The sequence below is a fragment of the Boseongicola sp. genome, from assembly GCA_014075275.1.
Taxonomy (GTDB): domain Bacteria; phylum Pseudomonadota; class Alphaproteobacteria; order Rhodobacterales; family Rhodobacteraceae.
In genome coordinates this window covers 3,231,414-3,346,756 of record CP046179.1, presented here as the reverse complement: position 1 = coordinate 3,346,756, position 115,343 = coordinate 3,231,414, and the positions used below count along the sequence as shown (strand labels likewise).

The following is a 115,343-nucleotide window of genomic DNA, read 5'->3' as shown; positions in this document are numbered from 1 at the left end:
CAGTTTGGGCAAATGCCTTCGGCCTCGACGACAGTGCGCTCAATTCTAAAACCGGCGGCACGGGCTGTTTTAGCCAGATCTCCCTTGTCCAGAACTGCGTGAGCCTCGGCGACAGAATCGCAGCTTTGGCAGATCAGAAATGCAGGTGCATGCTCTTCTTTTGGGTGGGCACAGGCGATGAAGGCGTTTAGCCTTTCAATTTTGTGCGCAAATCCAATTTTGACAAGAAAATCAAGGGCACGATAAGCAATCGGGGGTTGTGATTCAAGACCCTCGTCGCGAAGCCGGTCCAAAATTTCATACGCTCCAAGTGCGCGATGCTCTTGCAGTAGTATCTCCAGAACACGACGCCGCACTGTCGTAAATTGTAAGCCATTATCGACGCAATGCGCCTCGGCCGCCGCGACGTTTTCGGCGATGCAGGAATGGTGATCGTGTTGTGAAAATCCGATGGTGGTCATCTGTGGCCTTGGTTCAATTTCGGGGTTGATATGATATAATATAACAACTATCAAGTGCATCCTTTCGATTTGGAGCACACCGAATGTTAAGACAGGCGCTAGCATCACTTACATTTCTCGCAGCGGCCAGACCCGTGGCTGCAGAAGCTCCGCGAGTGATCACTGATATCGCGCCGGTTCATTCGCTGGTTTCCATGGTGATGGGTGATCTGGGATCGCCGGATCTATTGGTGACAGCAGGTGCTTCGGCTCACAGCCATGATTTGCGCCCGTCTAGAGCCGCTGCCCTGCAGGAAGCTGATGCAGTGTTCTGGATTGGAGAAGAACTGATGCCCTGGATGGAAGGCCCGATAAACAACTTGGCCAGCGATGCCATGGTTGTCGAACTTCTGCACACCGATGGCACAAAGGAGCTTGAGTTTCGGGAGACCGTGCTTTTCGGCGACATAGACGACGATCATGGCAACGAACACGGGCACGGACATAATCATGGGCATGACCACGGCGACGAGGATTTAGACCCCCATGCTTGGTTGGACCCTGAGAACGCCATTACCTGGATTGGAATTATCGCGGACACGATGACAACTGCCGACCCGGAGAACGCTGAAATTTACTTAAAGAACGCAGCGAATACCGTTCAAAAAATTACAGAAATTTCAAATGTAGCCCACGAAAAATTAGCCGGCAAGGAACCCCGATACGTCGTATTTCATGACGCATACCAATATTTCGAAGCCCGCTTTTCTGTAGGCGCATTGGCGGCAATTTCTTTGAGCGATGCCTCGGCACCCGGCCCAGCAAGACTTGCCGAAATTCGCGAAAATGTTCTGGCCGTGGATGTGAAATGCGCGTTAAGCGAACCGACGGCCAAGCCGGGGCTATTGGATTTGGTGTTCGAAGGACTGGATGTGAAAGTTTACCAGGTCGACCCTTTGGGCAGTGCCTTTGAACCCGGGCCCGCGCTTTATGGTCAACTTATCCAGTCCATGACAGACGCATTGGCGAACTGCAGCTGATCAGCCTCGAAATCCAGTTGCGACCACAAATTTTTCCGAGCTGTCAGCGCGGGATGCTCCGGGCTTAACGTTGGCGACCTTGTCGAAACGTTTCTTCAATAGGGATTGAAGACTGCTTTCGGCTCCGCCTGCCAGCACTTTAGCAACAAAAGTGCCGCCCGGCGCCAAAACATCAAAGGCAAAATCTGCCGCTGTCTCGCAAAGTGCTATGATCCTTAGATGGTCTGTCTGTTTGTGGCCCGAACTGGCAGCGGCCATATCAGACATGACCACATCGGCCTGTCCGCCCAGCCAATCTTTCACTTTGGTGTCAGCGTCATCTTCCATGAAGTCCAGAACGTGGATTTCGGCCCCGGCAATTGGTTCAACCTCTTGCAAATCCACGCCCAATACACTGCCAATGGCCTTACCGGATTTTTCGCCCAGTGCATTCACACGCTTGACGGCCACCTGACACCACCCCCCGGGCGCACAGCCCAGGTCCACAACACGCGCACCCGGCACGAGAAAGCGATACTTGTCGTCTAACTCGCTAATTTTAAAGGCCGCCCTGCCCCGATATCCTTCGGCCTGCGCACGGCGAACATAGGGATCGTTCAGTTGCCGCTCGAGCCAAAGGGTCGAGCTGAGTTTACGCCCGCGCGCTGATTTGACCTTTACACGCAAGTCACGCGCACCGCGTCCACTGGAATTCTTCGGCATCTGCGCCTCCTTCAGGACCTAGCGGATACAAAGAGATCGCATTGATAACAAGCGACAGTGCTTTGATAGAGCATATCAACGGCAGATTTGGTAGGAAACTGCGACGTTGCGGAATCGGTTCTGCGACGTTTTTCGGGGCGATGAAATAGGTCAAATTACCATGAAAGTGACGAGTGCGATTTTAGCCGGGACATTTGCCGCCATCAGTTTGGCTGCATGTGCCACTTTGGATGACGACACCTGTCGAGCCGGGGATTGGGAGCAAATCGGCTTCAAGGATGGAGTGAATGGACGTGGACCTGCCTTTATCCGCCAGCATGCCAAGGCCTGCAACGATATCGGTATCGCCCCTGTGCGCAGTCTTTGGGAGTCTGGCCGCCAGGACGGGCTGAAGCTCTATTGCACACCCGATAATGCCTATGATGAAGGCGCCGATGGACGTCATCTACGCGATGTCTGCCCCGTTGAAGGGGTGGACGTGTTGGAATATCAGAACGACCGCGGATTGACCTGGTATCGGATTGGGCGCGATATCCGACAGGCCGAGGCGCGCATTCGCGAGATCAATGCGGAATTGAAAAAGCTGCCGTCAGATGATCCAGCCCGCATCATCCTGACTGGCGAAAGAATGGCATTGCGGTTGGACATCCTGCATCTGAGGGCAAGGCGACACCATTTCAGATAATCTCCACACTCCGGTATTAATCGCACCCTGCTTTCTTACGTGTTCTTGCGGAGCCTTCAAACCTGTCATTTAGTTGCATTATTTGGGAAGGCCGCATTAAATAAAGTTATGAAAACAGCCGGTATTCTCTTGGCGGCGGGTCGGTCGCTTCGGTTTGGCGATCAAGACAAGCTCATGGCTAATCTCGGGGGGCGCCCCTTGGTCCGGCACGCCGTCTCTACGCTGGTATCACTTTCACCGGATATACTGATCGCCGTCGCTTCAAGCGACGACGTCGCCGAAGAATGCGATGGTTTTCAACTCGTGCGCACTGCGAACTCTGAAATCCAACAATCAACAAGCCTGCGACTTGGAATACTCGCCGCTCAAGAACGGGGAGCATCGCGAGCTCTGGTGATGCTCGCAGACATGCCCTTTGTCACAACGCGGCATTTGCAAGCGGTTCTGTCTAATTGCACAGACACCACAGCCTCGGCGAGCGGCGATGGCGTGCGAAGAATGCCCCCGGCCTGCTTTCCGGCAAAGATGTTCCCCGATCTGGCAGCCATTGAGGGTGAGACTGGCGCGCGTTCAATTCTGAAATCGCTGCCAGCAACATCGATTATCGTAACCAATCAAGAAGAGCTGCACGACATCGACACACAAGCGGACCTTGAGTCGGCAATGCGGTCGTTGCACTAATTCTCGGAAGGCGAACCGGTCAGGCACGCCGAGGATCAAACATCAAACGCGGATCTGCCAAGCCATTGATATCTGGTGCCCCCACACGGCATGTCATCGACGTCCGCCAATACTTCACTATGTGCCACCAAAAACTTTTTATATCTATTTTGCATGATGTTAGCATTTCATGGCGTTCAACCACGTTTCATGATATCCCATTTGTATGGGTGGACGAAAAGGTGGATTTTGATGTCGCATACATTGAACAAGCTCAACCATTCAACTGTCAAGGCCGCGCAGCCGGGTAAGTATAACGACGGTGGTGGTTTGTGGCTTCACAAGCGGATTGATGGTGGAGGACAGTGGTTCCTTCGAGTGACTGTCCATGGTCGCCGCAGAGAGATGGGATTGGGGTCGCTTCGAGACATCTCTCTGAAAGACGCACGGAAGTATGCAGAAAAGTGGCGATCTGTTGTGAGAGATGGCCGAGACCCAATCAAAGAGCGTGAACGGCAAAGGCGGGAAGCTGAACGCAATCTGCATTGTCTTGCCGATGTTGCTGTCGATGCCTTCTGTCTGAAGTCAGCGCCTATGGGTCCAAATAGCGTTATTTGATAAGAGAGAGTTGTTGGCTCATCGTAACCACTGAGGAGTGGGACATGAGACAGACAACTGGAACTCGCAGGAGCCCCGGCGAGAAGATCGTCAAAGAGATCAAGCGCGCGACGCGCAAACAGTATTCGTCAGAAGAGAAGATCCGGATCGTGCTGGATGGCTTGCGTGGCGAAGACAGCATTGCTGAGTTGTGCCGTCGTGAGGGAATATCTCAAGGTATCTACTACAAATGGTCCAAGGACTTCATGGAAGCTGGCAAACGGCGGCTTGCTGGAGATACGGCGCGTGCGGCTACGACCGACGAAGTCAAGGACCTGCGCCGCGAAGCCCGAGACCTGAAGGAGGTCGTTGCCGAGCAAACACTGGAACTGCGTCTTCTCAAAAAAAGCATGACCGGCGGTGGGGGCGACCAAGAATGAGGTATGCTGCATCTGAGAAGTTGGAGATCATCCGGCTTGTTGAGGGGTCGCATTTGTCTGCTCGTCGAACATTGGCAAAGCTGGGCATCCCCCGCACCACATTTTACCGTTGGTATGATCGGTATCGGCAGCGCGGCGACGCTGGCCTTGTGGATCAAGCGCCTAAGCCCAGACATGTCTGGAACCGCATCCCCGACGAAGTCCGGCGCAAGGTCGTCAAGCTGGCGCTGCAGGAGACGGAGCTGTCGCCGCGCGAACTGGCAGTGACGTTCACGGATCGGGAGCGCTACTTCGTCTCGGAATCTTCAGTCTATCGGGCCCTGAAGGCCCACGATCTGATCACCAGCCCGGCCTTTATCGTGCTCAAGGCGGCAAACGAGTTCAAAGACAAGACCACTGCGATCAACCAGCTTTGGCAAACCGACTTCACCTATCTCAAAGTGCTTGGCTGGGGCTGGTTCTATCTCAGCACAATCCTGGACGACTACAGCCGCTACATCATCTCGTGGAAACTCTGCACGAACATGCGGGCAGAGGACGTGACGGACACCCTGGATTTGGCGCTACAAGCATCAGGGTGCGATCAGGTTCACGTCATCCACAAACCCCGCCTCCTCAGCGACAACGGGTCCAGTTACGTCTCTGGCGATCTGGCTGAATGGCTGCAGGACAAAGGCATGAAGCATTCTCGGGGCGCACCATATCATCCCCAGACACAGGGCAAGATCGAGAGGTGGCATCAAACCCTGAAGAACCGCATCCTATTGGAGAACTACTTCCTTCCGGGAGACCTCGAAACCCAGATCGAAGCCTTCGTCGATCACTACAATCACAAGCGCTACCACGAGAGCCTGAACAACGTCACACCCGCCGACGTCTACTTCGGGCGTGACAAAGCCATTCTAAGACAACGGGAAAGGATCAAACGAAAGACGCTCGAAGCGCGGCGCTTGCATCACAGACAGCGCGCCGCATAATAACATCAACCAGACGAGCCAAACTCTTTACTTGTTTAAGCAACTCTTGGTTCCCAAAACCCTGACGACGGACAGCCAAGAACGCCGCCGTGAAATACATCAACTGTAACTTCGCCACTGGTAGCTGTGTTAACCAGCTCGGCAAACTTGTCCATCGCAGCCGTGTTCGGGTGGCCGTCGTTGTGAATGTTCCAAGCGCGCCAGTTTTCAGCGGATGCAGACGTTGCAATTAGCGCCGCAGCTGTTGCAGCAGCAAAAAGCGATTTCGTAAAAGTCATGGGTTCTCCTCCCCCGTTATCATGGGCAGCATCAGGCACTTGTGTTGCATAGGGAGGTCGAGAGCTATGACACTTCCCACTTCCTCCCAGAGCCGGAATCACTGCTCCGCCCATAGGGAGACTAGTATCCAAGTTAAGTCAATAGCCGGTGTCTAGTATGCAAGTTGGCTTGACAGGAGCGGTGACACGGCATTTGATACGTCGAGGACAGGTTTTGGTTGAATGGAAAAATGATCAGATTTATTAACATTCAATTTCAATCTCTTAGAGATGAGACCGCAACCTGAGAGCTGAACAAGAAATGAGGGCTGGAGCGAGAATCCGTGGAAGATATTGTAAGACGAACCACAACCGATGCGGTCTACGAAACATTGCATAGTGAGATTGTTTCGCTCGAAATCCTTCCCGGCACAAAGCTGTCCGAGACGGAAGTGGCCCGCCGTTTTGGTGTCTCTCGCCAACCAGTCCGCAACGCTTTCACCAAGCTCGGCAACGAAGATCTTCTTGTCATCCGCCCTCAAAAAGCCACCGAAGTGCGCGGTTTTTCGATGGAACGCGTGGCGCTTGCAAGATTGGTTCGAATGGCAGTTGAATTGGAGGTCGTGCACCGCGCAGTTCAGGTTTGGGATGCGTCGTGTGAAGAGGAACTGGCAGAGAACCTTGAACTTCAGGAGAAGGCTCTCAGTGACGGCAACTTGGCTGCTTTTCACACGTTGGACTATGACTTTCACAAATTGATCTACGTGCTTGGGGGCAATCCCTTGGCATTCGAAGTGATGTTGGAATGCAAGCAGAAGGTAGATCGGCTCTGCTTGCTTAGTCTCGAGAAACACAGCGAAGCAGAATCGATCCTTTCGGATCATCGTGAAATCGCGGAAGGGATGGCATCAGGCAATCTTGAACGTGCCCAATGTTCGATCAGAAATCATTTGTCACGCCTTGATGAGACAATCGACTTCATCCACAAGACGCACCCCGACTATTTCGAGTAGACGTTGGGCCACAAAGTAGCTGCACCTAGGCCGTTCCCCGTTCCGGGCGGTTATTGTCGATATTGAACTTCATGCCGTCCAAAAGCTCTTCGAGATCAGGTCGGGCAGCCGGTCCGTTTGAGATATCAACAAGCATCAAGGTTCCATCGGGACGGATGCCAAATGCACCGGGCTCTGCGAACAAACCTGTCGTTTCCACCTCCGAAAGAGGTGAAGACACATAAAGGCCAAGCGATCGCATTTGCGCTTCCGTCATTCCGTAGCAGAGATCAAATTCCCACCCGAACTCTTCTTTGTCAGCAGCGGCTTTCGTTTCGATATCAGCAGACACGACAACCACATCCAGCACATCCAACCAATTCTGCAACGCCGCATTCAGTTTGTTGAGGAAACGTTTGCAACGGGGGCAGTGCTTACCACGATAGACAAATAGCATCGTCCAACGATCTTTTGGCTGGCCAATCGCAATTGCCCCGGCGCGACCAACAATTGAAAACCTCGTTTCTTCAACTTTCGCACCAACATTAGGTTTGGCTGTAGTCACTAAAATCCCCTTAGAATCTGGCGAGCCGAGACTTAGGCGCGTTCGCAATCTCCATTCCTTCGCATGTGATTGCCCAAATTAAAACAGTGATCTCAAGAATTTTTGGTGCTACTCGGGATGCCAACTTCCATAGCTGTTTTCGCCGCAGTTGCGAAGCACGTAAAGCAGACGTCGATACATCTCCGATTATGTGGCCAGCTTGACGCAGGGTGTAGGTTAATACCCAGAGACTAATCCACAACATGTTGTAAAGACAACGATGTTTGGATCGGAGGTAACCTACCCCTGTGTAGCGTCGTTCGATCATGCGACGTCACCCACACTTGCCTCTGCGCCCTTTGCAATCAATCGACGGTAGGCGGCCAGGACACCTTCTCGGATAATGGGATCGACACTCGATCCGAAGACTTCGCTCACCGAAAGCAAGGCGTCGACAGCTTCATCCGGACCCTCAGCGCCATTTGAGAGATTCCGCAGACGGACAGAAAGAGGGTCTCGGACGTCAATCGGATTGCCGTTTTCATCCGTGCCGCCCACATAGCGCATCCATGCCGCCACCGCGAGGAAGAGGCCGTCACACGGGCGATTTGCCGTCAAGTTGTCCGCAACCGCTCCCAGGATGCGTTGCGGGAGTTTCTGGCTTCCATCCATGGCGATTTGCCAGGTTCTGTGTCGGATGGCCGGATTGGAGTACCGCGCGAACAGATCGTCCGCGTAGCGTTCCAGATCGACACCTTCGGGTGGCTCGAGCGTTGGAATAATTTCGCGCGACCAGATAGAGCGAATGAATTTCCCAAACAGGGGATTTGCCGCAGTGTCCGCAATGGTCTCGTGTCCCGCAAGATATCCCAGGTATGCAAGCGCTGAATGCGTTCCGTTCAGCATGCGGATCTTCATGAGTTCAAACGGCGCGACATCCCGAACTATCTGAACGCCGTCGACTTTCTCGAAAGCTGGGCGTGCATTGTCAACAAAGCTGTCCTCAATCACCCATTGCAGAAACGGCTCATGGAATACCGGCGCTTCATCGACGGTATTTGTATCATCAGCGAGTCCCCCGATGTTCTCTGGCGTGGTAGCAGGCACGATCCGATCGACCATCGTGGAGGGAAAGCGCACCTCGTCTTCAATCCAAGCGGCCAAGCCGGGATCAATCATCCGGGCCAGACCGATGACAACCTTCCGAGTGACGCAGCCGTTGTTCGGCAGGTTGTCGCAACTCAGAACCGTGAAAGGACGCAGACCAGCCTGCTTTCGCATCTCAAGTGCGCGAACGATGAAGCCGATCGCGCTGCGGGGTACATGGCTTTGGATGTCGTGCAGAACATCAGGGTGATCGGAATCCATAGCTCCCGCGCCGGGGACATAGCAATAGCCCTTCTCAGTCACCGTCAGGGAAACGATACGGGTCGTCGGATCCGCCATTCGTAAAAGAAGAAGATCATGCGCTTCTGGTGCGAAGATAACTTCGCTTAGCACGTTCAATATTCGCCCGTGCTGTCCCGTCGGCGCCATTTCAACAGCCGTGTACACAAAATCCTGTACCTCAAGACGATCCCGGATATCTGGAGATCTGAGACTGGCACCAATGATGCCCCAGTCACCTCCGTCAGCACCGACCGCGTCCTCGACGACGGGGGCCACAAACGACCGGGAGAATGCGCCCAATCCGAGATGAACAATGCCGGGTTTTGGAGCGAGCCTCTGGCGCGCGATGCGCGGCTTTTCAATCACAAGCGATATGCCTTTTTCGCAAGCCCAAACGCAAGTTCCCCGGCAAGGTCGTGCGCCTCTCCCTCGGTTAACTGGCCGGCAAGAACCAATCTGGCCAAGTAAGCGCAATCTACCCGGCGCGCCATGTCGTGCCGTGAGGGGATCGAGCAAAACGCGCGTGTGTCGTCATTGAAACCCACCGTGTTATAGAAACCAGCCGTCTCAGTCGTCAGCTCCCGAAACCGCATCATTCCTGCGGGGCTGTCGAAAAACCACCAGGGCGGCCCAAGTTTCAAAGCGGGATACACCCCGGCAAGAGGGGCCAGCTCTCGCGACAACGTCGACTCGTCCAGCATGAAGACAATGATCGTCAATCGTGGGTCTGTGCCGACAGCCTCCAGCAAAGGACGAAGCGCGCCGACAAAGTCTGTGCGCGTGGGTATATCAAAACCCGTGTCTCGACCGAAGCGCGCCATAAAGGTGCTTGAATGGTTTCGAAAGGACCCCGGGTGAATTTGCATCACTAGACCGTCTTCCAAGCTCATCCGCGCCATCTCGGTCAGCATGTGACCTCTAAAAGCGTCCGCTTCCTCAGCAGAGCATTTGCCAGACAAGGCCTTAGAAAAAAGCGCCGCAGCGTCCACTTGCGGCAAGTTCTCCGTCCGCGCCGATCGATGCCCGTGATCGGTGGATGTTGCCCCCATATACTTAAAGAATCCGCGTCGATTGCGATGCGCCGCAAGATAGCCGTCCCAAGTACTGGTGTTTTCACCGGATAACTCGCCCAATACAGCGACATTGTCGGCAAATCCTTCGAATTCCGGATCAATGACGTTATCAGGGCGGTAAGCTGTAATAACTCGCCCCGACCAACCCGACGCGTTTATCTTCTGGTGCCAGGACAGCGGATCGATCGCACTTTCTGTTGTGCTGAGGGTTTCGATACCGAACCGACCGAAAAGCTGCCGTGGTCGAAATTCATCGCTCGTGAGGCATTCCGAGATATGGTCGTAGAATTCATCCGCCGTTTCAGGTCCGAATGGCTTTGCTAGGTTGAAGACATACTCGAAGCTATGATCGATCCACATTTTGGATGGAGTTGCGCGAAGCAAGTAGAAATTTTCTGCGAAAAGGCGCCAGATTTTTCGTCCGTCGGTTTCTGTTGGACCGCCGTCGATCCGCGGCACACCAAGGGCCTCTAGCGGGATGCCCTGGGAAAAAACATCCGAAAAACGTAGTGGTCTGGCATTACAAAAAGTTGCGCTGGGTCCGGAAAGTGATCGTTCTCCGCAAACCATCTGGGGTCCGTATGTCCATGTGGACTGATGATTGGCAGGTCGTACACGGCTCGGTATAGCTCTCGAGCAACTTTTCTTGTCGAGGGCTCAGACGGAAATAGTCGGTCCGGATCAAGTGCCATTTGAAATGTCCGTCTTCAGAGATTGTGGTCTTCTGGGTAGCCTGAACTGAGAGAGTTTCGGGCTCATCTTGGTTGTTTGATTATGCGGCTGTTTTGCGGTGAAGCAAGCGGCGTGTTTCCATGGTTTTCTGTTTGATCCTTTCTTGTTGTTTCAGAATAGCTTGTGATGTAGCGGCTGTAGTCGTCCAGGATTGTGCTGAGAAAGAGACAGCCCCAGCCGATGACTTTCAGATAGGTGAAGTCGGTCTGCCAGTGTTGGCTCGATCTGGTTGTCTTGTCCCTGATTTCATCGGCTGCGTTCTAAACCGTCGACTACCTCGACCCGATGGGCAACGCCGTTAACGCATGGAGAAAGAGCTTTGTGAACAGAGCCAATCCTACCCGCGTTTATCGCTGGCCCGCAAACGACTCATTGTGACAGGCGTGACCCCCAAGAAAGACGCAATCAACGTATGGGTAAAGATGTCTTCAAAGCCGGGGAATGCTTCGCGAAACCATGTGAGCCGCTCGGCTCCACCAAGAGCGGCGAGACACCATTCTCGATCCACCTTCCGGCTTAACGCTTCCCGCAGGACAGCATTGGCCCAATTGCGCACAGGTTCAGATGCAATCATCCGTTTTGAAAGCAGATCACTGTCGATCCTGGCAAGCAAGGCATCGGTCGTTGCAGCGATGGACACGAGCGACACACCGCCGCGCGTTCGTGCAATATTTGGCGTGACAACACAGGGACCCACATAGAATCCGACGCAAACTTCTTTACCGTCTTGGTCACAAATACTGCTCGCCAAGCAACCTTCCAAGACAATGTATTCACCCGCCTCGGGCTGTTCTTGTCGCGTCAGGTGCGCCCCCTTGTTCAACCGCTTTTGCTTCCAGTCAGCTGCAAAAGCGTCCGCGTTAGCAATGTCTGACAAGTCAGGCGACTGCATCAAAAACGTTCGTAAATCCATCATGGCGTGACTTATCAAATGATAATGCGGGTGACTTCGTCTGAGGGCATTTGTGGCACAGTTGTCTGAAGTCAGCGCCTATGGGTCCAATTAGGTTAATTTGATAAGAGAGTTTTGTTGGCTCATCGTAACCACTGAGGAGTGGGACATGAGACAGACAACTGGAACTCGCAGGAGCCCCGGCGAGAAGATCGTCAAAGAGATCAAGCGCGCGACGCGCAAACAGTATTCGTCAGAAGAGAAGATCCGGATCGTGCTGGATGGCTTGCGTGGCGAAGACAGCATTGCTGAGTTGTGCCGTCGTGAGGGAATATCTCAAGGTATCTACTACAAATGGTCCAAGGACTTCATGGAAGCTGGCAAACGGCGGCTTGCTGGAGATACGGCGCGTGCGGCTACGACCGACGAAGTCAAGGACCTGCGCCGCGAAGCCCGAGACCTGAAGGAGGTCGTTGCCGAGCAAACACTGGAACTGCGTCTTCTCAAAAAAAGCATGACCGGCGGTGGGGGCGACCAAGAATGAGGTATGCTGCATCTGAGAAGTTGGAGATCATCCGGCTTGTTGAGGGGTCGCATTTGTCTGCTCGTCGAACATTGGCAAAGCTGGGCATCCCCCGCACCACATTTTACCGTTGGTATGATCGGTATCGGCAGCGCGGCGACGCTGGCCTTGTGGATCAAGCGCCTAAGCCCAGACATGTCTGGAACCGCATCCCCGACGAAGTCCGGCGCAAGGTCGTCAAGCTGGCGCTGCAGGAGACGGAGCTGTCGCCGCGCGAACTGGCAGTGACGTTCACGGATCGGGAGCGCTACTTCGTCTCGGAATCTTCAGTCTATCGGGCCCTGAAGGCCCACGATCTGATCACCAGCCCGGCCTTTATCGTGCTCAAGGCGGCAAACGAGTTCAAAGACAAGACCACTGCGATCAACCAGCTTTGGCAAACCGACTTCACCTATCTCAAAGTGCTTGGCTGGGGCTGGTTCTATCTCAGCACAATCCTGGACGACTACAGCCGCTACATCATCTCGTGGAAACTCTGCACGAACATGCGGGCAGAGGACGTGACGGACACCCTGGATTTGGCGCTACAAGCATCAGGGTGCGATCAGGTTCACGTCATCCACAAACCCCGCCTCCTCAGCGACAACGGGTCCAGTTACGTCTCTGGCGATCTGGCTGAATGGCTGCAGGACAAAGGCATGAAGCATTCTCGGGGCGCACCATATCATCCCCAGACACAGGGCAAGATCGAGAGGTGGCATCAAACCCTGAAGAACCGCATCCTATTGGAGAACTACTTCCTTCCGGGAGACCTCGAAACCCAGATCGAAGCCTTCGTCGATCACTACAATCACAAGCGCTACCACGAGAGCCTGAACAACGTCACACCCGCCGACGTCTACTTCGGGCGTGACAAAGCCATTCTAAGACAACGGGAAAGGATCAAACGAAAGACGCTCGAAGCGCGGCGCTTGCATCACAGACAGCGCGCCGCATAATAACATCAACCAGACGAGCCAAACTCTTTACTTGTTTAAGCAACTCTTGGTTCCCAAAACCCTGACGACGGACACAGACGCGAGCTTGCCGAAATGTCCGACGGTCTTTAGACGGGCTGGAGACAGATTAAACCGAGCAGACGGCACAAGGCGGCCATTGACCACCTTGTCAGCAACACTTGGAAATTGTCCCAAGGGCATGGATTCAGGCCGGAGCGAGGTATGCGTCCAGTTTTTCCACAAGATCTTCGGGCACTTCTGGGATTTTGGCAAGCAATTCGCCGCTTGCGCCACTCGAAGCTTGCCAATCGCCTTCCCAACGAAGAGGGCGCTGACCGAACCGGCGTCCTTTCACGGTCACTTCGGTCTTATACTCGTAAGACTCGATCTCATCGGGAGAGGCGTACCAAACCCTATATTGACGCATGTCTCTTTCAGTTTCCCCGGTGATGGTATAGGTTTTTTCGCCGAATCTCGGGGTCCGTACGCGGATCAGCACAGAGACCTGTTTGTCTTCCGAGCCGATAGGCATGTCGATCTTGATCGGACTGATTATTAGTTCACCACTCGACTTCGCGCGCACCTCGATCATGTGATCATCGGTTGTATATTCCTCGGTCACTTCATTGGTTGCGATGTCGGGGCTTTCCTTAAACTGGATCGTCTTTCGAACATGGATCGTTTCCGCCTCATCATCACTCTGATCGTGGCGGGTGAAATCGAAGGCGTAGATCTTGTCCTTTGCGGCCTTGTTCCAGATCGCGCCTTCCGCCATGTCAGACCATGTGTCGTCATTGAGGTCATCTTTAGCGCGTGCCGTAGGATGCCAGTCGAGCGACCCCTGGCTATTCGGATAGCCCACCTGAACCTTCAATTGATTGATGGGGTCACCGGTGCCGTCGTCGGCTTGCCAATTGGCATTGGCGGTGGCAATAACGTGGATTTTTGTGAAGGCTTCTTCCATGAAAACCTCGGAGAAGTAGCGGTCGAACGCGTCCTGGTTGCTTGATGTTTCATCGAAGAGGCCTTCCATTTGACTGGAAAGCATTTCCGACCGAGTCACTTGCTCGTTGATTTCTTTTTCGTAAGTGAAAGTGCCTTCAAAGATATCTTTACGAGAGTTGATGCCGACGCTGAGTCCGACCCAGAAGTTCTTTCTAAACGCCCTCACCATTTTGCCAGCGACATCGGGCGCTTTGGCCGATTCTGCTTCTATCGATGAGCCTGCCTCCTTGAGTTTGGCCTCTACCAGCGCATAAATTTTGTCTGCCACAGCGTCGGCCGCCTTTTCAATGTCTGCCTTGCGCTCGGCATTGGTCATCCCAGCACCGAAGTCGATCTTTACAGTAACGGCACCCGACTCGATCAAGCTGTTGACTTCGCGCTGCGTGTCGAAGCGGAACCATGACACCCCGCCCTCGGCACCAGCGCTGAAATGATCTCGGACTTTTTCCCAATCACCTTCGATCTTGATCTTTGTCACTAACTGCCACACGTCGTAATGGATGCTATTTTCCATCGCAATCTGCGACGTACCGCTCTGTGCGGATGCCCACAACAACGTCGCCGGACGACGGCCCATCATCGTCGTAAAGGCATTCGCACCTAGAACATTTAGCGCTCCACTACCGGCGCCTTGAACTTCGAAGGCCCAAGCGTCGGGATTGTCACTGCTCGTCCCTTCCGGACTTTCTGGCGAATTCTCGAAGGAAATGCTGTGCAGAACGGTGTTGTTGGCTTTCAGCGGCACAGGTCCCACAAGAACGGGAGGTCGCGCGCCGCCGCCTGGGCGCCACATATAATGGTCAATAGATTGCGCTGGCAGCATCTCCTTTAGTGCTTCAAAGGCTTTGTCAACGACCCCGTCAGGCGGAGCCAATGTGGCAGTGAAACTCAATGCGCCTCCAGCCAACTCTGAGAAACCGCTTTCACCGATATTCATGCTGGGGTCCATGATTCCAGAGAATTTCTGGAGGTGAAAAATGAAATGACCATCGCCTTCCCTCGCCAATCGAGGTCGCGAAGGGAGAAAATAGAAATGCATGGGTCGGCCTGCGGCGCGTAATTCGGGATTGTTCTTGTCAGGTAAAAATACGATCGAATGGCGACCACCACGTTCGTCCTCAACAACCGGTGCCAGGACTTGACCAACGTAAACCGGCCCCACGGCGCGAACTTTCTGATCAAGTTTCTTGTGAAGCAATGTGAATGCCATTCGGGCTACCTCCTATACGTGGTCGCCGGCGGCTAGGCCGGACAATAAAATCTACTTTGAATACGAGCAACAATGCAAAGCCTCGTAGCCGATTGCAACAGATCTGTAGAGATCCGAAAAAAATTTGAAAGCGGATGCTCGCGACTGTCCGTCGTCAGAGTTTTCCGGAAAGAGCGGGCTGTTTGATAGGGGGGGGCTCTGGTTCGGTTTCTGTTTGAGTTTAGGCGGCAGCGGATTGGTGCAGCAAGCGACGTTTCTGGATTGTCTGTTTCTTGATCTCCTCTCTCATTTTTAGGGTTTTCGTTCCCCGGCCGTGATAGACATCGGTGGGTGTTAGCTTGTTCAAGCTTTCGTGATAGCGGTTGTGGCACGTGCCTGCACGTCAAAGTGACAACCAGCTCCAATGGCCGCTTACGCGTGACATCATCGGAGCACTCGCGCCTGTAGCGAATGACCGGATTCCGCCCATTGTGTTGAAAAACTCCATTTTTTGAGGAATTGTCAAATTTTTTGACTATACAGAGCCGGTGACTAGACTTGGCGAGGGGATCGGCCAAAATCGATGTTTGGCACTGATCGGCCATCCTGTTGGCTCTGCTTCCCTATTCGGCCCGACTTCCCAAGATCACGCGGTTTTGGCGGAAAATTCCTATTTCCGGATTCCCGAGTTTTTCAACACAATCCGCCCGAAGTTACCTAACACATCACTCCGACAGACTGGCCAATTTGGGTTCATTCCCGCCTTGCCGTCTCGCGGAAACGCACGAGAGTTTCACGGGTACCCATGGTGTGCTTTTCAGTCTCCCCCTTGATTTGTAAGCTCCAAAAACCTTTCCAGGAACTTCTGCCTTGCCTCTTCCGGCCGGAAGCCACCCTACCCTTCCGACAATACCAGCCAGAACTCATTCAAGAACACGCCATCGGTCGCCACGATCTCCGCAATGTAGCTGTGCTCAGCTTTAACCACCAGCGCCACGTCCTCCCAGTCCATCAGCGTCGCCTCACCGGTTCTCCGGCAAATTAACCAGACCGTCTTTGCCATTCTGTCAGGCCCACGATTGTCAAAAACCCCAAGAAAACACGGGCGGAATGCGCAAACAATTATCTGCAGGCTGCACGCATCTCGGCGACACGGCTCGCCCCCGGGAGACGGTATCGGCACTGGACAGCATGGACCCACACAGACGCCGCTCCAGCGTCTCCTGACCCCATCTCTCGGCCGCGGAGGCTATGCGCTGTAGGCCGCATCCAGCACCGCCAATGCCTCAGCACCGCCGCGCACGGCCTGCGTGTAGTGACCCAATGTTACGGCCGGATTGGCGTGGCCAGCGAGCTTGGCGACGAGACCAACTTCGACACCCTGCGCCTGCAGCGTTGAGACAAAGCTGTGTCTTGCTGAATGGTGCGTGACATAACGAATGCCCGCAGCTTTGAACGCTGGCTTCCAGTATCGCTTCAGGAAGTTGGAATAGAGAAGCGGCCCCCCTCCCCCAATACGCGGCAAAGGCCATTGCCTGGGAACACCGGGGCCAGGGAAAACTCGATATAGCTCGCCATCGGCCCGGGGGCAATTGAGCCGCCACTCAAGCAGCATGGCACGCAGCGTGGGCGAGATCGGGATATCACGTTCCCCGGCCTCGGTTTTTGTTTGATCAGTTGTGGTCCCGTCTCGCTCAAGCACCCGGCGGATGGTGATGGTGTTACGGTCGAGATCAACATCCTCCCACAACAGGCCCAATTGTTCGGAGACCCGCACGCCGGTTAGAAACGGAAACGCAACGAAAATACCGCGTTCCTTGTCGATGCGTGTGTAGGTAAGCAGTTGCGCCACTTCCTCTGGGTTCAGGATGTCCTTCTTGGGCTTGGATTTTCGCTTGGCAAGGTTGGTGGGAAAGGAACATATGCGAACCCCAAAATCTTCTTCAGCCAGAGCCAAAATACCCTTGAGCATGGATATGACACGATTTGCAGTGTGTGCTCCCACTTCGTTGCGGACCTGATTGTGCCAACGGCGCAATTGTGCGGTGGTGAGTTCGCTGACCTTGAACGGTCCCAACATCTGCAAAAGTTTCGTATCCCGGTACGGCTTCTCGCCGGTCAGAGCATGGTGGACGCGTTCTTGCGGTGTGCCCTGTAGGATCGGTCCAACGATGATCTTGAGGAGTGGTCGGTAGCCCGCGATCGTTTGGCGCTTTACCATACCACGTTTCACCTCGATCCAATGTTCAACCACCTCCGCCACAGTGGGGTTAGTATTGGGATTGAAGTAGCGTTCGCCTGTAATCTCGTTGAGGACCCGCTCTCGATGGGTCTCGGCCTCAGCCTTGGATGCAAATGAAAGGCGACGGCGCTGTCCGGTTTCCGGGCAGTTGAAATTGACGGTCCAGCGTTTCTGGGTGACACGACTACCAGCGGCATTGATCCGGCGGCGCGTCCAACGATTTATTGTGACCTTCAGTTCAGACATGCCTTAGCCCTCCAATTTAAAAAAATCGGAAGGAAAACACGGGCAGAAACGCCGGACAATTTTTCGGATACCGCCAAGAATTGCGACGCGGTGACACAATGCGAACCAAAAACTCGGCTAACGATATCGGCGAATATTCTAAATAGCACCGAGAACTAATCGGAACGGGTTTGAGGGGCGTCTCGACACCAGTCGGCGCCACCACATTCTTCATATTGGACCGACAAGAGGTCAGGGTTTCACGACACCTAAGACATTCCATTACTTCTTGGGTACGAGGAACGGAACAATCTTAAATAGGTATATATATGGGGAGTCGTCAGGGGGGAGTGGGTGCCCCCTACCATCCTCCACCCTGTATCCTCCCAGGGGTATGTCGGGCCTCCGTACCGTCCCATCGTACCCATCAGAATTCCCCCTCATGGACTCGCACTTCGTCTGAAATGATCGACAGTGGCAAGATTAGACCACGGTGTTTGCCACTCAGACGGCGAAATCGCATCGGATTCTTTGGTTTGAACGCGCCCGGAAATTGGCCTAGCGCCCTCTGCCAAGAGCCATTCGCCCAAGGGGTATTTGCGAAGATTTGGTTGATCGGTGGGGCACCATTCTTGAGTGCAACGCCCGCGTTTTCACCGTGGTTGCGAACACAAATTTGCATTCCCTCGACGATAACTTCGCAGTCCGGAATGGTATTGCTTTTAGCTGCGGTTCTAAGGCGGTCGAGTTCTTTCTCGAGCCAATAACCGAGTGGCCGTTCCAGATGCTCCGTCCCTCGAATAGTATGTGCAAGCAAGTGATCGAGAGCTTCTCGCGCATTATCGCGTTGCTGCTCTTCATGGTGCGTTTGCAGCGTTGGACTATATCTTTGGACCAATTCATCCGCTTCAGCGTCGTTTGGCACGTGCCTATTCAACGCAACAAATAAACCGGCCAGAAGCGTCGCATAGGTTTGAGTTTGACGGCTGTCAAATCTCACCATAGCGGTCTTGAACACTGGAATGGCGTCAAGAACGTTCTGCACTTGATCGACTGCAAAAGCACACCAGGAAGGGCCTTGTTTCGCAAAATGCAGTGTTTCTCGCTGGATCAGTTTCGCGATTTCCGGATCGCTGTCATGGGCTGCCAATTCCATTAGGCTGTCCGTCGTCAGGGTTTTGGGAACCAAGAGTTGCTTAAACAAGTAAAGAGTTTGGCTCGTCTGGTTGATGTTATTATGCGGCGCGCTGTCTGTGATGCAAGCGCCGCGCTTCGAGCGTCTTTCGTTTGATCCTTTCCCGTTGTCTTAGAATGGCTTTGTCACGCCCGAAGTAGACGTCGGCGGGTGTGACGTTGTTCAGGCTCTCGTGGTAGCGCTTGTGATTGTAGTGATCGACGAAGGCTTCGATCTGGGTTTCGAGGTCTCCCGGAAGGAAGTAGTTCTCCAATAGGATGCGGTTCTTCAGGGTTTGATGCCACCTCTCGATCTTGCCCTGTGTCTGGGGATGATATGGTGCGCCCCGAGAATGCTTCATGCCTTTGTCCTGCAGCCATTCAGCCAGATCGCCAGAGACGTAACTGGACCCGTTGTCGCTGAGGAGGCGGGGTTTGTGGATGACGTGAACCTGATCGCACCCTGATGCTTGTAGCGCCAAATCCAGGGTGTCCGTCACGTCCTCTGCCCGCATGTTCGTGCAGAGTTTCCACGAGATGATGTAGCGGCTGTAGTCGTCCAGGATTGTGCTGAGATAGAACCAGCCCCAGCCAAGCACTTTGAGATAGGTGAAGTCGGTTTGCCAAAGCTGGTTGATCGCAGTGGTCTTGTCTTTGAACTCGTTTGCCGCCTTGAGCACGATAAAGGCCGGGCTGGTGATCAGATCGTGGGCCTTCAGGGCCCGATAGACTGAAGATTCCGAGACGAAGTAGCGCTCCCGATCCGTGAACGTCACTGCCAGTTCGCGCGGCGACAGCTCCGTCTCCTGCAGCGCCAGCTTGACGACCTTGCGCCGGACTTCGTCGGGGATGCGGTTCCAGACATGTCTGGGCTTAGGCGCTTGATCCACAAGGCCAGCGTCGCCGCGCTGCCGATACCGATCATACCAACGGTAAAATGTGGTGCGGGGGATGCCCAGCTTTGCCAATGTTCGACGAGCAGACAAATGCGACCCCTCAACAAGCCGGATGATCTCCAACTTCTCAGATGCAGCATACCTCATTCTTGGTCGCCCCCACCGCCGGTCATGCTTTTTTTGAGAAGACGCAGTTCCAGTGTTTGCTCGGCAACGACCTCCTTCAGGTCTCGGGCTTCGCGGCGCAGGTCCTTGACTTCGTCGGTCGTAGCCGCACGCGCCGTATCTCCAGCAAGCCGCCGTTTGCCAGCTTCCATGAAGTCCTTGGACCATTTGTAGTAGATACCTTGAGATATTCCCTCACGACGGCACAACTCAGCAATGCTGTCTTCGCCACGCAAGCCATCCAGCACGATCCGGATCTTCTCTTCTGACGAATACTGTTTGCGCGTCGCGCGCTTGATCTCTTTGACGATCTTCTCGCCGGGGCTCCTGCGAGTTCCAGTTGTCTGTCTCATGTCCCACTCCTCAGTGGTTACGATGAGCCAACAACTCTCTCTTATCAAATTAACCTAATTGGACCCATAGGCGCTGACTTCAGACACCTTACGGGTCAAGGCATAGGGGTCGGGCAAAACCAGATTGTCACCGAAACGTTCGTTAACATCGTTAAAGAATTGATCGACAGGTCCATCAATGCCGACCAACGGAAATTTGTAAGTGGCCGGAATTTTAAAGGATTTCGCCTTTTGATATGAATTAGCTGTCACTGTGCCAGTTTCTTGAACTTCTGCGAAGATCTGATCAAGGTTTGCTTCTGCATTCTCCCATCTCGCATCGCCCATAGAAACCGGCTCTTCAACACAGATTACGCCATATCCGTTCTTGTCCACGCACCCCATGTAATTACAGAAGTTTGTAATTCGCGACGAGGCGTGTTCCGGATCATAGTCAACGACATAATAGGGCTTTGCCACGCTATCGGCTGGAACGACAAAGCAATGAAATATCTCAGGCAGGATGTGGGTTTTCTCAGCTATCGTGGCCTGACCGGTCAAAATCCGCTGGCTCTCGCGGATATCAACACCGAAATAAAGAGTGTCGAATCCAGCCTCGAAGCCATCACCTGCCGCAACTTTCTTTTTGGCATCAAACTTGTTGAGCACTGTATCAGTAAAGACTGTCACGCCTTCGCGTTCCAGCGCCTTTTCCAATGCGACGCGAACAGTTTCCAAACTGCTGCCCCGAGGATATAGATTTGCCCTTTCTTCAGGTACCGACGCTTTGCTCGCCGCCAAAATTCCGTCCAGCAATGGAGCTTTCTTTAATTCTACGGATGTTTCCTGATCAAAGAGTTTCTTCCGCCCAAGAAACGAGACGTAGGACGCCGCTTTGGGAGCGACTTCATCTGCCGGACGCCCGATGAATTTCTTCGCCAGCTTGGCAAGATGAGGATAGAGAACGGGACCGCCATCAAATGCCAATAGGTCATCAAGAGAATTGAAATTGGCCGGATTATCGCCCTGCCCTAGGCGAGTTCGCAGAAGCGATTGAAAGGCATCATATGCAACTTCGTTGCCCAACGCCCGCCAGTCGGGAATGGCAAAATCACAATTGAGTTCGCCATTTGTGTAGGACCCGTATTCAAAACCGATCTCCATCAGAACGTCCGGGCCGATCATTTCGTTCATCAGTTCGACATCCGCGGGTTGGAAGTTGTCAAAAAATTGCGGTCCTTTGTCGATCCAATAGCCATCCCAATTTATGGGAGACATGAAGCCCCCAATTTTTGGAGCACCTTCGACAAGTGCCGTTTTTCGACCCTGTTTGGCGTAACCCCAGGCAGCCGCGACCGAACGAAATCCGCCTCCCATCACCAAAACATCGAACTTATCCATCAAACACCGCCTCTATGATCCAGCTGGAGTGGTTGTAGTTCGCCACGACATCTCTGTCGCAAACATACCTCAAATGCTGAATCGCGTATCCATCGAAGATCGTGCGCACATCCTGCTCTGTGAAAAATGCCGTGCGGCCCAACGGTTTGAAAACACCCCCAGAGAAATTGTTCCAGCTTCCGTCACCAACATCGACGCCAAGTTCACGACCAGAGTTGTCCCAGGCAAAACCCTGCCAAAACATTTTTGCGCCCGGAGCCAGACAGGGTTTCAGGTTTTGGTAGAAATTTTTTACAATTGGCCTGGTGCTGTGAGTGGTGCTGCACCTGTCCACCACAAAGTCGAATTCCTTTGTGTGGTTGGAAAAATCTTCAAATCCAATGTGCTTAAAAATTATGTTGGCATTTTGGTGCTGTTCTTGGGCGGCTATAATTGCGGATTTACTGAAATCGATGCCAAGCACCTCGCACCCATTCTCCGCCAAGAATGCCGAATGCACGCCCGAACCGCAGCCAACGTCCAATGCCACCTGAGGGCATGAGGAGTCGGAGCGACGATTTCGAAAATAGAAGGAGACGACCTCGGCAAAGGGGTAGCGGCTCAATTGCTCACCCCGCGCGTAAATATCTTCCCACATGCTTTGCTTCATTGGCTGCCCAGCCTGCAATTTGTTTTGCAAATTACGCTCTTTGATCGACCCTATTTGATAAAGGAATGTCGCCAGTTCGCAAGGTTACCGAGGCTACAAACATCTTAGACGATATCTGGCGGGATCAGGATTTCAAAATGCCCGGTAGTTGAAGACCCTGCTCACGGGCGCATTCCAAGGCAATTTCATAACCGGCATCGGCATGTCGCATAACACCAGTCGCCGGGTCATTCCAAAGCACATTGGCCAAGCGACGATCTGCATCCGCGGAGCCGTCGCAACAAATGACCATACCTGAGTGCTGACTGAATCCCATGCCCACACCACCGCCATGATGCAGTGATACCCATGTCGCGCCGCTTGCGACGTTCAGCATTGCGTTCAAGAGAGGCCAGTCACTCACAGCATCCGAGCCGTCTTTCATTGCCTCAGTTTCGCGATTGGGTGAGGCGACTGAACCGCTATCCAGGTGATCGCGACCAATAACAACTGGTGCACTCAATTCACCGGTTCGGACCATCTCATTAAAGGCCAGTCCCAATTTGTGCCGCTGCCCCAAACCAACCCAACAGATGCGCGCAGACAGCCCCTGAAATGAGATGCGTTCGCGTGCCATGTCCAACCAATTGTGCAAGTGAGGATCGTCGATCAGCTCTTTTACTTTGGCATCGGTCTTATAGATGTCTTCGGGATCACCCGACAAAGCACACCAGCGGAATGGGCCAATGCCGCGACAAAAAAGCGGGCGGATGTAAGCTGGAACAAAGCCGGGAAAATCGAAGGCGTTTTCTAAACCTTCCTCGAGGGCCATTTGTCGGATGTTGTTGCCATAGTCCAACGTTGGAACGCCATCGTCCCAGAAGTCGAGCATTGCCTTAACCTGAAGTTTCATCGAAGCGCGCGCCGCAACTTCGACCGATTTTGGGTCCGAGTCCTGTTTCGAACGCCATTCTGCAACCGTCCATCCGATTGGCAGATAGCCATGTATCGGATCATGCGCACTGGTTTGGTCAGTTACTATGTCAGGTCTAATGCCCCGCTTAACCAGTTCAGGGAAAACCTCGGCAGCGTTTCCTATCAGCGCAACAGATTTGGCTTCGTTCGCGCTGGTCCATTTGTCAATCAACGCCAACGCTTTGTCCAAATCATCTGTCTTTTCATCGACATACCGCGTTCGAAGGCGGAAATCGGCTCGCGCTTCATCGCATTCAACGGCCAAACAGCACGCACCGGCCATCGCGGCAGCAAGCGGCTGAGCCCCGCCCATTCCGCCCAGGCCACCTGTTAAAATCCACCGTCCAGCCAGATTGCCGTCATAATGTTGTCGACCGGCTTCGACGAACGTTTCGTATGTGCCTTGGACTATTCCCTGAGTGCCAATGTATATCCAGGACCCGGCAGTCATCTGGCCATACATTGCCAGTCCACGCTTATCGAGTTCGTTAAAATGATCCCAAGTTGCCCAATGTGGAACGAGGTTCGAATTTGCAATCAGCACGCGCGGGGCATCCGTGTGAGTGCGAAATACCCCAACAGGTTTGCCCGACTGCACCAACAAAGTCTGGTCATCATCCAGAGATTTCAGACTGGAGACGATCGCATCGAAGTCCTGCCATGTCCGGGCTGCACGACCAATGCCCCCATAGACAACAAGCTCGTGCGGATTCTCTGCGACATCCGGGTGCAGATTATTCATCAGCATCCTCATTGGAGCCTCGGTCAGCCAGCTTTTTGCTGATATCTCGGTTCCAGTTGGGGGAAATACGTCGCGAGAGTTGTGACGAATATCTGTCATTTCAATATTCCGAGTTTGGAGGCCAAGTCGGCCAATTGTTGCAATACAAGTTGAAAGATCGGACGCAGACTTTGCGCCTTTACGGGATCAAACTCCCAGGGCGCGGCCTCGGTCGCGAGGTATGTGGATTGTGACAATTCCATTTGGATCGCATGGATATTTTTAGCCGGGTGCCCATAGTGGCGCGTTGTCCATCCCCCTTTAAATCGACCGTTCAAGGTCGAAGTGTAACTCGTTGCCATGGTTAAAGATTCGACGACATGAGTTTCCAATTCGGGCGCGCATGTCGTCGTCCCGTCCGTACCCACATTAAAATCTGGTAGGGTTCCATCAAATAGGAACGGGATTTCGGAGCGGATCGAGTGGCAGTCGTAAAGGATCGCGATACCATGACGCCCGGCAGCTCTTTGAATCTCTGAGTTGAGGGCATTGTGATACGCTTGATGATAATTTGAGAGTCTGCTTTTGACTTCCGCATCATCTGGTTGCTTTGACCAGATTTTCACCCCATCAAAATCGGTCAATGGCACCAACGTGGTCGTATTTTGGCCTGGGTAAAGGCTGGCTCCATTTGGATCGCGGTTTGCGTCAATCACATATCGATGAAATGTCGCGCGGACTGTCGTCGCGCCAGGCAAGAGCCCATCGTACAGACGGTCAATGTGCCAATCGGTATCTGCCAGCCTTCGTCCGTTGGCATTGAGACTCTTGAAGATTTCGTCAGGCACGTAAGTGCCGGTATGGGGCATGCCCAAAACAATGGGGCCGTCGCCACGCTGTACTTCGACAGGCGTCATTCCGAGCGCCCCCTTACAAATTTTGGCAAGTCCACATTGGTTGTCAGGCTACCTTCACCAATCAATGCCGCGGCACTTTCGATCGAAGGCGCGAGGTAGCGATCTTCGACAACTGTCGGCACAGACTGCCGTAGCTGTGCAACGACGGACTGAAGTGCTGGGCTGGTTTTCAAAGGCGCACGGAATTCAATGCCCTGCGCACCGCACATCGCCTCGACACCGAGTATTACGTTCAGGTTTTGTTCATTTTGATCAGGCGGCGTGCCGCGTGTGCCGCCATACTGACATGATCCTCTTGATTTGCAGAAGTCGGTGTGCTGTCCGTGGTGCACGGGTTCGCGAGATGCTTGTTTTCGCTCATCAAAGCCGCCGTCGTCACCTCAGCAATCATCAAACCGGAGTTCAATCCCGGCTCTGGTGTCAGAAAAGGCGGCAAATCAAAACTGAGCGTCGGGTCAACCATAAGTGCAACGCGCCGCTGCGCTATTGCACCGATTTCTGCGATGGCCAGCGCAATCTGATCGGCAGCAAAACCCACCGGCTCAGCATGGAAATTCCCGCCTGAAACAATTGTTCCGGTCTCTACATCTACCAGTGGATTATCGGTTACTGCATTTGCTTCTATTTCCAGTGTACGCCCGGCAAACTGCAACAAGTCCATTGCCGCACCGGTCACTTGAGGCTGGCACCGGATGCAATATGGATCCTGGACACGGGTATCACCTTCACGGTGGCTTTCACGGATTTCAGAGCCGAGCATCAGGGCGCGTTGTGCGCTGGCACATTCGATCTGACCCCGGTGACCGCGAAGTGCATGGACGATAGCCTGTAAAGGGGCTGTCGACCCCATGATCGCATCTGTCGAAAGCGCCGCAGTTACAATACTTGCGGATGCATTCTCCCAGGCCCCCATAGCCCGGCAAGAGCGCATGCCGTCGAGAATTGAGTTCCATTGATTAACGCCAGCCCCTCTTTCGGGCCAAGTTCGACAGGCGACAACCCTGCCCTTTCGATGGCCGCAGCTCCGGGCAAACGCTCGCCTTCAAAACGCGCTTCGCCCTCGCCGATCATAACCGCCGCTACGTGGGCCAGCGGAGCCAAATCGCCAGATGCTCCAACCGAGCCCTGAGATGGAATGACGGGAAGAACACCGTTTTCCAACATGCTTTCCAGAAGCGTCACTGTTTCGAGCGAAACACCGGACGCACCCCGACCAACTGAGAGCAATTTAAGAACCAGAATCAATCGGGTCGTAGCTGCATCCAATGGCTCTCCGACGCCGCAACAATGCGAGAGAACCAAGTTTCGCTGCAGTCTGGCTGTGTAATTTGCCGCTATTTTGACGCTGGCGAGCTTCCCAAATCCTGTATTCACCCCATAAACTGCTGTTTCGCCTAATGCAGCTTCGGCAACGAGGTCGGCCGCAGCTTTGATGGCAGGTCTGGCGGATGGGTCGAGTTTAGCAGCCAGACCGTCTCTCCAAATCAGCCGAAGCTGTTCCAGACTCGCGGTTCCTGGTGTCAATACAACGCTCATTCTTCACCACCAAAGAGGCGAGAAATCAGGGGGTTAAACCCAATCCTATATGATAGTTCAGCAGGATGATCGGCATCCCAAACACATAAATCCGCTCGCATTCCGGGAACGACACGGCCACGATCCGCTAGACCCAGCGCCTTGGCCGCATTCGTCGTCACACCAAGCAAAGCCTCAACAGGTGTTAAGCCAAACAACGTACATCCCATATTCATGGCCAATAACAGCGAGGTCAGCGGCGAGGAGCCAGGATTACAATCGGTTGCCAACGCTATCGACACTTTGTTTTCCCGAAATGACTGGATGGGTGGCACTTGAGTTTCGCGCAATGTGTAAAATGCACCGGGCAACAGTACAGCCACAGTCTCAGATTTCGCTAGCGCCGCTGCGTCATCCGGCAACGCATACTCCACGTGGTCCACAGAGAGAGCTTTGTATCGCGCCGCCAATCTTGTGCCGCCGGAATGTGTCAGCTGTTCTGCATGCAATTTTATCGGCAGACCAAATTCGCCAGCGGCATCGAATACGCGTGAAATCTGCGAGGGATTGAATGCTATGCCTTCGCAAAACCCATCAACGGCGTCGACCAATCCCTCGGCGTGTGCCTGGCGAAGTGCCGGGATGCAAATGTCGTCAATATATGAGTCTGCGTTGCCGGTGTACTCGGGTGGAATGGCATGTGCCCCAAGAAAACTTGTACAGACCTCGATGGGTCGCAATTCGGCGATCTTACGGGCGACCCGCAGCATCTTAAGTTCAGTGTCGATATCCAGCCCATAGCCGGACTTTATTTCCAGCGTCGTGACGCCTTCCGCAATCATGGCATCCACTCGAGTGAGCGCACTTTCCAATAGTGACGCATCATCAGCCTTGCGCGTTGCTTGGACCGTAGAATTGATGCCGCCGCCGTTTCTAGCAATTTCGCTGTAGCTGGCTCCTTTCAGGCGCATCTCGAATTCCAGGGCGCGGTTTCCCCCGAAAATGATGTGGCTGTGACAGTCAATAAGACTCGGTGTTACCAGTCGCCCACTCAGGCTTTTCGCTGGCAAGTCGCTATAGTGTTCTGGCAATTCATCTGCCGGTCCAACCCATTGGATTTTCTGTCGCTCAACGACAATGGTTCCAGCATCGATCAAGTCGTAGTCCCGGCCCGTTGAAAGCGTGGCGATTTTTGCGTTTGTCAGAAGCACCTGCGCGACTCACTTGCTTTTTGTCTGCATTTATTATCTTTATGTCTGCACATAATAATCTGTCAAGTGAGACGACATGAAGAGAATATGGGCTCATAAAGCCTTGTTGCCGCATGGATGGGCAGAGAATGTCTTAGTTTCTGTGGGTCATGATGGCCGCATTGCAGATATCGCGTCGAGCACACCAATTCAGGGACATAGTTGCGGTATTCTGTTGCCTGCGCCTGTCAATGTTCACTCGCATTCCTTTCAGCGTGCGATGGCAGGATTGACCGAACAACGAGGCCCCAAAGCCTCGGACAATTTCTGGACATGGCGAAAGTTAATGTTCCGATTTCTTGAGCGCCTAACGCCAGAACACGTCGAAGCTATTGCGGCCTTCGTTCAAATGGAAATGCTTGAGGCGGGCTACACTACGAACGCAGAGTTTCACTATCTGCACCACCATCCGGATGGCACCCCCTATGACGACATCGCCGAGATGGCTAACCGCATCGCAGCAGCGAGCCTACAAAGCGGCATAGGACTTTGCCTATTGCCGGTTCACTATGAATTCGGGGGTTGCGATGGTCGTCCGTTGAGTGCGGGCCAGAAACGTTTTGGAAATACATTCGACCAGTTCCAAGACTTACAGAATGCCGCCATTACGGCCTTTTCGGAGTTGCCTGACGACGGCACCTATGGAGTCGCGCCTCATTCTTTGCGCGCGGTTGGAAGCGATACTCTTAAAGCCTATGGAAATGCATTTCCGAATGGACCCATCCATATGCATCTGGCCGAACAGCGACAGGAAGTTGATGAAGTTTTAAGTTTGTGGAACGCGCGGCCGGTCGAGTGGGCTTTGGAAAATATGGAACTGCAAGATCGGTGGTGCCTGATCCATTGCACACAAATGACAGCGAAAGAGACACAGCGACTGGCTGCGACCGGTGCTGTTGGCGGTCTATGTCCAATCACAGAAAGCAGTCTGGGCGATGGTATTTTCGATGGCGTCCGCTGGTTGGATGCAGGAGGAAAAATTGCGATTGGGTCCGACAGCAACATTCGCATTTCGCTTAGCGAGGAATTGCGCACGTTGGAGTATTCTCAGCGATTGCGCGACGGCACACGCGCCGCTTTGGCATCGCCTGAATTGTCGACTGGTCGCAGGATCTTTGACGCGATCATAGACGGCGGCGTGCAAGCAACAAATCGGACGTCCGGGGCTCTGCGTGTTGGGAATTGGGCGGACTTGCTTAGCCTCGATCACTTGTCCATCAATTTGGCTGAACGCAAAGGAGATGCCGTGTTGGATGCTTGGATTTTTGCAGGTGATGACCGGCTGGTAACCGATGTCTGGTCCGCCGGACGGCATCTTGTTCATGACGGTCAACATATCCGTCGAGACTCAATCGTCGGCCGGTACCGAAAGGTCATCACTGAATTGAAAGACGCGCTATGAATAAGGTTGGATTCCGCAATTGGCGGGACGTTCGCGAAGAAGTTCTACGGCGCATTCATTCGAGAGAATGGCCCCCTGGACAGCTCATTCCCAACGAAACACATCTCGCGGAGGAATTCGGATGCGCCCGTGCGACTGTGAACAGGGCCCTTAGGGCAGTAGCCGAAGCCGGTCTGATAGACCGGAAACGCAAGGCAGGTACCCGAGTCGCCAAACAGCCAACAGCCAAAGCGACCCTAAAAATAGCCGTCATTCGGCAGGACATTGAAGAGCGGGGTATGAAATACGGCTATAGTCTTTTGAATTGCGAACTTCGTAGACCTGACAGCACGATTAGAGCGGTGTTGCGCACCCATGCCGACGATGATGTGCTGCAACTTAGTGCGCTGCATCTGGCTGACGACCAGCCATATGCACTGGAAGAAAGATGGATCAACTTAAGGTCTGCCCCGGATGCAAATGCAGAGACTTTCGTTGAAATCAGTGCGAACGAATGGTTGTTGGCCAATATTCCATTCACTTCCGGGGAAATCGGTTTCTTTGCGACCAATGCAAGCCGTACTGACGCAGAAAGTCTTGGATGCGAGCCGGGAACGGCATTGTTCGCGCTGGACCGCCTGACCTTTGATGGCGACAAAGTCGTCACAAAAGTGCGCATTACCTTTGCACCAGGTTATCGACTGCGCGCAGAAATTTGATACTGATCGGCCTGTTCATTTCCGAGGACATGGATTGCGTCGGCTTTTGGTAAACCGTCAAGGTTTCTTCTTTGACTTTTTAGCTCTCGGCTGTGCACATGTTGAGACTGATAAGACTGCGATACTCATATGTTCTTGCAGCTCCCGCTGAATGGAGTGCACATTGCCCAGCCACTCAAATCGAAAAGATTTCAGCCTCAAAAGCCTGGAGTTATTCCAGATTTGCGCTGAGAAAGGTTCGCTTCAGGCGACTGCCGATGAAGCGGGCCTGTCAATAAGTACTGTTTCTCACCATTTGCGGGTACTGGAAGAAAGCCTGGGCGTTGACCTTTTTAATCATGCGAGACGTCCCCTCGTGCTAACACCAAAAGGCCGGGTTTTTCTTCGAAACATCGACAGCGCGCTACACTCAATCCGCAAGGCAAAAGCCGAAGCAAGTGCCGGAAACATTGCTGAGGCAAGCTACTTGCGGATCGGAACAATAGAAGATTTTGACAGCGATATCATTCCAGATCTGGCTGTGTTCCTGTCGTCCAGAATGCCAAAATGCGACTTCACCTACATTACCGACACCAGCCAGAATATCATCGAGCTGCTGCGTGACCGGCAAATCGACCTGGGTGTCACAAGCAGTCCGCCTGAGCGTCTTCGGGATCTGCATGATCGTCCGTTGCTCCACGACCCGTTCGTCGCTGTCCTGCCTCGAACGAGTGAAGAAAAAACGGACGACATCCTAAATGGAAACTCCTCAATTCCATTTTTGAGGTTTTCGTCCAACCTGATGATAGCCAGGCAGATTGAGGGGCAACTAAGGCGCGTCGGAATCTCAGCGCAAAATCGGTTTGAATGCAGCAGCAATCAAACTCTGATGGCGATGGTGGCCGCAGGTGCCGGATGGACAATAACGACTCCCCTACTGTTTTCACGTGCCAAGCGCTTTCAGTCGCAACTTTCCATGCAGCCATTTCCGGCCAAAGAATTTGGGCGCACATTGGCCATTGCAACAACACCCGATTGTTCACGCAGTGTGTTGGATATCTTCGATGACAAAATGCGCTCGCTTGTAGCCGGGCAAATCATCAATCCTCTTTGCGCACAGGCACCGTGGCTTGCGTCACGCTTTCGCCTGCTTCAATGAGATATTGGTCTACAAAATATTGAATCTATTGCGAATTTTCAAATCGTCCGCAACACTTAAATATTCTGGTCGATGGGTGTTGAGGATACTTTGTGCTTTGCTTTTCGCAACCCCCCAAGCGTCCGCTGCTCCGTTGGCCGCCCAGGTTCGCGGTTCAGATCTATCTGCAAGATTTGGGTAGAAATAGTCGCGTTCCATTGCAGCGTAAGTGTGTTGTCCGCCAAGGAAATGACCATCTCCTAAAACTGCATCACAAATGGCATCAAAACCCAGGTTTTCTTCCGTCACTTCCACGCCACGAAGCATCCGGTAGCTGTGCGAGTGCATTTCATCATCGAGAACAAATGCCTCAAAGCTCGCTCCGAGTAACGACGCGGTCATGCCAGAACTCTCGTAAATCAGATTTCCACCTGCAAGCGCGGCAGCTAACGAAGTGATACCTTTTTCAACACCATACTGAGCGTCGATCGCTTTGGCATCGGACATGGAACAGGCAACGCCCGACGGCAAACCCAGCCAATTCGAAATCTGAGCTGATGCGGCATTCAAAAGCGCCGTTTCCCCGCTGCCGCCCGAAAACGCCCCGGTGCGCAAGTCGATCACTAAAGGCCAGTTCGAAAACACCATCGGAAAGCCGGGTTGAATAGCGTGAACCATAACCAGACTTGCCAGGGTTTCAGCCAAAGACTGCGCCAGAAACCCTGCGAGAGTGGCCGGGGCGGTTGCACCGGCCTGCGCTGCGGTAATGCAAGAAATCGGTACGTTGTGAGCAATGCACTCATAGACCACATCCACTGCATCGTCCCCATATCGCATGGGTGAAATCACAGGACTGATGTGGGCCTTCATGAATGGTCGCCGAGAAAAATTACCCTCGCCGCCCGCCGCAATGTCGAGCATTTGAATAATGGGCTGAATATTCTGGGCAAGCGTGAACGATGTTGCCGTAGGTTTTGTGGTGTTTCGAACCAGCGCATACGCGGTGTTCATATCCAGATCGAAAGTGTCCGGGACATCGGTCGCAACGCAACAACGCGTGAACCAACTGACATTTGCCAGAGTGTCTTGCAAACGGGTGAAATCATGGAGGTCAATCAGCGTTGAAGGGCGGTAAATTCCAGTTTCCAGATCGAGCGTCTGAACGGCGGCACCACCCGTGCCGAAATAAACGCGATTACCGCCAATTTCGATCGACCTCGCGTCATCCCTTCCGTGCAGAACAAACGTCTTGGCAGCTTGGTCAATGGCCTGTTCCACCAATGCCGGCGAGAAACAAATGCGGCCATTTTCAGAGTTTTCGGACGCTCCCGCGGCGATTAGGTCGCCCCTTAGTCGATTGGGCACTTCGCCCATCCCCAGTTTTTCAAGAAGGTCGAGCGCGGTGTCATATATTTGGTGGACTTCGGACTCGGTCAGCGGTCGATAGTAGCCGCCCGGTTGCCCAGGCGGGCATGGATCAACCGGCGGCCCGGCTGCGCGCCTTGCCAGCCGCCCGCTTCTTCCACCACGTTTCGTTGGCTCCAGTGGCACAGTCATTCCATTCACCAAATGTGATATGCCGACAGAAGCCGAGACCGTTGAGGCATCACAACTTCAAAGAAGTTATTCTGATATAATCGATTTCTAATTTTCAATTTTTCGCATTAGTTTAAATTCGATTGCTGCTTTTGCTCGTATCGTTGCGAATGGGAAAAAATCGACTGGAGCGAATTGGCCATGAAATCCCGCACAAAAGTAGTGGTGATCGGCGGTGGAATTGCTGGGTGTTCGACGCTCTATCATCTTACCCAAGAGGGATGGACAGACGTCGTCCTGCTCGAAAGGGACGAGTTGACCAGCGGCACCACATGGCACTCGGCAGCTCAAGTCACAAATTTCGGCATGAACCAGACGATGGTCGGCCTTAAGTCGCACTCGATCAAACTCTATAAAGAACTGTCTGAAGACCCTGAATACCCCATAAACTATCACCACGCAGACGGTGGTATTCGGCTGGCGAACACTCAAGAACAAATGCAGGGATATCGTCATTTTGCGTCGATGGCGCGTGGAATGGATGTGCACTTTGAGGTCATCGATGCAGAAGAATGTGCCAAACGGCACCCGTTGATTTCTACAGAAAATTTAGTCGGCGGCCTTTGGGATCCTTTGGACGGTGATATTGATCCCGCTCAGCTATGCCAGGCATTGGCGCGCCGTGCGCGCAACGCTGGCGCCAAAGTGTACCGCAACACACCGGTCACCGGACTGACGCAAAAAGACGACGATACCTGGACAGTTCACACGGACCAGGGCGACATTGACTGTGACATCGTTGTTAACGCCTGCGGCTATCGGGTGAACGAAGTCGGCGCCATGATGGGTGTTCATCACCCCGTGGTCTCGATGGAACATCAGTATTTTCTGACCGAAGATATTCCTGACATAGTGGAAGCGAACCACCGGATGCCACTGCTTCGCTGCCCGATCAGCGACTACTACGCTCGGCAGGAGAAGAATGGTCTTTTGGTCGGATTCTATGAGCAAGACTGCAAGACCTGGGGCATGGACGGCATAGATCCTAATTTCACAAACGCCCTGTGTCCGGATGACCTGGACCGCGTCATGGGTGTTCTGGAGGGTGCCTTCGAACGGATGCCTGCTTTAGCCGAAACAGGCATTCGAACTGTCGTAAATGGTCCAATTACTTACACCATCGACGGTGCCCCCCTTGTTGGACCGATACCCCGAAAACGAAATGCTTTCTGTATAATCGGCTTGCGAGCAGGCATTGGCGAAGACGGTGGGCAAGGTTGGCTATTGGCGCAGCAGATCGTGCATGGCGATGCCTGCTTTGACACTTGGTCATTGGACCCGCGCCGATTTACAGGCCACGCAAATGTAGAATTGACTGCTTTAAAAGCAATTGAAGATTATCAAAACGAATTCAGGTTCCATTTTCCGCACGAACATCGTCCTGCGGGACGCCCAGCCAGGACAACGCCTTTGACACCCGTTCTGGCGGCGGAGGGGTGTGAATTTACAACGGTCAACGGGTGGGAGCGCGTCGAGTATGTGAAGCCGCAACCAGAATTTCGAACTAAGCTGGGGTTTGATTTCGACGAGACATTCCAGGTGGTTGGCGACGAAATAAGCAACGTCGTAAAAAACGTCGGTCTTTGCGAAGTCAATGGATTCAACCGGATCGAGATAACAGGGCGCGACCGTCACAGCTTTTTGGTGTCCGTCGTCAGGGTTTTGGGAACCAAGAGTTGCTTAAACAAGTAAAGAGTTTGGCTCGTCTGGTTGATGTTATTATGCGGCGCGCTGTCTGTGATGCAAGCGCCGCGCTTCGAGCGTCTTTCGTTTGATCCTTTCCCGTTGTCTTAGAATGGCTTTGTCACGCCCGAAGTAGACGTCGGCGGGTGTGACGTTGTTCAGGCTCTCGTGGTAGCGCTTGTGATTGTAGTGATCGACGAAGGCTTCGATCTGGGTTTCGAGGTCTCCCGGAAGGAAGTAGTTCTCCAATAGGATGCGGTTCTTCAGGGTTTGATGCCACCTCTCGATCTTGCCCTGTGTCTGGGGATGATATGGTGCGCCCCGAGAATGCTTCATGCCTTTGTCCTGCAGCCATTCAGCCAGATCGCCAGAGACGTAACTGGACCCGTTGCCGCTGAGGAGGCGGGGTTTGTGGATGACGTGAACCTGATCGCACCCTGATGCTTGTAGCGCCAAATCCAGGGTGTCCGTCACGTCCTCTGCCCGCATGTTCGTGCAGAGTTTCCACGAGATGATGTAGCGGCTGTAGTCGTCCAGGATTGTGCTGAGATAGAACCAGCCCCAGCCAAGCACTTTGAGATAGGTGAAGTCGGTTTGCCAAAGCTGGTTGATCGCAGTGGTCTTGTCTTTGAACTCGTTTGCCGCCTTGAGCACGATAAAGGCCGGGCTGGTGATCAGATCGTGGGCCTTCAGGGCCCGATAGACTGAAGATTCCGAGACGAAGTAGCGCTCCCGATCCGTGAACGTCACTGCCAGTTCGCGCGGCGACAGCTCCGTCTCCTGCAGCGCCAGCTTGACGACCTTGCGCCGGACTTCGTCGGGGATGCGGTTCCAGACATGTCTGGGCTTAGGCGCTTGATCCACAAGGCCAGCGTCGCCGCGCTGCCGATACCGATCATACCAACGGTAAAATGTGGTGCGGGGGATGCCCAGCTTTGCCAATGTTCGACGAGCAGACAAATGCGACCCCTCAACAAGCCGGATGATCTCCAACTTCTCAGATGCAGCATACCTCATTCTTGGTCGCCCCCACCGCCGGTCATGCTTTTTTTGAGAAGACGCAGTTCCAGTGTTTGCTCGGCAACGACCTCCTTCAGGTCTCGGGCTTCGCGGCGCAGGTCCTTGACTTCGTCGGTCGTAGCCGCACGCGCCGTATCTCCAGCAAGCCGCCGTTTGCCAGCTTCCATGAAGTCCTTGGACCATTTGTAGTAGATACCTTGAGATATTCCCTCACGACGGCACAACTCAGCAATGCTGTCTTCGCCACGCAAGCCATCCAGCACGATCCGGATCTTCTCTTCTGACGAATACTGTTTGCGCGTCGCGCGCTTGATCTCTTTGACGATCTTCTCGCCGGGGCTTTTGGTTGTCTTTCTCATCATCCACTCCTCAGTGGTTACGATGAGCCAACAACTCTCTCTTATCAAATAACGCTATTTGGACCCATAGGCGCTGACTTCAGACACCCGCCCTGCCCTTATGATCCAGAATTCGAACGGATGCGAAGTTGAAGCTGAGAAGCATGAATAGAGCGAGACCATGACCAAACTAATCTTCGATGGCAACTTTACTCAACAGGAAGCCATTCCTGAAACTGCAATCAACGCCGCTGTTGATGTCATGCAGTCGGGACGCCTTCATCGCTACAACACGGCACCGGGTGAGGCTTCGCCAACTATGCAGTTGGAAGCTGCCTACGCAGCGTGGCAAGGGGTGGAATATTGTCTTGCGACCGCATCCGGTGGTCAAGCCATTCAGATTGCGATGCGTGCTGCGGGAGTTAAGGCTGACGACAACGTTCTCACCAATGCCTTCACTTTAGCACCAGTTCCCGGAGCCATTGCAGCGCTGGGTGCCACTCCGATCTTCGTGGAAACAGACTCCAATCTTCGTCTTGACCTAATGGACTTGGCGGGAAAAATCACGCGTTCGGGTGCTCGTTATCTCCTTCTTTCGCACATGCGGGGGCACCTTTGCGATATGGATGCGTTGATTGAAATTACTAAGTCGGCAAATATAAGCGTCATAGAAGACTGTGCGCACACAATGGGTGCACGTTGGAATGGGATCCGGTCCGGTAATTTCGGGTTAGCCGGTTGCTTTTCGGCTCAAACTTATAAGCACATTAACTCTGGTGAAGGTGGGCTTCTGACTTCGGACGATCCGGAATTCATGGCGCGCGCAATAATTTATTCTGGAAGCTATATGCTCTATGAACGGCATGGCGCAGCTCCACCCGCACATTTTTTTACAGATATCCGATTGGAAACTCCCAATTTGTCAGCTCGAATGGACAACTTGCGTGCGAGTCTGCTGATACCGCAACTTGAGTCTATTGAAGAGAATATCACCCGTTGGAACGCACGCTATGGCGCCGTTGAAAACGAACTTCGCAAATCGAACATCTTCAATGTGCCGGACCGCCCAGCGAATGAAGAGATGGTCGGCTCATCCATTCAGTTTCGCATCTCGCATTTTGATGCAGCAGCATGCCAAGAGTTTCTCGCGCTGACTGCGTCACGCGGTGTCGAACTCAAATGGTTTGGCAAAGAGGAACCGCAGGGTTTCACTTCAAATCACAGTTCCTGGCAGTATGTGAGGCCGCAACGATTGTCTAAGTCGGACGATATACTTGCAACCTTGTTTGACATGCGGATCCCGTTGACATTTTCGCGGGCAGATTGCCGCATCATAGGAAAGATTTTGGTGGAATGCGCCATGGAATTGTATTGACCCACAAGATTTGTGATTCTCCTGTTGCTTACCATTGGACAGAACCAACACAGCCAACTGGACTTATGGGTCTTTGGGAAATTCGTTATAGTGACCCTGTAGTGAACGCGGATTACCAAATTGCAAAAAAGTAGCGCATTTTGTGCCGAATTCTCACAAATCTGGCCGAAAAGGCTTGCGACTTGAAGTAGGGCGAAGATGATGGAGTACTCCCAGTTTTGACTGGTGCGACTTCATTGGTCGCAATATCGACAACCAGACTGACCTAATCAGGTCGTCCAAACAAACCGAGGCGAAAACTCGCCCAACAATTTACCAGGAGAGGAAGATGAAAAAACTAACAACTATTGTCTCGGGAACGGCGCTATTAGTGTCTGCCCCAGCCATGGCGGCAGACATTGTGATCGGAGTCCCGAATTGGGCATCGGTCAATGCGACTGCGCATGTTCTTGAGATCGTAATCGAAGAAAACCTTGGACTTGATGTCGAACTGCAAAACGGCACCAACCCAATCGTGTTTGAAGCAATGGACAAAGGTTCAATGCATGCGCATCCAGAAGTCTGGATGCCAAACCAGCAAAATCTTCACGACACTTACGTGAAAGACAACGGTTCAGTTGTGATGAACCAGAACCCGGTCTCAGCCGAACAGGGAATGTGCGTTCCAAGCTACATTGCCGAACAATACGACATCAAAACCATCGATGATCTAAGCGATCCGGACAAAATGGCGGTCTTCGATAGCGACGGGAACGGTACACCCGAAGTTTGGATCGGGGCACCAGGTTGGGCTTCGACCGTTGTCGAAAAAATTCGTGCCAAATCATATGGTTACGATCAAATCTTCGAGCTAACAGAATACGAAGAAACAATCGCCTATGCCAACCTGGCAAATGCGACAACTGCAAACGAAGCGTGGATCGGCTTCTGCTACAGCCCGCACTATATCTTCGTAACTCAAGATCTACATGTGATCGAAGAACCGGCCCACGACCCTGCAACTTGGACAATTGTTCAGCCAACGGACGACCCGGACTGGTTGGCTAAATCTGAAGCGTCGACAGCTTGGAACGGTGCGACGTTGCACTTGCACTTCGCCAAAGAACTGGAAGAATCGCACCCCGAAGTGGCTGCATTGTTCGCTAATTTCCAGATGGACGGACAAAGTCTTAGTGCCATGGGCAAAGCTCTGGCTGTTGACGGCCGCGAAGCTGCAGACTTCGCAAAAGAATGGGTAGACGCCAATGAGGATACAGTTCTCAACTGGCTGACTAACTAAGCCCTCGATTGCAGGCCGCCGCGAACAATCGCGGCGGCCTTTTCTAACTAAGCGGGGACAGAGAATGAGCGAAGCGGTTGTAAAGCTGACTGACGTCTGGAAGATCTTTGGTGAGAAAGCCGAAGAAGCCATGGCGGCCGTTAAAGGCGAAGGGATCGGCAAGCCCGAAGTCCTTGCTAAATATCAATGTGTTGTTGGTGTTCAAGGGGCAAGTTTCGAAGTCCCTCGCGGTGAAATTTTCTGTATTATGGGCCTGTCGGGCTCTGGCAAGTCAACGCTTGTACGCCATATCAATCGCTTGATTGAACCTACGGCGGGCAAAATCGAGATACTTGGGCAAGATGTATCCTCAATTAGCGATGGCGAACTGCGACGTATTCGCGCCCAACAAATTGGAATGGTCTTTCAACATATGGCACTGATGCCGCACCGGTCGGTTCGTGACAACGTGGCTTACCCTTTGGAGATCAGAAAGATTTCAAAATCAAAGCGTTGGGCCGTATCGGACCACGCGCTCGGTCTGGTTGATCTGACCGGATATGAAGACAGGCTTCCCAAAGAACTCTCAGGCGGCATGCAACAGCGCGTCGGCATTGCCCGCGCGCTCGCTTCTGACCCCGAAATTCTGCTGATGGATGAACCCTTTTCTGCACTTGATCCGCTCATTCGATTACAACTGCAGGATCAGTTCAAGGCGCTGGTCGCCCAGCTTCAAAAAACCACACTGTTTATCACGCACGGCTTGGATGAAGCCATTCGCATCGGTCATCGCATCGCAATCATGAAAGACGGTGTGATCGTCCAGATAGGAACGCCAGAAGAAATCGTTATGAACCCTGCAGATGACTACGTTCGCGAGTTTGTACAGGGCATTTCTAAACTCAAACTGGTCAAGGCACACTCGATCATGGAACCGCTTGAGAGCTATTCAGGCGACCTTGGCGGTGCCCCCCGCGCGGACCATGGCGCAGATCTCGACCAGCTCATCGATTTGTCGGTGGGAGCTGATCAGCCAATTGTCATAACAGATGGTGGCTCAGAAGTCGGCGTCGTTACCAAACCAACACTTCTGCGCGGTATCCAGGGAGGCAAGAATGACTGATTCAGCAACCGAAGTGAAAGTCACGGCCGCCTCGGATATCGAAGTTGATCGCGAAGCTCTGAACAAGTCCATCAAGGAGTTTGCGGAGGAAAACGGCGACTATTATGCCGAGGCATTTCACAAAATCCACGACAACACTGGAACGTTGCCGCAAACCTTTAACTTGTGGGCGGCGGTCCTCGGACCCGTATGGGCCGCTTCACGAGCAATCTGGGGAATGTTTTGGGCGTTCTTGATCCTAGAAATCATTGCTTGGGTTCAGATCGGGCGCGGTGCCTGGGGAAACCCCGGGGCTTCGTTCTTTGAGCGTGCCGAGCGCCAGCAAACACGGGCCGAAGAGCTGCGCCAACGAGCTGCAGATGCAAGTGAACAGGCAGACATCGATCGCTTTACGAAACTTGCAGAGAACATTGAAAAAGCTGCATCAAATACATTGGAACAAGCAAATGCAGCCCAAGCGGAATCCTCCAGTATTCTGCTTACTGGATTGGTGATTTTGGCAATAGTGAAGCTCATCCAAGGCTTCTATGGAAACTCCATCTACGAGAAGCAATATTCTCGCTGGCGGATCAATTCCGGCAAGACAGAAAGTGGTCGAAAGCAGGCAAATCTGGTTCTGGGAATTGTTCTGACCGCAGCAATTGCGCCGCTCATTGTTTATAAATTCACAATCGCCAACTCTTTGGCGTTCTTGGATGAATTCCCTGAAGACTGGGTTTCGTCACTATTCTTAGGTCCAGAAGGCGGAACATTGTTCTCGGCAATCGCAAGCTGGATGGAAGCGCAGATAGATGCTGCCGCCCGAGCTGGTGGAGATGTGTTCGACGGGATCGTGGGCGGCGTGCGCACGGTCTTGGATGCATTAACAGTGGCGCTAAATGGATCACCATGGCCGGTTGTTATGTTGGTTATCGTGGTCACGGCATGGCGTGCCGCCGGCCCGCGTGTCGCCATATTCACGACCGCTTCGCTCGCCTATCTGGCGGTTCTGGGCTATTGGTCCATTGCGATGGAGACAGTCGCGTTGGTAGGAGCAGCCGTGCTTCTTTGCGTTGTTATTGGTATCCCGTTTGGCATCTGGTTCGGCAAATCTAGCCGCGCCTATAGGATCGCCGAACCTGTACTGGACTTGATGCAAACCCTACCTGCGTTTGTTTATCTCATTCCAATCATCGCTTTTTTTGGCACTGGGAACCCTCCGGGTATCTTGGCAACCATTATCTTTGGCATGCCGCCGGTAATCCGATTAACTGCCCTTGGAATGCGAGGTGTTCCAGAAAGCATTAAAGAGGCCGCGGTCGCGTTTGGTGCCACACGTTGGCAACTTCTAAAGGACGTGGAAATTCCGCTGGCATTGCCCTCGATTATGGCGGGTGTGAACCAAACGATCCTGATGTGTCTGTCGATGGTTGTGATCATCTCGCTCATCGGTGGTGGCGGGCTTGGTAAAGAGATCCTTGAAGCGTTGCAGTATGCCGCCAAGGGTCCAGGACTTCTGGGCGGTTTTGCAATTCTGTTCGTTGCCATGGTCCTTGATCGGATCGTTCAAGGTGCGTTTCGCCGTGAAGACGAAAAGATCTGATCTCTAATGAACCGGCGCCTGCGGTATTCCGCAGGCGCATATAGGATCCGGCATGTCAGACGCTTATCAGCAATCAATGATGGAGAACCTCTACTGGTGGGGAATTCCAACGCTGTTTCGCTGCCCAAACGAAGGCCCCGAAGGCAAAGATATCGCTCTAGTTGGAGTGCCGCATTCAACGGGAAATGGAACAACCGAGCGTGACCAGCACCTTGGGCCGCGAGCTTTGCGCAATGTCTCGGCGGTATCACGTCGTATGCATGGCGGCTTCGGCCTAAACCCATGGGAAGCTGCAAAGATCGTCGATGTTGGAGACGTCCCCTTTCCCCGCGCCAACGACAACGAACATTGCATTGAACAGATCACTCGGTTTTACACTGACATCGACGGCGCTGGAGCGCGTCCGGTTTCAATTGGTGGCGACCACTCGATCACCGGAGGCATTGTCCAGGCTTTGGGGCGCCGCAAGATAACCAAGGGTGAACCGGTTTGTTTTCTGCATCTGGACGCGCATACAGATGTCTTTACCAAAGTTGATCATTTCTTGGGTGCCAAGAAATCTGCGGCGCACTGGGGTGCCTATCTTGCGGATCAAGGTGATGTTGATCCGACCCATTCAATGCAGATCGGTTTACGTGGTCACGCACGCACTCTGGATTGGCTGCAACCATCTTATGACTACGGCTATAACGTCGTCACCATGAAGGACTTCCGCAACCGCGGCGTCGAAGACGTCGTGGCGCAAATCAAAGAGGTCATGACCGGCAGACCCGTTTACATCACATTCGATCTCGATTGCCTTGATCCAACGATTGCTCCGGGTGTTTCGAATATCGAAGCTGGAGAAAAGGGATTTGATATCGACGAGGCGGTTGCGCTGCTGCATGCCGTACGCGGAATGAACATTGTCGGAGGTGATGTGGTCTGCATGATGCCAACAAAGGATTCGCCCAATCAAATAACGGCATTGACTGCCGCTGCAATCATGTTCGAGATGATTTCGATGATGGCCGAAAACGTTGGTGCTGCACCATGAACGACGATTTCTTTCAGCCGGTATCTGGAATGGAGTTGCCAAGATTCGCTGGCGTCCCAACATTTATGCGCCTTCCATCGATGACCTCAGATCACCCGCGTTACCGAGAGGTTCAAATGGGCATTGTTGGCGTCCCTTGGGACAGCGGCACAACAAACCGCCCCGGACCGCGTCACGGGCCCCGCCAGCTTCGCGATTACTCAACAATGATCCGTGCAATGAACCCGGCAAATGGGATCAACCCTTTCGCCACGGTCAATTGCGCCGACCTGGGTGACGTGCCGCCAAACCCCGTCGATATTCAGGATAGCATGCAGCGGATAACGTCCTTTTATCGCGATCTTTCTGCGCGCGGCATTACTCCAATGACAGCTGGCGGCGACCATCTGGTATCGCTTCCGGTATTGCGCGGTCTGGCGAGCGACGGCCCCGTCGGCCTCATCCAATTCGACAGTCATACGGACTTGTTCGACAGCTATTTCGGCGGTCAAAAGTTCACGCACGGAACCCCTTTTCGACGTGCTGTCGAGGAGGGTCTGGTTGACCCAAAACGCTTTGTCCAAGTCGGCATTCGCGGCACAGCCTACAATGTCGAGGACATCGAATGGGGCGAAGCGCAAGGCATCCGTATTATCCGCATCGAAGAGTTTTTCGACCGGGGAGTTGCAGATGTCATGACCGAGGTGCGCGCGATTGTCGGTAAAGAGCCAACTTACTGCACTTACGATATCGACTTCGTCGATCCAACTTTTGCGCCGGGAACCGGCACTCCCGAAATCGGCGGACCGAACAGCTTTCAGGCTCAACAAGTCATTCGCGAACTGAGGGGCCTCAATCTCATCGGCGCGGATTTGGTCGAAGTCTCACCGCCATTCGATCCGGGCGGCGGCACAGCTTGGCTTGGAATTTCTCTGATGTTTGAACTTATGTGCGTTCTATCCGAGGCTATTGTTGCACGTCAGACCTAGCTATCGATTCTGCTTCTTTACTCTTCGCGAAAAACACTGCAGCGTCTCACCAATCGACATCGAATGAACGAACAACATTATCAATGTCCTCATTCGACAAGCCAATGCCGTTCATTCCACGGGTCATCAGTCCAAGTCTGGCTGTCTCTTCCAGTTCTTCAATTGCGTAGGTGGCTGCCCAGAGGTCTTTTCCTGCAACAACAGGCCCGTGATTTGCCAATAAGACCGCGGATCTTTTTCCAGCCAGCCCCCGCACCGCTTCCCCCATGGCATTATCGCCCGGTAGAAAAAACGGCAGCAGCTTAACCCGCCCAAGACGCATGATTGAATATGGCGTGAGCGCTGGAAGGACATTGTCCGGGTCTATATTCGGCAACATCGACAACGCAACCGAATGAATAGAATGCAGATGAACTACGGCCCCCGTACCATTTCGAGTATCATAAAAAGCGCTATGGAGCTGAACTTCCTTGGTCGGTTTATCACCTGAGACAAGTCTAAAATTGTTATCGAGATGACTGATGCGCGCGGGATCAAGAAAACCCATGGAGCTGCCTGTCGGCGTTACCAGCAGTGTTCCATCGGACAACCGCACCGAAATATTCCCGGAGGCGCCACAGGTCAGACCACGGTCGAACATCGACTTCGCGATCTTACAGATATCTTCGCGCGCCCGAACCTGCTCGTTCATGCCGATGTCTCCATCATTGTCAGCGTTTTTTCAAAGAAGTCGCTGTCACCAAAGTTTCCCGACTTCAATGCAACGGCAATTCCACTTTCGGGGACAAGGGCCAGGGGCACGCCGGCGGCAATCCTGGGCCCAATTTTCAATTGTCGAGCTGCCAAACCAGAGACCACCGCCCCCGACGTTTCTCCGCCCGCCACAACAATCCGCCTGAAGCCCCGCCCTGCGAGCTCGGAGGCCAAATTGGCAAATAGATCTTCAATGGCCTTTGATGAATTTTCTTTGCCGAACTCATTTTGAGCGGCACGAATAACATCAGGATCTGCTGAAGAGTAGATAAGGGGTGGCTTGGTTTGTTTTTCAGCCCATTCGGCGAGCATTTCTATCGTCACGGAACCTGAAACCGCCTCTTCGGCGGTTACTTCTTTTGCAGGCGCGATAGCCGAATAAGTGTTGACCTGTTCGCGGGTTCTCTTGGAACAGGAGCCTGACAAAACCACGCCCCGGCCCTCAACCGCAGACCATTTGGGGAGCGATGGAACAGCTCCAAAATTGGCGGGCAACCCCAATGCAATGCCAGCGCCACCACACAGCAAAGTTGCACCACGTGCTGCCTTGCCGATGGTCAGCAGATCGACATCGTAGATGGCATCCACAATGACCATAGACTTCTCGACCGGCATCGCCTCGAGAATGGCGTGCGGCCCCTGCGCCACAGTCGGTGCCCCTATATGAGACACGCGCCAACTGGTCTGCGCCGACAACACCCGGCGCAAATCCGGATCATTCATAGGCGTTAACGGATGGTTTTGCATTCCGCTTTCGCTCAGTAATTTATCCGCGACAAACAAATGCCCCTGATAAACGCTCCTGCCGTTCTCGGGATAGGCTGGGCAAATAACGACGCTGCTTGCGCCAAGACGCTCAGCCAATACTTCCAGAACTGGTCCGATGTTGCCTTCCCGAGTGCTGTCAAACGTAGAACATACCTTGAAAACAATCTGTTCAGCGCCATTCTTTAATAGCCAATTACACGCCTCGAGGCTTTCGTTTGTGGCCTGCGTCGCCGGCGCTGTGCGGGTTTTCAACGCAACGACACCAACTTCCAATTCCGTCTCGGGATCATCCTTGGGGCACCCAATGAACTGCGCCACAGACATGCCCGCTTCAGCCAAAGTCAGCGCTATGTCGGAGGCGCCCGTAAAATCATCGGCAATGACACCAATTTTCATAGACGGATCTCAGTTTTGGGACCGCCGTCCAGCCGGAAAATGTGATCGGCTGGACCCTTGCCAAATGAGCTGCATACCAAGGGATCGTGCCCTGGTATGATCAGCTCGCGCTTCGACGCGAGGCTTTCCAAAAGACTGAACCCCTTTAGCATATCCTCAAGATCAACGACGATCGGGAACGGCTTTCGAAACCAGAGGTTCTCATAGTAATGCGCTGCGTCCGATGCCAACACCATCCATCCGCTTTTTGTTCGCACTCGAACTGCTTGTAAGCCACGAGAATGCCCGCCGATACAATGAACCGTCACTCCATCTGCGATTTCGGAGTCCCCGTCATGAAACGTCAGCTTGCCGCGATATAGCCGCGTCACAGCCTCGCAAATATGGGCCGCAGAAAAAGGCATTCGAAGCCCATCGTGGCACATGCACGGTCCTGTCGCGAACTCCATCTCAGCCGCTTGCATGTGCAAATGCGCATTGGGAAATAGGGCCAATCCACCTGCGTGATCATAATGAAGATGTGTGACGATCACTTCGTCTATGTCCTGTGGCATCAACCCCAATGGCGCCAAGGCTTCAACTGGACTTCTTCGAATTGGACGGTCGCGATCCAAAGCCTCTTTTTCGTCATATCCTGTATCGACCAAAATATTTCGATCACCGGAACGAAGCAGCCAGACAAAGTAGTCCAGTGGGTGCGGGGCGTCGTGGTTGTCATCAAATATGAAACTGTCCGCACGGGTCCGCGCATTTCTGTCGGCATACTTGATGGCGTAAATTTCCCAATCGCTCATCTCGTCACCCTTTCAAAGACACGCACTTGTTTGCCAGTCACCATCCTGGCAACAGCGGCGTCAAACGTGCGAAAATGGTAGCTGTTAAGATGCGCGTCAAACCCTTCGCGATGTCGGTAAACTTCGTACAGAAAAACTCCTGCATCATCCACACACACATCGAATTGCAAGCAATCAGGCTCAACATCTTTTGATGTTCGCGCATTTTCATTCATCAACGGAAGAAACGCCTGCATTTGGCCCGGTTCGATTTCAAATGCGACTGTAACGACATACATCAGATTGTCAGCTTTCCGCGAAGCGCCGCAAAACCGCGACGCATTAAAGGCACTTGCGCCAAGATCAAAGCAATATTGAGAGTAAGCAGGATCGCCGCTCCTGGGCGAGAAATGAAGACAGATAAATCCCCGTCTGAAATCAATAGCGAGCGGCGGAATGTCTCATCGAACAGGCCACCTAATATTACACCTATGACCAGCGGCGCGATTGGATACTTCAATAAGTTCATGAAATAAGCAAAGAAACCGACACCCAACATTAAATAAAGATCGTTGATCCCTCCACCAACACTGAATGACCCAATTGCAGTCAACACCATCACGATCGGCAGGAACACCGTTTGCGGGATCCGCAATATGCGGATGAACACCTTGGCCGTAAACAGTCCTAGAATGAACATTGTCAGTGATGCCAGCACCATGATTGCAACGACACGCAAGATCAAATCAGGGTCGATGGTCGGACCGGGAATTACGTTGTTGATCTTGAATGCACCCATTAAGGCAGCAGCCGGTGGTGACCCCGGAATACCAAGAACCAACAGCGGTATGAGCGCCCCGCCTATACATGCATTATTGGCAGTTTCTGAGGACAAAAGGCCATCGATTGAACCCTTTCCAAAGTTTTCACCATCCTGAGAAACCGACTTTCCAACTCCGTAGCTGACCCAACCGGCAACATCTTCTCCCACGCCCGGAAGAGCGCCAACACCAGTCCCGATAACTCCAGAACGTGTGATCGTCGGAAGATGTCGGCGTACCGCCGCCAAGTTGGGCATAATCCGGCCCTGCAAGGCCAATATATCGGCTGTTTTGACGTGCCTCAGCCCTTCGATAATCTGCGGCACCGCGAAAGCACCCATCAATACCGGCACAACCTGGAAGCCAGACAGCATGTAGGACCAGCCAAATGTATAGCGTGGCTCGGACAACAGCGGATCCAGACCGACCATCGCCATTGCAAGTCCAATTAAACCGGCGATCCAACCCTTGATTACCAAGTCTTCACTCATAAGCGTGCCGGACAATAATATTCCGAACAGCGCCAACAATGCTTTTTCTGGGCTTGCTATGTTCTTTGAGATTAAAAGCAGCACCCAGACAAAAATGAGCAAAGCTATTGTACCGATTAATGTCCCGATAAAGCTCGCCGTCGTTGTCAGCCCCAGGGCTTCTCCCCCACGACCAGATTTCGCAAGCGGATATCCATCCATGGCCGTCGCAGCACTCGCGGCCGTGCCGGGTATATTGAGCAAGATCGATGGATACGATCCACCGTAGATAGCACCGACGTAAACACCCAACAGCGCGATCAGCGAGTAATCCAATGGCACTTTGTTGCCAAAGAACCCGGTTAGGATTGTCACTGCCAGTGTAGCAGTCAGGCCTGGCAGAGCCCCAAAAGTGATGCCCAGGAAAACTGACGTAACAAGATAAACATAAGTTAGTGGATCAATGACAAGACCGAACAACGCACTGCCAAATCCTGACAGTTGGGAAAACACAAACTCCATGTCAGGGTCTCCAAATCGGTCGCAGCGTTACATAGTAATGGTATTCGATCTGCTTAAAGATCAGTCCACCTCGGTTTGGAACGTTCTGCCGAAACCCAAAAGCCATGGCACATACCAAAATCAAAGGTGCCAAAATCGCGATGGCGGGAATGACCCAGGTCAGTATCGTGCTCCTATGCTGGATGACGACCCAGATCATCAAAAGTATCCAAAGAACAAGCGAAACTAGATCATCATCGTGTTGCGACCATTCCTATTGGGGAAAGTTGGACACCAATGCGTAAAGACCCGCAACCGAGATCACAACGGCGACCAACTTCATTCTCTCCGGTTTGCCAAGATGGAAACCGTGGATCAGACCCGTGATCAAAAGTCCCGACGCAATGATGAAATCAACGCGAGGCACAAGCCCGACAATATAAAAGAACAAGATTGCACCGATGGTCGCAAAACGAAGCGCCTCAGCGCGGTTCCAACCAATACCTACTGCGGTCAGTGCAACACGCGCGCCCCCGGTTCGCACGGCGATTATCAGTAAGGCAATCGCAAGAACGAAAAGGCTTCCAAAAATTCCCAAAGGAACAATGGCCGCCGAGTTATACCAATCCGCCCCGCTCACGCCGGCACGGTGACTACCAAACAGTGGTATGAAGGAAGTGCGCCAAAGAAAGAAAACAGAAATGACAATCAAGAAGAGAGCACTCCAAAAGTCTCTCGCTCTTAAGACAGCCTTGTCATGGGGGTCGCTCAAGTTCTTCACTCCGCCGCGTAGGCGAAAGGCGCGGTCGATCCGCGCCTTTCCAAGTCTATTGTCAAAGGCACATTAGGGCTTTGCTATATTCAACGACATTGGGTCGACTGTCGTAACCCCAAGATCCTTCAATGTATAAGCAAATGTGCTTTCAAGGTTGGCAAACAACGCTTGTGCATCTTCACCGTATTGGCCGCCAACGTCGTAGTTGTTCGCCGCCGCCCACTCGGCAACGACATCAGATGCAATTGCCTTTTCAAATGCACCACCTAACGCGGCTTTTACATCATCCGATGCGGAATTATGCACTGCAAAGCCAATGGCTTGCTTGAGCGGTAGGTATTTGTCCAGTCCATCATAAATCGAAAATGCCGATGGCACAGAGCTTCCGCCAATTTCAACGCTATCTGGTGTCAGCATTGCAAGTGGCTTCAGTAAGCCGCCCTCAATCAGTGCAGCTTGTTCAGCTAGTGAGGTCACAACCAATGCAACTTCGCCCGCGATAGCCGCTTCCTGACCAGGTGCAGAACCCTTGTAGGGCACGAACTTAAATTCAACCCCTGCCCCATTTTGGATGGCTAGCAAATTCAAATGGTGAATGGAGCCTGCGCCAGACGCTGCGGCCGGAATTGAGCCTGGTGCCGCTTTGGCCGCTTCTACCAATTCCTGCAAAGTGTTGTAAGAACTTTCAGCTGGCACGGAAATCAAGTCCGGAGAACCTCCCACAATGAACGGATACCAGTAGTCGAATTTTTTATCCCATCCACCCTGAACCGCAGCAGTCACATTCGATTCTGAAAGACCGACCAAGGTGTAGCCGTCGTCTGGCTGGTTCATCACGTAAACCATGCCATTCGAACCTGCGACTCCGCCGGTCTGGTTGATAACATTAATCGAGACTGGAAGATGTTTCTCCATTTCCGCCATGATCATGCGATTGATCGAGTCGGTACCGCCTCCGGCCCCCAAAACAACCGCAGTTGTGATGTCACGATACGGATAATCCTGCGCAGCAACACCGGTGGCCAGACCCGCAAACAGAGCAGCGGCGCCAGCAAGTTTTGCAATTCCAAGTTTCATTTTGTGTCGTCCTCCCGAACAGTGCGTTTGTTATTGACTTTTTTTGCGTATGCGTTAATTAATGCATTGTCAACTTTAATACTTCGAAATGGAACAAACATGTCATCTATCACCTTCAATTTCCGGCTACGGCAATGACCAAGAGTCTTTCAATATCGGTGTTTGATGGCGATGGCATCGGTCCCGAAATCATTGATCCTACGGTAAAGATTCTAAAATTGCTGTCGCAGAAATCAGATAGTTATTCGCTGAGTTTCACATCTGCACCAGCAGGCGCGGCGCACTACGCTGAAACAGGCGATTCTCTGCCAGCGGAATCATTGGAAATCGCTCGAAAATCCGACGCGATTCTTTTATCTGCGATGGGTCTTCCTGACGTTCGCTACACGGACGGCACAGAAATTTCGCCGCAAATTGACCTCCGAAAGGAACTGACTCTCTTCGCGGGCATCCGCCCCGTGACAGTTCGCGCAGGCCAAGCCAGCCCTCTGAATATCCCCAAGGGTAAAGAAATAGACTTCGTGTTGGTGCGCGAAAGCACCGAAGGCTTGTTTTATTCTCAAGGCAACGGGCAGGTCACTCAAGATGATGCTCGCGAAACCTTGTTGATTACGCGCGATATCTCCGAAAAACTATTCAGGTTCACATTCGAGTTGGCAGCTAGTCGCAAAAAGTCAGGCCGAGGGCCTGGTCGAGTCACTTGTGTCGACAAGGCAAATGTCTTTCGGGCATTCGCATTCTTTCGCGAAATTTTCGATGCTGAGGCAAAGCAGTTTCCGGATTTGAACGCAGATCACGCCTATGTCGATGCGACGGCACTATGGATGGTGCAAAAACTCTGGGACTTCGACGTGCTGGTTACTGAAAACATGTTTGGCGATATTCTGTCAGATCTTGGCGCGGGTTTGATGGGCGGACTTGGCTTAGCCCCTTCGGCGGATATCGGTCTCGAACACGCGGTATTTCAGCCGTGCCATGGCTCTGCGCCCGATATTGCCGCCAGGGTGTTGCAAACCCATTTGCAATGATATTGTCGGCAGCCATGATGCTGGAGTGGCTTGGGGTTAAACACGAAATTGATGACTTGGTGACTGACGGTGCGAAATTGCGCGAATCTGTCGAAATGGTCGTCTCTGCGGGCAGAGTTTTGACGCGTGATCTGGGCGGAAATGCCAGTACAATCGAGGCCGCAATCGCGGTCCAATCGGCACTGAGGATAGAATGACCGGACCCCTGCGTGTTGCTTGTGTTGGGGCTGGCTACTTTAGCCAGTTCCATTATGGCAGTTGGGCCCGCATGGACCGCGTTACTTTGGTTGGTTCGTGCAACCGCGATATCGATGGTGCGCACGCAACTGGTTTACCAGCCTATGACCATCTTCAAACCATGATCGAAGAAACACGACCAGACCTGCTCGACATCATTCTACCGCCCGTCGTTCATGCCGAAACAATAAAGACCGCACTAAGATTTGGCGTGAAAACACTGATCTGTCAAAAACCGTTCTGCGAAAACAAAGCAGAAGCCTTAGCGATGGTTGAATTGGCCAAGGAAGCCGGTGCCGAGATCATTATTCATGAGAATTTTCGCTTCCAACCTTGGTACCGAAAATTAAACGACATCCTGAGATCTGACTTGGTCGGCAAGTTGCACCAAATCACATTTCGTCTTCGGCCAGGAGACGGTCAGGGCGCCGATGCCTACATGGATCGGCAACCATATTTTCAGAGCATGGAAAAATTTCTTGTGCACGAAACGCTTGTGCATTGGATCGACACATTTCGATTTTTGCTGGGTGACCCGATCGCTGTTTATGCTGATTTGCGCAGAATGAATCCTGAAATCGCGGGCGAAGACGCAGGCTATGTATTGCTGGACCACACGAATGGAGTTCGGGCGTTGCTCGACGGCAATCGCCATCTGGATCATGCAGCCGACAACCACCGCCGGACAATGGGTGAAGCATTGGTGGAAGGCACCAAAGGTTCAGTCACCTTGCAAGGCGACGGGTCGCTTTGGTTTCGAGCATTCAAAGACACCGAACGACGGTGTCTTTTGCCGCCCGATAGCTGGGAAGGATTTGGAGGGGACTGTGTGCATAAGTTGCAAGAACACGTCGTATCCGCCCTACTGGACGGTTCCCCATTGGAAAATACTGCGCAAGAGTATCTAAAGGTCATCAACATTGAAGAGGCGATTTACTCATCGGCCGAAACAGAAAAGAAACTACATCTGGAGCGCCTGTGAAAACTCAGATCGACAAGCCACCCTCCAATACCCAGCGCGCCATAAAGGAAATGCGCGAGTTGATCTTTTCCGGCGATCTTCCTGCGGGCTCGGATCATCTTGAAAGCGAATTGGCTGATCGGCTGGATATGTCTAGAACGCCAATCCGTGAAGCGGCGTTGACGTTAGAAAGTCAGGGGTTGCTCGAACTCCGGCCTAGAAAAGGCGTGCGCATCCTACCCGTCTCCGTGGATGATATGCGCGAGATTTACGACGTTTTGACCGAGTTGGAGAGTTTGGCGGCAAGAAAAGCAGCCGAACAGAACCTGTCAGAGGCAGAGCTAGGCTCATTGGCCAAATCCATCGAAGATATGGATATGGCCATCGCCGAGAATGCATTGGAAAAGTGGGCAGACGCCGACGACTTGTTCCACAGGGAATTGGTCCGCTTGGGTGGAAACTCCCGCGTTCAAATGATTGTCGCGATGATGAGCGATCAAGTGCGCCGCGCCCGTCATATCACGTTGTTCATGCGTCCAGTTCCATCTCGTTCTAACGAAGATCATCGCCAGGTGTATGAGGCCATCAAGTCGGGCGACGCGGAAAAAGCGGCCATTATTCACTATGGTCACCGACAAACTGCCAAGGCACTGATTATTGGACTGCTTGAGAAGCACCGCTTGAATAGAATTTAGGTTTTAGTTTGAAAAGACGCCGTAAAATACCCTGACAGGTAAAGCAGACATTCCCTTTTCGCTGATTGCAAAAAACCTACCACACAACTGATATCGAACACAAAAATGGATTAGAGTACCGCATCTGTGACGTGCATCACAGACAGGCCATCTAAACATGTGCTTTGAACCTCGTGTATGGAACGGGGAAGCGTTGTGAAGAATATTTATGTATGTATCTTGGTTAGTTTTGCATTCCTAAGTGGAACTGCAGAAGCAGCGGTTGTTAATTCGACTGCCCTATCAGTCGAAGGGGAGCAGGACGGCGTATCCTCGCTGGGACCATCGGCGCAGTACTACGGCGCAGGGGTGGTCTTCGAAGTGCATGAAGACTTGGAAAGCGTCGCAATGTCGATCGATCTCATCTGTCTGAATGACCCATGCAGTGGCGAAGTATTCTTGACGCGCAACGATGTCATTAATGGCATCAGCATCGCCTCTCTTGAAGACGGCGCACTATTTTCCGGCGGCGGCGAGCAAACGTTCTTCGGTGCTGGCCTTGATCTGGTCGCCGGTATCTATTCTCTGTCGATCTCGTGGCGCGAGGGCTTTGGAGGATGGTGGGGCACAACTGTTCCAGACTTCCAAGGCGACGGACGCGTTTCGTATATTCGCGACGGATTCATGGAAACGTTCGACAACGGATTTTCGCCACAAGCCAGCTGGATAGAGAACGCAGTATATGACACTGGCATAACAATTACCGCTGACAAATATGTCCCCCCGGTGACGCATGTCCCTCTCCCCGCTGGAAGTGTTTTGTTGCTTACCGGCCTTGCGCTTTTGGGTCTGCGTCGCCGACTAAGTTAAGTCTCTCACATTTCTTAACAAGTAATTACCGCCGCCTGTGATTGTCATCACAGCGGCGGTTTTTCATTGCGGACAGACTGCCTTTGCATAAGCAAAGGAGCTTTGATCATGAACATGCACCTAACCGAGGCGACAACGCTCGGTTCCCCACCGATGGAGTTTGGCGATCTGCTGGAAGGCTGGGATACAGTTTTTGGCATTCGCTACGCCAATGTGAATTCGTCCATTGTCGCGTCTGGGGCAAGTCCGGATGACTTCAGCGAAAGTGCCACTGATACCGACGGAGACGTCGCAACGATAACTGGCCCGTTCGGAGACTGGCAACTGACGGGTGGTGGCGCTGGACGCCTGATAATGATGGAAATCCCGGTACCAACCGTCACATTAACCCGAACAGGAAAAACCGACCAGACCCGCACTAACGTTGTCTACACGGTTAAAGTTGCACTGGAACCAGTCCCCGTTGGCAGCGGTGACCAGGGCGGAGAACTTTTTGCCTTCAGGCTGATCGCACCGAAAGATAGTTTTCTGTCTGATGGTGTTCCGCTCATTACAGTGGAGTCGGTCGAATACGATGGCTCTGAAACGGACACACCAACAAACTTCTATTTGCGTGGGCTGATGGAAACCTGGCTGAACAAAAACGCCCAAGAATTCGACCATGTCTTCGCGACAGTCAACTTGAACTCCAAAGCCGACAAAGAGCACTTTCAGTGGCTGCGCCCAACCGACACAAGCTATGCTGTTTATGACGATGGCACAGTCGAGAACGGCGTATTTGGCGTTCTTTGTATGACCGAAGGACGCGAAAGCGCCCATCGCGCCCAAATGATTTCCCCGGATACTCTCACAGCTGGAAAGACCGGTTCCTTTTTGATCTCAAAGGAACGTTTCCTGCGAAAGATGATCCTGTACAGCATGAAAGATTTGTTCACTGGCCCGGTCAAGGAAGACAGATCCAAAGTCTGGCCAGATGACTACTTTGATCTGGCAGACCTGGATAACACGGTCACCAATACCGCCGATCTCTATATTGAAGAAATGATACTGGAAGAGGGGAAAGACGGCGTTCGCGTCGAAGTACCTGCCAACACCTTGGTTGCCCGCCTAGGCGACAGCTACCTTGACGTCAGCTTTGAGAACCTTTGGCATCCTTACAATAAATGGGGCGCTTGGTGGCTGGTGACCATTCACCATGACATCCGTTCGCGTTCGATGGCCAAGCTGGTGGATGGCAAGTTCAGCCTTGCCCCGGAAGTCAAACCGGATGACCCAAATCAGACGGTTTTCCATCATTACGCCACGGTCGAAAAAACCAAGGCCGCGAAAGTGATCTACTACGTTCTCTTGGGTCTGGCTATTCTGGCCGTTGTTCTTCCGGCAATGAAGTGGGGCTATATGAAATGGGTTGGCACAGCCGCAGAAGCCACCGAAGGCGGTGCAGCGGTCGCCGGGCAGATGGTCCAAACCACCGCTCCAACTGCTGGCGATATTGCTGCGGGCACCGCCGCTGGTGCCGGACCGGCTGCGGCAGTTGCCTCTGGCGAAACTGTGACAATGTCCCAATGGGTCATGGCCCAGATCACGGCGCGGCGTGCTGTCATCATGGGAATGATGTCTGGAATTGGTTTTGCTTACGAGCAATTCCTGCCGATCATGGCCGACAAGGACGCGCAGAAGGAACTTCCTAATTTCCGCGAGTTCACGACCGAGGTCATGACCCCGGTTTCTTTCCCCGGAAACACCGGGTTTGAAGTCGATCAACTACAATTCAATGGCTCTCTGCAAGCTCTTGGACAGGCACATTTCACGGCCTGATGCAGCCTCGGGCGGCGCTGAAATGCGCCGCCCCACACACTGAAATTCTGGAGCGATGCAATGCCGCTGACAACCACCGCACGTGGATGGGACATGGTGTCCTCAATTCACATAGATACCCTAAACGAAGCCATCGTCATCGGGCAAACCACGCCGGACGGGTTTTCGCAGCTTGGCGATGACGACGTATCAGTATCGGCAGACTTTGAGCCGTGGCAGATCAGCCCCGACGGAGATGGCAAAATCCTGACCTTGGACATGGATCTGAATGATCTGACCATCGACTATGGCAGTAAAGTCAAAAAATTCGCTAAGGCCACCGCCCGTGTAGATGTTCGCCTGGACTTGTTGCCTCTTGAACAAGACACGGCAAAATGCGCGGCAATGCCAAAGCAAACGATGTTGCTGGTTCTGGACACCGACGGAGACCACAAAACACTTCCAGCACGCGTTACCGGCGTCGAGATCACAGGTGGCTCGGGCATCATGGACGAAGGCTATGCCGGGGCCGCATTGCAATCTTGGCTGCAAGACAACCTTGTTCGTTTCACCCATATCTTCGCGGCCATCACACTATATCGCACGGTGGAACACGGTGAAGATTTCGCCTAGTTAAAGCCAACAGCCATCAGTTATGCCTTTGGCCGCAATATGGATAATCCAGAACGCTCGACGTTGGGCGTGCTTTGCCAGACCCAGAATCGCGCCACAGATGGTCTGTTAAATCAGATCGAAGCTGACGTTATTCCAGATGGTTCTGACGTTGGATTCCTTCTGTCTCGCCGTCGATTTATCCGGGACGTTCTTGCCCCCGCTTTGCCTGTTACCTTTGATGGTCTGAAGGCCAAGGACATTGACTATCTCGACGACGACGAGGGAATTACGCTGAACCGCAAACCAATGCTCAAAGCAGTTGAGCACAAAGGCAAAACCTACGACCCAAGGCTGGAATACCTCGAGCTTCGCCTGGGGCAGGGCTACATCGACACCACCGCCCACACCCGGACCAAGATCATTCCGGGAGTTTGGGGGCACTGTCGCACCCGCGGGCGCTACTCCATCGCCCTGAAAGATCGCGATGACGGTGGCAAGACCATCGCAGTTGAAAAGGTTGGCACTCCTGAAGAAGAGAAATGGAAAGAAGTTTCCAAAGGGATGAAGATTGCCAAAGCTGTTCTAGGCATTCTGGCGGCTGTGATCGCCGTTGCGGTGACAATTTGCACTCTGGGATTTGGCATGACCGTCGCTGCGCCGGTCTACGTGGCTTTGTATGGCTCCATGGTTGCCTTTACCGCAGTTATGGCCGCCCGGATTTTGTCCGGCGAAGAAAGTCCGCCGATTGATCTGTTGACGACCCACTTGGACGAAGCGGTAACTTGGGGCGCAAACGGCAGTTTCCAGCCCGATTTTGCGGGCCTAAATTACGCGCTTCAGATTGGCGGGGAATATGTCGACACGCCGATGCAAGCCTTGGGCGCCATGCCCCCTGCCCTAGCATTTCAAAACCAATTTGCCGACCGGATGGCGGCACGTATTCAGGAGAAGCTTCATGTTGTCGCTTGAGGGATGGGATCTGCTGACGATTGCGGATGTGACATTGGTCAACAAGGCTATGGCTGCGCGCCATAATCAGCTGATCACTACGTTCGATTATGATGGTGACCCCCTGCATCTGACTGGAAAATTTGGCATCTGGTCCATCCGACCGGGCGGTTCAGTCTCGCTTTTGGAAGTGGCAATTCCAATTGAAAACGCAACCCTCAAAGGCATCCCCGGCCATCGACGTCCATTGAAGATATCTGGCGTCACTCTGTTGGCCAGACTTTCGCTATCGATGTTGCCGATGAAGGATAATCCCGGCAGTCAGGAACTTCGCTTTGATTTCGAAGAAAGTGCGAAGGCCGGCGACGGCGTTATCGGATTGGATATTGAAGATCCTGCCGAGACGATGAGTGCTGCCCACAAGCAAATCCTGAAGACTGCTGCCGCCGCCTGCCTGTCTGCCCATGCCGCAGATGTGAGTTATGTCTTTGCCTCGGTCAAAACGCGAGGCTCCACCCAAGGCGCTGTTTTTGACATGCCGCACCACGATTGGGCCAACATAGCCACAGCGGACGATCGTCACTATCTGGCAATCGCAGGTGCGTTGTCCAACAAAGTCAAACCTTTGCGAAACATCGATCCAAAGCTGATCGCAACGAAGGGGGGTGCCTATTTGGCGTTCTCAAGCAGGTTCTTCAACGAACGCTTGCTCTTGCCGGTCGTGCAAAGTGACTTCCGACCAAAGTCAAAGTTCACTCTGAAAAGTGGTGCGGTGCACAACGCCAGACACATAATCCTTGGTAAGCAACGAAAAGGTATTTGGACGGTGGAACCCATAATAAAAGGGCTTCGTATCGCTGCAGCGCAAAAAGCCCTTTCCATTCAAGCAGTGACAACGGCAGATCTGCCACTGGGCGCCGTGCTGACCAGTTGGTACCAGGCCTCAATGAAGTTTCATTTCGACAAAAAAACCCAAACAATGACCTTCAAATCCGATCCAAGCCCAAAAGAACGCCACGAAGTTTCGATGGGTATCGTTTCAGAAATCCTTATTGGTTGGTTGATCCGGCTGATCGTACTGCTGAATGGGAAGGCTATTTCTAAGCTGACAAAGGGCCTTGCCCTGGGAATGCAAAAGATCGCAACACCGACTGTCGAAGCTACCGGATGGTCCGGTGTGCGCGATTTCGCGGTCGGTCACGGGGTCATGGATGGTGCCTTTGTCATCACGGACACCCGTCCGGTCTAAGGAATGGAATATATTGCTGACTTTGACCAACCGACTTTCACGGGTCACTCGCAGTCTAACATGCTGCCTCAGTTGCCGATCATGTCTTCCAGTGCCTCACGATCCGACAATACCAATTGGCGACTTTCCGAACGTAGATACCCCTGCTTCACCCAGGTCTTGATGTGTCGATTCACATTCTCTCTGGCCAAACCGCTGAATTCACCAATCTCTCCCTGCGAGAAACGTTCTTTCAAGTGTTCTACCCCGTCCGGTCCAGTTTCGCCCCACCGATCAAATAATTGCAAAAGTGCGCGCGCCAATCGCGGCCCGCCTTCCGTAACGGATTGGGTGGCAAACATATCTGAAGCATTGCGAACTTTCCGGCAAAGCTCGGTGATAATTGCCTGGGCCACATTCGGCCGCTCTGCCACAAATGCGAGCAGGTTCTGGCGGGATAATACAAGCCCGGAGACGGTACCAGCCGCGATAGCATCTGCACTGCGTGCTCCGCCATCCAAAGCAGCGATCTCGCCCAAAAGTTCACTGGGACCCATATGTGCAAGAACTGACTTGCGGCCAGACGCCGATGTCACAGAAACCTCAACCCGACCGGTCTCGATCAACATGACCATGTTTCCAGGTTCACCTTCAGCAAAAATCATCTGGCCAGGATCAAATGTTCTTCGCCGCGCATCAGCAAACAGCGCCCGACAGTCGGCTAGATCCATCGACGCAGCCAGAACACTGTCTTGCATGATATCTTTGATATTTCGAATATTCATGGGCACATATCGAAGCTGCACCGACCTTTGGTCAAGTTACTTCCATGTTTGCGTCAAATTAAGTGTGCAAGACAGAGATATAGACCAAGGCCCATCGCTTCACTAAAGTATCAGCAGAAAAGCTGCAGGTAATGCCGTAAAGCGCTGATTCTTATTAGTTCTAGGAATGGAATGACACGCAAATATCCCCGGCCCAACGCGCTTGAAGGCATAGTTCAAGACCTATCCAACGCCGAGCCTCGCCCGGTGGGCTCTGAAGCATGGTTTCTGGGCGGAAATGCAGAAAATGCCGAGCTTTTGCAAGAATTGTTGACAGAAGCACTTGCTGGCCACGTTAAGAACCGACGCGCCTATGAACCGGACGACCCGGATTTTCTTTATGCAGAAGACCGCAACGCAGACTTTGCCAATTCCAGCGAAAAGATGCGGTCGGCACTGCGCGACCTAAACGACAAACTCAAAGGGTCGATCCCGCTTTCCAGTTTCCGCAACCAATCGCATATGTATTGGGACATCACCCTGCCGGGCATTGTAGGTTATTTGGCAGGCTTGTTGCACAACCAGAACCAGGCGGCCGCCGAAGCCTCGCCTGTCACAACGGCAATCGAGTATGTTGTCGGTCAGCAACTTTGCGAGATGCTGGGGTACGACACAACCTCTGATCCTAAGCCCTGGGGGCACATTGCCGCTGGTGGAACCATCGCAAATGTCGAAGCTGCATGGGCAGCCAGGAATCTACGTTTTCAAGCGGTCGCATTGGCTCATGCCATTCGTACCAACGAGGCGTTTGAGAAAGCTCGCGCACTAACGGTCAAAACCTGCGATGGTCGTCGCGCGCCCATCGTCCAGTTGTCAGAGTGGGAGCTGATAAATATCGCGGTGGACGAGATGTTGGCGCTGCCAAAACGCCTTACTGGAGCGGCAGGCATTCCATCAGAAACGGTGGCGGCGGCGTTGGAAGATTTCTCCGTGCAAACAACGGGTTTGATGGATTTCTTCAGGACGGCCCAGTCCAGAACACCAACGCCCGTCGTTTTGGTTCCCGCCACCGCGCACTATTCTTGGCAACGCGCGACCAGCATACTTGGCATAGGGATGAACCAAATGATCCCTGTGGCCGTCGATAATGACGGACGCATGGATATGATTTCGCTGCGCAACACCCTTAGTGAATGCCTCTCGGAGAAACGCCCGGTATTGATGGTGGTTGCAGTCATGGGCACGACTACAGAAAGCGCCGTTGATCCCATAGCTGAGATTCTGGAAATCCGCGAGGAATACCGGGACCAGGGATTAGATTTTGCTGTCCACGCAGATGCGGCCTGGGGTGGTTACTTCGCCTCAATTCTGCGCCCGGCGAATGTCGGCCCATTTGGCGCAACCAGTCCGTTGGCCCCGATGAGTGATTATGTCGAACGTCAATTCCGGGCATTGGGCGGTGCAGATACAATCACAGTTGATCCTCACAAGGCAGGCTTTATCCCCTACCCTGCAGGCGCTCTTTGTTATCGCAATGGCGCTATGCCGGGTATGATCACTGTCGTTGCCGATATCGTTTATCACGGCGGCGATGCTCGAACGATGGGCGCATGCGCGCTTGCGGGGTCAAGCCCTGGTGCGTCGTCGACAGCCGTTTATCTATCGCATCAGTCGATCCCGACCAACCAAATGGGCTACGGCGATCTGCTAGGCCGCTGCCTGTTTAACGCAAAACGGTTCTATGCAGCCATTGTTACAATGGCCGACAGGAACGACACGTTCCAAGTAACGCCATTTAAGCCTTTGCCAGCCGAAAGGGCTGGCAAGACTCCGGTTGAAATCGCCGAACAGCGCTCCTTGATCGACGAAAAAATCGTTGGCCTGAACAACAATGTGCTAGAGCAGAATCTTCGGGATGATCCTGAACTAAAAGAGCTTTTTGATGAACTGGGACCGGATTTGACGGTGTTCAGCTATGCTTTCAACTTTCGCTCCGCGGAAGGATTGAACACAAATCTGGCTTGGATGAATGAGCTTAATAAGATGATCTTCGACTCTTGCAGCATCCAAGAAAATCCAAACTATCATGTCCCTATTCAACGGCTGTTTTTGACGGAGCACAGCTTTAGTCCCAAAATGCATGGGCAAGAGTTCTGCGATCATTTCGTTCAGCGCGCCGGTGCAACGCCAGTCGCTGGGGTAAACGTCGGATTCTTGATTTCGACCATGCAAAATCCATGGATAAGCAACACCGCTCGAGGCAACTTTATTCCCAACTTGCGGGACACCCTTCGCGACGTTGTCGAAGAAGCTGTCGAAAAAATCGTTCACAGGCACGGTTTGACACCACTGCCCCCAAAGAAGAGCTGAACAATGGTCCACATGAAGCCGCATATGCCGGAACCCGATGTCAAAAACATTCCCCACCAGCACGCCTTCGTTCTGGTCGGCGATAAAACTCATTTCGCGGTTCATATGGCGCAGTTTCACTGTGAACTGCACAAGTATCAGCTGATCTTCAAGATTACATTAAATGGCAAGGACGATGCGCTCCGCGATCTGCGAAAAGAATATCCGGACGAGGCTCTGTTCTTCTGCAACAGCGACGGCAAAGCCGATTGGTTTTCCATCCCCTCTGTCGCCGCAGGAAATGCGGATGGATCCAAGAAAGAACTGCGCGGCAATATCTTTGTCGGCATGCGACCTTTTCCACCGCCAGACCAAATGCCACCGCATTTCTTCCCATGGAAATGCGATCGGGCAATTCCGGCAATCACGGATGTCACCGTAACAGTTGAACGGATCGTGCTATTTCGACCCTACGCACATCACGAAGAACTGCCTGATTTTGCTACCTATTTCCTTTGGGGTGAAGGCAGCGAAGCTCATATCACAAACAAACAGATCGCGATGCTTTCCAGCTCGGAATTTGAAACACGTTCGTTTGGTCCCGATGTTGATTTCGTCGGATCACTGGCAATTCCACCAAGCCCTGACCCAGGCCACGATCCAGACCCGGTGACACCAGTTGATTGGCTTGAAGACACATTGCTAACCGCAGGAACCGTCATCACCATTCCGTCCATCCATGTTCGAGATCTCGATACCGGCGACATTACCATTCCGCCAGAACCGCCTTTGACTAAGGGTCAAAGTTACAGTGCTCTTTATCGCGGCATCACACCCGCACGCGCCATCACAGCGGGCTCGACTTTCATGTATTGCACTGCTGTGATAAACACTCCCGACCGGATCCCTAACACAGATTACGACGTGTTCGGCATCTTCCCCATGCCGAAGAAATATTGGGGATCCGCTCCATGAGTTACGAGCAAACCGAAGGCAATACCGAACTTTGGGCAACGGTGTTCGGTCCCGGGCATCCTGATTTGCAAAAACAGCATCGAATGCACAAGATGCTGCCCTCGGCACCACGTTGCCGCATGTGTCTGGTCCCCTTTGGCGGAATTGGCGGATGGATCATGTCCAAACGCGGCAAAGCCCCATCTTCACGCAACCCGCATTACTGCAATGCCTGCGATGGCTTTTTAGACGCGTTTCCGGGTGGAGCCGAAGTCGACATGTCTATCCTTTATGTCGACGTTCGCAACTCTGTCGGCACTGCGGAAAGTTCTTCCGCCGAATATGTCGGGAAACGGATTAACACATTCCTGAAACGCGCCACGGACGTCATCACCAAAAACGATGGGTTTGTGATGGCGTTCTATGGTGATTGCGTGGTTGCAGTCTGGCCGCCCGGGTTTTCCGGTCCGGATCATGCAAAAAAAGCAGTCGCTGCAGCCAAAGCCCTGGGAGCAGCGTTTGCTGGCAATAGTGAGGTACCAGCCGGCACAGGATTGCACACCGGGCCAGTGTACATTGGAACCGTCGATGCAGGGAAAGGCACATTCCGTGACATCTCTATCTTTGGACACTCGGTGAATGTGACGGCCCGACTTGCGTCAGTTGCCGATGGTGGTCAGGCGCTGGCTTCAGATGCATTGGCGTCAGCGGCTAACATTTCAACGGAAAATGCCCAATCACTGGACTTGAAGGGGCTAAGCTCACCCGTCAAGGTGGTCACCCTTTGACCATGCGCTGAGCAGATGTTTGATACAGTTTGGAAAGCGCTCTGGGCAAAAATCTGAGTGATTGCTTTGAGGTGGCGGTGGCGTCAGACCGATGCGAACCAGTTTCTGCTACGGCAATATGACTGTCCGTTGTGCGCCGCAAAGGTTGTGCCATTCGGCAAAAACGGTGGTTCGGTTCAGCTTAAAAGTGTTTCGGCTAGAAAGTAACCGATTTTGGTTGAAATTATTGTAGACCGTGGTGTGGAAGGAAGCGAATTTCTGTAAGCAACGCATCTACCTAAACCGCAGCATGGCCCGCTCTCGTCGTTGAAATGGCAGGTGCGAATTCTCCACGCGATTGTTCACCCAGCGACCGGTGGTTTGTTGTTCCGGTGCGTTCAGATACCACTTCCACTTGTTGGACCGGAATCCATGAATTCTACGTTTCTTAATCTCGCCCGCAAGCATCGGGCCAAACCTGTTCCACCAAAACCGGACTGACTAATGACTGATTTCGATGCCACGCTAGTGGAGAAGATCCTCAACGTATCAAAGTTACAGCGAGAAGCTAATATGCAAAATCACTGCCAGACGGATGATCTCTGGACTCGTCATTAAATGTGAAATTGGTTGGATTTGGTCATTTGACGATGCTATGCAACCGCCCCAACCCGTCTCACGGCGGTTTATTCTGACATTGCCCATCTGAAGCTTTACAAATCTGCCCAACTCCGCCCAATAAACGTAATTTTGGCAATACCGAATCAACGATTCCGAGGCGCTGAATTCAGTCTCCGCTATTCAGATTCAACCAAACGCATAATCGTCTCGATGTTGAATTCAAGCCGGCCGTCCAATGCCTCAGGCACCATGAAATCCCGTTCAAACAAAAACGAACCAGTGAAGCGATTGGTCAAATAATAGTACCCAATCGCCGCAATTGTGATGTTTAGATTTATCGGATCGATGTTTTTTCGGAATGCACCATCTGCCTCGCCACGCTTCAGGATTTCGCCAACCATATCCGTAAATTTCCGACTGACATCCTGCAATCGGTCCGATCCCTGAATATGCCGGGCCTGGTGCAGGTTTTCGCTGTTAACAAGTCGAATGAACTCGGGATTTTCTAGGTAGTACTGCCAAGTAAAAATAACCAGCCTTTTCAGGGCATCACGCGGAGGAATGTTCTCCAGCTCCAGTTCTTGCTCAGCGGCGCGTATGCCGATGTAAGCTTCTTCCATGACGACCTTGAAGAGATCCTCTTTGCTTCCGAAATAATGGTAGATCATTCTCTTATTGGCTTTTGCTCGGTCAGCAATCTCATCGACCCGCGCGCCGCCCAACCCTAGTTTCGCAAACTCTTGCTTTGCAGCATCGAGGATTCGCGCCTTGGTGGCATCGGCGTCTCTTGTCCTCTGTTTGGTCTTAGCCATCCCTTTTCCTACCCTTTCCTCCAAGGCTTTGAAATTCAGTCGCCTGTATCCGGATCATTACCAGATTTTGATTCGTTATACCCGACTTGACAATAAAGAGAAATCGGAAGTAACTAACTAGTGCGTTACTTATCGAATCGAACACTTATACCGTAGCGCTTCAAGATCGGAGCGCCCCCGACACGGGGATCAAATGGGAGGACCAAATGTAGTTCATCAAAAAATTCATCGACCAGGAAACGGTTAATCGCCGAGATCTTCTGCTCGCATCGGCCTATGGCCTTGGCGGCGTTGCCGCCGTGGGGCTCATGGGGCCAGGCATGGCACGCGCCGCAATCGCCGACCCGGCAGTCGCTTGGTCATATCGAAACCGCACAAACCCCTACTGGAATGAGATCGTGTCGGGCGGAGAAGCGTTCGTCGAAAGTCTCGGCAAATCCAAGGACTTCCTTACGCACCTCATCAACGAAGGTTCGTCTGAGAAGTCCCTGGCGGACGTAAAAGCGCTTCTATCGAAAACAAACGGCGACCTCGCACTTGCCATCGATACCAATGACGCACCAAATGCCCGTCCGGTAGTCGAGGCTTGCGTCGCCGCCGGAGCATATGTTTCGACCTTGTGGAACAAGACGGATGATCTGCACCCCTGGGACTTCGGCGACAACTACGTAAGCCACATGAGCTGGTCCGACGAAGGTCCCGCCGAACAAACCGCGCGCATCCTTCTGGACGCGATGGGCGGTAAGGGAGGTGTCGTTCATCTGGGTGGCATCGCATCGAACAATCCGGCCATCGAACGTCTAAACGGCCTCAAGAATGCGCTCAAGGATTACTCAAACGTCGAACTTCTGGACGCACAACCCGCTGATTGGGATACACAAAAGGCCAACCAGGTCATGTCTTCTTTCCTGACCCGCTACGGTGACGAGATCACCGGCGTTCACTGCGCCAACGACACTATTGCCTATGGGGTTCTCGAAGCGCTGCGTGCCGAAGGTATCGAAGGCATGCCGGTCGTGTCTTATGACGGCAACCCACAAGCTGTTGAGCTTGTCGCACGTGGAGACATCCTTGCCACTGTATTCACGAACCCGCACTGGGGCGGAGGGATTACAGCTGCACTCGCCTATCACGCGGCGACCGGACACTTTAAACCGTCGGACGAGCCGAACGAACATCGCGAGTTCAACGGCCCGTCAATCTTCGTCACACCGGATGACGCAGCCGCCTTCAAGACGAACTATATCGACAACGTCCCAACTTATGACTGGACCGATTTCTGGGGTCCTTCCAACGGGCCCATCGTCTACAAGTGATATCCTTTGACCAGCCCGTCCCGTTCGGGCTGGTCACCTACATGTGATAAGAACAGCCAAGAACAATTGGCGAGAGACATTGGTCCCCTGAACCGGAAGGAATTCCATGCCATTCATCAAGTCTCACCTAGACGCCCTCACAATCAGTCGCCGCAACTTTTTGCTGGCAAGTGCCGCAGGGGTTGTCGCTGCACCCTGGGCCCGCGGAGCTATGGCGGACGGGCACGCACCGACAGTTGCCTGGAGTTTTCGCAATCGATCCAATCCCTATTGGAACGCCATCGCTTCGGGCGGGGAGGCATTCGTCGAATCGATTGGCATGAGTAAGTCCGAAATGGTTCAGCTGATTAACGAAGGATCATCCGAGAAATCACTGGCCGATGTGAAAGCTCTCCTCGCGAAAGTGGGCTCGAAGCTTGCTCTTGCCATTGACGCCAACGATGGGCCGAACGGAAGGCCCATCGTTGAAGCAGTGGCCGATGCTAACGCCTACGTCTGCACCATCTGGAATAAAACCGAAGACCTCCACCCTTGGGATTTCGGTGACAACTACGTCGCACACGCCTCGTGGTCGTCTGTTGATCCCGCCGATCAGGCGTCACGCGTGGTGTTTGACGCCATGGGCGGTAAGGGTCGTGTTGTCGGTCTCGGAGGCATTCCATCGAATCCGCCAGCAATCGAACGCCGCCAAGGCATGATGAACGCGCTCAGAGACTACCCTGACATCGAGCTCCTCGATTATCAGCCCGCCAATTGGGACACCCAGAAGGCAGCCGAGGTCATGTCTTCGCTCATCACCCGCCACGGCGATATAGATGGCGTGATCTGCGCCTCCGACACTATGAGTTTTGGCGCTCTGGAAGCGCTGCGTGCTGAGGGCATGGCCGGAACAACCAAGGTCGGCGGCTATGACGGCACTAGTCAGGCAGTTGAGTTAATACAGAAGGGCGAAATGACAGTCACCGTCGATACCAATCCATTCTGGGCAGGCGGCGCTCTTTCTTCGCTCGCGTATCATGCCGCCATTGGAACGTTCAATCCGTCCGAGGAACCACGCGAACATCGCGAGTTCTTCGGCCCCTCGATCATGGTGACCGAAGCTGACGCAGCCGCGTTCAAAGCCAACTTTATCGATGCCAAGCCCGAGTATGATTGGTCGGATTTCTGGGGCCCAACTACCCCGGCCATCTGATCCCACTACAGGGCCGGCACCTCCCAGCCGGCCCTGACACCGAATATCGGAGACGTGAGATATGACTGACATTTCGGCCGTTGTGGGCGCGGGTTCCTTCTTTAATCGCGAGCGCGTCGTCAAATGGGCGCCGCTCCTCGTACTATTCGTTCTGATCGTCCTATTCCCCTTCTTTGAGTGGCTGGAGGATTTTCGAGATGGTAAGGATCACGTCTACTTGCTTGACTCGCGTTTTTTGTCGATCCGCAACGCGGCCCGCATCGGGATCTCGTCGGCCCCTGCTCTGATGGTCGCCATTGGCGTGACATTCATTATCATCATGGGGTCGATCGACCTTTCGATGGAAGGAACGGTCTCGGTATGCGCTGTAATCTTCGCATTCGCCTTCATAGCCTGGGGTGGTACAGTCTTGAGCTGGGCGTGGATCGCCATGCCACTGGCGCTGGTCGTCGGCGCCGTGATGGGCTTCATCAACGGCCTTGTGCATATTAAACTCAAAATTCCGTCTTTCATGGCCTCACTCGCCATGGGGTTCGTCGGCACAGGACTTGCCTTGCTTCTAACGGGTGGCGACCGGATCCGGGTCGAAGATCCAGTCTTCCGATCTCTATTGACCGACCGCTGGTTTAACTTCCCGATCATGTGCTACGTCGCATTCGCCTTTCTTCTGATCGCCTGGTTCATCCAGTCTCACACAACACTCGGTCGCAACTTCTACGCTGTTGGAGGCGGCGAAGAACTTGCCCATGCAAGCGGCCTCAACGTTGAACGCGTTCGTCTGATGGGCTTCACGCTAGCAGGTGTGTTCTTCGCTGTCGGCGCGCTGCTCGCTGTCGGGCGAATCGGCATCGCCGAAACCGCAACCGGGAACAACTTCATGTTCGTCTCAATCACCGCCGTTGTCGTCGGCGGAACCGCACTCTGGGGCGGCCTCGGCGGCGTCTGGAATACGCTTGTCGGCGTCCTGATCGTCAACGTCATCAACAACGGGATGGTCGTGATCGGCCTGCCCGGGTGGGTTCAGAACGGCACACTTGGCGTTTTGGTCATCGCGGCGGTCGTCCTCTCGACCGACCGCAAGTCCGTCAGCTTCGTGAAATAGGGGGCGGATATGTACGAGCTTCGCGCAGTAGACAAAATGTTCCCGGGTGTTCACGCGCTTAAGGCCGTAGACTTCAAAGTGAACCGGGGTGAAATCGTCGGCCTCGTTGGAGAAAACGGTGCTGGAAAATCGACGCTGATGAAAGTCATCTACGGTGCTTACCAGCCCGACGGCGGCAACATCACTATCGACGGCACCACAGTTCGGTTCCAGAACCCACGACAGGCGATGGACCACGGCATTGGAATGGTTTTTCAGGAACAATCCCTGATCACCAATCTGACGGTCATGGAGAACATCTTTCTTGGCTACGAGGCCCAGTTCGTCAGCTACGGCGTCATCAACTGGAAGTCCATGGCGCAGGCGGCAAGGCACCAGTTGAGCAAAGTCAAACTGGACATCGATCCTTCAACAATCACGTCAGAACTCAGCTTTGCCCAGCGCCAACTTGTTGAACTTGCTAAGGTTTTGACGCTGGAAGAGAGAGTTGACGGCGATCTCGTTATCTTGCTGGATGAGCCAACGTCGGTGCTGGCCAAAGAAGAAGTCGAGCTGCTGTTCAACCTTGTGCGCGAACTCACCAATCGAGCAAGTTTCATTTTCGTCAGCCATAGAATGGACGAAGTTCTGGAGCTGTCAGACCGCATTTACGTCATGAAAGATGGCGAAGTAGTCGACGTTGTCGGCCAAAACGAGGCGAAAGTCGACGCCATTCAGCACAAGATGGTTGGGCGCGATGTCGACAAGGAATATTACCGGGAGCAAAAGCAACAGGACTACCGGGACGAGGTCGTGTTGTCTTTCCAGAACGTCAGCGACGGTCGGAAGTTTGATGACATATCTTTTGATCTGCATCGGGGCGAAGTTCTTTGTCTGGTCGGCACAGAAGGGTCTGGTCGAGAAGCAATTCTCCGCACTGTTTTCGGACTTGAGACACCGACGGAGGGAACGGTGGCAATTAAGGGCCAGCAAATAACCCGTTTCACCGCAAAAGGCGGCGTGGATCTTGGCGTGGGCTACATTCCTCGAGAGCGCAAAGTTGAGGGCATTGTCGCGGGCATGAATGTCTACGAAAATATGACCCTCAGCCAGATGCAGAAATACGCCACAGGTGGTCTGCTGAAATCGGGCGAGGAAAAAGCCCTCGCTCGAAAGTGGATTGACCGTCTCGCGATCAAGACGCCGGATACCTACAAGGATTGCGGCGGCCTTTCAGGCGGCAACCAGCAAAAAGTAGTTCTGGCCAAGTGGCGCTCTGGCGGCTCGGACATCATCCTGCTCGACCACCCGACCCGTGGCCTCGACATTGGTGCAAAGGAAGACGTTTACGAGATGGTTCGCGAAATGTCGGATCAGGGCGCCGGCATCATTCTCGTGGCTGACACTCTGGAAGAAGCGATCGAACTCTCGCACACCATCCTCGTCCTCAAAGACGGGGAATTTCAAAAACGCTTTGATGGGAAACCGGGCGACAAGCCGTCGCTTTATGATCTCGTCCATCACATGATCTGAGGCCGCTACAATGAACATCGAAAAAATCCGACCATATCTGCCTTGGTTGACCCTGATTTTCCTCGCACTTCTGGTTGGCACGGCGAACCCGGCCTTTTTCAATCCGTCAGGAATGATCGCTCTGATCGCTGATATCGTGCCTCTGTTCATCATGGCATTGGGCATGACTTTCGCCATTTACATTGGCGGTATCGATTTGTCGGTTCAGCAAATGGCCAATCTGGTGACTGTCGTTGCCACAGTTTACCTTGCGCAGTTAGGTATGGGCGTTGCTCTTGTATGCGTTGCGCTGGGCTTCGTCTTCGGCGCTATCTCTGGCTATGTGACAACGCGGCTCTATGTGCCGTCATTTGTGTCGACGTTGGCAGTAGGCTTCATTGCGCTGTCTGGTGCCAAATACCTCTCAGGCGAACGCGCGCTTTCCATGGACGCAACACTTCGTAACGAGTCTTTCGGCTGGATGTTCGAAACCACCGCGGGAGCTCCCAACGAACTCATTATCGCGGGATTTCTTCTCTTCGTTGCCTGGGTTCTGCAAACGAAGACAACCTTTGGTCGCGCTCTAAAAGCCGTCGGCTCGGGAGAACTTGCCGCAGTGGCATCCGGTCTTAACGTCGACCGCATCAAGATCATCGCCTTCGCCATTTCCGGCACTTTTGCGGCCGTCGCGGGTTTGATGTTCTCAGTCAAGCTTTCGGGTGGAGATGCAAATCTTGCCAACGGCTTCCTACTTCTTGCCATCGTCGCGGTTCTGGTCGGCGGGACGCCGTTGACTGGCGGTGTCGGCGGTGTAATCAACACGCTGATCGGCACGCTTATCGTCGTCGTCATCCGCTCGGCCATGGTCTATCTGGAAATAGACGCGACCCAGCAACAGATGGTTTTTGGCCTCGTTCTGATTGCCGCAATCGCACTCACAATCGATCGCTCGAAACTCCGGGGCGTGGTAAAATGACGACGATGCGCGCGGCGGTTCTTGTCGAACCCGGCAGGTTCGAGTTGCGCGACATCTCGCGCCCTACACCGGGCTTTGACGAAGCGCTCGTTCGGATCGCACGCACCGGAATTTGCGGCACCGACATGCACATATTCAACGGCCACTACGCCGCCGAAAGCCTGCCGATGATCCCAGGCCATGAATTCACTGGTCACATAGCAGAGCTTGGTCGTGGAGTGAAAGGCCTGACTAAGGGACAACCTGTTGTCGTCGACATGAACATCGGCTGCCAACGCTGCTATTGGTGTCGCAGGAACGAAATTCTCAACTGCCCCGAAATGCAGCAGATAGGCATCACAATGGACGGTGCCTTTGCGGAGTACATCTCTGTCCCTGCCCGCCTTGTAATTCCCGCCTCCGAGCAGGTGCCGACCGAAGTTCTGGCGCTCACTGAACCGCTCGCCTGCGTCGTTCGTGCCGCCCGCAAAGCGCAAATCACATTCGGTCAGTCGGTGGTAGTAATAGGTGCGGGCCCTATCGGGAACCTTCACGTACAACTGCTTCGCACCATTGGTGCTGCCCCGATCATCGTGTCGGATATCAGCAAAGACCGGGTGCAGATGGCGCTGGATTGCGGCGCGGACATTGGCATCAGTGAATCTGATGAACTGGAAGAAACCGTCAAACACGCCACTGAAGAACGCGGCGCTGACATTGTTATTGAAAGCGTCGGTCACCCTGCCCTCTATGCTAAGGCTCAGCGCCTGATACGCAAGGGCGGACACCTCGCTGCATTTGGTCTCACAGGCGCGGGCGAAACACTGCCTATTGATATCCTGAAAACGATTCTGGAAGAAAACTCGATCAAAGGCTCTGTCGCCGGCATGGGCGAAGATATGCACGACGCGCTTACGCTTCTCACTCACGGACGCATCCACACAGATCCTTTTGTCGCGGCGGAATACCCGCTTGAAGACATCCAAAATGCCTTCGAAACTCTTGCGGATCGACCCAAAGACCTGAAGACCCAGATCGTAATGGCCTAGCGCCAATCCATTAGGGAGTTAGAAATGCCGACCGAAGCCTACACATCCAAGCCTCAAGGCATGATCCCGAACAGCCGCTTTCCACTATTGGTTCACCGCAATGCAATCCCCGGCGGCGGAACAGAAGCGGTCAAGTCACGCTTTCGCAAAAACGGTTGGAGCAATAACTGGGAGTATCCAGGCGTCTATCATTACCCACACTTCCATTCCACAACCCACGAATGCCTCGGCTGCGCTGCCGGATGGATGGAGTTCAACCTCTCGGTCGGGGAAGGTGGTTGGACGAAAGTCCGCGTCGAAGCCGGCGACGTGATCGTCATGCCTGCGGGTGTTAGTCACGAACATATAATCGCTTCAGATGATATCATGATGTGTGGCGGATATGCCGGCGGTCGTGACTGGGACAACATTCAGGAATCCCATCTTACACCTGATCTCTACTATCGTGCCTGCAAGAGCATCATGTCCCTGCCAATTCCCGACAAGGATCCTGCCACAGGTGAAATCCTTCACGAATGGCACGAAGCACCTTCCTCAACTGATGGCGGCTGGAACGACTGGCGCGATGGCCTCGACGCTTCAAACTGACCGGCACATTTCTGTGGAAAAATGGCCCATCATCGTCGAGTTTGACGTTATTCCTGATCGCGCGGAAGATTTCGTGCGCATGTTCAACGCCGAATTTGTTCCACGTTCGCGCGCCGAGAGCGGCTGCGAACTCTATGAACTCTGGCGTGATCCAGGAAATCCGTCCCGCCTGACGGTCGTCGAAAGATGGACGACAAAGTCCCACCACGATGCGCATCTTGAAGCCAAATGGTTCAAGGAATGGTCACCGGTCATGGAAAGCTATCAGGCCGCACCGCTGGTCATTCGCTGGATGGAAGCGACCGAATTAGCTTCTGTGCAGGTCTGCCGTCCATGACATTACCCCTATTTTGCTGAACGGGTCGAGACATGAATTACCCGAACCATCTTGTGCAATTTTGGTGCCTTGGATTGATCTTCTCTTGAATTAACCATTTAGTTACTTATACTAAATTGAAGAGATAAAAACGCTTGGAAGGATTCGCCATGGACAAGGCATCAAGGCAGCATTCTCTGCCCGAAACACCGCGAGAATTCGGTTTTTTTGTCGACGGTGCCTATGTTCCGGCAGGCGGCCGCGAGACGCTGACCCGGAATTCTCCCGGCCACGGCGTTCCGGTCACGAACCTGGTCAAATGTACAAGCGAAGACCTAAATTCAGCCGTCGCCTCGGCCCGTCAGGCATTTGAAGATCGCCGCTGGTCGGGACTGGGCGGCGCGGACAGGGCCGCACTGCTGTTGAAGACCGCGAACATCATGCGCGAGCGCGTCGAAGAGATCGCCTATTGGGAAACCCTTGAGAATGGCAAACCAATCAGTCAAGCGCGCGGCGAGGTCGAAGGCTGTATTGGGATGTTCGAATATTGCAGCGGCCTTGCACGCTCTCTTCATGGCGACAGTTTCAACAATCTTGGTGACGGATCGCTCGGCATAGTCACCCGCGAACCGGTTGGCGTCGTTGGTCTGATCACACCCTGGAACTTTCCGTTCCTTATCCTTTGCGAGAGGGTTCCCTACATCCTTGCGTCTGGAAACACGATGGTCGCCAAACCATCCTAAATGACGTCGGCAACAACGCTTCTACTTGCCGAGATCATGTCGGATGCCGGGCTGCCCGATGGCGTTTTCAATGTGGTAACAGGCTCAGGACGGTCGGTCGGTCAAGCTCTGATCGAGCATATGGACGTTGATATGCTGTCTTTCACCGGCTCCACCGCTGTCGGGCGCACCGTTGTCAAAGCGTCGGCCAATTCAAACTTCAAAAAGCTGGGCCTCGAACTCGGAGGAAAGAACCCTCAGGTGGTTTTCGCCGACGCCGACCTCGAAGATGCCGCCGATGGTGTGGCCTTCGGAATTGCGTTCAACACGGGTCAATGTTGTGTCTCAGGATCTCGTCTGATCGTAGAACGTTCGGTGGCTGACAAGTTTGCGCAGATGGTTGCCGATAAATTAGCCAAAGTCATTGTGGGCGATCCACTTGATGAAGCCACGCAAGTAGGTGCAATCACAACAGACGCCCAGAACACAACGATTATGGGTTTCATTTCCAAAGGCCAGGAGGAAGGCGCGCGGTTGATCCATGGCGGCCAACAACTCGACCTTGGGCGCGGTCAATACATTGCGCCAACGATTTTCGCTGATGTAACCAAGGACATGGCTATTGCTCGTGAAGAGATATTCGGACCGGTTCTTACAGTCATACCATTTGACTCAGTGGACGAGGCGATCGACATCGCCAATGGCACTGAGTACGGACTGGCTGCCAGCGTCTGGACCAAAAACATCGACAAAGCGCTCTTGGTCACGCGCCGCGTACAGGCCGGACGCTTCTGGGTGAATACAACGCTATCAGGTGGCCCGGAGCTACCAATTGGTGGCATGAAACAATCCGGTTGGGGGCGCGAAGCAGGAATCTATGGCGTTGAAGAATACACTCAGGTCAAATCGGTTCACATTGAAATAGGCAAGCGCAGTCCTTGGGTGGAGTAATGGCGACGAACGGATACGACTATGTGATTGTAGGCGGCGGATCAGCCGGCTGCGTATTGGCAAACCGTCTAAGCGACAACACCGGTACACGCGTGTTGCTGCTCGAAGCGGGCGGCAAGGATTGGCATCCCTTGATCCACATGCCAGTTGGGTTTGCCAAAATGACAAGCGGACCCCATATGTGGGGATTTAATACTGTCCCACAAACCCATGCAAACAATCGCGAAATTCCCTATGCACAAGGCCGTGTTCTAGGCGGCGGCTCTTCAGTAAACGCCGAAGTTTTCACGCGGGGCACGCCTTCCGACTATGACCGGTGGGCTGACGAGGAAGGATGCGAAGGCTGGGCATTCAAGGACATCCAGAAATACTTTATTAGATCCGAAGGAAACACGATCCTGTCAGGCGGCTGGCACGGTACCGACGGGCCGCTCGGGGTTTCCAATATACCCGATCCCCAACCGATGACACGGGCATTCGTGCAGTCCTGCCAAGAACTTGGCATTCCCTATAATCCAGATTTCAATGGCCAAATCCAAGATGGCTGCGGCGCCTATCAGACTACAACAAAGGACGCCAAGCGCTGCTCTGCTGCGGTCGGTTATCTTCGCCCTGTATTGAAGCGCGCAAACTTGACCGTCGAAACCGGATGCATTGTGCATCGGGTCACCTTTGAAGGAAATCGCGCGACGGGAGTGGAATACACTACCCCAAAGGGTCGCAAGATCGCAAAAGCAGAGGCCGAAGTGCTGATCACGTCCGGCGCGATTGGCACTCCGAAAATTATGATGCTGTCCGGTGTCGGACCATCTGCGCACCTAAAAGAACATGGCATTGACGTCGTCGCTGATCTGCCTGGTGTTGGTGAGAATCTGAATGACCATTTCGGCATCGACATCGTCGCAGAACTGACCGGCCACTACAGCCTTGATAAGTACAACAAGTGGTACATGGCTGCTTGGGCAGGAGCGCAATATTATCTGTTCAAATCCGGCCCGGTCACCTCAAACGTCGTTGAAGGCGGGGCCTTCTGGTACGCCGACAATTCGCAAAGCGTCCCCGATCTGCAGTTTCATTTCCTGGCAGGTGCAGGTGCCGAGGCTGGCGTGCCAAGTGTACCTCCAGGATCGTCAGGGATAACGCTCAATTCATACACCTTACGCCCGAAATCGCGGGGAACTGTGCGGTTGCGTTCCTCCAATCCTGGCGACTTACCTTTGGTAGACCCAAATTTCCTAGGACATCCAGACGACCTGAAGACTTCTGTCGAAGGTGTGAAAATCAGCCGCGAAATTTTCTCGCAGCATTCTCTTCAAAAGTACGTACGGCAGATCCGCTTTCCGGATGACAACGTCAAAACGCAGTCTGAGTTAGAAGACTATGCCCGCCAATATGGGCGCACGTCCTATCACCCGACTTGTACCTGCAAGATGGGCACGGACGAAATGTCCGGTGTCGACCCTCAGCTTCGCGTTCACGGGTTGGAGGGCATCCGAATTTGCGACAGCTCAATCATGCCAAGTCTCATAGGGTCAAATACCAATGCTCCGACAATCATGATTGCCGAGAAAGCCAGTGATATGATCCGAGGCAACCAATAATACCTAACCTCCCTGACTGGATGGGCGTCAGCTGTCGCCCATCTTTTTTTCGGTCACTTTCATGCGCTTCCTGAATATCCCCGGTCGCAAAGCCCGATATTCTGCTCTTGCCAAGCGCAAAATTCTACGGAAGGTTGGCGTTCGGGCTTCTGCAAGCCGATGCGCAACCAACGCTCCTTGCCCTACACCCGAAGTTCAAATCGGTGGCAAAAGTATCGAAAACACCTCTGTCCGATCGAATACGAGCGTCGCAGACCAGCGAGAAACCGTGAGTTCCTAATCCCAGTCTGGTGCCCATGGCACAAGATCGGATCCGACGATGCGATAGCCGGTGTGTGTCATTTTTTCGATTTTCGCCATATCCACATGGCTTAGTGTGAAATCCATGATCTCAAAGTTAGCGCGGATGTTTTCCGGCTTGGTAGACATGGTGTTCACACTGACACCCTTCTGCACGATCCAGCGCAGGACCACTTGCGCAGCAGACTTGCCATAGCCTTTGCCAATCTCAGCGAACTCTGGATGCTTGAAGACTTCGCCACGAGCAACCGAAGAATATGACGACAGTGGAATGCCCGCTTCATTGGCCCCCTTCAGCAGAACATCTTGGTTCAAAAGCGGGTGAAATTCGACCTGGTTCGTCACTATCGGCGCATCAACGATCATCACTGCCTCTTTCATCATAGCAACAGTGTAGTTCGAAACGCCGATATTCTTCGTCAGACCTCGTTTTAGGCTGTCTTCTAACAACTTCAATGAAAGCGCTATACTGTCTTCAATTGGTGGCCAATGAACCAATAGAGCGTCAACATATTCCACACGAAGATCTTTGAGGCTTTGCTCGACAGAAGCAACAAATTTGCCTTCAGTGAAATTATCCGGATGCACTTTCGTCGTGACACACATTTCACCCCTTGCCAGACCAGTGGCAGCGAGCGCTTCGCCTGTTTCGGCCTCGTTTTCATACATCTGTGCCGTATCGAATGCGCGATAACCCACTTTGGCTGCTTCCAGAATCGCTTCCCGCGCAACGTCGCCCGTTAGAGGGAAAGTCCCGAATGCGCGCTGATGTGTTTTCTCGAAATAGATGTTCATTACACGCTCCCTGATGGTGTTCCTAACTTGTAACTCGCTAGTTACTTAATGGAAAGAGTAGTGAGCGAGAATTTCACGCGACTCTCGGAATATTCCTTGAATCATGGGGCTTACATTGGCATAGTCGAAATAACTAACTAGTTACTTTATGCAATAACAAACCCTGGGGAGGACAAGTGAGTAAACAGATTTCCGCCGCCGAGGCAGCTGCGCTTATCGCCGACGAAGCCGTCGTTGCGGTGAATTCGTCCAGTGGATTGTGTTGCCCCGATGCAGTGCTCGCCGCGCTCGGCGAACGCTTTGACAACTCCGGATCACCGCGGAATCTCACGACAATTCATCCTATTGCCGCAGGAGACTTCTTTGGCACCAAAGGCGTCGATCACATCGCCAAGCCGGGATGTCTATCGCGCATTATCGGCGGCTCCTACCCATCCGGACCAACGAAAGCCGACCCGCCTTTGATCTGGCAAATGATTACCGCCAATCAGGTCGAAGCCTATAACGTGCCTTCGGGTATTGTTTTTGACATGCTACGCGAAGGCGCAGGACATCGTCCCGGTGTGTTCACCAAAGTCGGAATGGAAACCTTCGTCGATCCCGATCTGGAAGGCTGCGCCATGAACGACGCGGCACGTGCCAGACCTATTGTTCGGCACGAAAACTTCGGTGGTGAGGATTGGCTGTTTTTTGATGCCTTGAAACCTGACGTAGCGATCATTCGCGCAACAACGGCAGATCAGCGTGGCAACCTAAGCTTTGAAAGCGAAGGCGCTTATCTCGGCGCAATGGAGATGGCCTTGGCGGCACACAATACCGGCGGCATCGTCATTGCACAGGTCAGGCGGGTCGCGCAGAACGGTTCAATCCGGCCGCACGATGTTCGCGTCCCCGGCATTCTTGTGGATCACGTCGTCGAAGCGCCGGAAATGCTTCAAACTACGGCTACCGTCTACGATCCCGCCATTTCAGGCGAGTTGATCCGTCCATTGGACAGTTTCAAAAATATGGATTTCGGGGTTCAGAAAGTGATTGCGCGCCGGGTAGCGCAAGAACTGGAAAGCGGATGGGCTGTGAACATCGGGTTCGGAGTATCTGCAAATGTGCCTCGAATCTTCATCGAAGAGGGTCATCATGGCGCGGTTACATGGGTAATCGAGCAAGGCGCCGTCGGGGGTGTTCCTCTACTGGACTTCAAGTTTGGCTGCGCTGCCAATGCCGAAGCTTTTGTGGCTTCGCCTCACCAATTCGCTTACTTTCAGGCCGGTGGATTTGATTGCTCTTTGTTGTCCTTTCTCGAAATCGGCACCGATGGCTCGGTGAATGTCTCGCGTCTGGCGGCAACTCCACACAGGACGGCAGGTGCGGGTGGCTTTGTAGACATCACGGCGCGCGCGAAGAAAATCATCTTCTCAGGCAACTTCAATGCCGGGGCGAAGATGGCGGTTGAGGATGGTAAATTAGTTATCAATCGCGAAGGAAAGATCGCGAAGATCGTGCCCGAGGTGGATCAAGTATCGTTTTCTGGCATTCGCGCTATCGCCCAGGGACAAGAAGCGACCTATATAACAGAAAGATGTGTGATGCGCCTGACCAAGAACGGCCTAGAAGTCACTGAAATCGCACCGGGAATTGATCTCGAGTGCGATGTACTTTCGCAAGCCGGCGCGCCCCTACAGGTATCCAATAACCTTCGCATCATGGATGCAAGACTGTTTCAGAGCGGCCCCATCGGATTGACACCGTGAGCCCGGACAGCCGAATTCTCCTCAGCATCGACGGCGGAATTGCGCGGCTCGTTCTAAACCGGCCGGACAAACACAACGCGCTCGACGCCGCAATGGTCAATGATCTTGCCGCAAGATGTCGCGAGATCGGGCGATCTGAGGCGCGCGTGGTGATCCTTTCTGGGGCAGGCAAAGCATTCTCCGCAGGCGGCGACATCGATGCTTGGTCAGACAAAACGCCTGAAGAGTTCGGCCGTCACTGGGTGCGCGATGGGCATATCGCATTCGACGCCCTGGCACGCCTCGCACAACCGGTGATCGCCGTACTCAACGGCCATGCACTTGGAGGCGGCCTCGAACTTGCGGCTTGCGCTGACCTGCGCATCGCTGAATCCCACATCAAAATCGGACAACCGGAAACAGGCTTGGGCATTATTCCGGGCTGGTCAGGTACGCAGCGCACCGTGCGACGCTTCGGTTCGCAAGTCGTGCGCCGTATGGCAATTTTAGGCGAAACCTTCACCGCCAATGAGGCGCTTGCACTTGGCCTTGTGGATCACGTGACTGAGACTGGGGCAGCAATGGCCGCAGCAGAGGATGCAGCTGGTCGCGTTCTTGCCCGCGCTCCACGTGCTACCTAATTGACAAAGATGATGATCAATGCAGCCGAGGGCGAGGAACGCGAGCGTATTATCGAGTCGCTTGCCGGCACGATCGCGGCGGGATCAACGGAACTCCAGGAAAGGCTATCTGCGTTTCGCGAGCGACGCCCATCCGATTTTGGAAAGGATGACACATGATACGGCATCTTGTCGGTTTGCGGTTCAAGCCGGAAACGTCGGCGGCCACCAAACAAGCGCTCTATGATGATCTGGCAATGCTAAATCAACGAATAGATGGCATTCTTGATTTTCAGGCACGTCCCAATGTCAGTGTCGAGGACCCCTTGGTGCGCGACTTTCGCGATGTATTCTGGTTCGATTTCCGCGACACCAATGTGCGCGACATTTATCTGAACGACGAAGTACATCAAAGCATCGGAGCAAGGATCGTGGCAGAGCTTGATGGTGGAGCCGATGGTGTTTTCGTTTTTGATTTTGAGGTCTAATTGGCAGCACCTCAGCGATGAACCATCAACCAATTAATGCCCTCTTGAACGATTTCGCCGATTTGATTTGTGGCGCTAACATCGAGTGTCAATGTTCCGCGCCCTGCTCGATGCGATACGCGTTTCCCTATGACTTCGATCCGCGCTGAAATCATGTCCCCGATGAGAATTGGCCTTGAGAACCGCCAATCCCAGCCGAGCGAGGCAATTGCGTCAAACTGAGCGGGCGATTGGTTCTTCAATCCGTCGATCAAAGACAAAACCAAAAGACCATGGGCGACGCGACCAGCAAATCCTTTGGCCCGAGCAGCCTCATCGCTCATGTGAATTTCAAATCTATCTCCAGTCATCTCAGCAAAAGCATCGAGCATATCCGCCGTGATTTCGGTCGTGCCGGTTTGCAACCAGTCGCCAATCAAGATGTCGTCAAACCGGGAGCGGCCTTCCGGGAGCGGCCGACCGCTCAATTAGGGGTCGGCGCGTCTTCGCGCAGCAAGCCCTTGGCTTTTAGGTCAGCCCAGAACTCAGGCGGAATTGGATAACTGAACCAATCCAAGTTCTTCTCTAACTGTTCGACCGTCCGAGTTCCCGCGATAAACGAAGGTACCGCTGGGTGTGCGACAACAAACTGCAACGCGGCAGCCGGCAGCGGCGCGTTGTACTCTGCGCAGACTCTTTCGACCTTGGCGACGCGTTCCATGATGTCGGCAGGTGCCGGAGCATAGTTGTACTTGGCCCCTTCAACCGCGCCAGTCGCGAGAATACCTGAATTGAAACCGCCACCCACAACAACCGCAGCGCCTCTTTCTTCACAAAGCGGCAGAAACTCGTTCAGCGAGTCTTGTTCCAAAAGCGTATAACGCCCTGCAAGCAAAAAGCAGTCGAAGTCACGCTGTTTCAATGCTTCGTGGCAGACTTCCCATTCATTCACGCCGACACCAATCGCCTTTACGACCCCCTCGTCGCGCAACTTCTCAAGTGCCCGCCACGAGCCGTCCATCGCCTGCTTGAAAACTTCGGGTTGTTCGTCGCCGCGTGTGAAGACGTCGATGTCGTGGATGAAGCAAATGTCCATGCGCTCAAGTGCCATCCTTTGAAGGCTATCCTCAAAGGCGCGCATTGTGCCATCGTATGTGTAGTCGAATTCCACCACAAATGGAGCGGCATTATTCCAGGGCGCAAAGTCGATGGTTTCGCGTTTGGCTGGGACAAGACGGCGGCCAACTTTTGACGACAAAACAAGTTCGTCGCGAGGCTTCCATCGCAGGGATTGCCCAGTGCGTAACTCCGACAGGCCATGGCCATACATAGGCGCTGTATCGAAATACCGAACACCACGATCCCAGGACGTCTGGAACATCGCATCCGATGTTGCCTCGTCGATCTCGCGGAAAATATTGCCAACCGGGGCTGTGCCAAAACCAAAGGCTGTAACTTCCAGATCGACGCGACCAAACTTACTCTTTGTTCCAGGCTGCATGGCGCTCTCTTTAAGTAACTAAATGGTTATTAACGCTGAGAGCCGCAAGTTGCAAGAACGATTTCACCTTCATACCCCCTTGACCTTACAGACCGTCAGATCGTAAAGTAACTAGATAGTTACTACTGGAAACCCTATGTATCTGACAGAATTGCACTATCAGGTTCGCGATATGGCGCGAGACTTTGCCAACGGCGTCATTCGCCCGATGGCCGAGGAACTGGACCGCGAAGAACGATTTCCTGCCGAAATTTACGAACAGATGGGTGAACTAGGCCTGTTCGGAATTGGAGTGCCCGAAGCGCTGGGCGGCCCCGGCTTTGACACGATCACTTACGCGCTTGTCATGGAAGAGCTGAGCCGCGGTTATTCTTCGGTCGCGGATCAGTGCGGTCTGGTCGAGTTAATCTCGACACTTCTCGTTCGCCACGGCACCGACGCACAGCGCGACCGCTATCTTGCCGATGTGATGACTTCGAGGATCAAAGTTGCGTATTGCATCACCGAGCCAGAAGCAGGGACGGATGTATCCGGCATCCGAACTGAGGCCATAAGAGACGGCGACGGCTGGATCCTCAATGGCGGCAAAATCTGGATTCACAACGCGCCAGTTGCTGACGTTGGTTTTGTTTTGGCCCGAACTGACAAAGAGGCCGGCAACCGGGGCATGTCGATTTTTATGGTCGATTTGCATTCCGATGGTGTCGAACGAGGACCGAAAGAGCATAAGATGGGACAAAGGGCGAGCCAGGTTGGTGCCCTGACATTCACCGACGTGAAACTACCTGCCGGATCGATGCTGGGCGACGAGAACCGCGGTTTTCACATGATGATGAGTGTGTTGGACAAAGGCCGTGTTGGCATTGCAGCGCTGGCTGTTGGTCTGGGCCAGGCCGGACTTGAAGCCGCTGTGGACTACGCTCAACAGCGCAAACAATTCAAAAAGCCGATCTCTGAATTTCAAGGTGTTCAATGGCTTTTGGCGGATATGGCAAAGGATATCGAAGCTGCGCGGCTTCTTGTACATTCGGCAGCATCCAAGATCGATGCTGGCGTCTCGGCAACTAAGGCCTGCTCGATGGCCAAGTGTTTCGCTGCCGATATGGCAGTCGCGCGGACTGCTGACGCGGTCCAGGTCTTTGGTGGTTCCGGCTACATTCGCGGTTTTGAAGTCGAGCGCCTCTATCGAGACGCTAAGATCACACAAATCTATGAGGGAACCAATCAGATCCAACGTATGATCATCGCACGCGAACTTATCAAAAATGGAGCAACTGCATGACCAGGCAAGTTGCCCTCATCACGGGATCAAGCCGGGGCATTGGGCTGGCAGCAGCATTGGAACTGGCTCGGGAAGACTTCGATATCGCGGTGAACTCGTTTCCGGACAGCCGCGAATTGGACGACGCGGTTGAAGCCGTAGAAGCCGCCGGGGTCAAAGCATACAAGGCGGATTTCGACGTTTCGAAGATCGACGCCCACGAGGAGGCGTTTGCCCTGATCGAAGATGCTCTAGGGCCCATTACCACTTTGGTCAATAATGCCGGCGTTGGAGTGATGTCGCGCGGCGATCCTCTGGAAGTGACAGAGGAAAGCTGGGACCGCTGTCTGAATGTAAATTCAAAGTCGATGTTCTTTCTGACGCAAGCCTGGGCTAAGAGGACGCTGGGCCGCGACCGAAGCCCAGACTCGTTCTACAGCATCGTAAACGTCACTTCTTCGAATGCCGTCGCAGTGGCGGTGCCGCGCGGCGAATACTGCGTGTCAAAGGCGGCGGCGGCGATGGTATCAAAGGTATTCGCAGCGCGATTGGGCTCTGAGAACATCCCTGTCTATGATGTGCAGCCCGGCCTAATCGCGACCGAAATGACCAGATCGGTCATCGAAAACTATCAAAAACGGGCCGAGGACGGATTGTGTCTGCTGCCCCGTGTCGGCCAGCCAGAAGAGCTTGGGCGGGTCATTGCAAGCCTAGCGACCGGAAAACTCCCCTATACGACCGGCCAGGCCATCTCAGTTGACGGCGGAATGCTCGTGCCACGGTTTTGAAAGGACGTAAGATGAAAATCGCGCTGCCAGGCAAAACTGGCCAGTTGTCGGACTATCAATTAAGCGGCACGCCGATCTCGCCTTCTCAATTGGGCGCCGATCCTGCGCGAACAGTGTTTTCCGCAGCGCACGTCGTCGCGGACCCATTCACGCCAAATGATCCAACAGGCACAGCAACGGTTGACTGGGACAAGACAATGGAATTTCGCCGCTACCTTGCGGATCTCGGCATCGGCATCGCCGAAGCAATGGACACCGCTCAGCGCGGCATGGGGCTTGATTGGCCGGGCGCACTTGAACTGATCAAACGAACAAAGGCTGAATTGCCGGATGCGCTTGTGTTCAACGGCTGTGGTACCGATCAACTCGATCCGGCTGACGCGAGGTCCCTCGACGATGTTAAGGCGGCCTACCTGGATCAGCTAGAGGCAATCCAGAAAGTCGACGGACGTATCATTCTCATGGCCAGTCGCGCACTGGCGCGCGTCGCCAACTCGCCTGACGATTACATACGAATCTACGGCGAGGTGCTTTCGTCTAGCGACAACCCGGTCATTCTTCACTGGCTTGGAGACATGTTTGATCCGTCGCTCACAGGATATTGGGGCACAAACGACTTCGAGACCGCGCTAGAGACTTCGTTGGCCATCATAGAAGCAAACGCCGACAAAGTGGACGGCATCAAGATCTCGCTTCTCGACAAAGACAAGGAAATTCTCATGCGCCGCCGGCTCCCTGAAGGCGTCAAAATGTATACCGGTGACGATTTCAATTACCCGGAATGGATAGAAGGCGACCAGCAGGGCTTCAGTCATGCCCTTCTCGGGATATTCGACCCGCTTGCCGTCGCAGTGGGCAAGGCGATTGGCCAACTGGGAGACGGAGACACTGAGGGTTTTCGTAAAACGCTCGATCCGACAGTTCCACTTGCGCGCCTGATATTCCGGGCGCCCACTCAGTATTACAAGACCGGTGTCGTCTTTCTGGCGTGGCTAAACGGGTTTCAGGATCACTTCATCATGCTGAACGGCGCGCAAGCCATGCGGCCCCTGCCCTATTTTGTCGACTGTTTTAAACTGGCCGATCAGAACGGCCTGCTGCGCGACCCCGAATTGGCACTTGAGAGGATGAGCGGAATGCTCAGACAATACGGCGTCTGATGTGGGACTTCGCCAACGATCACTCAGCGCTCGCTCTGAACACCGCAACGCTCGGGCACAACATCGCCGGCCACGGTGCGGGTTGGTCGCCCGAGCAAACAATTGATGCCTGCGCCGAACGCGGGATGGCTGGGATTGTTTTCTGGCGGCGGGAAATCGGAAACCGTGCTTTCGAGATTGGCGAACGCGTTCGTGCCGCTGGCATGGAAGTTGTGGGCCTCTGTCGAACACCGTATCTGACCGGCTCGGAAGCGCCAGCCGACTTTGTAGGCGAAGCGCAGGCCGCCATCGACATGGCGGCAGGTCTTGGCACTTCAACTCTGACCATCGTCACTGGCGGCACCGAGCCCGATACAAAGGGCGTTAAAGAAAGCCAGAAGATCCTGGCCGAACGGGTTGCGCAACTTGCGCCATATGCGGCTGAGCGGGGCGTCAACCTGGCACTGGAACCCCTAAACCCGATGTTTGGCGGCAACCGGACTTGCATCTTCTCGGTGCGTGATGCGTTGAGCGTCTGCCAGATGATCGACGCGCCAAACGTAGGCATTGCCGTAGATGTTTATCATGTTTGGTGGGACACCGATCTGTACAAAAGTTGCGCCGCGGCCGGGGATCGCATTCTTGCCTACCATCTTTGTGATTGGCTGGAGAACACCTCTGATATGCTTTTGGACCGGGGAATGATGGGCGACGGTGTGGCTGACCTGAAAGCGATCAGGGGTGTCGTTGAGGACGCCGGTTATGCGGGGGCCTGCGAAGTGGAAGTTTTTTCGACCAATGATTGGTGGAAACGCGATCCAGGCGAAGTTCTGGACGCAATAGTCGAACGCTTCCGGTCGGTTTGCTGAACGGATTCGGGGCTAAGGTAGCCGTGATATGTCCGTCGTCAGGGTTTTTGGAACCAAGGGCGGCCTAGACTAAGAGAGAGTTTGGCTGATCTGGTTGGTTTGATTATGCGGCGTGCAGGCGGTGATGCAAGCGCCGCGCTTCGAGCGTCTTTCGTTTGATCCTTTCCCGTTGTCTTAGAATGGCTTTGTCACGCCCGAAGTAGACGTCGGCGGGTGTGACGTTGTTCAGGCTCTCGTGGTAGCGCTTGTGATTGTAGTGATCGACGAAGGCTTCGATCTGGGTTTCGAGGTCTCCCGGAAGGAAGTAGTTCTCCAATAGGATGCGGTTCTTCAGGGTTTGATGCCACCTCTCGATCTTGCCCTGTGTCTGGGGATGATATGGTGCGCCCCGAGAATGCTTCATGCCTTTGTCCTGCAGCCATTCAGCCAGATCGCCAGAGACGTAACTGGACCCGTTGTCGCTGAGGAGGCGGGGTTTGTGGATGACGTGAACCTGATCGCACCCTGATGCTTGTAGCGCCAAATCCAGGGTGTCCGTCACGTCCTCTGCCCGCATGTTCGTGCAGAGTTTCCACGAGATGATGTAGCGGCTGTAGTCGTCCAGGATTGTGCTGAGATAGAACCAGCCCCAGCCAAGCACTTTGAGATAGGTGAAGTCGGTTTGCCAAAGCTGGTTGATCGCAGTGGTCTTGTCTTTGAACTCGTTTGCCGCCTTGAGCACGATAAAGGCCGGGCTGGTGATCAGATCGTGGGCCTTCAGGGCCCGATAGACTGAAGATTCCGAGACGAAGTAGCGCTCCCGATCCGTGAACGTCACTGCCAGTTCGCGCGGCGACAGCTCCGTCTCCTGCAGCGCCAGCTTGACGACCTTGCGCCGGACTTCGTCGGGGATGCGGTTCCAGACATGTCTGGGCTTAGGCGCTTGATCCACAAGGCCAGCGTCGCCGCGCTGCCGATACCGATCATACCAACGGTAAAATGTGGTGCGGGGGATGCCCAGCTTTGCCAATGTTCGACGAGCAGACAAATGCGACCCCTCAACAAGCCGGATGATCTCCAACTTCTCAGATGCAGCATACCTCATTCTTGGTCGCCCCCACCGCCGGTCATGCTTTTTTTGAGAAGACGCAGTTCCAGTGTTTGCTCGGCAACGACCTCCTTCAGGTCTCGGGCTTCGCGGCGCAGGTCCTTGACTTCGTCGGTCGTAGCCGCACGCGCCGTATCTCCAGCAAGCCGCCGTTTGCCAGCTTCCATGAAGTCCTTGGACCATTTGTAGTAGATACCTTGAGATATTCCCTCACGACGGCACAACTCAGCAATGCTGTCTTCGCCACGCAAGCCATCCAGCACGATCCGGATCTTCTCTTCTGACGAATACTGTTTGCGCGTCGCGCGCTTGATCTCTTTGACGATCTGCTCGCCGGGGCTCCTGCGAGTTCCAGTTGTCTGTCTCATGTCCCACTCCTCAGTGGTTACGATGAGCCAACAAAACTCTCTTATCAAATTAACCTAATTGGACCCATAGGCGCTGACTTCAGACATGTTTGGGATAAATGGTGCCCAGGAGAGGACTCGAACCTCCACATCCTTGCGAATACTAGCACCTGAAGCTAGCGCGTCTACCAATTCCGCCACCTGGGCAGGTGTCGTGAAACTGCTATTATCCTCATGCTTTGGATCTGTCAACGGGCAAGGCGCGTAGTTACGAATGCTGACCAAAAATTCCGGGAAAATCCGGAATATGGCGACCAGGTACCGACCTGTTCTCTCTTGCTCTTAACTTCCCAGCATACTTGAAAGTAACTCTGCACAGAAGTTTAGCCCTATGAGATTGTTCAGGAAAATCACCTCCAAGATCTCGTTCAACGTCTCCCCAAACATATTACAGAATTTCATAAGCCAAACAACGCCTCCAAGGGCATGCAGCTTGGCTCGAAAAGAACTAGCAGGCTCAATCAGGAGGTTCGGAACGGGCATAACGAACGTCTGGATACTCGCAAACGTGCATCTCACGGCGACTCGATTTGAGATTCCAAACCCCGAATCGAGCTATTGCCCTTGCAATTGCCCGGCCGTCATACCTCGGTGCTGGTCGCATAACCCAGCATTGGGTGCCTTGGGGACTTGGTCCCCTCTTGGTTCTCTGGCATCAGAAAGAAAGGGCCCACCAAACGGCGGGCCCTTTCGCTAAGTCTCACTCAAGCCGTCAATCCAGCTTCGGCAGCAAACTATCCACCGAGGCCTTCGCATCGCCATAGAACATTCGCGTGTTATCCTTGAAGAACAGCGGGTTCTCGATGCCCGAATACCCGGTGCCCTGCCCGCGCTTGGATACGAACACCTGCTTGGCTTTCCAGACTTCCAATACCGGCATCCCGGCAATCGGAGAGTTCGGATCATCCTGTGCCGCCGGGTTCACGATGTCGTTTGAGCCGATCACAATCGCCACGTCTGTCGATGGGAAATCATCGTTGATCTCGTCCATTTCCAGCACGATATCGTAAGGCACCCGTGCCTCGGCCAGAAGCACGTTCATGTGTCCCGGCAGACGTCCGGCCACCGGATGGATTGCGAAGCGCACGTTTTTGCCAGCCTCGCGCAACTTCCGTGTCAGCTCGCTGACCGACTGCTGCGCCTGCGCCACCGCCATGCCGTAGCCTGGAATAATCACAACGCTATCCGCATCCTGCAACGCAGCCGCCACACCATCGGCATCAATGGCGATCTGCTCGCCCTCGATATCCTGCGCAGGGCCGGTTGTGGCCCCAAAGCCGCCAAGGATCACGCTGACAAACTGCCGGTTCATCGCCTTGCACATGATGTAACTTAGGATCGCACCGGACGAGCCGACCAGCGCGCCAACAACAATCAACAGGTCGTTGCCAAGGCTGAAACCAATCGCCGCCGCCGCCCAGCCGGAATAGCTGTTCAGCATCGACACAACGACAGGCATGTCCGCGCCGCCGATGCCCATGATCAGGTGATAGCCGATGAACAGGGCCGCCAGCGTCATCAGGAACAGCGGGAAGAATCCGCCGGTGTTGAAATACCAGATCAGGCAAAGGATCGAGATTGCAGCGGCCGAAGCGTTCAACAGATGCCCGCCCGGCAATTTCGTCGCGACCGTGGTGACTTTGCCCGCAAGTTTGCCAAAGGCAACAACCGAACCGGTGAAGGTGATCGCCCCGATAAAGACGCCGAGGAACAGTTCAACCCGAAGGATGTTGATCTCGACAACCGTTTTCTTGGCGATCAGCGCCCCGAATGTGCCCAGTTCGCTGAGATTTGCGCCCGACATCATCGCCGCCGCGACATTGCCGATCTCGAAATGTGCGTTGAAGCCGACGAAGACCGCCGCCAGACCAACCAGCGAATGCATGGCTGCCACAAGTTGCGGCATTTCAGTCATCTGGACGCGCTGCGCCACGTAGTAGCCGATGATCCCGCCGGCACTGATCAGGATGACCGACAGCAACCAAAGGCCCGAACCGGGGCCGATCAGCGTCGCCCAAACCGCCAGCGCCATGCCCGCGATGCCATACCAGACCGCGCGTTTCGCGCTTTCCTGATTGGACAATCCGCCCAGCGATAGGATGAAAAGAACAGCCGCGATGACGTAAGCGGCAGTGGTAAATCCGAATTCCATTGTCTCTGCCCCGCTTACGATTTCTGGAACATGGCGAGCATGCGCCGTGTCACTAGGAAGCCGCCGAATATGTTAATCCCGGCCATGAAGACCGACAGCGCCGCCAGCAGGATCACCAGGAACGACCCCGATCCGATCTGCATCAGCGCGCCAACGATGATGATCGACGAGATGGCGTTTGTGACCGCCATCAACGGCGTGTGCAGTGCGTGGCTGACATTCCAGATCACCTGGAAGCCGACAAAGACTGACAGCACGAAGACGATAAAGTGCTGCATGAAACTGGCCGGGGCATAAGCACCCACCGCCAGCAACAGTCCACCACCAACAACCAGCAGACCAACTTGCTGTCGGGTCGTCTGTTTGAACGCGGCAGCCTCGGCTGCGCGCTTTTCTTCAAGCGTCAGCTCTTTCGGTTTGTCTTTCTTCGGCTGCGCCGCAATCGCTTTGATCTTGGGCGGTGGCGGCGGATAGGTGATCTCGCCGCCGTGGGTCACGGTTGCGCCGCGGATCACATCGTCTTCCATATTGTGGACGACAACGCCGTCTTTCTCCGGCGTCAGATCGGCCATCATATGGCGGATGTTGTTGGCATAAAGCAGCGAAGACTGGGTCGCCATCCGACTTGGGAAATCGGTGTAACCGACGATGGTAACCCCGTTGTCTGTCACAATTTTCTCGTCCGGAACAGTGAGTTCGCAGTTGCCGCCACGCTCAGCTGCCAGGTCAACAATGACCGAGCCGGGCTTCATCGCCTCGACCATGTCTTTGGTCCAAAGAACCGGCGCGTCACGGTTCGGGATCAGGGCCGTGGTGATGACGATATCAACGTCCGGAGCCAACTCGCGAAACTTCGCAAGCTGCTTTTCGCGGAACTCCGGGGAAGACGGGGCCGCATAACCACCGGTCGCAGCGCCGTCCTGCGCAGCTTCTTCGAAATCAAGATAAACGAACTCGGCACCCATAGATTCGATCTGTTCAGCCACTTCGGGGCGCACATCAAAGGCAAGCGTGATCGCACCCAGCGACGTTGCCGTGCCGATGGCGGCCAGACCGGCAACGCCAGCCCCGACGATCAGCACCTTGGCCGGGGGCACCTTGCCCGCAGCAGTCACCTGACCAGTGAAAAAGCGACCGAAATTATTACCCGCCTCGATCACCGCGCGATACCCAGCGATGTTTGCCATTGAAGACAGCGCATCCATCTTCTGGGCGCGACTGATGCGCGGCACCATGTCCATGGCAATGACGCTGGCACCCTGCCCTTTGGCGGTTTCCATCAAGGCTTCGTTGGCGACGGGATAGAAGAACGAGATCAGAGTCTGACCATCAGACAGCTTCTTTGCCTCTGTGTCAGATGGCGGACGCACCTTGGCAACAATATCCGCCGTGTCCCAAACAGCTGCACCCGTGACAACCTCGGCACCTGCGTCTTTGTAAGCCTTGTCAGAGAAACCGGCAGCTTCGCCTGCGCCCTTCTGCACGATACACTCGTGCCCAAGCTTCATCAGGTCTTTCACGCTTGCAGGCGTCATTGCGACACGCGCTTCACCGGTTGCCGTTTCCTTCGGTGCTCCGATCTTCATGGGCTGTTCCCCTTCGAATTGGTCCCTTTACCCAACGGAAATTGGGCGGATTGAACGCTCCTTAAAGCGGCGAAAGGGATTTCTCAATGCGACTCTCGCGCATAACGGCCATGCGCGGCTCTGTGACGCCTTAATTATTTGGATTTTTCTCGCTCTAGACCGACAACCAGGTATCGTAGTCGCTGACCAAAAGGTGAGTTGGGTCCACATCTTCGTCTATGGCCGCAAAGCGGCCAATAGGTTCACGGAAGACATTGTCGGTCAGATCGTCGTTCACAGTCGAAACCTCGCCGATCAACACATCGCCCCCCTCGCCCCAGAACGCATGCCAGTCGCCGGGCATCAGCGTTACGCTTTCGCCGGGGGCGAATTTCAACTTCTCGCCGGGGCCAAAGCGGCGCTCAATACCGTCGCAAATGACGGTTCCGCCTTTGTCTTCAGCGAAGTTGCCGTCGTCGTCCGAACCAAAAAGTTCGATCACCATGGTCGCGCCGCCGCGATTAATGATGTCTTCGGATTTGATGACATGGGTGTGCATCGGGCTGATCTGATCCTGACGGCTGATCAACAGCTTCTCGGCGTAAACCATGCCACCACCGCGTTCGAGGTCGGCCAGACTGCCGTTGCGCAGCGTGAAGAGGAACAGACCCAGATTGTCGAAATCCCCCTGACCATAGTCGGTGATGTCCCAACCCATGCGGGCCTCGACAATACGTCGGGCATCGGTGCGGGCGCGAAATTCATCCGGCGACCAATAGGCAAAGGGTGGCAGGGTAAAGCCGTGATGGCGGATCATATCATCCGCAGCGGCCATGATATCGTTGATGCGAGAGCGTTTCATAGGTCCGGATTTACGCCGATCCGAGAGACAGGAAAAGGGAAAATGACGCATTTTCCCAAGTTGAATTCCGACACGGAATTCATCTCCCAGCCGGAAATCGCGTCGATTTCCATTCAGATGTCCGCGTCGGACATCCCTCATTTCAAGCGCCGGATCGCCTCGCGATTGCAGAACACGACAAACTGCCCGGCATTTTCGAACACTGGAAATCCGCGCCGCTTCACTTCCCGCAAAAAGACGTCTCGCCCGACCAAGCGCTCAACATCCCGAACTTTGCGCCGCACGACCGCACCCTGACGCGCAGCCTTGCTGCCAAAGAAATCCGTAAAAAACAGATCGGCGTCTATGGGATAGCAGGTCACCTTCATGCGCACACATAGACGCACACATGGTTAGCGTTCGGTTAAGCGCTGCGCAGCTTTTCGGGCCGTTCACCCGCCTGCCAGGCGCGGCACGCATCTCCGAAAGCTTCAAACAGCCGTCGCGACACCGGATCATCTGCTGCGCAGTATTCCGGGTGCCACTGCACGCCCAGCGTAAACCCGGGGGCTGCATCGACGTAAATCGCCTCTGGTGTGCCATCAGGTGCCCAGCCATCAATCACGATGCGATCGCCTTTTTCCTTGATGCCCTGTCCATGCAGCGAATTGGTGCGCACAACGGCTGCACCCATTACCTCGTGAAAAACACCGCCTTCGGAAAAGGATACATCGTGGCGCAGGGCGAATTTTTCCGCCATCGTTCCCTCAGGCGGCATCCGATGGTTCATGCGCCCCGGCAGGTCCCAGATCTCGGGGTAAAGCGACCCGCCCATTGCGACGTTCAGTTCCTGAAACCCACGGCAAATCGACAGGATAGGGTGACCCGAGGCGACGCAATGGCGAACCAGCGGCAACGTCAGCGTGTCGCGGTCACGGTCAAACATGCCATAAGCCTCAGTCGGCGTTTCGTCGTATTCTTCGGGGTGAACATTGGGGCGCGCGCCGGTCAGGACAAAACCGTCACAGGCCGCAATCAGATCGTTCAGGTCGCTGAGCGCCGGAGATGCGGGCACAATCAATGGCAAAGCCTCGGACACATCGCGCACGGCCTGCGAGTTCATGCGCCCCGATGCATGAACCGGATAGTCGCCCTCCAGGTCATAGGCGTTTCCAATAATCCCAACGACAGGTCGTACCATAGTCAAATTCAATCCCGACAATTTTGTCCGGCATACTGCACACGGACGCGTTAATTAACCGCCTCAAGCGCACAGTCGTCACTCAGTTTTCACACATTGGTTGAAATTTGCGCAGATCCGAGGCGCGCAAGTCGCGCATTCAGATCCTTGAGGGCTGTGCTTAAGTTGCTGCTTTCAGCTCCTGACGACGCCGGTGCAGAACAGGCTCGGTATAGCCCGATGGCTGAGCGCGCCCCTCAAAAACCAGATCACAGGCGGCCTGAAAGGCAATTGTGTCGAACGTCGGTGCCATATTGCGATACAACGGATCGCCCGCATTCTGCCCATCCACAACGGCCGCCATCTTTTTCATCGCCGTCATCACCTGATCTCTGGTCACTACCCCATGGTGCAACCAGTTCGCCAAAGCCTGGGAAGAAATCCGGCAAGTCGCGCGATCTTCCATCAACCCGACATCGTGGATATCGGGCACTTTCGAACACCCCACACCCTGATCAATCCAGCGCACCACATATCCAAGGATGCCTTGTGCATTGTTTTCGATCTCTTCGAGAATATCCGCGTCGCTCCAGTCCGGTTTGCCCGCCAATGGCACTGTCAGCAAGTCCTTCAAGCTGCCCCGCGCACCGCCACGGGCAAGCTCTGCCTGGCGGGCCATGACATCGACCTTGTGGTAATGGGTTGCATGCAACGTGGCCGCCGTCGGCGACGGCACCCAGGCGCAATTGGCCCCCGATTGCGGGTGCCCGATTTTTTGCTCCAGCATGTCGGCCATCATGTCCGGCGCGGCCCACATCCCCTTGCCGATTTGCGCGCGGCCCGACAATCTGCAAGCCAGTCCGATATCGACGTTGCGATCTTCATATGCCGATATCCAGGCGGTATTCTTCATATTGCCCTTCCGGATCATTGGCCCGGCTTCCATTGACGTATGAATCTCGTCACCCGTTCGATCCAGGAATCCGGTATTGATGAACGCCACCCGTGATTTCGCCGCCCGAATGCATTCCTTCAGATTGACCGAGGTGCGACGTTCTTCGTCCATGATCCCCAGCTTGACGGTATTGCGCGCCAACCCCAACGCCATCTCGACCCGGGCGAAGATCTCTTCAGCAAAGGCAACCTCGTCAGGCCCGTGCATCTTCGGCTTTACAACATAGACTGATCCGCTCAGCGAATTGCGGGTGCCGCCCGACTTCATCAGATCGTGCAAAGCGATCGTCGTCGTCACCATGGCATCCATCAACCCCTCGGGAATTTCACTGCCATCACGCATCAAAATCGCCGGGTTGGTCATCAGATGGCCGACATTGCGCACCAACATCAAAGCGCGCCCTTTCTGCGCAAAAAAGGTACCATCCAAAGCGGTGTATGTCGCGTCACCCTTCAAGCGGCGCGTATAAGTCTTACCCCGTTTCGTAATATCCTCGCTCAGATCGCCCCGCATCAGACCCAGCCAGTTTGAATAGGCAAGAACCTTGTCCTCGGCATCAACGCAAGCCACCGAATCTTCGCAATCCATTATCACGCTCATGGCGCTTTCAAGACGGATATCGGCTATGTTGGCAGGGTCGTCCTTACCAATCAGATGTTCAGCATCCACTGTTACCTCGATCGCCAAGCCGTTCTTTTTGAACAGGTAAGACTTGGCGGAACCGCGCGCCGACCAACCAAAGAACTGCGCCGGATTGGCAAGCTCCACTGTCAGAGCATCTTCATGAGTTCCCAGCGACGTTACATTTGCCCAGCTTCCATTGGCCAACGGCACTGCTTGATCCAGATGTCCCTTGGCCCATGCGATCACCCGCCCACCACGGGCCGGATCATAATCACGTCCAGTCGGCAAGTCGCCGATGGCGTCGGTGCCATAAAGCGCGTCATAAAGTGATCCCCAACGGGCATTCGCAGCATTCAGCGCATAGCGCGCATTGGTAATTGGAACCACCAATTGCGGCCCGGGGATCATTGCAATCTCAGGGTCAGTGCCTACAGTTTCCAGTGCGAAATCCTCGCCCTCGTCCACCAGGTAGCCAATCTCGCGCAGAAACGCTTCATAGCGTTCAGAATCGGTGATCTGACCCGGATTGTCGCCATGCCAGGCATCAATCTTTTCCTGCATCTCTTCGCGAACAGCAAAAAGAGTCGCGTTCTTTGGCGCCAGATCATGAGCGATTTCGCTGAAACTTTCCCAGAACTCCTCGGGCGAGATGTCGGTTCCGGGCAGCGCCTGATTATCGATGAAATCTGCCATGATCGGGTCAACGGACAATCCCGATTTGTGAAAGCGTTCAGTCATTTATGGTTCCTTCAAGTCTTCAGACGCTGGCCGATTTCATATTTTGAACCTTGCATATCTTCAAGCAGATTGGTTCGCTGACCTATCCAATTCATGATTTTGCGCTGAACACTGCATTAAAATGGACTTGCCACCGGGGCAGGCAAGCGCCTAGTCAGGCCGCTATGGCCGAAGTCTTTCACCATAAACGCGGCTCGCGCGAACCTGTGGACATCACCATGACAGCTTTGTCAGTGCTGGCCCTGATCCTGCTGATATTCTTCATGAATTTGCATCCCATCGTAGCTGCCGTCTTTGCTGTGCTGATATCCCCGGCGGTCTGGGGCGTCATCGCCAACACGCAGGCGGAGATGACAATCGACGAAACCCAAATCTCGTGGAAAATCGGGCAACGGGGTGCCTCGGTCACCATTGACGACATCGATATGGTCAAGGCACGCACAGGTCTGGATCTTTCGCAGCGTGTGACCATCTTCCGGCACTCTGGCCCGCGATTGTATGTGCCCGCGGCCTGCATCCCATCCGGACGGATCTTTGACGAAGAGTTGCAGACACGGGGCGTCAAGGTGCAGCGCCTATTCTGAAACGACCAACCGGTTCCGCTCACATTAACCAACCGCAGAAATCCCCCAACTTCACTGAAGTCTGACGCGGAATTCTTGCATAGCTGTCATCAATCTGCTGCGAATTTGATGAACATGACTGGCATGAGAAACGGCATTGAACCGTTGCGACGCGCGACGCTGGCATCGGGCAGCAGCTATGCGCCAACCGTGTCATTGGTGCAAAACACGCGATTTCCACGTTGGATTCGTTCAAATTCAGCGGTTTTTTAGGCTGATCGCCACAAATTTGCCGGAAATCGTGACCAGATTGTCTCTGTTCTGGCGGAGACCTGCACAATGCCCCCCGATCTGTCGCTATTTTTGACAGCGCTTCCTCCGGTTTTGACCGGACCGGTTGGCGTCGCCTTTTCACTGACGCTTCTGGGTGCCATTACCATGGGCAGTCTCAACCATGGGCAGTCTCAGGCGATATCGAACTGATCGACACGCGCCCAGCGCTGATGAACCAAAACAACGTATCCCGCGTGAACTCATGATCCCGGTTGTTCAGGCTGATCCCGATCTGATCGAACGCGCAGGCGTCATCAACCGTATCACCCATCTGGCGGTTCAGGGCGAATGGGATGTCTTGTCAAAAACAATCGCCGATTGGGAAGAAAGATTAGAGTCCACGCCGGGCGGCGCCCGTCACCACGAAATAGCCGTTGATGCCTGTTTGGCTGGGCTGCGGTCGCTGCTTGATGAAACCGACCGGACGTCAATTGCATCTTTGGATCGTGCAGAGCGCGAAGTTGCCCGCTTTGTCGAGCGTCACTGTGCCGCCCCGCAGGATCACATTCTGGCGGTGCTGGCTGCACGTGCGCACATCATGGTTGCGGCAAGCTGTCCCGCTGATTTCTGGCCCGACGCAGACCGCGCCGACGCATGGCGCCGGATGGCGCATCATTATCTAAAAGCCGAAGCTATTCTGAACCACTTTGACGCGGTGGCCTTCATGTCTCCCTTGGTGGCAGGGGCCTGTTACGAGCTTGCTTTGGGCATGCCCGATGGCGGCACCCGTTTGCGACCTGCCTTTGAAGACTGGATTGACCTAGATCCTTCAAATCCAGAAATTTATGCAACCCATATGCCGCAACTGGCACACTTTTGTCGCGATAATCCGGATGTCCTATTGGGCGAAGCTCTGCGCGCCGAAGAACGCACCGACGAAGCCCTCGGTCAGGCTGGCTATGCGCTTTGCCTCATTCCGGTTCTCGACCTCGCGCCCGAGATGCGAGAGCACATCGACACCGCTCGGTTCGGCGGCGCGTTGATGGATATGGCACGCATGTCCGGCACACAGTCGGAAGTAAACTGGGCCGCCGCCATACTGGACCACGAATCCCAGTTCGGAAGCGAGGAACGTCGCGCCACAATTCAGTCGGCCTTCGATGCCCTTGTGCGGCGCAACCTAACGGTCATCTACCCTCGTATCTGGAACGATGAGCTGCAAAATATCCGCGCCCGGCTTGCCGAGACATTCCAGCGCGCAGGGACGCCCAAGGTGACAGTAGGTCAATATTATCCGGCGCAAATGGCGTCCAAAGCCGCCTGACAACCGTTCAGGGCCGCGCCCTTGGGCGCACCTCGGCCAGTGCGCGGCAGTACGACTGCTTTTTCGTATAACGCTGCATGTCGCGCCGCATCCAACTGTTGCGGATCGGACCCCAGTCGGCCGCTACCCCTTTCCAGCGGTTTTCTTCCAACGAAATTGCCGTATCGCGCGGCACGGTGATCGCCATGATCCGCACGGCGCAATTCAGATTGGCCGCCGGACTTTTCAGCCCTTCGCCGGTTTGAACCCTGCATTTGCGAAATTCGGCCGTCTGCGGATAAATCTGCAAAAGCCCGAACCAACGCCCATCGCCGCCGACCGCATTCGGGTTCCAGGTGCTCTCATACCGCGCCAGTGTCGACAAAAGCGCCGCCCAGAACGCCGCGCGGTCTTGCTTGTTGGCCGATGGATAGGCCGGGCACCACTCGGCAACGTCGCGTGGAACCACATCCAATAGCGCCTGTCCGTGGGTTTCAACCGCAGACACGGCCACACGCGTCCAAAGCATGCCGCCTGTTCGATGTTCCCAACGCGCGCGGGGCACATCATTGTCGCGTGGCGATGGGCCGATGGACAAAGTTTCCGGCGCGGCGCTGGTTGGTCCTTCAACAACCGCTTCCTGAGCTATCGCGGACGTGACGATCCCCCAGATCGCCATTGAAAACACAACAGCTTTCATTTCTGGCAAAACGGCAAAGCGCTGGTGTAGCTTTGCATGTCCAGACGCTTGCGCTCTTGATGAAATGGTCCCCAATCCGCTGCAATTCCCTTGAAACCGCGCGAGATAACTTGGTCGCGCGGCACTGTCACCGCCATGATCCTGATCGCACAGGACAAATTTAACGAGCCGTCCTTAAGACTGTCTTCGTCCCCCGCGCGGCACCCATAACCACGTGCGGTCGCCGGTAGAATTTGCAACAACCCATGCCATTTGCCGTCGCCGCCCGACACCGTCGGCCGCCAGGTGCTTTCGTGATAGGACAGCGATGCCAGCAAGTTCAGCCAGAACGCCTTGCGCACTTCTTCGCCGCCGTCGCCGTAAGCCGGGCAATAGTCCCCGATATCCTCTGGCACCAAAGCAATCAGCGGCGCACCGTGAGTCTCCAGCGCTCTTAAAGACGCCCGCGTCCAGCGCTCGGACAAAGGCTCTTCATCCCATCTGACAGGCGCCCTTTCGGCAATGAAATCGGGCTCTGAATCCGGCCAAAAGGTGAAGGCCAAAGCCCCGACACCTATGGCCGCTCCCATTCCAAAAAGCGCGATACGGCGCATGCATGTCTCCGTCCGTCGCTCCCACCCGGACCGCGATTGAAACATTTATTGCTGATTCCGCCAAGAGTTTTGAGATGAGGCGTGGGAATAGGCGTCGAAATGGGGGTGTAGCGTTGCTGATAAGACCTTTGCATCGATCGGATGCCAAGTTTGAGCCCTGAGCGGATCTGAAATGCACCATGGTCCGCAACACGAACAAAACTCGACCGTTTCAAATCTTTAAAGACCTTCCGCTCAATTCGGTTTCATTTGGCCACAACACATTCTAGACTTCATATTACAAATCGATTGGGGTGAAGCGATGACAACTCACACAGGCTATTTGTTGATTGCAGATATCTCTGGTTATACACAATTTCTTACATCTTCTGAAATGGATCACGCCAATCCGATTCTGCAGTCGTTGTTGGAGTCGCTGGTCGAACAGGTTGGCGACCCATTGCACTTCTGGAAGATGGAAGGCGATGCAATTCTGGCCTATTCGACAAGGCAGCAGTTTCCGTCCGGCGAGACGTTCCTTGCCATCTGTGAGAACCTGTACAACGGCTTTGCCAATCGGCGGCTGGACATCATTTCGAATACGACCTGCACCTGTACTGCTTGCTCGAACGTCGACACGCTAGATTTAAAAATCATCGCCCATTACGGACAGTTCGCTGAGATGAAGGTTGGGCCGGTGAACGACATCTCCGGCGCCGATGTCATTCTGGTTCACCGGATGACCAAGACAGATGTAACCAAAATCACCGGCGTACGCAGCTACGCACTCTTTAGCGACGCCGCCGCCAAAGCGATGGACATCGAAGAGGCTTTGCAGCCTTTTTCGCAAGAATTCGAACACTTCGGCGAAGTCCCGATGCAAGTATTTGATCTTGCAAAGGCCTGGGAGACATTCCGTTCAGAACGCGAGCGCTTCTTTCTTGAGGAAGAGGATGGTGTCTGGACCTATCGCCGTCATTTCAATGCACCCACCGGTGTCGTCTGGGAACTGTTGGTCGACCCGACCCTCAAAGAAAGCTGGATGGATGGCATAAAATCGGTTTCGGCTGACAACAAAGTCGGACGCGTTGGAAACGGTTCAAGGTATCATTGTGCCCACGAGCTTGCAGATTTTATCTATCAAATTACCGATTGGGAGCCCTTCATCTATTTCTCGACCCGGATTAAAGATCCGGCTCGCCCGGGAATAGATTTGCCCGAGACTTATCATCTGACGCAGACCGACACCGGCACCGAATTGCGCTACACCATGGGCATGGCGCATGACGCCGACGGAAATAGGTCCAAGATATCAGAAGAAGAAGCGTCCGGATTCCTGGCTGGGTTCTGGAAGGACTCGTTTGACAAGATGGAGGCGAAGATAGAGGCCGCGAAATAGCATGTTAACCAGAACATTGGGCGTTTCTGGCATTTGGCCCAAGGTCTGTGTCGCTGTTACTGGCGACTTTCGCAGTGTCCCTCAAAAGCATACCGACGCCTAAAGGCAATTATGCAATCGCCGACCGGCCGAATTGAGTTTCGGGGGCGGGTAAACCCGCCCCGCCAAGTTTATGCGTCGAAGTTCCAGATGTCGCGTTGGACTTTCCAGCCATCGTCGCCATTGCGGAAATACAAAATGTATTTCCCAGACAGCCCCTGTCCTCCCATAGAGGCGGCGAGCGTTCCCATTGTAACGGCAGAATCTCCGTTGACCTCGGCGGCAGTCGGGCTAGCCACGACATCGCTCAGGCCACCATCTATTGCTGCCTGCCAATAGCTGCGGATGGCATCATGGCCCGACATCGTCGGCGCACCGGGCGGCATGATCGCTCCGTCTTCGGCATAGGGCGCGGTGGCCTTGTCCGCGTCTTTCGCGTTGATCCCCTCGATAATGGCCGCGTCGAGCGCTTTAACGGTATCAATATCAGACATGTTTTCCCCCGAATTAATGTTGTTGGTAACTGTGCGTATCACAGAACCAGAAGCAAGTGATCTTGTATTTTACGATTTTATTCCGTGCCTTCTGAGAGAGCAGCGAAGCAAAAAACGCTTTAATCCGGATTACCGCAATGTCAGCTTTGTCCGCAGAGCAGACATTGGAAGCCTATCGATTGGCGCACTTGCAGCGAACGGCAGCAATGTCCCAACTTCCGCCGGTCAAACACCCACCTTCAGCAACCCCCTCTGCCCATCGTCGCAAATACTCAACTCCCACCAGCACCAAATCACTCCACCTCCGCTGCCGCCGTCATCCACCCCAAAACCTTCGCAATCGCACCCCCATCACGCACCGGCCGTTGCGCCAGCAGATAGAAATCCCCCGGCCCCTCCAGGGCCTCTTCTGTCACCTGCACCAATCTTCCCTCATCGATATCCCGGCGCGCCAGGAACTGCGGAACCAGCGCAACGCCCTGCCCGGCAAGTGCAGCGTCCATCGCCAGTGACGTCTGGCTAAATCGCGGTCCCGCCCGTCGCGCCGGCGCTTCGTGGCGCAAAACGCTTCGATAAAACGCTGGCCACAGGTCATGCACATCATGCACCAACGGCACTTTTTCCAAAGCACCGACCAGCCCACCGCCACCCAATCCGTCCAGCAATCCCGGCGCAGCCACCGCGACGATCCGGTTTCGAAACAGAAGATGCGCTTCAAGACTTGCCCCGAACGGCGGCTGCCCCTGCCGCACGGCCAAATCAATGCCATCGGCGCGAAAGCTCATCACCCCTTCCGTGGCCATCACTCGCAGATCAATCTCGGGGGCCTTGTTCGACAGCTCAGGCAAATGCGGCAACAGCCACTTTGCCGCAAACGTCGGAGTGACACTGATGGTCACGGCTTCACTACCCGGCTTCAATGCCGCCGTGGCCGCACTCAATCCCTGGAACGCATCCGCAACTGCCGCATGATACCCGCGCCCTTCCCCGGTAAACGACAACCCACGCGCGTGCCGATCAAACAACCGCAGGCCCAGAACCGCTTCCAGCCCTCGCACCTGCTGCGCCACAGCGCCTTGCGTGACACCCAGTTCTTCGGCCGCTGCCCGAAAATTCAGATGCCGACCTGCGGCCTCAAAAGCCCGCAACCCGTTCAGCGGTGGCAGCTGCAACATATCAGCCAATAGATTTCCTATTATCTTAAAGCAGAACTTCTCTCTCGTTCACGACCATATACCCATCTATTTATGGGTCAAATAGAACTTCACAGACATGAGATACGAAAATGACAGTAGAAAATATTCATGGAACGCCCATGCAAACCACCAGTCGCGACGACAGAACCGCATTCATCATCAAATGGGCCGCATCAATCATCCAAATTCTTGGCTATGCTGCCACTGGGTTTGGGTTAACACCTTGGAATATATACTTTTCCCTAGTCGGTGTCGTGGGCTGGTTCATCGTCGGCTACATGTGGAAAGACCGCGCCCTGATGTTGATCCACCTCGTCGCGTTCGGGGCCATGATCGCCGGAATGGCCAGCGCCTGATCCGCCGCCGCTAAATTGATTAACAGACCCCCACCGCGCGGTCTGTTAACCAAACCATCCAGCCACCGCGCGCTGCATTAACACCGACGTGATACCGACGTAATACCGACAGCCGGATTCCCATATAAATAAGGGCATTAACCAATTTGAGGGCCGCGCAGCCACAAAGACACCGCGCGCGCCATTAACCTTACCGCGCCAACAACGGCCCCAACCGGTGACCGGCCAGCAAATGCAGATGGAAATGCGGCACGTCCTGCAAGCCATGCTCGCCCGCGTTCGAAATTACGCGATACCCATCGCCCTCAGCACCCAACCCTTCAGCCGAAATAACCCCGGCGAACACACGCCAGAAATCCGCAATTTCTTCGGCCTTTGCATTCGCGGCAAAGTCATCAGCCGTCACATATTTTCCCTTGGGTATCAGCAAGATATGCACTGGCGCCTGCGGGTTGATGTCGCGAAAAGCAAGCGTGAGCTCGGTTTCGGCAACGGTGTTGTTTGGGATGTCCCCGCGCAGGATCATCGCGAAAATATTGGCGTCATCATAGGCGTAAGCCATGGCAGTCCTCAGTCTATAAACAGGTAATCGGTGCGGGCAATCTCCAGCGCTTTCTCACGCTCAATGCCCAGGAATTTCGCCAAAGGACCAGCATTTTCCTCGGCACTGACTTTTTCACGAATGCGATAGAAACTTGGAAAATTCTCATCCCGAATTTTCTCGCTCTCATGAAAGACATCATTGCGGATCGTCGGCAACAAAGTCCGAAACGCATCGTCCGGAGTCGCCTCGCCAGCAAGCCCCACGCGCTTGGAATGACCCACCAGATAATCGTCTGAATACTGGCACTCGATCTCCAGCAAACGAGTCTCGCTGCGGTCGTTGTAAAAATCCCGGAAAAGCTCAAGATTTGAAGGATCTAAGCAGATCATCAACCGGTCGGTTTCATAGTAATCGAACAGCATCCGCATCAACGCGCGGCGGTGCCGGGTGCGCTTTTCCAAGGTCGCCTGAATACCGCCAAGGTCCGGCAAAGGCGTCGCTTCTTCGTCGAACAGATACTCAATCGAAGGCAGGTTCGACACCGTCCCAACCCGGTCCAGAAGACGCTTGGCCACGTGCCATTTCTTGCACGTCACGATCATCAGTTCGCGCTCGCGCCCGATGGTCGCATCCTTCTCCCAGAACCGCGGAGCAAACCGCTCGCCAATACGACCGCGCCCCGTCAAAAAATCGTACAGCCGCCGCCCCTCGTGCGACACTTTGAAGTCACGACCGGTCTCCGCATAAAGCGCCCCAAGTCGCTTTTTTAAGTCCTGCGCTTCGGGACTGATTTTTCGTGCAAACAGAAAGTCTTGCGCCAGCAGCAAATCGAAATGGTCGTTATAAAACGTCACTGGCATTCCGTAATCTGTAAACATTAGAAAAGTCGGAGTTCGCCGTTTGATTTCGGTTTCCGGCACCAGATGACTCACCAGCGTCTGGAAAAAAGTCTCGTCTGGAATCCACGTTGTCTTGAAAAACTTCAACACATCCGGCCGCCGACGTATGAATTCCACCACGGCTTCAACCGTCCGACGTCTCAGGCACCACCATTGGCTTCCGATCATGATCTGCAGATCGGCCGGTATGCGCCGTTTCAATCCCAGCCTTTTCTGAAGATTAAAGGCCGCATAAAACCGATTGGCCTGCGAACGTTCATTAAACCAATGACGGTAAATCAACCTCTCTTCTTTGAAGCCTGTCTTGATCCAGTCGCTTTCGAAAAAGTCAAAACTCTCAATGAAATCGGCGTCATTCTCATCCAGATAATCGTGAACGTACTGCGAGGTCTTAATGGGCAGACAATCCCCCGAAAGCATGTAAAAATGCGTAACCTTTGGATACGCCGCCAACGCGGTGTCCAGCGCGCTCAGCGTCGCACCGACCAAGCTCCATTCTCCCCATCCGCATCTGTGACGCTTTCTGGAAAAAACCACATTCGAGTTCGTGCTTAGTGCAGCCTGCAGCATCTCAAAATCAGACCGGGGCGAGCGCGCATCAAAGTGTATTGCCACCTTGTCACCGGTCGCAGTCAGCCGTTCGGCTTGCGCAATAATCGCATCCGGGTCTTTGTGACAGAGAAGGATATAGGCGATCTGCGCCATTCCCTCGATTATCCCGCCTGTTTACCTCACTGAAATACTCATAACCGAAGTCAAAGGATTGAAGAACCCTTGGTTTTTTGATTGTCTGCGCCAAACGGCCATTTGGGCCTAACTGGTCAGGGATCAAGGATACTATGGGCTTTCCCGGCACATGGATGACGCGCAGCGAAAGCATGGTTTATCGCGTGGTTCCAAAATGCGCCTGTTCGACGATCGGGCAGATCATGCATTACTCTGATCACGGCGCCTTTTTTGAGGGCGATATACACGATGACCACGAAGGTCTGCACAAGTGGTCTCAAGGCGACAGTCAACAAGTGATCGAGTCCACAGTAAGAGACCACAAAAGTTTCGCGTTCACCTGTGTGCGAAACCCTTACACGCGCATTCTCTCTTCTTTTTTTGACAAGATCGCGGGCATTCAACGGAACGGCAACCGCTACCGCGGCAATCTGATACCGCAATTATCCCAGCGCTATGGCATCAATATCGAAGGCGATTTTGATCAGATCGCAATGTTCCGACGGTTCCTTTTATTCGCACGCGACACTATCAAATTTCGCAAACCCATGGACCCCGACATTCACTGGTCCGCTCAGTCCGGGCATATCTCAACCTTCATCGTGAATGGCAGCCAGTATGATCGGATCATCTGGACCGAGAAATTCAACGAAGGCATGCAGGATGTCCTAAGTTCAATCGAGACGCCGCATTCCATCGATCTGGAAAACCTGCAGAAATTCAATGAAAGCGAGGGGCACGGCCCCAAACGGGCACATCCAATCGAAGACTACTTTGACGATTTGTCGATGCATCTTGTCTATGAAATCTACAAACGTGATTTCAATCTATTCAAATACGACTTCCACAATCCCGCTAATTCCATGCCGAAAGGCAAAATCGACCTCGAGGAAGTGCAGGCCAAACTGGGCGATTAGTCGTCAGTCGGAACCGATCTGCTGAACGCATGAATGCGCGCATTGAACCGTTTCGTCAGTGACGACTTGGTCAGCCTGAGCGATTGCAGCAACAACCTGGACCCAAAGCTGGACGCGCGCAGATCAAGCGAAACAAACAACCGCGTCCGCGATTTCGACAAGGCCACGAGATCCACAACGGCCAAGCCATTTACGCCACCTGATTTGGCCTCGATAGCATAACCAACACCCTCATCTACTGACAGAAGATCGGCATCTATCTCATAGGTCCGATTTCGCCATGGCAATGAAATGCGCCAGCGCGCACCGGGCATGGGCGGCGGCAGCGCCTCGTCATGAGCCACATCAATCCCTCGCCGCAGCATTTGCCGTTCAAAACCGTCAAAATCCGTGGCAGAGTCGAATACTGTCTGGATCGGTGCGTCGATATCTTCGTGGGTCGCAAACTTCATGGTCTCTTGATCGCTTTAGTCGAGCGTATCGGCAAGCCAGTTATCGATCAGAAATCGCGCAATCGACCCTTTTCTGGCCGGATTGATCTTTGGATGGTTCCCAAGGGTCGCCGTCATCATGTCTTCCCGTGTCACCCAAACCGCATCTTCCAGCTCGTCGGTGTCGACAACGATGTCAGTGGTTTGGGCGATCCCGCAACATCCAAACATCAACGAAGACGGAAATGGCCAAGGCTGCGACGACAAGTAATCAACGGGTCCTACCTTGATCCCAGACTCTTCCAATGTCTCGCGCCGCACAGCCGCTTCGATTGTCTCTCCTGGTTCCACAAAACCTGCCAACAAAGAATACATGCCTTCAGGCCAGCCGGGCGACCGCCCAACTAGCACCGAGTTTCCGTGCAGGATCAGCATAATCACGACTGGGTCCGTGCGCGGAAAGTGGTGCGATCCGCAAGCAGGACAATCCCTTTGCCACCCCGCGTTCGCAATCTCGCTTTTTCCACCACACTTCGCACAGTATCCGTGGGTCTCATGCCAGTTGATAATGGATTTGGCCGTTGCAACAAGTTCGGCATCGCGGGCCGACAACCGGGTCATGTTCGCCCTCAACTCGGCAAACGCTTGCGTCGCCGGCAGATTGGGATGCAGCTGTTCAGACGGATCATGAAACGCGCCAACTGTGTCCGGCACTGCATCCGGTTCCCAGTTCGAAATATCCTGCGCAAACCGCGCCTCGCCCTCGTCCAACCCCAGAAAAACGGGCGCTTCATCTGCGTCATCCAGAACCGAATGATTGGCTGCCAACCAAACCGGCGCACCGGTATCCACCGCCAAAAGCGGCTTGCCGCGCCAAAACGGCAATACTCTTGGGCTGTCTTCGGCCAATAGCTGCGCCAATGCGGCCTTGTCTTCGCGCACCTTCGCTGCCCGGTCCAATCCCGAACCGCCAAAAGTTACGGTTTCTGCGTGCTTCACGTTGCCTGCCCTTTAGCTGCCTCGGCCAATAAACGCCCAAGCGCAACTGCCTGCAAGACCCCGCATTTTCAGCGAGTTGGACACGCCATGTCGCGAACTATCCTTAGCTCCTCGATTTTCGGCTGGGTGTCACGGCGATTTCATGTTCCCATCAGATAATAAACCGACTCACCTGGGGAGATATTCATGTCATTTAAGAACTCGACCGCTATGAGCCGACGCTCGTTCCTTGCCACCACCGCTGGTGCCAGCCTGATCGCGCTGCACCCGTTCTCGGCTCGCGCTGCAGGCGGCCAAGCACACCTGCGCATTATGGAAACTACTGACCTTCACGTACACGTCTGGCCTTATGACTATTACGCCGACAAACCCCGCGACACCGTCGGCCTTGCCCGCACCGCCGCCCATATCGCCGACATCCGCGCCGAGGCCACAAATTCGCTGCTTCTCGACAACGGCGACTTCCTGCAAGGCAACCCAATGGGCGATTACATCGCTTACGAACGCGGCATGAAAGAAGGCGACATGCACCCGGTCATCACCGCGATGAACACCGTGGGCTTTGATGCATCGACGCTGGGCAACCACGAATTCAACTACGGCCTGGACTTCCTGATGAAGTCGCTGGCTGGCGCAAACTTCCCAGTCATTTCCGCCAACATCGTCAAGAACGAAGGCGCAAGCCCCGCCGCCGACGACACGCTAATCCAACCCTACGTCATCCTCGACCGGATGCTGAAAGACGGTAACGGCGACGAACACGCCATCAAAGTCGGCCTTATCGGCTTTGTGCCACCACAGGTCATGAACTGGGACCGCAAGCACCTAGAAGGCAACGTCACCGCCCGCGACATCGTGCAGACCGCGCGCGCTTATGTGCCGCAAATGCGTGAAGAAGGCGCTGACATCATCATCGCGCTCAGCCACTCAGGGATTGGCTCGGCAGATGAAACTGACGGTATGGAAAACGCATCGGTCCCATTGGCCGCTGTCGACGGCATCGACGCGCTGGTCACCGGCCACAGCCACCTTGTCTTCCCTTCGGCCACCTACGCCGACTACTCAGCCGTTGACGCCGAAAACGGCCTGATCCACGGCAAGCCTGCCACAATGGGCGGGTTCTGGGGCAGCCACTTGGGCGTGATCGACCTGATGCTGGAGCGTGAAGGCGGCGATTGGCGCGTGGTGAACACTGCTGTCGAAACCCGGCCCATCAGCAAGCGCAACGAAGACCGCTCAACTTCGGCACTTGTCGAAAGCCGCGAAGATGTGCTGTCCGCAACCAAGGCCGACCACGAAGCGACACTGAACTATGTCCGCACCGCCGTCGGCAAGACCGCAGCACCCTTGCACAGCTACTTCGCATTGGTCGCCGATGACCCATCAGTGCAAATCGTCTCAATCGCCCAGAAATGGTACATCGAAGAGATGATGAAAGGCACTGAACACGAGGGCCTTCCAATCCTCTCAGCCGCAGCGCCGTTCAAAGCCGGTGGTCGCGGTGGCCCCGAATACTACACCGACGTGCCAGCGGGCGATGTGGCGATCAAGAACGTGGCCGACCTTTACCTCTATCCGAACACCGTGCGCGCTGTGCGCATTTCGGGCAAAGAGGTCCGCGATTGGCTGGAACGCTCGGCCGGTATGTTCAATCAGGTCACACCGGGAACCAGCGACACCTCACTTCTGAACCCATCTTTCCCGTCCTACAACTTCGACGTGATGGACGGCGTGACCTACCAGATCGACCTCAGCCAGCCGTCCAAATACGGGCCAAAGGGCGAAGACCTGAACCCGACTGCAAACCGGATCAAGAACCTGTCCTACAACGGCCAGCCGGTGACAGACGATATGGAGTTTGTGATCGCAACCAACAACTACCGCGCCAGCGGCGGCGGTTCGTTCCCGGGCGCAGACGGATCCACAGTGATCTTCGAAGCCCCCGACACCAACCGCGACGTGATCGTCCGCTACATCGTCGAACAGGGCACGATCCAGCCATCGGCAGACGCCAACTGGACCTTTGCGCCACTGGCCGACACTTCAGTTCTGTTCGAAACCGGGCCGAAGGCTGCGGATTATGTGGATGACCTGAAAGGTCTCGATGTCGCCCCGGCAGGCGACGGTGCAGATGGGTTCGCGCTGTTCCGGCTGAAGCTGTAAAACATGGACCGCGAACAAAAGCTCGCGGTTTACGAAAACTTGGTGGCGGGGTTTGACGACTTCGCCATCAAAGGCAAGGCCTCGCGCTATACCTCGATGAACGGAAACATGTTCAGCTTTCTGGCACCGGACGGCACCTTAGCGTTTCGTTTATCCAAGGACGATAAAACCGCATTCGAAGACGAACACGGGCCATACGACGTTATCCAATACAACAGCACAATGCGCGGATACGTCGAAATTCGCGATGACCTGATTGCGGACGACGCGGCTCTCAAGACGGTTTTTACGAAATGCGTCGCCAACGCACGCACGTTGAAGCCGAAACCGACCAAGAAGTCGAAGTAAGTCTTAACGAAAGGTTAATGCAACTGAGACCGCATCGCTTCGGGCGATGTCCCAGTCCAACCGCTAAAGGCACGGATAAAACTGTTCGGATCTTCATACCCTAGAAGGAACGAAATCTCTGAACTGGTGTGGGTCGTATCCGCCAGATACCCCCGCGCCAACCGCTCGCGCAGCGCCTGCAACTCGGCCTGAAAATTCGTGCCTTCGCCATTCAGCTTACGCTGCAAACTCCGCTGACTCATCCCCAACCGCCGCGCCACTTCCTTCACTTCCGGCTGACCGCTCGGCATCGCTTCCATCAAAACGGCTCGCACCCGATCCGTGACCTGAGTATCCCGCTCCAACTCATCCAGCCGCGCCCGAAGCTCGGGTTCAAACACGCCGAACAACGCAGGATTTGCCGACAAAAATGGCCGATCGGCATCCCCGGGCGCGAAGACAACCCGGTTAAACGGCCCGGTTCGAACCCGGTGCCCAAAGAACTCAGCATAGGCCGGATGATCCGGTGGCGAGACCATTTCAACCGCAATAGGATTCACCTGCGCCTTGGTCGCCAACCGAATTAGGTGCACTAGAAAAACCAACTCGGTCAGCAGAAACTCTTCTGGCAATTCCACCCCGGGCTCGCCACCATAGGTCAGCTCCAACCCACCCAAAGTTTCGTGTGATTCCAAAATACACGCGCCAATCAATGGCTTATAAGTCGCCAAACGCCGCGATGCGGTCGTCATATTGGGGCTGCAAAACGCGGCAAGCAAGGGCGGGCTGAACGTCTCGGACGTCACCGACTGCCCAAGCACCAACGCCGGAGTTTCGCTGTCCAACGCATTTACAACCGCGTTCCACAACCGCATGAACTCGTCGGTGTTCAAGGTCGGGCGACCTTCAGTGAACAACCCATCGGGCAACCGCGCCGATCGCAAAAGGTCAGCGGCACGAATACCCAGGTTGTTCAGCAAGGCTGCCCAACCAAGATCAACGGTAAAAGGTCGCGTCATGAAAACTGGCTCATTATCATCCTGTCAAACCAACGATCCGGCAGCAGCCACCGCATAAATATTCCCGAAGATCCCATCTTTCCAGCAGCATAGCGGGTTTTTGGCTGGCGTGCATTTATCGCTTTCACGACAAGATCGGTAATGACGCTAGGTGGCGAAGCGGCAATACCACTTTCGGCTGCTTTCATTAGTGCATCAATCATCTTCGAATAGGCAGTGTCTTCGGCGGCGACAAAGTTGGCCTCAAGTGCGCCGCTGAACCCAGAATCAATCAAGCCCGGCTCGATAATCACAACATCAATCCCAAGCGGCCTCAGCTCGATCCGCAGACAATCCGACCACCCCTCTAGCGCATGTTTTGTCGCATGATACCAAGACCCTAGCGGCGTATATATCTTGCCACCCACCGAACTGATGTTGATGATCAGCCCGGCCTTCTTGCTGCGCATTGATGGCAGCAAAAGTTGCGTCAGACGCGCCAGACCGAACAGGTTCACTTCAAACTGATACTGTGCTTTGTCGACCGGCGTATCTTCCATAGGTCCGTACTGCCCATAGCCTGCATTGTTGATCAAAACATCAACACCACCATGCCCGGCTTTGATCTTCTCAACTGCTGCAACAACATCGCCTTCCTTGGTAATATCCATCGCCAGAACAATCGCCCCCGCGTCTTCCAAATCCTTCATCTTCCCCACACTGCGGGCAGCGGCATAGACGGTCATGCCATCTTTCAACAGTCGAAGGGCAAAGTCCTTGCCCATGCCTGACGATGCGCCGGTGACCAGAACCGTTTGATATTTGCGAGTCATTTCGTTTCTCCAATCTGAATGCTGAAGATGAAGTAGCCGACGATTGATGCCGCAACACTCGCAGAACGTGCCAAACATATGGCCAAGCGTGCCAATCGTCATTCTCGAAGTGTCAGACTTGCGAATCTAATCGCTTCCAACTACATGCAGAGGTGAGAGGTTGGCGCGGGCAGGCGCCTCGCCAACCCGGTCAGATCCGGAAGGAAGCAGCCGTAACGAGCCCCGCTTGGGTCGTTGTCCAGCCTCTCACCCAAACGAACGATCGGAGGATTTATGGCCAATGTATCGCCCCTCCGGGCCGCACGTCGCTAACGCACGTCAGGCCACGGAATTATAAGCTGCTCGCCAAATCGGCAACGCAGCCCGTTTTCGTTTTCCAAGGGCTACCCAACCAATGACTGAACTTTCCTATGCTGACCTCGGATGGTCGGCGCATTTTGTGCGTCAGGGCGACGCAAATGATCTTCACCCCTTCGCGTTACCTCGGTTCATCGCGACCGGATCACCGCGATATCCCCTAATGAAACAAGGACATTGCGCGCACCAAACGGCACCGGGAACATCGCCGTTGGCGATTGGGTTCTAGCCGATGACGATGCCGTCGCCGATGTGTTCGAACGTGTGTCCGTCCTGAAACGCCGCGCCGCCGGGGAAGACGCCCGCGAACAGTTGATCGCCGCCAACGTCACGACGCTTGGCATTGTCAGTTCATGCAACGCCGACTTTAACGAGGCACGTCTGGAACGCTATCTGGTCATGGCGTCCGAGGCGGGTTGTCTGCCGTTGATCATCCTGACGAAAGCCGATCTGGACGAAGACCCCGACAGCTATGTGAAACGCGCCGAACGTTTGTCTCCCCTTGTGACTGCGTTGGCCGTGGACGCCAAAGACCCGTTAGAGATCAAACGTTTGCACCCCTGGTGCCGCGCTGGTGAAACCTTGGCATTGGCCGGGTCATCGGGCGTCGGTAAGACCACCATTCGGAATGCACTGGCGGGTGGCGAAGCAGTAACCCAGGACATCCGCGAAGACGATGCCAAGGGACGGCACACCACAACCGCCCGCGAATTGGTGCGCGTTGAAGCCGGCGGTTGGTTGATTGACACGCCGGGCATGCGCGCCCTTAGGATTGTCGATTCCGGTGATGGGATCGCTCAGGTATTTAAGGATATCGAAGCGCTTACAACTGAATGTCGCTTCAGCGACTGTGCCCACGAAAGCGAACCGGGCTGCGCTGTGAAAGCCGCGATTGAAGCGGGCGACTTGGAACCTCAGCGTGTCGCACGATGGCGAAAACTGTTGGCCGAAGACCTACGCAACTCGGAAACCATCGCCCAAGCCCGTGCCCGAGACAAAGGCTTTGGCAAGATGGTGCGAAATGTGATGTCAGAGAAGCGCAAGAACCGCGGCGACTAGGCCCGCGCCCAAAAGATTACGCCAACAATTCCAATCACATGCAGCAAGGCAATCACCAGCGGCAGCAAAGACAGCCTGCGCGCTGGTGATCCCTTGGGCCAATGCCGTCCAACACCAAATACCGCAAACGCCAACATCCCCGCCGCGCCCTGCCATCCCAGATATGTCAGCGGTCGGTTCATTCCGGCGGTGAACCCATCGCCTTCAGATGGCGTGTTTAAAAATGCAAAAAAGGCATAACAAAACAGCAGCACCCAAAGGGCGTAGAGCCCTGTAAACAAAAATCTAAGGCCATCACTTGGCGCGCTATCACGCATTATTCGCGCCCTTCTTTCTGCGCGCCATTCGCGGCAGCGGCCCACGAGGATTGCGCATCCGTTTCAACAGCACATGGTCGAACCAAACGCAGCCGCGTAAGCGCCTTTTCAGCATCTTCCCCCGCTTCCACCATCACTCTGAGCGTAATCATCCCCGACCGACCACAACCCCCGAAACAGTGCGTCAGAACTTTGCCACCCTCCGCCAATATCTCATGCACCTGCAAAGAAACGTCGGACCAGAGCGGTTCGGTCTCGGACCCCGGGGCCCCGAAATCGATGATTGGAAGGTGCCTCCAGGCGACGCCAAGCGCAGCCAGATCATCCGCAAGACCATCCGCACCGACCCGAGAAAGTTCCAACGATGTCGTCATCGTCAGAACCAAAGACGGCCCCCAAAGGGCCAAGCGGTTGAAATCAGACGTATAGTTTCCTTGGCGGCCGGGAATCGGGCTGATCCCCAGCACACCATTGCCAAGTGGCAATTCGCTGACCGACCATTCAGGCAACGCCACCCTCCACGACCTGACCGGGATGCGCCTCGGCCCAGTCCGCCAGAAACGCGGCGACATGCGGCTCGCCCGCAAGCTCTATGGCTCTGCGCGGTAGTGCAACCCCTTCGTTCAATGCCAGTTCCAAACAGGTCACATAGTCCCGCGCCGCGCGATCTGGCCCATTCTCGGACCCATGAATGATCGTTGACAGCAATGTCCCGCCATAACCGTTAATGTGTCCAAGATCCGGTTTCAAACCAAGGAAATATCCCAACACTTCTGGCAAACCTTCCCAACCCGCCAGTTGCACAGGAGTCAGCCCTTGATCGTCTGCGAGGTCATACTCTGCACCGGCCTCAACCAACCTCTCTATATGGTCCAGCTTGCCGGGAAGATGCAGGATCAAACGCACGATATTTCGCGCAGCTTCCGGCATTTTTGCGGGATCAATGAACGTTCCACCCGGAAGCTCATTATCGGCTATTTGGGCCAGCAACCGTTCAATCGGGGAAAGGGTCGTTGTGTGTCCTCGCGCGGTAAGCGCTTGAGAAAGCGCGTCGTTTCCGAACACCCGCGCGAATGCATAGGGCGCCATCCCTTCATAGACTCGGGTTGCATCTGCACCGGCGTCCAGCAATGTTTCGATCATTTCGCGCCCGCTCATCCGCCGTGCCGCCTGATGCAATGCGGGGATCACAAAGGGCTTTTCGCCACCGATTTCTTCATCATTGAATTCATCGACTTCGGCCCCTGCCTCCAACAACAACTTCACCGCAGGGACATCGTCGAAGTCGATTGCGCGCAGCAAAGCGTTGGTTCCTTTCGGCTTTGCGCCGTGTAAAAGCAACAATTTCAGGCCATCGTGGCGGCCTAACTCTGTCGAGTGATAGAGGGACTCATTGTCGTTGGGATCGGCACCATTCTCCAACAGCCAACGGCCCAGCACCAAGTTATTGGCATGGCCGATGGCCCCGTAAAGCGCTGACAACAAATGATCTTCGCCGGGCATGGAAGGGAACCCGTCGTTCACATTGGCACCATTTTCCAACAACGCCCCTGCAATTGCCAGCATGTCACCCTCGAGATCAGGGCGGTCATGAATGTATTTTGAGAACGCCAGATGCAGGATCGGTCGGCGAGGCCCGAAATCCCTGACAGCAAGACTTGGATCAGCTTTCAGCGCATCCAGAACTGCCGCGCGATCATAAAGCGCGCATTGCAAACCAAAGTTATCCGCAGCCAGATCAGGTGTGTCGCGCAAAAGCGCTTCGATTACCCAATTCTGGCCGTGATAGATCGCGATTTTTAGGCGTTGCTGTTTGGCTGCGCGATCCAAACCGACCGTCTCTGCTGCCCAAGACAATTGGGGCCAGCTTGCAAAACTGTTTTCCAAAGCAATGACATGCAGGAAGTCAGCGTGCTTTAGAGGCGCACCATCTGATCTGGGTGGATAATTTTGGATCCGTGCGTTGGCACGGGTATCCTGGGCCTCGTAGGCCTTGCGAAGCGCCTTGGCATCACGGCGCAATTGCTCGATGGATTTTGGCATCGGGCTCCTCATCAATTGGCCCGTCGGTCCGCTGATCCGGGCATGAGAAACACCGACGATGTGATCGTTCGGGTCTGAAGTGGGGTGCCGATGACGGCTGTCCGCGGACCTGGCTGCCGCCCCAAACGGCATGGCGCTTTTTAGCCCCTTGAGGCGATTTGGGCAACCCGGACTGTGGACGGTCGGCGTCAGACGGTTTAGGCTTTATCGACTTGAGGGATCGACCAAACGGCATGAGCGACACCACCGACACAGGCTATCAGGTTCTGGCGCGGAAGTACCGCCCGGAGACCTTTGCTGATCTTGTCGGTCAGGACGCAATGGTGCGCACGCTGAAGAATGCGTTCGAGGCAGATCGGATCGCGCAAGCCTTTGTAATGACTGGCATTCGCGGCACTGGCAAGACGACGACGGCAAGGATCATTGCCAAGGGCATGAACTGTATCGGGCCTGACGGAAACGGTGGCCCAACGACCGATCCATGCGGTGAATGCGAGCATTGCGTGTCCATCACTGAAGGGCGTCATGTAGACGTCTTGGAGATGGACGCGGCCAGCCGGACTGGTGTGAACGACATCCGCGAGATCATCGATTCGGTGGCGTATCGAGCGGCATCGGCGCGCTACAAGATTTACATCATCGACGAAGTTCACATGCTGTCAACTAGCGCGTTCAACGCTCTGTTGAAGACGTTGGAGGAACCGCCAGCGCATGTGAAGTTCATCTTTGCGACGACCGAAATCCGCAAGGTTCCTGTGACTGTTCTAAGCCGTTGTCAGCGATTTGATCTTCGGCGGATCGAGCCGGAAGTGATGATCGCGATGCTACGGCGGATTGCCACGGCGGAAGGGGCCGAGATCTCGGATGATGCGCTGGCGTTGATTACGCGGGCGGCGGAAGGGTCGGCACGGGATGCGCAGTCTTTGCTGGATCAGTCGATAAGCCACGGTGCCGGTGAAACCACCGCCGATCAGGTCCGTGCAATGCTTGGCCTGGCGGACCGGGGTCGGGTGCTGGACCTGTTCGATATGATCATGGCTGGCGATGCGGCGGGGGCATTGACTGAACTGTCGTCACAGTATGGTGACGGGGCCGATCCGATGGCGGTGCTGCGTGATCTGGCCGAGATTACGCATTGGATCAGTGTTATCCGCATTACGCCGGAAGCGGCAGACGATCCGACGGTTGGCCCGGATGAGCGGGCACGTGGGCGCGATATGGCGGATCGGCTTTCAATGCCCGTGCTAGCGCGAATGTGGCAGATGTCATTGAAATCATTGGAGGAAGTATCCCTATCGCCGAATGCGATGATGGCCGCTGAAATGGCGGTGATCCGCATGACGCATGTGGCAGAGCTGCCGACGCCTGGTGACCTGGTAGCAAAGTTGAAAGACACGCCTGTGCCGCCTGCGCCAAGCGGTGGCGGAGCGACTGCTCCTCAAGGTCCCGCCGGCACGAGCGCGGTGGCCGAAAGGGCGACCGAGATGTCCTCCGGCGGCGGTGTTACGGCCGTGGGCGCACAAACCGCTTTGGCACAAGCGCCGGAAAGCGCGTTGGCCCGGTTTCCGACGTTTCAGTATGTCGTCGATCTGATGCGGGCGAACCGCGATGTGAAATTGCTGGTCGAAGTCGAAAGTGGTGTCCGGTTGGTCAGCTATCAGCCCGGACGCATTGAATTTGAACCAGCCCCAAATGCGGCCCGAGACCTGGCGCAACGTCTTGGATCACGTTTGCAGGCATGGACCGGCGTTCGGTGGGCGGTATCAGTTGTATCCGAAGGTGGTGAACAAACAATTTCCGAGGCGC

Annotated in this window: 99 protein-coding genes, 1 tRNA gene, 1 other RNA gene and 9 pseudogenes (2 of these 110 cut by a window edge); 56 read left to right on the top strand and 54 right to left on the bottom strand. The window is 54.2% G+C overall.

Annotated features, from left to right (window positions below; genetic code table 11):
- Positions 1–461 carry the 5' portion of a transcriptional repressor gene (locus GKR98_16750; protein ID QMU59681.1) on the bottom strand. 28 nt of this gene lie to the left of the window's left edge, so only the first 461 of its 489 coding nucleotides appear in the window; its start codon is at positions 459–461; its stop codon lies off the left edge, out of view.
- Between the two features lie 83 nt (positions 462–544).
- Between GKR98_16750 and GKR98_16745 the strand changes: the two genes are divergently transcribed.
- Positions 545–1,480: a zinc transporter gene (locus GKR98_16745; GenBank protein QMU59680.1), complete on the top strand. Its 936-nt coding sequence runs from the start codon at positions 545–547 to the stop codon at positions 1,478–1,480.
- Here GKR98_16745 and GKR98_16740 read toward each other — a convergent pair whose 3' ends face one another.
- A complete protein-coding gene (locus tag GKR98_16740) occupies positions 1,481–2,182 on the bottom strand; it encodes a 23S rRNA methyltransferase (protein ID QMU59679.1) in 702 nt (233 codons plus the stop codon). It abuts the gene before it with no gap.
- A gap of 160 nt (positions 2,183–2,342) precedes the next feature.
- Between GKR98_16740 and GKR98_16735 the strand changes: the two genes are divergently transcribed.
- The 4 genes from GKR98_16735 (at position 2,343) to GKR98_16720 (ending at position 5,541) form a co-directional block, all read left to right on the top strand.
- Positions 2,343–2,867 (top strand): DUF2799 domain-containing protein, encoded by a 525-nt coding sequence (locus GKR98_16735; protein ID QMU59678.1) that lies wholly within the window; start codon positions 2,343–2,345, stop codon positions 2,865–2,867.
- Between the two features lie 108 nt (positions 2,868–2,975).
- Complete coding sequence (locus GKR98_16730) at positions 2,976–3,548, top strand: NTP transferase domain-containing protein (protein ID QMU59677.1); 573 nt, start codon at positions 2,976–2,978, stop codon at positions 3,546–3,548.
- A gap of 231 nt (positions 3,549–3,779) precedes the next feature.
- On the top strand, positions 3,780–4,145 hold the full coding sequence (locus GKR98_16725; protein QMU59676.1) for a DUF4102 domain-containing protein: 366 nt from the start codon (positions 3,780–3,782) through the stop codon (positions 4,143–4,145).
- 44 nt (positions 4,146–4,189) lie between these two features.
- A protein-coding gene (locus GKR98_16720) for an IS3 family transposase (GenBank protein QMU59675.1) occupies positions 4,190–5,541 on the top strand; the annotation gives its coding sequence in 2 pieces (ribosomal slippage) (positions 4,190–4,525 and positions 4,528–5,541; 1,350 coding nt in all).
- A 74-nt stretch (positions 5,542–5,615) separates the two neighbouring features.
- On the opposite strand, the pseudogene GKR98_16715 reads toward GKR98_16720, so the two are convergent.
- A pseudogene (locus tag GKR98_16715) lies at positions 5,616–5,819 on the bottom strand (TRAP transporter substrate-binding protein).
- 323 nt (positions 5,820–6,142) lie between these two features.
- On the opposite strand from GKR98_16715, the gene GKR98_16710 reads away from it, so the two are divergent.
- Complete coding sequence (locus tag GKR98_16710) at positions 6,143–6,811, top strand: FCD domain-containing protein (protein ID QMU59674.1); 669 nt, start codon at positions 6,143–6,145, stop codon at positions 6,809–6,811.
- 25 nt (positions 6,812–6,836) lie between these two features.
- Here GKR98_16710 and GKR98_16705 read toward each other — a convergent pair whose 3' ends face one another.
- The 5 genes and pseudogenes from GKR98_16705 to GKR98_16685 all read right to left on the bottom strand — a co-directional run bounded on the left by GKR98_16705 (position 6,837) and on the right by GKR98_16685 (position 11,420).
- The gene (locus tag GKR98_16705) at positions 6,837–7,247 is read right to left on the bottom strand and encodes a redoxin domain-containing protein (protein QMU60148.1); all 411 of its coding nucleotides are present in this window, start codon (positions 7,245–7,247) and stop codon (positions 6,837–6,839) included.
- Between the two features lie 411 nt (positions 7,248–7,658).
- A complete protein-coding gene (locus tag GKR98_16700; protein ID QMU59673.1) occupies positions 7,659–9,089 on the bottom strand; it encodes a mannitol dehydrogenase family protein in 1,431 nt (476 codons plus the stop codon).
- A pseudogene (uxaC, locus tag GKR98_16695) lies at positions 9,086–10,488 on the bottom strand (glucuronate isomerase). Before uxaC ends, GKR98_16700 begins: the two are co-directional and overlap by 4 nt.
- A 156-nt stretch (positions 10,489–10,644) precedes the next feature.
- A pseudogene (locus GKR98_16690) lies at positions 10,645–10,785 on the bottom strand (DDE-type integrase/transposase/recombinase).
- Positions 10,786–10,865: 80 nt separating this feature from the next.
- Positions 10,866–11,420 carry a hypothetical protein gene (locus GKR98_16685; GenBank protein QMU59672.1) on the bottom strand — a complete coding sequence of 185 codons (555 nt, stop codon included), beginning with the start codon at positions 11,418–11,420 and terminating at the stop codon, positions 10,866–10,868.
- A gap of 169 nt (positions 11,421–11,589) precedes the next feature.
- On the opposite strand from GKR98_16685, the gene GKR98_16680 reads away from it, so the two are divergent.
- Positions 11,590–12,941 (top strand): IS3 family transposase gene (locus GKR98_16680; protein QMU59671.1). Its coding sequence is split into 2 segments (ribosomal slippage): positions 11,590–11,925 and positions 11,928–12,941, totalling 1,350 coding nucleotides; the frame shifts between segments, so codons are not numbered across the junction.
- Between the two features lie 205 nt (positions 12,942–13,146).
- On the opposite strand, the gene GKR98_16675 is transcribed toward GKR98_16680, so the two are convergent.
- The 11 genes and pseudogenes from GKR98_16675 to GKR98_16625 all read right to left on the bottom strand — a co-directional run bounded on the left by GKR98_16675 (position 13,147) and on the right by GKR98_16625 (position 27,536).
- On the bottom strand, positions 13,147–15,156 hold the full coding sequence (locus GKR98_16675) for a hypothetical protein (protein QMU59670.1): 2,010 nt from the start codon (positions 15,154–15,156) through the stop codon (positions 13,147–13,149).
- Between the two features lie 874 nt (positions 15,157–16,030).
- On the bottom strand, positions 16,031–16,198 hold the full coding sequence (locus tag GKR98_16670; GenBank protein ID QMU59669.1) for a hypothetical protein: 168 nt from the start codon (positions 16,196–16,198) through the stop codon (positions 16,031–16,033).
- A gap of 186 nt (positions 16,199–16,384) precedes the next feature.
- On the bottom strand, positions 16,385–17,623 hold the full coding sequence (locus tag GKR98_16665) for a tyrosine-type recombinase/integrase (GenBank protein QMU59668.1): 1,239 nt from the start codon (positions 17,621–17,623) through the stop codon (positions 16,385–16,387).
- A 406-nt stretch (positions 17,624–18,029) separates the two neighbouring features.
- Positions 18,030–18,758 carry a hypothetical protein gene (locus tag GKR98_16660; GenBank protein QMU59667.1) on the bottom strand — a complete coding sequence of 243 codons (729 nt, stop codon included), beginning with the start codon at positions 18,756–18,758 and terminating at the stop codon, positions 18,030–18,032.
- Between the two features lie 79 nt (positions 18,759–18,837).
- A protein-coding gene (locus GKR98_16655; protein ID QMU59666.1) for an IS3 family transposase occupies positions 18,838–20,189 on the bottom strand; the annotation gives its coding sequence in 2 pieces (ribosomal slippage) (positions 18,838–19,853 and positions 19,853–20,189; 1,353 coding nt in all).
- Between the two features lie 54 nt (positions 20,190–20,243).
- The gene (locus tag GKR98_16650; GenBank protein QMU59665.1) at positions 20,244–21,569 is read right to left on the bottom strand and encodes an FAD-dependent oxidoreductase; all 1,326 of its coding nucleotides are present in this window, start codon (positions 21,567–21,569) and stop codon (positions 20,244–20,246) included.
- A complete protein-coding gene (locus GKR98_16645; GenBank protein ID QMU59664.1) occupies positions 21,562–22,218 on the bottom strand; it encodes a methyltransferase domain-containing protein in 657 nt (218 codons plus the stop codon). Before GKR98_16645 ends, GKR98_16650 begins: the two co-directional genes overlap by 8 nt.
- Before the next feature lie 124 nt (positions 22,219–22,342).
- Complete coding sequence (locus tag GKR98_16640) at positions 22,343–24,013, bottom strand: urocanate hydratase (protein QMU59663.1); 1,671 nt, start codon at positions 24,011–24,013, stop codon at positions 22,343–22,345.
- Positions 24,010–24,810: an N-formylglutamate deformylase gene (hutG, locus tag GKR98_16635; protein ID QMU59662.1), complete on the bottom strand. Its 801-nt coding sequence runs from the start codon at positions 24,808–24,810 to the stop codon at positions 24,010–24,012. The genes GKR98_16640 and hutG overlap by 4 nt, the downstream gene beginning before the upstream one ends.
- Positions 24,807–26,346, bottom strand: a pseudogene (gene hutH / locus GKR98_16630) (histidine ammonia-lyase). Before hutH ends, hutG begins: the two are co-directional and overlap by 4 nt.
- On the bottom strand, positions 26,343–27,536 hold the full coding sequence (locus tag GKR98_16625) for an imidazolonepropionase (protein QMU59661.1): 1,194 nt from the start codon (positions 27,534–27,536) through the stop codon (positions 26,343–26,345). Before GKR98_16625 ends, hutH begins: the two are co-directional and overlap by 4 nt.
- Positions 27,537–27,612: 76 nt before the next feature.
- Here GKR98_16625 and GKR98_16620 point away from each other — a divergent pair, with 76 nt between their 5' ends.
- The 3 genes from GKR98_16620 to GKR98_16610 all read left to right on the top strand — a co-directional run bounded on the left by GKR98_16620 (position 27,613) and on the right by GKR98_16610 (position 30,813).
- On the top strand, positions 27,613–28,977 hold the full coding sequence (locus GKR98_16620; protein QMU59660.1) for a formimidoylglutamate deiminase: 1,365 nt from the start codon (positions 27,613–27,615) through the stop codon (positions 28,975–28,977).
- Positions 28,974–29,675: a UTRA domain-containing protein gene (locus tag GKR98_16615; protein ID QMU59659.1), complete on the top strand. Its 702-nt coding sequence runs from the start codon at positions 28,974–28,976 to the stop codon at positions 29,673–29,675. Before GKR98_16620 ends, GKR98_16615 begins: the two co-directional genes overlap by 4 nt.
- 151 nt (positions 29,676–29,826) lie before the next feature.
- Complete coding sequence (locus tag GKR98_16610; protein ID QMU59658.1) at positions 29,827–30,813, top strand: LysR family transcriptional regulator; 987 nt, start codon at positions 29,827–29,829, stop codon at positions 30,811–30,813.
- A gap of 9 nt (positions 30,814–30,822) precedes the next feature.
- Here the strand turns inward: GKR98_16610 and GKR98_16605 are convergent, their stop codons facing one another.
- Entirely contained in the window at positions 30,823–32,349 is a 1,527-nt protein-coding gene (locus GKR98_16605; protein QMU59657.1) for a trimethylamine methyltransferase, read from the bottom strand.
- A 180-nt stretch (positions 32,350–32,529) separates the two neighbouring features.
- Between GKR98_16605 and GKR98_16600 the strand changes: the two are divergent.
- A pseudogene (locus GKR98_16600) lies at positions 32,530–34,077 on the top strand (FAD-dependent oxidoreductase).
- A 30-nt stretch (positions 34,078–34,107) separates the two neighbouring features.
- On the opposite strand, the gene GKR98_16595 reads toward GKR98_16600, so the two are convergent.
- Positions 34,108–35,450 (bottom strand): IS3 family transposase gene (locus GKR98_16595; protein ID QMU59656.1). Its coding sequence is split into 2 segments (ribosomal slippage): positions 34,108–35,123 and positions 35,123–35,450, totalling 1,344 coding nucleotides; the frame shifts between segments, so codons are not numbered across the junction.
- Between the two features lie 160 nt (positions 35,451–35,610).
- Between GKR98_16595 and GKR98_16590 the strand changes: the two genes are divergently transcribed.
- The 6 genes from GKR98_16590 to GKR98_16565 all read left to right on the top strand — a co-directional run bounded on the left by GKR98_16590 (position 35,611) and on the right by GKR98_16565 (position 42,771).
- Positions 35,611–36,804 (top strand): aminotransferase, encoded by a 1,194-nt coding sequence (locus GKR98_16590; GenBank protein ID QMU59655.1) that lies wholly within the window; start codon positions 35,611–35,613, stop codon positions 36,802–36,804.
- 328 nt (positions 36,805–37,132) lie between these two features.
- A complete protein-coding gene (locus GKR98_16585; GenBank protein QMU59654.1) occupies positions 37,133–38,083 on the top strand; it encodes an amino acid-binding protein in 951 nt (316 codons plus the stop codon).
- Between the two features lie 64 nt (positions 38,084–38,147).
- Entirely contained in the window at positions 38,148–39,185 is a 1,038-nt protein-coding gene (locus tag GKR98_16580) for a betaine/proline/choline family ABC transporter ATP-binding protein (GenBank protein QMU59653.1), read from the top strand.
- Positions 39,178–40,767 (top strand): ABC transporter permease subunit, encoded by a 1,590-nt coding sequence (locus GKR98_16575; protein ID QMU59652.1) that lies wholly within the window; start codon positions 39,178–39,180, stop codon positions 40,765–40,767. Before GKR98_16580 ends, GKR98_16575 begins: the two co-directional genes overlap by 8 nt.
- 52 nt (positions 40,768–40,819) lie before the next feature.
- Positions 40,820–41,803, top strand: a complete 984-nt coding sequence (locus GKR98_16570) for an agmatinase (GenBank protein QMU59651.1) — start codon at positions 40,820–40,822, stop codon at positions 41,801–41,803.
- On the top strand, positions 41,800–42,771 hold the full coding sequence (locus GKR98_16565; GenBank protein ID QMU59650.1) for an agmatinase: 972 nt from the start codon (positions 41,800–41,802) through the stop codon (positions 42,769–42,771). Before GKR98_16570 ends, GKR98_16565 begins: the two co-directional genes overlap by 4 nt.
- Positions 42,772–42,817: 46 nt before the next feature.
- Here GKR98_16565 and GKR98_16560 read toward each other — a convergent pair whose 3' ends face one another.
- From GKR98_16560 to GKR98_16530, 7 genes are all read right to left on the bottom strand, one after another.
- Entirely contained in the window at positions 42,818–43,462 is a 645-nt protein-coding gene (locus GKR98_16560; protein QMU59649.1) for an aldolase, read from the bottom strand.
- Positions 43,459–44,688 (bottom strand): hypothetical protein, encoded by a 1,230-nt coding sequence (locus GKR98_16555; GenBank protein ID QMU59648.1) that lies wholly within the window; start codon positions 44,686–44,688, stop codon positions 43,459–43,461. The genes GKR98_16560 and GKR98_16555 overlap by 4 nt, the downstream gene beginning before the upstream one ends.
- Positions 44,685–45,482: an MBL fold metallo-hydrolase gene (locus GKR98_16550; protein QMU59647.1), complete on the bottom strand. Its 798-nt coding sequence runs from the start codon at positions 45,480–45,482 to the stop codon at positions 44,685–44,687. Before GKR98_16550 ends, GKR98_16555 begins: the two co-directional genes overlap by 4 nt.
- Positions 45,479–45,760 (bottom strand): antibiotic biosynthesis monooxygenase, encoded by a 282-nt coding sequence (locus GKR98_16545; GenBank protein ID QMU59646.1) that lies wholly within the window; start codon positions 45,758–45,760, stop codon positions 45,479–45,481. The genes GKR98_16550 and GKR98_16545 overlap by 4 nt, the downstream gene beginning before the upstream one ends.
- The gene (locus GKR98_16540; GenBank protein QMU59645.1) at positions 45,760–47,274 is read right to left on the bottom strand and encodes a transporter; all 1,515 of its coding nucleotides are present in this window, start codon (positions 47,272–47,274) and stop codon (positions 45,760–45,762) included. The genes GKR98_16545 and GKR98_16540 overlap by 1 nt, the downstream gene beginning before the upstream one ends.
- A gap of 253 nt (positions 47,275–47,527) precedes the next feature.
- Positions 47,528–47,893: a hypothetical protein gene (locus GKR98_16535; protein QMU59644.1), complete on the bottom strand. Its 366-nt coding sequence runs from the start codon at positions 47,891–47,893 to the stop codon at positions 47,528–47,530.
- 204 nt (positions 47,894–48,097) lie between these two features.
- Positions 48,098–49,105 (bottom strand): tripartite tricarboxylate transporter substrate binding protein, encoded by a 1,008-nt coding sequence (locus tag GKR98_16530; GenBank protein QMU59643.1) that lies wholly within the window; start codon positions 49,103–49,105, stop codon positions 48,098–48,100.
- A gap of 134 nt (positions 49,106–49,239) precedes the next feature.
- Between GKR98_16530 and GKR98_16525 the strand changes: the two are divergent.
- The 8 genes and pseudogenes from GKR98_16525 to GKR98_16490 all read left to right on the top strand — a co-directional run bounded on the left by GKR98_16525 (position 49,240) and on the right by GKR98_16490 (position 57,484).
- Positions 49,240–50,330: pseudogene (locus GKR98_16525) on the top strand (isocitrate/isopropylmalate dehydrogenase family protein).
- Positions 50,327–51,352, top strand: coding sequence for a gfo/Idh/MocA family oxidoreductase (locus tag GKR98_16520; GenBank protein ID QMU59642.1), 1,026 nt, complete (start codon positions 50,327–50,329; stop codon positions 51,350–51,352). The pseudogene GKR98_16525 and the gene GKR98_16520 overlap by 4 nt, the downstream one beginning before the upstream one ends.
- A gap of 50 nt (positions 51,353–51,402) precedes the next feature.
- Positions 51,403–52,026, top strand: a complete 624-nt coding sequence (locus GKR98_16515; protein ID QMU60147.1) for an FCD domain-containing protein — start codon at positions 51,403–51,405, stop codon at positions 52,024–52,026.
- Between the two features lie 195 nt (positions 52,027–52,221).
- Positions 52,222–52,875 (top strand): hypothetical protein, encoded by a 654-nt coding sequence (locus GKR98_16510; GenBank protein ID QMU59641.1) that lies wholly within the window; start codon positions 52,222–52,224, stop codon positions 52,873–52,875.
- Between the two features lie 108 nt (positions 52,876–52,983).
- The gene (locus GKR98_16505; GenBank protein QMU59640.1) at positions 52,984–54,693 is read left to right on the top strand and encodes a TULIP family P47-like protein; all 1,710 of its coding nucleotides are present in this window, start codon (positions 52,984–52,986) and stop codon (positions 54,691–54,693) included.
- 60 nt (positions 54,694–54,753) lie between these two features.
- Entirely contained in the window at positions 54,754–55,305 is a 552-nt protein-coding gene (locus GKR98_16500; GenBank protein QMU59639.1) for a TULIP family P47-like protein, read from the top strand.
- Positions 55,306–55,344: 39 nt separating this feature from the next.
- Positions 55,345–56,256: a TULIP family P47-like protein gene (locus GKR98_16495; GenBank protein ID QMU59638.1), complete on the top strand. Its 912-nt coding sequence runs from the start codon at positions 55,345–55,347 to the stop codon at positions 56,254–56,256.
- Complete coding sequence (locus tag GKR98_16490; GenBank protein QMU59637.1) at positions 56,243–57,484, top strand: TULIP family P47-like protein; 1,242 nt, start codon at positions 56,243–56,245, stop codon at positions 57,482–57,484. Before GKR98_16495 ends, GKR98_16490 begins: the two co-directional genes overlap by 14 nt.
- A gap of 68 nt (positions 57,485–57,552) precedes the next feature.
- Here GKR98_16490 and GKR98_16485 read toward each other — a convergent pair whose 3' ends face one another.
- Positions 57,553–58,248: a cyclic nucleotide-binding domain-containing protein gene (locus GKR98_16485; protein ID QMU59636.1), complete on the bottom strand. Its 696-nt coding sequence runs from the start codon at positions 58,246–58,248 to the stop codon at positions 57,553–57,555.
- A gap of 171 nt (positions 58,249–58,419) precedes the next feature.
- On the opposite strand from GKR98_16485, the gene GKR98_16480 reads away from it, so the two are divergent.
- From GKR98_16480 to GKR98_16470, 3 genes are read left to right on the top strand one after another with little or no spacing between them, the layout of a single operon-like run.
- Complete coding sequence (locus GKR98_16480; protein ID QMU59635.1) at positions 58,420–60,597, top strand: decarboxylase; 2,178 nt, start codon at positions 58,420–58,422, stop codon at positions 60,595–60,597.
- A gap of 3 nt (positions 60,598–60,600) precedes the next feature.
- Entirely contained in the window at positions 60,601–61,551 is a 951-nt protein-coding gene (locus tag GKR98_16475) for a hypothetical protein (GenBank protein ID QMU59634.1), read from the top strand.
- Positions 61,548–62,318: a hypothetical protein gene (locus GKR98_16470; GenBank protein QMU59633.1), complete on the top strand. Its 771-nt coding sequence runs from the start codon at positions 61,548–61,550 to the stop codon at positions 62,316–62,318. The genes GKR98_16475 and GKR98_16470 overlap by 4 nt, the downstream gene beginning before the upstream one ends.
- 776 nt (positions 62,319–63,094) lie before the next feature.
- Here GKR98_16470 and GKR98_16465 read toward each other — a convergent pair.
- Entirely contained in the window at positions 63,095–63,730 is a 636-nt protein-coding gene (locus tag GKR98_16465) for a TetR family transcriptional regulator (GenBank protein ID QMU60146.1), read from the bottom strand.
- A gap of 215 nt (positions 63,731–63,945) precedes the next feature.
- On the opposite strand from GKR98_16465, the gene GKR98_16460 reads away from it, so the two are divergent.
- From GKR98_16460 to GKR98_16415, 10 genes and pseudogenes are all read left to right on the top strand, one after another.
- The gene (locus tag GKR98_16460; GenBank protein QMU59632.1) at positions 63,946–65,046 is read left to right on the top strand and encodes a substrate-binding domain-containing protein; all 1,101 of its coding nucleotides are present in this window, start codon (positions 63,946–63,948) and stop codon (positions 65,044–65,046) included.
- Between the two features lie 106 nt (positions 65,047–65,152).
- A complete protein-coding gene (locus tag GKR98_16455) occupies positions 65,153–66,238 on the top strand; it encodes a substrate-binding domain-containing protein (GenBank protein ID QMU59631.1) in 1,086 nt (361 codons plus the stop codon).
- A gap of 61 nt (positions 66,239–66,299) precedes the next feature.
- Positions 66,300–67,340 (top strand): ABC transporter permease, encoded by a 1,041-nt coding sequence (locus tag GKR98_16450; protein QMU59630.1) that lies wholly within the window; start codon positions 66,300–66,302, stop codon positions 67,338–67,340.
- 9 nt (positions 67,341–67,349) lie between these two features.
- Entirely contained in the window at positions 67,350–68,852 is a 1,503-nt protein-coding gene (locus GKR98_16445; GenBank protein QMU59629.1) for an ATP-binding cassette domain-containing protein, read from the top strand.
- A 10-nt stretch (positions 68,853–68,862) separates the two neighbouring features.
- The gene (locus GKR98_16440; protein ID QMU59628.1) at positions 68,863–69,807 is read left to right on the top strand and encodes an ABC transporter permease; all 945 of its coding nucleotides are present in this window, start codon (positions 68,863–68,865) and stop codon (positions 69,805–69,807) included.
- Positions 69,804–70,835, top strand: a complete 1,032-nt coding sequence (locus GKR98_16435; GenBank protein QMU59627.1) for an alcohol dehydrogenase catalytic domain-containing protein — start codon at positions 69,804–69,806, stop codon at positions 70,833–70,835. The genes GKR98_16440 and GKR98_16435 overlap by 4 nt, the downstream gene beginning before the upstream one ends.
- 24 nt (positions 70,836–70,859) lie before the next feature.
- Positions 70,860–71,423, top strand: coding sequence for a hypothetical protein (locus tag GKR98_16430; GenBank protein ID QMU59626.1), 564 nt, complete (start codon positions 70,860–70,862; stop codon positions 71,421–71,423).
- A complete protein-coding gene (locus GKR98_16425) occupies positions 71,377–71,760 on the top strand; it encodes a hypothetical protein (GenBank protein QMU59625.1) in 384 nt (127 codons plus the stop codon). The genes GKR98_16430 and GKR98_16425 overlap by 47 nt, the downstream gene beginning before the upstream one ends.
- Before the next feature lie 149 nt (positions 71,761–71,909).
- Positions 71,910–73,412 (top strand): annotated as a pseudogene (locus GKR98_16420) (aldehyde dehydrogenase family protein).
- On the top strand, positions 73,412–75,013 hold the full coding sequence (locus tag GKR98_16415) for an alanine-phosphoribitol ligase (GenBank protein ID QMU59624.1): 1,602 nt from the start codon (positions 73,412–73,414) through the stop codon (positions 75,011–75,013). Before GKR98_16420 ends, GKR98_16415 begins: the two are co-directional and overlap by 1 nt.
- Before the next feature lie 276 nt (positions 75,014–75,289).
- Here GKR98_16415 and GKR98_16410 read toward each other — a convergent pair whose 3' ends face one another.
- On the bottom strand, positions 75,290–76,108 hold the full coding sequence (locus GKR98_16410; GenBank protein ID QMU59623.1) for an aldo/keto reductase: 819 nt from the start codon (positions 76,106–76,108) through the stop codon (positions 75,290–75,292).
- A gap of 176 nt (positions 76,109–76,284) precedes the next feature.
- Between GKR98_16410 and GKR98_16405 the strand changes: the two genes are divergently transcribed.
- The 3 genes and pseudogenes from GKR98_16405 to GKR98_16395 all read left to right on the top strand — a co-directional run bounded on the left by GKR98_16405 (position 76,285) and on the right by GKR98_16395 (position 78,943).
- Positions 76,285–77,856, top strand: coding sequence for an acyl CoA:acetate/3-ketoacid CoA transferase (locus GKR98_16405; protein QMU59622.1), 1,572 nt, complete (start codon positions 76,285–76,287; stop codon positions 77,854–77,856).
- A pseudogene (locus tag GKR98_16400) lies at positions 77,853–78,635 on the top strand (enoyl-CoA hydratase/isomerase family protein). Before GKR98_16405 ends, GKR98_16400 begins: the two are co-directional and overlap by 4 nt.
- Complete coding sequence (locus GKR98_16395) at positions 78,632–78,943, top strand: Dabb family protein (GenBank protein QMU59621.1); 312 nt, start codon at positions 78,632–78,634, stop codon at positions 78,941–78,943. The pseudogene GKR98_16400 and the gene GKR98_16395 overlap by 4 nt, the downstream one beginning before the upstream one ends.
- Positions 78,944–78,954: 11 nt before the next feature.
- Here GKR98_16395 and GKR98_16390 read toward each other — a convergent pair whose 3' ends face one another.
- Both GKR98_16390 and GKR98_16385 read right to left on the bottom strand, forming a co-directional pair.
- Positions 78,955–79,410, bottom strand: coding sequence for a (R)-hydratase (locus tag GKR98_16390; GenBank protein ID QMU59620.1), 456 nt, complete (start codon positions 79,408–79,410; stop codon positions 78,955–78,957).
- A complete protein-coding gene (locus GKR98_16385) occupies positions 79,407–80,423 on the bottom strand; it encodes an aldo/keto reductase (GenBank protein ID QMU59619.1) in 1,017 nt (338 codons plus the stop codon). Before GKR98_16385 ends, GKR98_16390 begins: the two co-directional genes overlap by 4 nt.
- 136 nt (positions 80,424–80,559) lie before the next feature.
- Here GKR98_16385 and GKR98_16380 point away from each other — a divergent pair, with 136 nt between their 5' ends.
- Genes GKR98_16380 through GKR98_16365 form a run of 4 tightly spaced genes read left to right on the top strand, consistent with a single transcriptional unit; the run spans position 80,560 to position 84,480 of the window.
- Positions 80,560–81,705 carry an acyl-CoA dehydrogenase gene (locus GKR98_16380; protein QMU59618.1) on the top strand — a complete coding sequence of 382 codons (1,146 nt, stop codon included), beginning with the start codon at positions 80,560–80,562 and terminating at the stop codon, positions 81,703–81,705.
- Positions 81,702–82,472, top strand: a complete 771-nt coding sequence (locus GKR98_16375) for a 3-ketoacyl-ACP reductase (protein ID QMU59617.1) — start codon at positions 81,702–81,704, stop codon at positions 82,470–82,472. The genes GKR98_16380 and GKR98_16375 overlap by 4 nt, the downstream gene beginning before the upstream one ends.
- Before the next feature lie 11 nt (positions 82,473–82,483).
- Positions 82,484–83,632: a DUF993 family protein gene (locus tag GKR98_16370; GenBank protein QMU59616.1), complete on the top strand. Its 1,149-nt coding sequence runs from the start codon at positions 82,484–82,486 to the stop codon at positions 83,630–83,632.
- Entirely contained in the window at positions 83,632–84,480 is an 849-nt protein-coding gene (locus GKR98_16365) for a TIM barrel protein (GenBank protein QMU59615.1), read from the top strand. The genes GKR98_16370 and GKR98_16365 overlap by 1 nt, the downstream gene beginning before the upstream one ends.
- A gap of 103 nt (positions 84,481–84,583) precedes the next feature.
- Here the strand turns inward: GKR98_16365 and GKR98_16360 are convergent.
- The 8 genes from GKR98_16360 to GKR98_16325 all read right to left on the bottom strand — a co-directional run bounded on the left by GKR98_16360 (position 84,584) and on the right by GKR98_16325 (position 94,029).
- Positions 84,584–85,935 (bottom strand): IS3 family transposase gene (locus GKR98_16360; GenBank protein ID QMU59614.1). Its coding sequence is split into 2 segments (ribosomal slippage): positions 84,584–85,599 and positions 85,599–85,935, totalling 1,353 coding nucleotides; the frame shifts between segments, so codons are not numbered across the junction.
- Positions 85,936–86,034: 99 nt separating this feature from the next.
- A tRNA-Leu gene (locus GKR98_16355) sits at positions 86,035–86,121 on the bottom strand.
- Positions 86,122–86,686: 565 nt separating this feature from the next.
- On the bottom strand, positions 86,687–88,126 hold the full coding sequence (pntB, locus tag GKR98_16350; GenBank protein QMU59613.1) for a Re/Si-specific NAD(P)(+) transhydrogenase subunit beta: 1,440 nt from the start codon (positions 88,124–88,126) through the stop codon (positions 86,687–86,689).
- Between the two features lie 14 nt (positions 88,127–88,140).
- A complete protein-coding gene (locus GKR98_16345; GenBank protein ID QMU59612.1) occupies positions 88,141–89,712 on the bottom strand; it encodes a Re/Si-specific NAD(P)(+) transhydrogenase subunit alpha in 1,572 nt (523 codons plus the stop codon).
- A 154-nt stretch (positions 89,713–89,866) separates the two neighbouring features.
- The gene (locus GKR98_16340) at positions 89,867–90,553 is read right to left on the bottom strand and encodes a D-lyxose/D-mannose family sugar isomerase (protein QMU59611.1); all 687 of its coding nucleotides are present in this window, start codon (positions 90,551–90,553) and stop codon (positions 89,867–89,869) included.
- Between the two features lie 137 nt (positions 90,554–90,690).
- Positions 90,691–90,921 carry an N-(5'-phosphoribosyl)anthranilate isomerase gene (locus tag GKR98_16335; protein ID QMU59610.1) on the bottom strand — a complete coding sequence of 77 codons (231 nt, stop codon included), beginning with the start codon at positions 90,919–90,921 and terminating at the stop codon, positions 90,691–90,693.
- 35 nt (positions 90,922–90,956) lie between these two features.
- Positions 90,957–91,733 carry a gamma-glutamyl-gamma-aminobutyrate hydrolase family protein gene (locus GKR98_16330; protein ID QMU59609.1) on the bottom strand — a complete coding sequence of 259 codons (777 nt, stop codon included), beginning with the start codon at positions 91,731–91,733 and terminating at the stop codon, positions 90,957–90,959.
- 160 nt (positions 91,734–91,893) lie between these two features.
- On the bottom strand, positions 91,894–94,029 hold the full coding sequence (locus GKR98_16325) for a malate synthase G (protein QMU59608.1): 2,136 nt from the start codon (positions 94,027–94,029) through the stop codon (positions 91,894–91,896).
- A gap of 164 nt (positions 94,030–94,193) precedes the next feature.
- On the opposite strand from GKR98_16325, the gene GKR98_16320 reads away from it, so the two are divergent.
- The 3 genes from GKR98_16320 to GKR98_16310 all read left to right on the top strand — a co-directional run bounded on the left by GKR98_16320 (position 94,194) and on the right by GKR98_16310 (position 96,189).
- Entirely contained in the window at positions 94,194–94,613 is a 420-nt protein-coding gene (locus tag GKR98_16320) for a hypothetical protein (GenBank protein QMU59607.1), read from the top strand.
- 318 nt (positions 94,614–94,931) lie between these two features.
- Positions 94,932–95,075, top strand: a complete 144-nt coding sequence (locus GKR98_16315) for a hypothetical protein (protein QMU59606.1) — start codon at positions 94,932–94,934, stop codon at positions 95,073–95,075.
- A 52-nt stretch (positions 95,076–95,127) separates the two neighbouring features.
- Positions 95,128–96,189, top strand: a complete 1,062-nt coding sequence (locus tag GKR98_16310) for a hypothetical protein (protein ID QMU59605.1) — start codon at positions 95,128–95,130, stop codon at positions 96,187–96,189.
- A gap of 7 nt (positions 96,190–96,196) precedes the next feature.
- On the opposite strand, the gene GKR98_16305 is transcribed toward GKR98_16310, so the two are convergent.
- Positions 96,197–96,847 (bottom strand): transglycosylase SLT domain-containing protein, encoded by a 651-nt coding sequence (locus GKR98_16305; protein QMU60145.1) that lies wholly within the window; start codon positions 96,845–96,847, stop codon positions 96,197–96,199.
- Positions 96,848–96,864: 17 nt separating this feature from the next.
- Entirely contained in the window at positions 96,865–97,506 is a 642-nt protein-coding gene (locus GKR98_16300; protein QMU59604.1) for a transglycosylase SLT domain-containing protein, read from the bottom strand.
- A gap of 256 nt (positions 97,507–97,762) precedes the next feature.
- Here GKR98_16300 and GKR98_16295 point away from each other — a divergent pair, with 256 nt between their 5' ends.
- Positions 97,763–98,839, top strand: coding sequence for a DUF2652 domain-containing protein (locus GKR98_16295; GenBank protein ID QMU59603.1), 1,077 nt, complete (start codon positions 97,763–97,765; stop codon positions 98,837–98,839).
- Positions 98,840–99,009: 170 nt separating this feature from the next.
- Here the strand turns inward: GKR98_16295 and GKR98_16290 are convergent, their stop codons facing one another.
- Positions 99,010–99,372 carry a DUF4440 domain-containing protein gene (locus tag GKR98_16290; protein QMU59602.1) on the bottom strand — a complete coding sequence of 121 codons (363 nt, stop codon included), beginning with the start codon at positions 99,370–99,372 and terminating at the stop codon, positions 99,010–99,012.
- 293 nt (positions 99,373–99,665) lie between these two features.
- Positions 99,666–100,547, bottom strand: a complete 882-nt coding sequence (locus GKR98_16285) for a LysR family transcriptional regulator (protein QMU60144.1) — start codon at positions 100,545–100,547, stop codon at positions 99,666–99,668.
- A 140-nt stretch (positions 100,548–100,687) separates the two neighbouring features.
- Here GKR98_16285 and GKR98_16280 point away from each other — a divergent pair, with 140 nt between their 5' ends.
- Entirely contained in the window at positions 100,688–100,924 is a 237-nt protein-coding gene (locus tag GKR98_16280; protein ID QMU60143.1) for a ubiquinone biosynthesis methyltransferase UbiE, read from the top strand.
- Between the two features lie 190 nt (positions 100,925–101,114).
- On the opposite strand, the gene GKR98_16275 is transcribed toward GKR98_16280, so the two are convergent.
- Both GKR98_16275 and GKR98_16270 read right to left on the bottom strand, forming a co-directional pair.
- Positions 101,115–101,486 (bottom strand): HIT domain-containing protein, encoded by a 372-nt coding sequence (locus tag GKR98_16275; GenBank protein QMU59601.1) that lies wholly within the window; start codon positions 101,484–101,486, stop codon positions 101,115–101,117.
- 8 nt (positions 101,487–101,494) lie between these two features.
- Positions 101,495–103,072: a glycosyl transferase gene (locus tag GKR98_16270; protein QMU59600.1), complete on the bottom strand. Its 1,578-nt coding sequence runs from the start codon at positions 103,070–103,072 to the stop codon at positions 101,495–101,497.
- 134 nt (positions 103,073–103,206) lie between these two features.
- On the opposite strand from GKR98_16270, the gene GKR98_16265 reads away from it, so the two are divergent.
- On the top strand, positions 103,207–104,010 hold the full coding sequence (locus GKR98_16265) for a hypothetical protein (protein QMU59599.1): 804 nt from the start codon (positions 103,207–103,209) through the stop codon (positions 104,008–104,010).
- On the opposite strand, the gene GKR98_16260 is transcribed toward GKR98_16265, so the two are convergent.
- Positions 104,007–104,462: an SRPBCC family protein gene (locus tag GKR98_16260; GenBank protein QMU59598.1), complete on the bottom strand. Its 456-nt coding sequence runs from the start codon at positions 104,460–104,462 to the stop codon at positions 104,007–104,009. The genes GKR98_16265 and GKR98_16260 overlap by 4 nt on opposite strands.
- A gap of 15 nt (positions 104,463–104,477) precedes the next feature.
- On the bottom strand, positions 104,478–105,440 hold the full coding sequence (nudC, locus tag GKR98_16255) for an NAD(+) diphosphatase (GenBank protein ID QMU59597.1): 963 nt from the start codon (positions 105,438–105,440) through the stop codon (positions 104,478–104,480).
- Between the two features lie 186 nt (positions 105,441–105,626).
- On the opposite strand from nudC, the gene GKR98_16250 reads away from it, so the two are divergent.
- Positions 105,627–107,603, top strand: coding sequence for a bifunctional 2',3'-cyclic-nucleotide 2'-phosphodiesterase/3'-nucleotidase (locus GKR98_16250; GenBank protein QMU59596.1), 1,977 nt, complete (start codon positions 105,627–105,629; stop codon positions 107,601–107,603).
- Between the two features lie 3 nt (positions 107,604–107,606).
- Positions 107,607–107,951: a hypothetical protein gene (locus GKR98_16245; protein QMU59595.1), complete on the top strand. Its 345-nt coding sequence runs from the start codon at positions 107,607–107,609 to the stop codon at positions 107,949–107,951.
- Positions 107,952–107,965: 14 nt separating this feature from the next.
- On the opposite strand, the gene GKR98_16240 is transcribed toward GKR98_16245, so the two are convergent.
- On the bottom strand, positions 107,966–108,949 hold the full coding sequence (locus GKR98_16240; GenBank protein ID QMU59594.1) for a helix-turn-helix domain-containing protein: 984 nt from the start codon (positions 108,947–108,949) through the stop codon (positions 107,966–107,968).
- Positions 108,946–109,761 carry an SDR family NAD(P)-dependent oxidoreductase gene (locus GKR98_16235; protein QMU59593.1) on the bottom strand — a complete coding sequence of 272 codons (816 nt, stop codon included), beginning with the start codon at positions 109,759–109,761 and terminating at the stop codon, positions 108,946–108,948. Before GKR98_16235 ends, GKR98_16240 begins: the two co-directional genes overlap by 4 nt.
- Before the next feature lie 153 nt (positions 109,762–109,914).
- On the opposite strand from GKR98_16235, the gene ffs reads away from it, so the two are divergent.
- Together ffs and rsgA are read left to right on the top strand one after the other, a co-directional pair.
- An RNA gene (gene ffs / locus GKR98_16230) (signal recognition particle sRNA small type) lies at positions 109,915–110,013 on the top strand.
- Positions 110,014–110,155: 142 nt separating this feature from the next.
- Positions 110,156–111,177: pseudogene (rsgA, locus tag GKR98_16225) on the top strand (ribosome small subunit-dependent GTPase A).
- Here rsgA and GKR98_16220 read toward each other — a convergent pair.
- From GKR98_16220 to GKR98_16210, 3 genes are read right to left on the bottom strand one after another with little or no spacing between them, the layout of a single operon-like run.
- Positions 111,174–111,494 carry a hypothetical protein gene (locus GKR98_16220; GenBank protein QMU59592.1) on the bottom strand — a complete coding sequence of 107 codons (321 nt, stop codon included), beginning with the start codon at positions 111,492–111,494 and terminating at the stop codon, positions 111,174–111,176. The pseudogene rsgA and the gene GKR98_16220 sit on opposite strands and share 4 nt — an antisense overlap.
- Positions 111,494–112,009 (bottom strand): protein phosphatase, encoded by a 516-nt coding sequence (locus GKR98_16215; GenBank protein ID QMU59591.1) that lies wholly within the window; start codon positions 112,007–112,009, stop codon positions 111,494–111,496. The genes GKR98_16220 and GKR98_16215 overlap by 1 nt, the downstream gene beginning before the upstream one ends.
- Positions 111,996–113,537: a hypothetical protein gene (locus GKR98_16210; GenBank protein QMU59590.1), complete on the bottom strand. Its 1,542-nt coding sequence runs from the start codon at positions 113,535–113,537 to the stop codon at positions 111,996–111,998. The genes GKR98_16215 and GKR98_16210 overlap by 14 nt, the downstream gene beginning before the upstream one ends.
- Positions 113,538–113,770: 233 nt before the next feature.
- Here GKR98_16210 and GKR98_16205 point away from each other — a divergent pair, with 233 nt between their 5' ends.
- A protein-coding gene (locus GKR98_16205) for a DNA polymerase III subunit gamma/tau (GenBank protein QMU59589.1) crosses the window boundary here: on the top strand, positions 113,771–115,343 show its 5' portion. The gene runs 185 nt beyond the window's last position; 1,573 of the gene's 1,758 nt are visible here — the first part of the coding sequence; the start codon lies at positions 113,771–113,773; its stop codon lies beyond the right edge, outside the window.

Bases quoted from the DNA above. Each gene is read 5' to 3' on its own strand.
- GKR98_16310 (QMU59605.1), top strand. From the start codon at position 95,128: ATGATCCCGGTTGTTCAGGCTGATCCCGATCTGATCGAACGCGCAGGC.
- GKR98_16235 (QMU59593.1), bottom strand. From the start codon at position 109,761: ATGACTCGCAAATATCAAACGGTTCTGGTCACCGGCGCATCGTCAGGC.
- GKR98_16560 (QMU59649.1), bottom strand. From the start codon at position 43,462: ATGAACGAGCAGGTTCGGGCGCGCGAAGATATCTGTAAGATCGCGAAG.
- GKR98_16210 (QMU59590.1), bottom strand. From the start codon at position 113,537: ATGCCAAAATCCATCGAGCAATTGCGCCGTGATGCCAAGGCGCTTCGC.
- GKR98_16550 (QMU59647.1), bottom strand. From the start codon at position 45,482: ATGAGCGATTGGGAAATTTACGCCATCAAGTATGCCGACAGAAATGCG.
- GKR98_16260 (QMU59598.1), bottom strand. From the start codon at position 104,462: ATGAAGTTTGCGACCCACGAAGATATCGACGCACCGATCCAGACAGTA.
- GKR98_16740 (QMU59679.1), bottom strand. From the start codon at position 2,182: ATGCCGAAGAATTCCAGTGGACGCGGTGCGCGTGACTTGCGTGTAAAG.
- GKR98_16580 (QMU59653.1), top strand. From the start codon at position 38,148: ATGAGCGAAGCGGTTGTAAAGCTGACTGACGTCTGGAAGATCTTTGGT.
- GKR98_16410 (QMU59623.1), bottom strand. From the start codon at position 76,108: ATGAACATCTATTTCGAGAAAACACATCAGCGCGCATTCGGGACTTTC.
- GKR98_16425 (QMU59625.1), top strand. From the start codon at position 71,377: ATGGCGGCTGGAACGACTGGCGCGATGGCCTCGACGCTTCAAACTGAC.
- GKR98_16570 (QMU59651.1), top strand. From the start codon at position 40,820: ATGTCAGACGCTTATCAGCAATCAATGATGGAGAACCTCTACTGGTGG.
- GKR98_16315 (QMU59606.1), top strand. From the start codon at position 94,932: ATGCCCCCCGATCTGTCGCTATTTTTGACAGCGCTTCCTCCGGTTTTG.
- GKR98_16275 (QMU59601.1), bottom strand. From the start codon at position 101,486: ATGGCTTACGCCTATGATGACGCCAATATTTTCGCGATGATCCTGCGC.
- GKR98_16345 (QMU59612.1), bottom strand. From the start codon at position 89,712: ATGAAGATCGGAGCACCGAAGGAAACGGCAACCGGTGAAGCGCGTGTC.
- GKR98_16730 (QMU59677.1), top strand. From the start codon at position 2,976: ATGAAAACAGCCGGTATTCTCTTGGCGGCGGGTCGGTCGCTTCGGTTT.
- GKR98_16450 (QMU59630.1), top strand. From the start codon at position 66,300: ATGACTGACATTTCGGCCGTTGTGGGCGCGGGTTCCTTCTTTAATCGC.
- GKR98_16500 (QMU59639.1), top strand. From the start codon at position 54,754: ATGCCGCTGACAACCACCGCACGTGGATGGGACATGGTGTCCTCAATT.
- GKR98_16430 (QMU59626.1), top strand. From the start codon at position 70,860: ATGCCGACCGAAGCCTACACATCCAAGCCTCAAGGCATGATCCCGAAC.
- GKR98_16490 (QMU59637.1), top strand. From the start codon at position 56,243: ATGTTGTCGCTTGAGGGATGGGATCTGCTGACGATTGCGGATGTGACA.
- GKR98_16540 (QMU59645.1), bottom strand. From the start codon at position 47,274: ATGGAGTTTGTGTTTTCCCAACTGTCAGGATTTGGCAGTGCGTTGTTC.
- GKR98_16585 (QMU59654.1), top strand. From the start codon at position 37,133: ATGAAAAAACTAACAACTATTGTCTCGGGAACGGCGCTATTAGTGTCT.
- GKR98_16295 (QMU59603.1), top strand. From the start codon at position 97,763: ATGACAACTCACACAGGCTATTTGTTGATTGCAGATATCTCTGGTTAT.
- GKR98_16340 (QMU59611.1), bottom strand. From the start codon at position 90,553: ATGAAACGCTCTCGCATCAACGATATCATGGCCGCTGCGGATGATATG.
- GKR98_16445 (QMU59629.1), top strand. From the start codon at position 67,350: ATGTACGAGCTTCGCGCAGTAGACAAAATGTTCCCGGGTGTTCACGCG.
- GKR98_16280 (QMU60143.1), top strand. From the start codon at position 100,688: ATGCAAACCACCAGTCGCGACGACAGAACCGCATTCATCATCAAATGG.
- GKR98_16470 (QMU59633.1), top strand. From the start codon at position 61,548: ATGAGTTACGAGCAAACCGAAGGCAATACCGAACTTTGGGCAACGGTG.
- GKR98_16435 (QMU59627.1), top strand. From the start codon at position 69,804: ATGACGACGATGCGCGCGGCGGTTCTTGTCGAACCCGGCAGGTTCGAG.
- GKR98_16495 (QMU59638.1), top strand. From the start codon at position 55,345: ATGGATAATCCAGAACGCTCGACGTTGGGCGTGCTTTGCCAGACCCAG.
- GKR98_16220 (QMU59592.1), bottom strand. From the start codon at position 111,494: ATGCGTGATAGCGCGCCAAGTGATGGCCTTAGATTTTTGTTTACAGGG.
- GKR98_16670 (QMU59669.1), bottom strand. From the start codon at position 16,198: ATGGCAAAGACGGTCTGGTTAATTTGCCGGAGAACCGGTGAGGCGACG.
- GKR98_16370 (QMU59616.1), top strand. From the start codon at position 82,484: ATGAAAATCGCGCTGCCAGGCAAAACTGGCCAGTTGTCGGACTATCAA.
- GKR98_16650 (QMU59665.1), bottom strand. From the start codon at position 21,569: ATGGATAAGTTCGATGTTTTGGTGATGGGAGGCGGATTTCGTTCGGTC.
- GKR98_16645 (QMU59664.1), bottom strand. From the start codon at position 22,218: ATGAAGCAAAGCATGTGGGAAGATATTTACGCGCGGGGTGAGCAATTG.
- GKR98_16245 (QMU59595.1), top strand. From the start codon at position 107,607: ATGGACCGCGAACAAAAGCTCGCGGTTTACGAAAACTTGGTGGCGGGG.
- GKR98_16705 (QMU60148.1), bottom strand. From the start codon at position 7,247: ATGCTATTTGTCTATCGTGGTAAGCACTGCCCCCGTTGCAAACGTTTC.
- GKR98_16590 (QMU59655.1), top strand. From the start codon at position 35,611: ATGACCAAACTAATCTTCGATGGCAACTTTACTCAACAGGAAGCCATT.
- GKR98_16725 (QMU59676.1), top strand. From the start codon at position 3,780: ATGTCGCATACATTGAACAAGCTCAACCATTCAACTGTCAAGGCCGCG.
- GKR98_16240 (QMU59594.1), bottom strand. From the start codon at position 108,949: ATGACGCGACCTTTTACCGTTGATCTTGGTTGGGCAGCCTTGCTGAAC.
- GKR98_16320 (QMU59607.1), top strand. From the start codon at position 94,194: ATGGCCGAAGTCTTTCACCATAAACGCGGCTCGCGCGAACCTGTGGAC.
- GKR98_16485 (QMU59636.1), bottom strand. From the start codon at position 58,248: ATGAATATTCGAAATATCAAAGATATCATGCAAGACAGTGTTCTGGCT.
- GKR98_16735 (QMU59678.1), top strand. From the start codon at position 2,343: ATGAAAGTGACGAGTGCGATTTTAGCCGGGACATTTGCCGCCATCAGT.
- GKR98_16375 (QMU59617.1), top strand. From the start codon at position 81,702: ATGACCAGGCAAGTTGCCCTCATCACGGGATCAAGCCGGGGCATTGGG.
- GKR98_16515 (QMU60147.1), top strand. From the start codon at position 51,403: ATGCGCGAGTTGATCTTTTCCGGCGATCTTCCTGCGGGCTCGGATCAT.
- GKR98_16335 (QMU59610.1), bottom strand. From the start codon at position 90,921: ATGAAGGTGACCTGCTATCCCATAGACGCCGATCTGTTTTTTACGGAT.
- GKR98_16300 (QMU59604.1), bottom strand. From the start codon at position 97,506: ATGTTTCAATCGCGGTCCGGGTGGGAGCGACGGACGGAGACATGCATG.
- GKR98_16685 (QMU59672.1), bottom strand. From the start codon at position 11,420: ATGCAGTCGCCTGACTTGTCAGACATTGCTAACGCGGACGCTTTTGCA.
- GKR98_16270 (QMU59600.1), bottom strand. From the start codon at position 103,072: ATGGCGCAGATCGCCTATATCCTTCTCTGTCACAAAGACCCGGATGCG.
- GKR98_16330 (QMU59609.1), bottom strand. From the start codon at position 91,733: ATGGTACGACCTGTCGTTGGGATTATTGGAAACGCCTATGACCTGGAG.
- GKR98_16285 (QMU60144.1), bottom strand. From the start codon at position 100,547: ATGTTGCAGCTGCCACCGCTGAACGGGTTGCGGGCTTTTGAGGCCGCA.
- GKR98_16545 (QMU59646.1), bottom strand. From the start codon at position 45,760: ATGTATGTCGTTACAGTCGCATTTGAAATCGAACCGGGCCAAATGCAG.
- GKR98_16605 (QMU59657.1), bottom strand. From the start codon at position 32,349: ATGACTGTGCCACTGGAGCCAACGAAACGTGGTGGAAGAAGCGGGCGG.
- GKR98_16610 (QMU59658.1), top strand. From the start codon at position 29,827: ATGGAGTGCACATTGCCCAGCCACTCAAATCGAAAAGATTTCAGCCTC.
- GKR98_16675 (QMU59670.1), bottom strand. From the start codon at position 15,156: ATGGCATTCACATTGCTTCACAAGAAACTTGATCAGAAAGTTCGCGCC.
- GKR98_16325 (QMU59608.1), bottom strand. From the start codon at position 94,029: ATGACTGAACGCTTTCACAAATCGGGATTGTCCGTTGACCCGATCATG.
- GKR98_16380 (QMU59618.1), top strand. From the start codon at position 80,560: ATGTATCTGACAGAATTGCACTATCAGGTTCGCGATATGGCGCGAGAC.
- GKR98_16565 (QMU59650.1), top strand. From the start codon at position 41,800: ATGAACGACGATTTCTTTCAGCCGGTATCTGGAATGGAGTTGCCAAGA.
- GKR98_16480 (QMU59635.1), top strand. From the start codon at position 58,420: ATGACACGCAAATATCCCCGGCCCAACGCGCTTGAAGGCATAGTTCAA.
- GKR98_16555 (QMU59648.1), bottom strand. From the start codon at position 44,688: ATGAAAATTGGTGTCATTGCCGATGATTTTACGGGCGCCTCCGACATA.
- GKR98_16530 (QMU59643.1), bottom strand. From the start codon at position 49,105: ATGAAACTTGGAATTGCAAAACTTGCTGGCGCCGCTGCTCTGTTTGCG.
- GKR98_16475 (QMU59634.1), top strand. From the start codon at position 60,601: ATGGTCCACATGAAGCCGCATATGCCGGAACCCGATGTCAAAAACATT.
- GKR98_16290 (QMU59602.1), bottom strand. From the start codon at position 99,372: ATGTCTGATATTGATACCGTTAAAGCGCTCGACGCGGCCATTATCGAG.
- GKR98_16415 (QMU59624.1), top strand. From the start codon at position 73,412: ATGGCGACGAACGGATACGACTATGTGATTGTAGGCGGCGGATCAGCC.
- GKR98_16660 (QMU59667.1), bottom strand. From the start codon at position 18,758: ATGGAATTGGCAGCCCATGACAGCGATCCGGAAATCGCGAAACTGATC.
- GKR98_16505 (QMU59640.1), top strand. From the start codon at position 52,984: ATGAACATGCACCTAACCGAGGCGACAACGCTCGGTTCCCCACCGATG.
- GKR98_16455 (QMU59631.1), top strand. From the start codon at position 65,153: ATGCCATTCATCAAGTCTCACCTAGACGCCCTCACAATCAGTCGCCGC.
- GKR98_16305 (QMU60145.1), bottom strand. From the start codon at position 96,847: ATGGCGATCTGGGGGATCGTCACGTCCGCGATAGCTCAGGAAGCGGTT.
- GKR98_16265 (QMU59599.1), top strand. From the start codon at position 103,207: ATGGGCTTTCCCGGCACATGGATGACGCGCAGCGAAAGCATGGTTTAT.
- GKR98_16440 (QMU59628.1), top strand. From the start codon at position 68,863: ATGAACATCGAAAAAATCCGACCATATCTGCCTTGGTTGACCCTGATT.
- GKR98_16575 (QMU59652.1), top strand. From the start codon at position 39,178: ATGACTGATTCAGCAACCGAAGTGAAAGTCACGGCCGCCTCGGATATC.
- pntB (QMU59613.1), bottom strand. From the start codon at position 88,126: ATGGAATTCGGATTTACCACTGCCGCTTACGTCATCGCGGCTGTTCTT.
- GKR98_16385 (QMU59619.1), bottom strand. From the start codon at position 80,423: ATGCAGCCTGGAACAAAGAGTAAGTTTGGTCGCGTCGATCTGGAAGTT.
- GKR98_16465 (QMU60146.1), bottom strand. From the start codon at position 63,730: ATGGCTAAGACCAAACAGAGGACAAGAGACGCCGATGCCACCAAGGCG.
- GKR98_16665 (QMU59668.1), bottom strand. From the start codon at position 17,623: ATGTCTGAACTGAAGGTCACAATAAATCGTTGGACGCGCCGCCGGATC.
- GKR98_16250 (QMU59596.1), top strand. From the start codon at position 105,627: ATGTCATTTAAGAACTCGACCGCTATGAGCCGACGCTCGTTCCTTGCC.
- GKR98_16615 (QMU59659.1), top strand. From the start codon at position 28,974: ATGAATAAGGTTGGATTCCGCAATTGGCGGGACGTTCGCGAAGAAGTT.
- GKR98_16395 (QMU59621.1), top strand. From the start codon at position 78,632: ATGATACGGCATCTTGTCGGTTTGCGGTTCAAGCCGGAAACGTCGGCG.
- GKR98_16640 (QMU59663.1), bottom strand. From the start codon at position 24,013: ATGACAGATATTCGTCACAACTCTCGCGACGTATTTCCCCCAACTGGA.
- GKR98_16745 (QMU59680.1), top strand. From the start codon at position 545: ATGTTAAGACAGGCGCTAGCATCACTTACATTTCTCGCAGCGGCCAGA.
- GKR98_16365 (QMU59615.1), top strand. From the start codon at position 83,632: ATGTGGGACTTCGCCAACGATCACTCAGCGCTCGCTCTGAACACCGCA.
- hutG (QMU59662.1), bottom strand. From the start codon at position 24,810: ATGACGCCTGTCGAAGTACAGCGTGGCGACGGCCCCATTGTTTTGGGC.
- GKR98_16520 (QMU59642.1), top strand. From the start codon at position 50,327: ATGACCGGACCCCTGCGTGTTGCTTGTGTTGGGGCTGGCTACTTTAGC.
- GKR98_16620 (QMU59660.1), top strand. From the start codon at position 27,613: ATGAAGAGAATATGGGCTCATAAAGCCTTGTTGCCGCATGGATGGGCA.